This is a genomic window from Bacteroides sp. AF25-5LB (assembly GCF_003602965.1).
GTDB classification, from domain to species: domain Bacteria; phylum Bacteroidota; class Bacteroidia; order Bacteroidales; family Bacteroidaceae; genus Bacteroides; species Bacteroides uniformis.
Window position 1 is genome coordinate 115,344 of sequence record NZ_QTMC01000003.1, and the last position, 115,343, is coordinate 230,686.

76 protein-coding genes and 1 tRNA gene (2 of these 77 cut by a window edge) are annotated in these 115,343 nt (G+C 48.1%); 31 read left to right on the forward strand and 46 right to left on the reverse strand.

Translation table 11 applies throughout. The features are described 5' to 3' along the window. The 3 genes in view from DWY57_RS04670 to DWY57_RS04680 are tightly spaced (at most 42 nt apart) and all read left to right on the forward strand, a layout consistent with a single transcriptional unit that may run on beyond the window. On the forward strand, positions 1 to 205 hold the final stretch of the coding sequence (locus DWY57_RS04670; protein ID WP_117964716.1) for a tetratricopeptide repeat protein. The gene continues 1,646 nt to the left of window position 1, outside the view; only the last 205 of its 1,851 coding nucleotides appear in the window; its start codon lies beyond the left edge, outside the window; it ends in the stop codon at positions 203 to 205. Then, complete coding sequence (locus tag DWY57_RS04675) at positions 183 to 770, forward strand: DUF4292 domain-containing protein (RefSeq protein ID WP_117703846.1); 588 nt, start codon at positions 183 to 185, stop codon at positions 768 to 770. Before DWY57_RS04670 ends, DWY57_RS04675 begins: the two co-directional genes overlap by 23 nt. Before the next feature lie 42 nt (positions 771 to 812). Beyond that, a complete protein-coding gene (locus DWY57_RS04680; RefSeq protein ID WP_117964718.1) occupies positions 813 to 2,105 on the forward strand; it encodes a peptidoglycan DD-metalloendopeptidase family protein in 1,293 nt (430 codons plus the stop codon). Between the two features lie 7 nt (positions 2,106 to 2,112). Here the strand turns inward: DWY57_RS04680 and DWY57_RS04685 are convergent, their stop codons facing one another. After that, a complete protein-coding gene (locus tag DWY57_RS04685; RefSeq protein WP_119961401.1) occupies positions 2,113 to 3,183 on the reverse strand; it encodes a M20 family metallo-hydrolase in 1,071 nt (356 codons plus the stop codon). 142 nt (positions 3,184 to 3,325) lie between these two features. Between DWY57_RS04685 and DWY57_RS04690 the strand changes: the two genes are divergently transcribed. The 12 genes from DWY57_RS04690 to DWY57_RS04740 all read left to right on the forward strand — a co-directional run bounded on the left by DWY57_RS04690 (position 3,326) and on the right by DWY57_RS04740 (position 22,539). Beyond that, positions 3,326 to 5,131 (forward strand): AMP-dependent synthetase/ligase, encoded by a 1,806-nt coding sequence (locus DWY57_RS04690; protein WP_119961402.1) that lies wholly within the window; start codon positions 3,326 to 3,328, stop codon positions 5,129 to 5,131. Between the two features lie 719 nt (positions 5,132 to 5,850). Next, positions 5,851 to 8,925, forward strand: a complete 3,075-nt coding sequence (locus DWY57_RS04695; RefSeq protein WP_117703849.1) for a SusC/RagA family TonB-linked outer membrane protein — start codon at positions 5,851 to 5,853, stop codon at positions 8,923 to 8,925. Positions 8,926 to 8,939: 14 nt separating this feature from the next. Next, a complete protein-coding gene (locus DWY57_RS04700; RefSeq protein ID WP_016272451.1) occupies positions 8,940 to 10,541 on the forward strand; it encodes a SusD/RagB family nutrient-binding outer membrane lipoprotein in 1,602 nt (533 codons plus the stop codon). Between the two features lie 214 nt (positions 10,542 to 10,755). After that, complete coding sequence (locus DWY57_RS04705) at positions 10,756 to 13,206, forward strand: glycoside hydrolase family 9 protein (RefSeq protein WP_119961403.1); 2,451 nt, start codon at positions 10,756 to 10,758, stop codon at positions 13,204 to 13,206. A gap of 11 nt (positions 13,207 to 13,217) precedes the next feature. Beyond that, complete coding sequence (locus tag DWY57_RS04710; protein ID WP_117964726.1) at positions 13,218 to 14,444, forward strand: DUF5009 domain-containing protein; 1,227 nt, start codon at positions 13,218 to 13,220, stop codon at positions 14,442 to 14,444. A 5-nt stretch (positions 14,445 to 14,449) separates the two neighbouring features. Beyond that, the gene (locus DWY57_RS04715) at positions 14,450 to 15,853 is read left to right on the forward strand and encodes a family 10 glycosylhydrolase (protein ID WP_005830352.1); all 1,404 of its coding nucleotides are present in this window, start codon (positions 14,450 to 14,452) and stop codon (positions 15,851 to 15,853) included. Then, on the forward strand, positions 15,850 to 16,602 hold the full coding sequence (locus DWY57_RS04720; protein WP_119961404.1) for a carbohydrate-binding family 9-like protein: 753 nt from the start codon (positions 15,850 to 15,852) through the stop codon (positions 16,600 to 16,602). Before DWY57_RS04715 ends, DWY57_RS04720 begins: the two co-directional genes overlap by 4 nt. 114 nt (positions 16,603 to 16,716) lie before the next feature. After that, complete coding sequence (gene prfB / locus DWY57_RS04725) at positions 16,717 to 17,832, forward strand: peptide chain release factor 2 (RefSeq protein WP_005830350.1); 1,116 nt, start codon at positions 16,717 to 16,719, stop codon at positions 17,830 to 17,832. 80 nt (positions 17,833 to 17,912) lie between these two features. Further along, complete coding sequence (locus DWY57_RS21515) at positions 17,913 to 18,047, forward strand: hypothetical protein (RefSeq protein ID WP_005830349.1); 135 nt, start codon at positions 17,913 to 17,915, stop codon at positions 18,045 to 18,047. 19 nt (positions 18,048 to 18,066) lie between these two features. Continuing rightward, positions 18,067 to 18,534 carry a CYTH domain-containing protein gene (locus DWY57_RS04730; RefSeq protein ID WP_117964730.1) on the forward strand — a complete coding sequence of 156 codons (468 nt, stop codon included), beginning with the start codon at positions 18,067 to 18,069 and terminating at the stop codon, positions 18,532 to 18,534. A gap of 34 nt (positions 18,535 to 18,568) precedes the next feature. Beyond that, the gene (locus DWY57_RS04735) at positions 18,569 to 19,864 is read left to right on the forward strand and encodes a DUF4010 domain-containing protein (RefSeq protein WP_119961405.1); all 1,296 of its coding nucleotides are present in this window, start codon (positions 18,569 to 18,571) and stop codon (positions 19,862 to 19,864) included. Between the two features lie 146 nt (positions 19,865 to 20,010). Continuing rightward, a complete protein-coding gene (locus DWY57_RS04740) occupies positions 20,011 to 22,539 on the forward strand; it encodes a TonB-dependent receptor (protein WP_119961406.1) in 2,529 nt (842 codons plus the stop codon). 153 nt (positions 22,540 to 22,692) lie between these two features. On the opposite strand, the gene DWY57_RS04745 is transcribed toward DWY57_RS04740, so the two are convergent. From DWY57_RS04745 to DWY57_RS04820, 16 genes are all read right to left on the reverse strand, one after another. Further along, positions 22,693 to 24,057 carry a glucoamylase family protein gene (locus DWY57_RS04745; RefSeq protein WP_119961407.1) on the reverse strand — a complete coding sequence of 455 codons (1,365 nt, stop codon included), beginning with the start codon at positions 24,055 to 24,057 and terminating at the stop codon, positions 22,693 to 22,695. Positions 24,058 to 24,071: 14 nt separating this feature from the next. After that, positions 24,072 to 24,935: an endonuclease/exonuclease/phosphatase family protein gene (locus DWY57_RS04750; protein ID WP_119961408.1), complete on the reverse strand. Its 864-nt coding sequence runs from the start codon at positions 24,933 to 24,935 to the stop codon at positions 24,072 to 24,074. A 39-nt stretch (positions 24,936 to 24,974) separates the two neighbouring features. Next, complete coding sequence (bglX, locus tag DWY57_RS04755) at positions 24,975 to 27,311, reverse strand: beta-glucosidase BglX (protein ID WP_119961451.1); 2,337 nt, start codon at positions 27,309 to 27,311, stop codon at positions 24,975 to 24,977. Between the two features lie 315 nt (positions 27,312 to 27,626). Then, positions 27,627 to 29,147, reverse strand: coding sequence for a RagB/SusD family nutrient uptake outer membrane protein (locus DWY57_RS04760; protein ID WP_119961409.1), 1,521 nt, complete (start codon positions 29,145 to 29,147; stop codon positions 27,627 to 27,629). 80 nt (positions 29,148 to 29,227) lie between these two features. Next, a complete protein-coding gene (locus DWY57_RS04765; RefSeq protein WP_119961410.1) occupies positions 29,228 to 32,263 on the reverse strand; it encodes a TonB-dependent receptor in 3,036 nt (1,011 codons plus the stop codon). 137 nt (positions 32,264 to 32,400) lie between these two features. Next, entirely contained in the window at positions 32,401 to 34,692 is a 2,292-nt protein-coding gene (bglX, locus tag DWY57_RS04770) for a beta-glucosidase BglX (protein WP_117964742.1), read from the reverse strand. A 13-nt stretch (positions 34,693 to 34,705) separates the two neighbouring features. Then, the gene (locus tag DWY57_RS04775) at positions 34,706 to 36,109 is read right to left on the reverse strand and encodes a glucoamylase family protein (protein WP_165853589.1); all 1,404 of its coding nucleotides are present in this window, start codon (positions 36,107 to 36,109) and stop codon (positions 34,706 to 34,708) included. Between the two features lie 17 nt (positions 36,110 to 36,126). After that, positions 36,127 to 38,226, reverse strand: a complete 2,100-nt coding sequence (locus DWY57_RS04780; RefSeq protein ID WP_119961411.1) for a family 43 glycosylhydrolase — start codon at positions 38,224 to 38,226, stop codon at positions 36,127 to 36,129. 31 nt (positions 38,227 to 38,257) lie between these two features. Further along, positions 38,258 to 39,754 (reverse strand): RagB/SusD family nutrient uptake outer membrane protein, encoded by a 1,497-nt coding sequence (locus tag DWY57_RS04785; RefSeq protein ID WP_117600229.1) that lies wholly within the window; start codon positions 39,752 to 39,754, stop codon positions 38,258 to 38,260. A 29-nt stretch (positions 39,755 to 39,783) separates the two neighbouring features. After that, positions 39,784 to 42,801, reverse strand: coding sequence for a TonB-dependent receptor (locus DWY57_RS04790; protein ID WP_117600230.1), 3,018 nt, complete (start codon positions 42,799 to 42,801; stop codon positions 39,784 to 39,786). A gap of 177 nt (positions 42,802 to 42,978) precedes the next feature. Then, positions 42,979 to 45,843: a hypothetical protein gene (locus DWY57_RS04795; protein WP_119961412.1), complete on the reverse strand. Its 2,865-nt coding sequence runs from the start codon at positions 45,841 to 45,843 to the stop codon at positions 42,979 to 42,981. 167 nt (positions 45,844 to 46,010) lie between these two features. Continuing rightward, a tRNA-Leu gene (locus tag DWY57_RS04800) sits at positions 46,011 to 46,092 on the reverse strand. Between the two features lie 76 nt (positions 46,093 to 46,168). Beyond that, positions 46,169 to 47,185 (reverse strand): S41 family peptidase, encoded by a 1,017-nt coding sequence (locus tag DWY57_RS04805; RefSeq protein ID WP_117600232.1) that lies wholly within the window; start codon positions 47,183 to 47,185, stop codon positions 46,169 to 46,171. 44 nt (positions 47,186 to 47,229) lie between these two features. Further along, positions 47,230 to 48,084, reverse strand: coding sequence for a DUF3316 domain-containing protein (locus DWY57_RS04810; RefSeq protein WP_117600233.1), 855 nt, complete (start codon positions 48,082 to 48,084; stop codon positions 47,230 to 47,232). A 65-nt stretch (positions 48,085 to 48,149) separates the two neighbouring features. After that, positions 48,150 to 50,831, reverse strand: coding sequence for a DNA gyrase/topoisomerase IV subunit A (locus DWY57_RS04815; RefSeq protein WP_117600234.1), 2,682 nt, complete (start codon positions 50,829 to 50,831; stop codon positions 48,150 to 48,152). Between the two features lie 142 nt (positions 50,832 to 50,973). Continuing rightward, positions 50,974 to 52,074 carry a glycoside hydrolase family 43 protein gene (locus tag DWY57_RS04820; RefSeq protein ID WP_119961413.1) on the reverse strand — a complete coding sequence of 367 codons (1,101 nt, stop codon included), beginning with the start codon at positions 52,072 to 52,074 and terminating at the stop codon, positions 50,974 to 50,976. 138 nt (positions 52,075 to 52,212) lie between these two features. Here DWY57_RS04820 and DWY57_RS04825 point away from each other — a divergent pair, with 138 nt between their 5' ends. The 3 genes from DWY57_RS04825 to DWY57_RS04835 all read left to right on the forward strand — a co-directional run bounded on the left by DWY57_RS04825 (position 52,213) and on the right by DWY57_RS04835 (position 56,226). Beyond that, the gene (locus DWY57_RS04825; protein ID WP_117600236.1) at positions 52,213 to 53,739 is read left to right on the forward strand and encodes a hypothetical protein; all 1,527 of its coding nucleotides are present in this window, start codon (positions 52,213 to 52,215) and stop codon (positions 53,737 to 53,739) included. Between the two features lie 244 nt (positions 53,740 to 53,983). Next, on the forward strand, positions 53,984 to 55,525 hold the full coding sequence (locus tag DWY57_RS04830) for a glycine--tRNA ligase (protein ID WP_117600237.1): 1,542 nt from the start codon (positions 53,984 to 53,986) through the stop codon (positions 55,523 to 55,525). 68 nt (positions 55,526 to 55,593) lie between these two features. Beyond that, the gene (locus tag DWY57_RS04835; RefSeq protein ID WP_117600238.1) at positions 55,594 to 56,226 is read left to right on the forward strand and encodes an FKBP-type peptidyl-prolyl cis-trans isomerase; all 633 of its coding nucleotides are present in this window, start codon (positions 55,594 to 55,596) and stop codon (positions 56,224 to 56,226) included. A gap of 70 nt (positions 56,227 to 56,296) precedes the next feature. Here the strand turns inward: DWY57_RS04835 and DWY57_RS04840 are convergent, their stop codons facing one another. From DWY57_RS04840 to DWY57_RS04915, 15 genes are all read right to left on the reverse strand, one after another. Then, a complete protein-coding gene (locus DWY57_RS04840) occupies positions 56,297 to 58,153 on the reverse strand; it encodes a serine hydrolase (protein ID WP_119961414.1) in 1,857 nt (618 codons plus the stop codon). 95 nt (positions 58,154 to 58,248) lie between these two features. Then, the gene (gene murQ, locus DWY57_RS04845) at positions 58,249 to 59,085 is read right to left on the reverse strand and encodes an N-acetylmuramic acid 6-phosphate etherase (RefSeq protein ID WP_117600240.1); all 837 of its coding nucleotides are present in this window, start codon (positions 59,083 to 59,085) and stop codon (positions 58,249 to 58,251) included. Between the two features lie 46 nt (positions 59,086 to 59,131). Continuing rightward, positions 59,132 to 59,971 (reverse strand): BadF/BadG/BcrA/BcrD ATPase family protein, encoded by an 840-nt coding sequence (locus tag DWY57_RS04850; protein WP_117600241.1) that lies wholly within the window; start codon positions 59,969 to 59,971, stop codon positions 59,132 to 59,134. Positions 59,972 to 60,084: 113 nt separating this feature from the next. After that, positions 60,085 to 61,269 carry a heparan-alpha-glucosaminide N-acetyltransferase domain-containing protein gene (locus DWY57_RS04855; RefSeq protein ID WP_117600242.1) on the reverse strand — a complete coding sequence of 395 codons (1,185 nt, stop codon included), beginning with the start codon at positions 61,267 to 61,269 and terminating at the stop codon, positions 60,085 to 60,087. A gap of 29 nt (positions 61,270 to 61,298) precedes the next feature. Continuing rightward, positions 61,299 to 64,271, reverse strand: coding sequence for an FAD-binding and (Fe-S)-binding domain-containing protein (locus tag DWY57_RS04860; RefSeq protein WP_117600243.1), 2,973 nt, complete (start codon positions 64,269 to 64,271; stop codon positions 61,299 to 61,301). A gap of 109 nt (positions 64,272 to 64,380) precedes the next feature. Then, positions 64,381 to 65,622: a DUF1343 domain-containing protein gene (locus DWY57_RS04865; RefSeq protein WP_117600244.1), complete on the reverse strand. Its 1,242-nt coding sequence runs from the start codon at positions 65,620 to 65,622 to the stop codon at positions 64,381 to 64,383. 20 nt (positions 65,623 to 65,642) lie between these two features. Continuing rightward, positions 65,643 to 66,965, reverse strand: a complete 1,323-nt coding sequence (locus tag DWY57_RS04870) for an MFS transporter (protein ID WP_117965635.1) — start codon at positions 66,963 to 66,965, stop codon at positions 65,643 to 65,645. A 27-nt stretch (positions 66,966 to 66,992) separates the two neighbouring features. Next, on the reverse strand, positions 66,993 to 68,312 hold the full coding sequence (locus DWY57_RS04875; RefSeq protein ID WP_119961415.1) for a SpoIID/LytB domain-containing protein: 1,320 nt from the start codon (positions 68,310 to 68,312) through the stop codon (positions 66,993 to 66,995). 41 nt (positions 68,313 to 68,353) lie between these two features. Continuing rightward, entirely contained in the window at positions 68,354 to 69,286 is a 933-nt protein-coding gene (locus tag DWY57_RS04880; protein WP_117965664.1) for a DUF4922 domain-containing protein, read from the reverse strand. A gap of 36 nt (positions 69,287 to 69,322) precedes the next feature. After that, entirely contained in the window at positions 69,323 to 70,783 is a 1,461-nt protein-coding gene (locus tag DWY57_RS04885; RefSeq protein ID WP_118696326.1) for a glycosyltransferase family 2 protein, read from the reverse strand. A 24-nt stretch (positions 70,784 to 70,807) separates the two neighbouring features. Next, complete coding sequence (locus DWY57_RS04890; protein ID WP_118696325.1) at positions 70,808 to 72,667, reverse strand: PQQ-binding-like beta-propeller repeat protein; 1,860 nt, start codon at positions 72,665 to 72,667, stop codon at positions 70,808 to 70,810. Positions 72,668 to 72,686: 19 nt separating this feature from the next. Next, complete coding sequence (locus DWY57_RS04895) at positions 72,687 to 75,677, reverse strand: xanthan lyase (RefSeq protein WP_119961416.1); 2,991 nt, start codon at positions 75,675 to 75,677, stop codon at positions 72,687 to 72,689. A gap of 15 nt (positions 75,678 to 75,692) precedes the next feature. Then, positions 75,693 to 77,147 carry a sodium:solute symporter gene (locus DWY57_RS04900; protein WP_009037758.1) on the reverse strand — a complete coding sequence of 485 codons (1,455 nt, stop codon included), beginning with the start codon at positions 77,145 to 77,147 and terminating at the stop codon, positions 75,693 to 75,695. Between the two features lie 173 nt (positions 77,148 to 77,320). Beyond that, positions 77,321 to 78,487, reverse strand: coding sequence for a DUF1343 domain-containing protein (locus tag DWY57_RS04905; protein ID WP_034532683.1), 1,167 nt, complete (start codon positions 78,485 to 78,487; stop codon positions 77,321 to 77,323). Positions 78,488 to 78,716: 229 nt separating this feature from the next. After that, positions 78,717 to 80,810, reverse strand: coding sequence for a BT4734/BF3469 family protein (locus tag DWY57_RS04915; RefSeq protein ID WP_057097743.1), 2,094 nt, complete (start codon positions 80,808 to 80,810; stop codon positions 78,717 to 78,719). A 371-nt stretch (positions 80,811 to 81,181) separates the two neighbouring features. Between DWY57_RS04915 and DWY57_RS04920 the strand changes: the two genes are divergently transcribed. Beyond that, entirely contained in the window at positions 81,182 to 81,805 is a 624-nt protein-coding gene (locus DWY57_RS04920; protein WP_005824951.1) for an HU family DNA-binding protein, read from the forward strand. Positions 81,806 to 81,953: 148 nt separating this feature from the next. Here the strand turns inward: DWY57_RS04920 and DWY57_RS04925 are convergent, their stop codons facing one another. The 6 genes from DWY57_RS04925 to DWY57_RS04950 all read right to left on the reverse strand — a co-directional run bounded on the left by DWY57_RS04925 (position 81,954) and on the right by DWY57_RS04950 (position 90,755). Continuing rightward, entirely contained in the window at positions 81,954 to 82,262 is a 309-nt protein-coding gene (locus DWY57_RS04925; protein ID WP_005824948.1) for a nucleotidyltransferase domain-containing protein, read from the reverse strand. A gap of 3 nt (positions 82,263 to 82,265) precedes the next feature. Then, the gene (locus tag DWY57_RS04930; protein WP_005824947.1) at positions 82,266 to 82,538 is read right to left on the reverse strand and encodes an HI0074 family nucleotidyltransferase substrate-binding subunit; all 273 of its coding nucleotides are present in this window, start codon (positions 82,536 to 82,538) and stop codon (positions 82,266 to 82,268) included. Between the two features lie 90 nt (positions 82,539 to 82,628). Next, positions 82,629 to 84,182, reverse strand: coding sequence for a hypothetical protein (locus DWY57_RS04935; RefSeq protein WP_005824945.1), 1,554 nt, complete (start codon positions 84,180 to 84,182; stop codon positions 82,629 to 82,631). 208 nt (positions 84,183 to 84,390) lie between these two features. Beyond that, positions 84,391 to 86,076 (reverse strand): RagB/SusD family nutrient uptake outer membrane protein, encoded by a 1,686-nt coding sequence (locus tag DWY57_RS04940; protein WP_005824940.1) that lies wholly within the window; start codon positions 86,074 to 86,076, stop codon positions 84,391 to 84,393. A 22-nt stretch (positions 86,077 to 86,098) separates the two neighbouring features. Next, on the reverse strand, positions 86,099 to 89,494 hold the full coding sequence (locus DWY57_RS04945) for a TonB-dependent receptor (protein WP_016272490.1): 3,396 nt from the start codon (positions 89,492 to 89,494) through the stop codon (positions 86,099 to 86,101). Positions 89,495 to 89,906: 412 nt separating this feature from the next. Then, positions 89,907 to 90,755, reverse strand: a complete 849-nt coding sequence (locus tag DWY57_RS04950) for a hypothetical protein (RefSeq protein WP_005824933.1) — start codon at positions 90,753 to 90,755, stop codon at positions 89,907 to 89,909. A 403-nt stretch (positions 90,756 to 91,158) separates the two neighbouring features. On the opposite strand from DWY57_RS04950, the gene DWY57_RS04955 reads away from it, so the two are divergent. The 3 genes from DWY57_RS04955 to DWY57_RS04965 all read left to right on the forward strand — a co-directional run bounded on the left by DWY57_RS04955 (position 91,159) and on the right by DWY57_RS04965 (position 97,866). Then, positions 91,159 to 94,482, forward strand: coding sequence for a TonB-dependent receptor (locus tag DWY57_RS04955; RefSeq protein WP_119961417.1), 3,324 nt, complete (start codon positions 91,159 to 91,161; stop codon positions 94,480 to 94,482). Positions 94,483 to 94,489: 7 nt separating this feature from the next. After that, on the forward strand, positions 94,490 to 96,304 hold the full coding sequence (locus DWY57_RS04960) for a RagB/SusD family nutrient uptake outer membrane protein (protein ID WP_005824929.1): 1,815 nt from the start codon (positions 94,490 to 94,492) through the stop codon (positions 96,302 to 96,304). Positions 96,305 to 96,447: 143 nt separating this feature from the next. Then, a complete protein-coding gene (locus tag DWY57_RS04965) occupies positions 96,448 to 97,866 on the forward strand; it encodes a C10 family peptidase (RefSeq protein WP_005824927.1) in 1,419 nt (472 codons plus the stop codon). 200 nt (positions 97,867 to 98,066) lie between these two features. Here DWY57_RS04965 and DWY57_RS04970 read toward each other — a convergent pair whose 3' ends face one another. Next, positions 98,067 to 99,074 (reverse strand): aspartate-semialdehyde dehydrogenase, encoded by a 1,008-nt coding sequence (locus DWY57_RS04970; RefSeq protein ID WP_005824925.1) that lies wholly within the window; start codon positions 99,072 to 99,074, stop codon positions 98,067 to 98,069. A 154-nt stretch (positions 99,075 to 99,228) separates the two neighbouring features. On the opposite strand from DWY57_RS04970, the gene DWY57_RS04975 reads away from it, so the two are divergent. From DWY57_RS04975 to DWY57_RS04985, 3 genes are all read left to right on the forward strand, one after another. Then, the gene (locus tag DWY57_RS04975; protein ID WP_044468254.1) at positions 99,229 to 101,358 is read left to right on the forward strand and encodes a cation:proton antiporter; all 2,130 of its coding nucleotides are present in this window, start codon (positions 99,229 to 99,231) and stop codon (positions 101,356 to 101,358) included. A gap of 1 nt (position 101,359) precedes the next feature. After that, the gene (locus tag DWY57_RS04980; protein WP_117600250.1) at positions 101,360 to 102,070 is read left to right on the forward strand and encodes a tRNA threonylcarbamoyladenosine dehydratase; all 711 of its coding nucleotides are present in this window, start codon (positions 101,360 to 101,362) and stop codon (positions 102,068 to 102,070) included. A gap of 64 nt (positions 102,071 to 102,134) precedes the next feature. Continuing rightward, entirely contained in the window at positions 102,135 to 102,794 is a 660-nt protein-coding gene (locus tag DWY57_RS04985) for an ABC transporter ATP-binding protein (protein WP_117600251.1), read from the forward strand. Positions 102,795 to 102,856: 62 nt separating this feature from the next. Here DWY57_RS04985 and DWY57_RS04990 read toward each other — a convergent pair whose 3' ends face one another. Both DWY57_RS04990 and DWY57_RS04995 read right to left on the reverse strand, forming a co-directional pair. Then, complete coding sequence (locus DWY57_RS04990) at positions 102,857 to 103,807, reverse strand: helix-hairpin-helix domain-containing protein (protein ID WP_119961418.1); 951 nt, start codon at positions 103,805 to 103,807, stop codon at positions 102,857 to 102,859. Positions 103,808 to 103,813: 6 nt separating this feature from the next. After that, on the reverse strand, positions 103,814 to 105,181 hold the full coding sequence (locus DWY57_RS04995) for a sodium-dependent transporter (RefSeq protein ID WP_119961419.1): 1,368 nt from the start codon (positions 105,179 to 105,181) through the stop codon (positions 103,814 to 103,816). A 103-nt stretch (positions 105,182 to 105,284) separates the two neighbouring features. Here DWY57_RS04995 and DWY57_RS05000 point away from each other — a divergent pair, with 103 nt between their 5' ends. After that, positions 105,285 to 105,668 (forward strand): VanZ family protein, encoded by a 384-nt coding sequence (locus DWY57_RS05000; protein ID WP_005824913.1) that lies wholly within the window; start codon positions 105,285 to 105,287, stop codon positions 105,666 to 105,668. Between the two features lie 2 nt (positions 105,669 to 105,670). Here DWY57_RS05000 and murF read toward each other — a convergent pair whose 3' ends face one another. Beyond that, on the reverse strand, positions 105,671 to 106,969 hold the full coding sequence (gene murF, locus DWY57_RS05005) for a UDP-N-acetylmuramoyl-tripeptide--D-alanyl-D-alanine ligase (RefSeq protein WP_117600254.1): 1,299 nt from the start codon (positions 106,967 to 106,969) through the stop codon (positions 105,671 to 105,673). 184 nt (positions 106,970 to 107,153) lie between these two features. On the opposite strand from murF, the gene folP reads away from it, so the two are divergent. The 4 genes from folP to DWY57_RS05025 all read left to right on the forward strand — a co-directional run bounded on the left by folP (position 107,154) and on the right by DWY57_RS05025 (position 111,756). Next, on the forward strand, positions 107,154 to 108,005 hold the full coding sequence (gene folP, locus DWY57_RS05010) for a dihydropteroate synthase (RefSeq protein WP_117965599.1): 852 nt from the start codon (positions 107,154 to 107,156) through the stop codon (positions 108,003 to 108,005). 26 nt (positions 108,006 to 108,031) lie between these two features. Then, complete coding sequence (gene cdaA / locus DWY57_RS05015) at positions 108,032 to 108,796, forward strand: diadenylate cyclase CdaA (protein ID WP_005824908.1); 765 nt, start codon at positions 108,032 to 108,034, stop codon at positions 108,794 to 108,796. Between the two features lie 79 nt (positions 108,797 to 108,875). Continuing rightward, positions 108,876 to 110,414, forward strand: a complete 1,539-nt coding sequence (locus DWY57_RS05020; protein ID WP_117600256.1) for a TldD/PmbA family protein — start codon at positions 108,876 to 108,878, stop codon at positions 110,412 to 110,414. 22 nt (positions 110,415 to 110,436) lie between these two features. After that, on the forward strand, positions 110,437 to 111,756 hold the full coding sequence (locus tag DWY57_RS05025) for a TldD/PmbA family protein (RefSeq protein WP_117600257.1): 1,320 nt from the start codon (positions 110,437 to 110,439) through the stop codon (positions 111,754 to 111,756). Positions 111,757 to 111,758: 2 nt separating this feature from the next. On the opposite strand, the gene DWY57_RS05030 is transcribed toward DWY57_RS05025, so the two are convergent. From DWY57_RS05030 to DWY57_RS05045, 4 genes are read right to left on the reverse strand one after another with little or no spacing between them, the layout of a single operon-like run. Beyond that, positions 111,759 to 112,775, reverse strand: a complete 1,017-nt coding sequence (locus tag DWY57_RS05030; RefSeq protein WP_117600258.1) for a GNAT family N-acetyltransferase — start codon at positions 112,773 to 112,775, stop codon at positions 111,759 to 111,761. Positions 112,776 to 112,810: 35 nt separating this feature from the next. Next, entirely contained in the window at positions 112,811 to 113,725 is a 915-nt protein-coding gene (locus DWY57_RS05035) for a DUF2156 domain-containing protein (RefSeq protein WP_119961420.1), read from the reverse strand. Between the two features lie 52 nt (positions 113,726 to 113,777). Beyond that, positions 113,778 to 114,473, reverse strand: coding sequence for an LrgB family protein (locus DWY57_RS05040; RefSeq protein WP_005824898.1), 696 nt, complete (start codon positions 114,471 to 114,473; stop codon positions 113,778 to 113,780). Continuing rightward, positions 114,470 to 114,808: a CidA/LrgA family protein gene (locus DWY57_RS05045; protein WP_117600260.1), complete on the reverse strand. Its 339-nt coding sequence runs from the start codon at positions 114,806 to 114,808 to the stop codon at positions 114,470 to 114,472. The genes DWY57_RS05040 and DWY57_RS05045 overlap by 4 nt, the downstream gene beginning before the upstream one ends. Before the next feature lie 322 nt (positions 114,809 to 115,130). Between DWY57_RS05045 and pta the strand changes: the two genes are divergently transcribed. Continuing rightward, positions 115,131 to 115,343, forward strand: the start of a protein-coding gene (gene pta, locus DWY57_RS05055; protein WP_117600262.1) for a phosphate acetyltransferase. It continues 807 nt past the right edge of the window; the window shows 213 of its 1,020 coding nt (coding positions 1-213); it begins with the start codon at positions 115,131 to 115,133; its stop codon lies off the right edge, out of view.

Consider the following 115,343-nt stretch of genomic DNA (forward strand, 5'->3'; position numbering starts at 1 on the left):
CATAGATGAGGCGATAAAGAATGATAAAGATAGCAGTGACGTGGTCTTGGAACATTGCGGAGATATCTATTACATGACTGGCGATGCGGAAGGTGCCTTGAAATACTGGAAACAAGCCTGGGATAAGGGCAATCGCTCTGATACGTTGAAACAGAAAATACAAAAAAAGAAATATATATCAGATGAAACTAAACCTGCTGAATGATATGGCAAGGACGTGCCGCCTATTGTCCTTGCTGTTGTTGCTGGCTGTGGGGCTTGCCGGTTGCAAGACTTCGCGTCACTCAAGTTCTCTGTCCGGAGAATCTGCCTGCCTTTCCTCCAAAGTGCAGCTGACGGTACCCCATAAAGATGCCACCCTTACTGTGAACGGTACGATGAAGTTGAAGAAGGAAGAATGCATGCAGATTTCCTTTCTGATGCCGATACTTCGTACGGAGGTGGCACGTATGGAAGTCACCCCGGATGAGATTCTGTTGGTAGACCGTATGGGAAAACGTTATGTCCGTGCAACACGTAAGGAACTGAAGGATGTGCTGCCCAAGAAGGCGGATTTTGCCCATTTGGAGAAACTGCTTTATGCTGCTTCCAAACCCAATGGTAAGAAGGTGCTTACCGGCAAGGAACTCGGGATACCCTCTCTAGAAAAGGGAAAGATTGAACTTTCCAACTTCTCGGATAAGCCTTTTGTACTGGCCCCTACCCAGCTCTCACAGAAATATAAAGAGGTGGAGCTGGAGGAACTGCTGGAAATGCTGATGGACCTTTGATTAGTTGATAATTGATAGTTGTTGGATAATCCCTTATAACTTATGAAGCTTCTCCTTTTCTTCTTTCTCCTCCTTTTGCCGGTTTCTCCGCTCTTTGCCCAGTCCAACAAGCTGATTAAGGAACTGGAAAGCAAGCGTGGTGCCTTGCAGAAACAGATAGTAGAGTCGGAGACGCTGTTGATAACCACCAAGAAGGATGTGGGAAGCCAGTTGAAAGGTCTTGCTGCACTGACCGGACAGATAGAAGAACGCAGACGTTATATTCTGACTATCAATAATGATGTGGAATCCATAGAGCGCGAGTTGTCTTCATTGGGACGTCAGTTGACTCGCTTGCAACGTGACCTAAAGGACAAGAAGAAGAAATATGAATCGTCCGTCCAATATTTGTATAAGAACCGTTCCATTGAAGAGAAGCTGATGTTCATTTTCTCTGCCAAGAGCCTGGCACAGACCTATCGACGCATGCGTTATGTACGCGAATATGCCACTTATCAGCGCCTGCAAGGCGAGGAGGTGTTGAAAAAGCAGGAACAGCTGAACCGTAAGAAGGCTGAGCTTCAGCAAGTGAAGGCTGCCAAGGAAGGATTGCTGAAAGAACGTGAAGAGGAGAAAGTCAAGCTGGAAGCGCAGGAGAAGGAACAGAAGTTGTTGGTGGCCAATCTGAAAAAGAAACAGCGGGGATTGCAGAACGAACTGAATAAGAAACGCCGTGAAGCCAATCAGCTCAATGCACGCATTGACCGCCTGATAGCGGAAGAGATAGAGAAAGCGCGTAAACGTGCGGCAGAAGAAGCGCGCCGTGAGGCAGCCGCACGTAAAAAGGCTGGTGAGAAAACTGCGACTGCCTCTACGTCCGCAAAGCCAAAGGCACAGCCTTTGGATACTTACTCCATGAGTAAGGCAGACCGTGAATTATCCGGGAATTTTGCTAATAATCGCGGTAAGCTGCCGATGCCCATCACTGGAGCGTATATCATTACCAGCCATTACGGCCAGTATTCTGTAGAAGGTTTGCGCAATGTCAAGCTGGACAATAAAGGCATCGATATACAAGGGAAACCGGGTGCCCAAGCCCGCGCCATCTTCAATGGTAAAGTGGCGGCTGTCTTTAAACTGAACGGACTGTTCAATATCCTTGTCCGTCACGGGAATTATATATCCGTCTATTGCAACTTGTCATCGGCCTCGGTGAAGCAGGGCGATGATGTTACCACCAAACAGACCCTCGGACAAATCTTCTCGGATGGGGCCGACAATGGTCGTACGGTGCTACATTTCCAATTGAGGAAAGAGAAGGAAAAACTGAATCCGGAGCCGTGGCTGAACAGATAATGATAATTTAAATTTTCACTCCTTCCAGCAACTCCAAATACATTCCTATCGCCTCCTCTATCTCCTTGACAAAGATAAATTCATCGGCAGTGTGTGAACGGGCACTTTTCCCTGGTCCCATCTTTAGAGAAGGGAACGGCATCAGTGCCTGGTCGGACAAGGTCGGTGAGCCGAAAGGAGTACGTTTCATGGTAATAGCCTTTTGCACTACCGGATGCTCCGGAGCTACGTGTGAAGAGCTTAGCCGGAAGGAGCGGGCTTTGGCTTCACACATGATGTGTTTCTGTATTTCATCGAATAGCTCCTGATTGCTATAACACTCGTTGCTGCGAATGTCTACGACAAAAGTACAACGGTCGGGAATGACGTTATGCTGTGTACCGGCGTTTACCATGGTTACGCTCATTTTCACGGGACCCAACAGGGAAGATTCTTTTGGAAAACGGTAATCACGAAACCAGGCAATATCATCCAATACCTTATATATAGCATTATCTCCCTCGTTTCGGGCAGCATGTCCCGATTTTCCGGTAGCAGTTACGTCCAGCACCATCAATCCTTTTTCTGCAATGGCAGGTTGCATCTCTGTCGGCTCGCCTACAATGGCAAACTGTATGGGAGGGAGTTCCGGCAATACGCATTCTATTCCCCCCTTGCCTGATACTTCTTCCTCACACGAGGCAAGATATATCAGATTGTAGGCCTGAGTGGTGCGGCACAATGTCAGGAATACTTGCAGCAGGCTGACTACACTGGCTCCGGCATCGTTGCTGCCCAGCCCGTAGAGCTTTCCATTACTTTCCAGCGTTGGTTTGAAAGGATCTTTCCGCCACCCGTTGACGGGTTTTACGGTGTCGATATGGGAATTCAGCAGCAAGGTCGGTTTCTTTAGGTCGAACATCGGGCTGAGGCACCATACATTGTTGCCTTTACGTCCTGTTTCCATGCCTTGCATTTCGATATAGTTCTGCAGATAATCCGCCGCTTTCTCCTCGTCGCGGCTCAAGGAAGGAATGGCTATCAGTGATTTGAGCAATCCGATTGCTTCGGAAGTTAAAGTCGGTATATCGTAAATCATATTCGGTAAATAAATAATCCTGCTGCAAACTTACGAATAAAAAACGGAAAGGAGTACCCATATTGAATAATTACCCGCTAATATCGGATTAGTTTCAAATGAAACCACTACCTTTGTACCGTATTTACCAATATCAAAAGTTATGACTTATCATCATTTGTCTGTTCTGGTGCACCGCCAGGCAGAGAAGTATGGAGACAAAATAGCCCTGAAATACAGAGACTATGAAACTGCACAATGGATACCCATCTCTTGGAAAGAGTTCTCACAGACTGTACGCCGGACTGCCAATGCAATGGTGGCTTTGGGAATAGAGCCGCAAGAGAATATCGGTATCTTCTCGCAGAATAAACCCGAATGTCTCTTTACTGATTTCGGTGCATTCGCCAACCGGGCGGTGACTATACCTTTGTATGCTACCAGCTCACCGGCTCAGGCACAGTATATCATCAACGATGCACAGATACGTTATCTGTTTGTAGGCGAGCAGTTCCAGTACGATGCCGCTTTCAGTGTGTTCGGATTTTGCCAGTCTCTGCAGCAGCTCATCATCTTCGACCGTGCTGTGGTGAAAGATCCGCGCGACATGACTTCCATCTATTTTGATGAATTTATGGCAATGGATGAAGAGTTGCAGCACAATGCCATTGTAGAAGAACGTATAGCAGCTGCCTCAGATGATGACCTCGCCAATATCCTTTATACTTCCGGTACTACCGGTGAGCCGAAAGGTGTCATGCTCCATCATTTCAATTATAGAGAGGCTTTCCGCATTCATGATATCCGATTGCCTTTCATAACAGACCAGGATGTTTCCATGAACTTCCTTCCGCTGACCCATGTATTCGAAAAGGCATGGACCTACCTTTGTATACACCGGGGGGTGCAGGTCTGCATCAATCTCCGTCCACAAGATATACAGACTACTATTAAAGAGATACGTCCTACACTGATGTGCAGTGTACCCCGTTTTTGGGAGAAAGTCTATGCCGGTGTGCAGGAGAAGATTTCCCAGGAAACCGGTCTGCGTAAGGCGATGATGTTGGATGCCATCAAGGTGGGCAGGACGCATAACATTGATTATGTGCGTCAAGGAAAGACTCCTCCGATGATGCTTCATCTGAAATACAAGTTCTACGAAAAGACCATTTATGCTCTGCTGAAGAAGACGATAGGTATTGAGAACGGTAATTTCTTCCCTACGGCAGGTGCTGCTGTGCCCGATGAAATCTGCGAGTTTGTGCATTCTGTAGGTATAAACATGGTGGTGGGCTATGGTCTGACGGAATCTACGGCTACCGTTTCCTGCTTCCTCAACGAAGGCTATGAGATTGGTTCCGTAGGTACGGTGATGCCTGATGTGGAGGTGAAGATTGGCGAGAATAACGAGATACTTCTTCGTGGTAAGACTATCACTACCGGATACTACAAGAAACCGGAGGCAACGGCTGCTGCCATCGACCGTGACGGTTGGTTCCACACGGGTGATGCCGGTTATTTGAAGGATAGTCATCTGTATCTGACGGAGCGTATCAAAGACTTGTTCAAGACCTCTAACGGAAAATACATTTCGCCGCAGGCATTAGAAACGAAGCTGGCTATTGACCGTTACATTGACCAGATTGCTGTCATTGCCGATGAGCGTAAGTTTGTTTCCGCTTTGATAGTTCCCGTTTATGGCTTTGTGAAGGATTATGCCAAGGAGAAAGACATTGCATACGGCAATATGGATGAGTTACTGCAACATCCCAAGATACAGGCGTTGTTCCGTGCCCGTATCGATACCTTGCAGCAGCAATTTGCCCATTATGAGCAAGTGAAGCGTTTCACACTTCTGCCGGAACCATTCAGTATGGAGCGTGGGGAACTGACGAATACGCTGAAGCTGAAACGTTCTGTTGTGGCAAAGAACTACAAGGAGCTGATTGATAAGATGTACGAAGAATAAAACTTTGTTTTTTTGTTTATAACCGTCTGACCTGGGGTGAATCTTTTTCATTCCGGGCCGGACGGTCTGTTTTTTTATCTCCTTCTTCTGAACAGAAAGAAACTACCCCCTGCACTGCGAGAAACTAATCATCTGTATACTGCTGACTGGCAGTTTTTATGCTTCTTATTATTCTTACAACAGCTGTTGTAAGAAAAGAACACAGCTGTTATAAGAAAAGAATACAGCTGTTGTAAGAAACTAACATGACTGTGATAAGAATAATGAGATGCGAGAAAATAGTTAGTTTGTCGCAATGGAGAGGTTAATTTGCCGCGGTGCCGGGGGGGATTCTCTTGTAGATAATGAAAGCCTCACTCTTAGGCGAGGGAGAGAAGGGTGATGCCGTAATCTGCTTAAAACCATGCAATAAAGCACCGGTTCTGCCAGCAGCTTTTCTTCATTAACTTTTATTAGCAAATAAATCATCCTTTTCCGATAGGGTTGCGGTTGTGCCCCCGGTTTTATATACGAGAGCTTGAAAGAAATCTGCAGAATAAAGACATTTGGATAAGCTTAAATATTAACCGTAACATACTAATAGCCTATGAAGCATACAAAGAAGAAGAAATGAGAGGAACAGTCAATCAGACTGGCCGATCGGGATAACAGATTTCCGAGAATCTGTTTATTAACTTAACACATATTTAATCTAATATTTATTTTCCGAAAAACAGCTTATGAAAAAAAGACTTATGCTAACCTTGGTTTGCCTGATGGCGGCCATTAGCTGGGTAGCAGCCCAAAATTCCCCCATTACCGGTATCGTTATTTCAGCTGAAGACAATGAACCGATTATCGGAGCTTCCGTATTGGTAAAAGGAAGTACTACCGGAGCCGTAACAGATTTAGACGGCAAATTCACTATTACAGATGCACCCGCAGGTGCCACGACACTGCAAGTGTCTTTCGTAGGTATGATAACACAAGAAGTTCCCATCACTCCGGGAACGATAAGAGTCACATTAAAGAATGATGCCAAGCTGCTGGATGAAGTGGTGGTAACGGCATTGGGTATTGCAAAGAAAGAAAAATCACTGACTTACTCTACTCAAGTGGTGAACGGCGACGAATTGGTTCGTGCCAAGGACCCCAACATGATGAATGCGCTGGCCGGTAAGACGGCAGGTGTGCAAATCAACAAGAGTTCTTCCGGTCTGGGTGGTTCTTCCAAGGTCATCATCCGTGGTAACCGTTCTGTAAGCGGTAATAATCAGCCTCTTTACGTGATAGACGGGGTGCCGTTCGGTTCCTCCACTAACGAAAATACTTCAACTACCATTGGTGGTGATAATGACAGTGGTAACTACGACCGTGGCGACGGTATCTCCAATTTGAATCCCGATGATATTGAGAGTATGAATATCTTGAAAGGTCCTGCGGCAGCCGCTTTGTATGGTAGCTCGGCTGCCAACGGTGTGGTAATCATCAATACCAAAAGAGGTAAAGAAGGTCGTGCCAGCATTTCTTTCAATACCAATACCACTTTTGATATGGCTGCCTATGGTATTCCCGAATTCCAGAATCATTATACCGGCCAAACGACCAGCTGGGGCGGTAAGATAAACGGTAGTCCCGACTATACTGACGATTTCTTCAAGACGGGTGTTACCACTATTAACTCTCTTTCTTTAAGTATGGGTTCAAAGGCTATGCAGACTTATTTCTCCTATGCCAATACTTACGGCAAGGGTGTGGTAGAAGGCAACCGTTTGGTGAAACATAACTTTAATTTCCGCGAAACAGCAAATTTCTTCAATAATAAGTTGACGGTCGATGCCAACGTCAATGCCATGTATCAGAAAGGAAACAACCGTACCACTTCAGGAGGTTATTATATGAATCCTTTGGTCGGTTTGTACCACTTCCCGCGTGGTGGTGTAGAGGGTGGTAAAGATTTTAACTACTACAAGGATAACTATCAAGTGTTGAATACCGGACGTAATATTATGGATCAAAACTGGTATAAGACTTCCGGAACCGATATGGAGCAAAATCCTTATTGGCTTATCAACAAAGTGCCTAATGAAGATACGAGGTACCGTACTTTGATAAACCTGAGTGTGAAATACCAGATTAACGATTATTTCAGTATCCAGGCTCGTGGTAGCGCCGACTATATAGTGGATAAAGACAATACCCGTATGTATGCAGGTACCAGCCCTATCCTCTGCGGTATGAATGCTGCTGGAACCGGAACCAATGGCCGTTACAGCTATAATGAGCAAAGTGAACTTTCTACTTATGGAGATGTCCTCTTTACGTATCAACAACAGTTCGAGAATTTCAGCTTTAATGCATCAGTCGGTGGCAGTATCAATGATTATAATGGCAATGGAACCGGTTTCGATTCCTATCCGGGTACACTCTCCATTCCCAATGTATTTACGATGCAGAATGTGACTCTCAATGCAGGCTCTTTGAGTGATTGGAGAAAACATACACAAAGCCAGAGCGTGTTCTTTACCGGTCAGATTGGTTTAAAAGACCAGCTTTTCCTTGACGTGACGGCACGTAATGACTGGACTTCTACCTTGGCCTATACCAAGTATAAGAACAAGGGCTTTTTCTATCCGTCAGTAGGTCTTACCTGGTTGCTCAACGAAACTTTGAAGTTGCCTTCCTGGATTAGTCTTGGGAAAATCCGTGGTGCATGGTCACAAGTAGGTAACGGTTTGGATACCTATCTCTCCAATCCACTTAATACGATTACAAAGAACGGCAGTATCAGCTTTAATACAACTTCTCCTTTTGATGAGTTGAAACCTGAAAAGACGACTTCTCTGGAATTTGGAACCGAATGGCGCTTCTTTGACAGCCGCTTGGAGTTTGATTTTACTTACTACAAGACGAATACAAAGAACCAGCTCTTCACCTTGCCCGCTCCTTCCGGTTCAGAGTATAATACCTATTATGTAAATGCAGGTGACATTCAGAACAGTGGTATAGAAATTATGATGAACGCCACTCCGGTGATGACCAATAGTTTCCGTTGGAAAACCGGCGTTAACTTTGCCACCAACAAGAACGAAGCCAAAGCATTGGCCGGTGAAGCATTGGGATATTTCCAATTCAGTGGCGGTGAGAGTAATAATGTATGGAGCCGTCTGGAAGTAGGTGGTTCGTTCGGCGACTTCTACGGAACAACTTTTGAACGTGATGATAACGGTAAAATCAAGTTTGGCGATGACGGTCTGCCATTGGTGAACAAATCCGATCCTAAAAAGCTGGGTAACTCAAATCCTGATTTCAATTTAGGATGGAGCAATACGCTTACCTGGAAAGACTTCTCGTTGTATTTCCTTATTGACGGACGCTTTGGTGGTAAAGTGATGTCACTGACAGAAGCCGACCTTGACCAGCAAGGTGTGAGCAAGGCTACCGGTGATGCACGTGACCGTGGATATGTGATGCTCGAAGGGCATAAGATATCCGGAGAGCAGGCTATACAAGATTTTTATAATCTGGTGGGCGGACGTGCCGGTGTGACAGAGTACTATACTTACAGTGCCACTAATATTCGTTTGCGCGAACTTTCCATAGGATACAATCTGCCCCAGGCATGGCTGACTAAGATTGGTGTTATCAAGAGTGCACAAATTTCGCTGGTGGGCCGTAACTTGTTCTTCTTCAAGAACAATGCTCCTTATGATCCCGATGGTATGCTGTCTACCAGCAACCGTTTGCAGGGTGTCGATGTGTTTGGTATGCCTACCAACCGTTCGATAGGTTTCAACTTGAAGGTTAACTTTTAAATAGACTTATAATTATGAAGAATATATTGAAATATACGGCAACTGCGTTGCTGGCAGCTTCCATGTTTACCGCATGTACCGGTGCATTCGATGACTTGAATACCAACCCGAAAGGAGTAAGTGACGAAGAATTGAAGCAGGACAACAACTATATAGGCATGCATTTTATTCCGATGATGCAGTCCATCTATTATAATAATGGCGGTGGTACTAATCCGTGGGAATATCAGCTGATACAGAATCTGAATGCGGATATGTGGTCGGGCTATGTAAGTACGGCTACTGCCTTTGCAGGTAATGTAAATAACATTACTTATGCGATGAATGCCGGATGGAATGATAACTGCTGGGATTATGCTTATAATCATGTGATGTCCCAGAGTCTTAAAATTACGCGCAAATGTGAGAAAGACATGGAGACATATTCCCATTTCGCAGCCATCAATACCATTTGTCGTGTGATAGCCATGTCTCGTTTGGCCGATCAATACGGGTGTATTATCTATACTCATTATGGTGAATCGGCTACAGGTGGTACTTATGATTCCGGGCAGGATGTTTACAAGAAGTTCTTTGAAGAACTGAGGGAGGCTGCTGATGAACTGCGTGCAGTGAAGGACAAAGATGTGGCTTCGTTCGCTCCGTTTGACTATGCTTATGGGGGTGACCTCAATAAATGGGCCAAATTGTGTAATACTATCCGTTTGCGTCTGGCCATGCGTATCGTGAAATACGACGCTGCATGGGCAAAGAGCGAGGCTGAGGCTGCCATGAATGATAGTAATGGGCTGATTGAAACCAATGATGCGAATTTTGGTATTGCTGGAAACGGTTATGTGAACCCGCTTTACGGCCTGGCCTTCAGCTATGGCGACTGTGTGCTCAATGCCAATATTCCCTCTCTGCTGGGAGGGATGAATGATGCCCGTTTGGAAAAGTATGCCACAACAAATGCTGACGGTGATTTCTTCGGTATCCGTAATGGTGTGAAAGGTTTGGAAGAGGGCAAGAACTCGGATAATTACAAGGCGATTGTGAGCAAACCTAATCTGGTTGCAACGTCTCCGGCTATTTTGGCTACTGCCGGTGAAACGATTCTTCTGGAAGCTGAAGCTGCCCTGCGTGGTTGGAATGTGAATGGTAAAGGTACTGCTAAGGATTTGTACGAGAAGGGAGTGAAGGCTTCGTTTGAACAATGGGGAGCTGCTGTAGGCGATTATTTGAGTGGCACTACTACTGCTGCTGCTTATGTGGATCCTATTATTCCGGCAGCCAGTATCGAAGGTCAAAGCAAGGTGACCGCTCAATGGGATGAGTCTTTGAGCAACGAGGAGAAATTTGCCAAGATTGCTACACAGCGCTGGATTGCTGTCTATCCCGAAGGTATGAACGGTTGGGCCGAGTTGCGTCGTACCGGTTATCCTAAACTATTCCCAGTGATGGTAAATTACAGCCAGGGTGAAATTGATACTGACCTTGGACCACGTCGTTTGCCTTTCACCATTAATGAAAAGGACAATAATCCTACCGGTTATGCCAAAGCTGTCGAAATGCTTGGTGGTCCTGATAATGCGGCAACCCGTGTATTCTGGGATGTGAACAAATCGAATTTCTGATATCCTTACTGAGTAAAAGGTATGCCGGAGACAACTTCGGCATACCTCCTTAATCTCTTGAAAGGGAATCATTTTATTTTGATAGATTTCAAATATCTTCAGATAGAGTTTAAACCTCTGTCTGACTATTCTTGCTTAATATTGTAGCTTGATTTATGTTAGCTGAAAAGAACAAGTTTCGTGCGAAAAATTGAATTAAACTTATTTACTGTATATGAGGAATATCATTAAACCTCTCTGCTTGTTGACCGGTCTGCTTTGTACCCCGGTTGTTTGGCTTCATGCCCAAGTAGATGAAAAGTTGAAAGCCGACATCGTCAGTACGGGTTACGTGCACAGTCCGTTGCCGCTCGACGAGACAAAGGCTTTCGAGACATTCGGCTTGAAAAAGAAAGTGTTGGAAACTATGATGCTGTGTGATATGGAGGATTTCTCCAAATGGTCGCACAAGGGCATCGGTAAGATTGGTTTGACTGATGAACGGAGCAAGTCTGGCAAGCATAGCCTGCGTCTGGAAGCTCCTGCCCATCCGGAGAAGATTCTCGGCTGGGGGTTGGGACGTGGCACTTGCATGGCCTCTTATGATATAGGAGGTGTGAACTGGGAAGGTTACAACCGTCTGAAGTTCTATATCTATCCCACGTGCGAAGGGGCACGCAGCATTTACCTGAACCTCTATGTGGAAAATGACGGAGAAATAAAAGTACCCGACATTTACGGTCGGGAAGGATACCACGAAATCAACTTGAAAAACAACCAATGGAACGAATGTTTCGTCGAGATGTCCGGGCTGGCGCGCGACAAGGTGACCAAGATTTCATTTGCTATCGAAGTGTTCGGCAAGGAACGCACTATGGGAGATTCCCTCCGTTTCGATGTGGATGCCGTGGAATTGCAGAAAGTGGAGAATCCGGAAACCGTGAAAGGCTGGATGCCCGCACAAAACCGCATCATCTTCTCTACTACTGGTTATGGCATAGAGAGTCCCAAGAGCGCCATTGTCAATGTGGAAAAGCACGGCGGACAGTTCCAGTTGAAGGATGCCGCGACGCAGGCCATTGTCTATACCGGCCCCATCCGTAAGGAAAAGACCGGTCTGGGAGAGTTCGAGACGATAGACTTTTCCGACTTCAAGACGCAGGGACGTTACGTCATTCAGGTAGGGGATGTCACCACCTTGCCTTTCTATATCCATAAGGATGTGTGGGAGGATTCTGCCTGGCGGATGGTCAACTTCCTGTTTTGCGAACGTTGCGGTTATCCCGTTCCCGGAAAGCACGGGGCTTGTCATAATGACTTGCATGCCACTTACAACGGACATATTATTCCTATAAACGGAGGATGGCACGATGCTGCCGACATGTCCCAACAGACCTTACAGACGGGAGAAATAGCCTATTCCTTGCTCTTGATGGCCGAACGCGCCAAAGAAAAAGGCAATGTCGACTTGTACAACCGCCTGATGGAAGAGGCTTTGTGGGGAATGGACTATGTGATGAAGACCCGGCTGGGCGATGGTTACCGTGCACAGACGTGGGGTACCAATCTATGGACTGACGGTGAGGTAGGTACCGACGACGATGCCGGCCGCCGTGAACTGCTTGTCCATAACGGAGCTTTGGAAAACTTCCTGCTTGCAGGAATTGAAGCGTATGCCTCCATGATGGTTGAGAAGGATGAAGCCCTCAGGAGCAATCTGAAAAAGATTGCAAAGGAAGACTTCGGTTATGCCATGAAACGCTTTAATGAGTTGGGCTTTGCCGAACTGATAAAGAAGGGTGGGGGACATGCCGCCATGGCATCCGAAAGCCAGTATCACGCCAATATTTCATGGGCAGCCAGCATGCTCTACAAGCTGACCGGCGAACAGCAGTATGCCGATGAGGCCGTGAAGGCTATCCGCTACACCTTGCAGTGCCAGCGCACCGAACCGCTGAAAGACAAAGACAAGACCTGCGGCTTCTTCTACCGTGATTTGGCCAGGAAGTCCATTGTACACTATACCCACCAGTCCCGCGACTATGCCTATATGGAAGCCCTTGCCGCCCTTTGCGAGACACAGTCCGGTCATGCCGAGTATGAGCAGTGGATTCGTGCCATGAAACTCTATGGCGGTTATCTGAAGAATATCATGAAGTATGTATATCCTTATGGAATGGTGCCCAGTGGCATCTATCACAAAGATGAAGTGAAGGATTCCGCCAACTTCTACGCCGTTCAGGTAGGGATTCGCAGCGGTGCCGATAAGGATTTCGAGGAACAACTCGAAAACGGTATTCGTCTGGATAAAGAGCATTATTTGCGCATATTCCCCGTCTGGTTCTCGTTTAAGGGAAATATTGCCGTACATTTGTCTACCGGTAAAGCTGCCGCTATCTGTGCCAGGGTACTGAAGGACAAGGAACTGAAAGACATTGCCGAACAGCAGCTCTTCTGGGTTGTAGGCAGGAATCCTTTCGGACAGTCCATGATTTATGGGGAAGGCAGCAACTATCCGCAGCTCTACACGGCATTGCCCGGAGAAACGGTAGGAGAGATACCCGTAGGTATGCAGTCCTATTTCAATGAGGACACGCCCTATTGGCCACAGTTCAATACGGCTACTTATAAAGAGGTGTGGGGCTCTTCGGCAGCCAGATGGCTGATGTTGGTTTCTGAATTCTAAAGCAAGATGATATGAGTGACAAGACTGTTTATTCACGGCGCAACCTGGCCATCGACATGCTGAGGGCATTGACCATGTTCATCATGATTTTCGTCAATGACTTCTGGAAAGTGCATGACGTACCCCATTGGCTGGAACATGCCGTCTATGGTGAGGATTTTATGGGACTGGCGGATATTGTATTCCCCTGCTTTTTGTTTGCAGTGGGAATGTCCATACCTTACGCCATTGAGCGCAGATATGCCAAGGGCTTCTCGGCAGAGTCCACCTTGGGGCATATCCTTTCCCGCACCTTTGCCTTGCTGGTGATGGGTGCGTTTATAACGAACTCGGAGTTCCGGCTTTCACCGGAAGCTCCCTATCCGATAGGAGTATACTGGTTCCTGATGGCCATAGGCTTTATCGGTGTGTGGAACCAATATCCGAAACCGGCTTCCGGCACTCAGAAGAACCTTTTCCGTGCTTTTAAAATAATCGGAGTATTGGTTCTCCTTTACCTTGCCTTCACGTTCCGCAATCCGCAGGGAGGTGCATTCGGTGCCTATTGGGGAATATTGGGCTCCATCGGCTGGACCTATCTGGTATGTGCCGTAATCTATATCTTCAGCCGTGACCGGTTGCAGTATCTGCTGCCTGCCTGGGGTGCCTTTATCCTGATATGCCTGCTGGGTACGCCTTTGCGCGAGGGCTTTGGCGGTGAGGCTATCCTTGCCTTTCCCGAACGCAACTTCTATCAGGGCATGTTGTCCATTCTGCATATCGGCAACGGGGCTTTGCCCGCATTTACAATGGGAGGTGTCATCCTTTCCATTCTCAGCGCCCGCTATGCCGGCAAGGGTGACGGCTGGAAACTCTGCAATGGGCTGACGGTTGCCGTTCTGCTTCTGCTGGTCGGAATTGGGACACACCATTTCTGGATTGTGGCCAAGATGGGTGGCACTCCTCCCTGGGTGTTCTATGTGACTGCCATTTCCGTGGGGCTCTACACACTGCTCGGCTATCTGGTCAGCCATCAGGTCACAGGTTGGTTCAACCTGATACGCCCTGCCGGAACGGCTACGCTGACCACTTATCTGGTACCTTATGTCTTCTATGGCTTTGCTGATGTGACCGGTGTTGTCCTGCCGGACTGGTTCACACATGGATTCATGGGGCTGGTCAACTGCCTTTGTTTTGCCTTTGTGGTAATCGGCGTTACCTGGGTGATGGAAAAACTGCATGTTAAACTTAAAATTTAGATAGAATGAAAAAGAGCTTTTTACCTGCATTCTTGCTGCTGTTCCTTGCGCTGGGCATGTTCTCGTGCCAGCAGGGAGCTAAGGAAACAACCAAGGAATATCCCATGTTCTGGACGTGGCTGGACTATCGTCCCGGCATGAACTTCGACTCCATCTGCCAAGTGATGAACGACATCGGCATGGATGGAATTATGCTGAATGCGCCGACTCCCGACGATTACCGGGCTGCCATACCAGTTGCCCATAAACACGGAATCGAAGTGTATGCCTGGTTATGGACCATGAATCTGGAACACGACCGTGACAAGATATTGAAGGAGCATCCCGAATGGTTCAGCGTGAATCGTAACGGCAAGAGCCTGGCAGACACTACCGCCTATGTAGGCTATTACAAGTTTCTCTGCCCGGCATTGCCCGAAGTCCGCGAGTTCATCAAGGAAAAAATCAAGGCCTACTGTGAAGTGGAAGGCTTGAATGGCATTGCCATCGACTATCATCGTTTTGTGGATGTGGTGCTTCCCACCACCTTGTGGCCCCATTATGGCATTGTGCAGGACCGTGAATACGCTGCGTGGGATTACGGTTACCATCCGGAAATGCTCAGGTTGTTCAAGGAGCAGTACGGTTATGACCCCCGCGAGCAGGAAGACCCTTCCCTCGATGTGAAGTGGCGCCAGTTTCGTTGCGACCAGATAACCGAAGTGGCCAATATGATTGCCGAAGTGGTGCATTCCTACGGCAAGACAATGGCTGCCTCCCCGTTCCCCACCCCGAAGATGGCTTCACGCATGGTGCGTCAGGACTGGGGCAAATGGAATCTCGACATCGTGTTCCCGATGGTTTACCATACCTTCTATACGGGTGATGCCAGCTTCATTTCCGACTGTACGGTTGAGAATGTACGCGACAAGAACGATATGACTACACTGTACTGCGGCATGACCGCCACCGACGGCCCGATGATGTTCGAATGCATGGATGCCGCTCTCAACAACGGCGCCCAGGGAATTGCCGTATTTACCATTCATGGACTGCGTTCTCCGGAGGTGAAGAGGCAGTTCAAGGCTTATACGGACAGTGTCAGAGCCGTGCGTGCCGCCAATGGCGGGGTGATAAAGGCTACCCATCCCGAAGTGGCGGATCCCGACCCCTTCAAGCATGAAGGCATTATGAAGCTGATGCAGGAACGCATGCAGCAAATCATAGCCAAGGCTGCCGGCAAGGAAGAGCCGGCTCCGCTGGCATTGGGCGAGTACAAGGAGGTGGATTCCTATGACGCGACACGCTGCTACCAAGTGGTGGATGAGAATAGCAAGACTACTTTTGACGTGACATTCTATCTTTACGGCGACGTTGTTTCCGGTTGGGATGTAGCAGTAGCAGACAAGGCTTCTACTAATAAGAAATGAAAGGACGTTTTATGATAGTGAGAGATTACGGGAGCAAACTCCTTCTGCTCTTGGTGTTTTCAATGGTAGGCATGGTTTGTTGCAATGCCCAGAGTGGAAAGAGCTTGTGTGTAAAGAAAGTAATGTGTACGGCTTCACCGGAAGGTGAGGCTGTGCCGTCCTTGCTGGACGAGAACGGGATAGAGTTTCAGCCCCTTGATGTGGTCAACTGGAAAGATTATCCCTACAAGCCGGAAGTGAGTTTCCGCATAGCCCATACGGGGCGCGAAATCCTGCTCCACTACAAAGTGAAGGAAGCCAGTGTGCGTGCAGTGGCCTCCGGAGACAATGGCCGGGTATGGGAAGATGCTTGTGTGGAATTCTTCGTATCTCCCGAAGGTGACGACCGCTATTACAATTTCGAATGTAACTGCGCCGGCAGGCTGCTGATTCAGGGAGGTGCAGTCAATGAGCGCCGTCCTACGGTGAGTCAGGAAGTGCTGGGCATGGTGAAACGTTGGAGCTCGTTGGCCGGCGAACCTTTCGAGGAACGTTTGGGCGAGTGCAGCTGGGAACTGGCCATGGTTATTCCCGTTTCCGCTTTCTTCCAGCATTCCGTCGGTTCTCTGGACGGAAAAACAATGAAAGGGAATTTCTACAAGTGTGGTGACAAACTCCAGACTCCCCACTTCCTTTCTTGGAGTCCTATCGGGCTGGAACACCCCATGTTCCACTGTCCGGCCTTTTTCGGCACCTTGTTTTTTGAATAAATCTTTAGGGTGTTCTGGTGGAATCATTTGCCGTTAGCATTACTTATTGGATTGACAATTGCGGAATTATGTGTTTTTTTATACCTTTGCACTTCCTAAATTGTAAATGCATATATGATTACCGCAGAACAACTGAAAGATATCAAAGAACGTACCGAGGCGTTGAACCGCTATCTGGACATTGAAGGAAAGAAGATACAGGTGGAAGAAGAGCAGCTCCGCACCCAGGCTCCCGGTTTCTGGGATGACCAGAAGGCTGCCGAGGCTCAGATGAAGAAAGTGAAAGGCTTGCAGCAATGGATTTCTGGCTACAATGAGGTAAAGACCTTGACTGACGAGGTACAACTGGCTTTCGACTTTTACAAAGACGAACTGGTGACTGAAGAGGAAGTGGACGATGCCTATGCCAAGGCAATCACTGCTGTCGAGGCCCTCGAACTCAAGAATATGCTTCGCGAGGAAGCCGATCAGATGGACTGTGTGCTGAAAATTAACTCTGGTGCCGGTGGTACGGAGAGCCAGGACTGGGCAAGCATGCTGATGCGTATGTATCTGCGCTATGCCGAGACTCACGGCTATAAGGCCACCATCGCCAACCTGCAGGAAGGAGACGAGGCAGGTATCAAGACTTGTACCATCGAGATTTCCGGCGATTATGCCTACGGTTATCTGAAAGGTGAGAACGGTGTGCACCGCCTGGTGCGTGTTTCGCCCTACAATGCCCAGGGCAAGCGTATGACTTCTTTTGCATCCGTGTTTGTCACTCCCTTGGTAGATGATACCATCGAGGTGAACATCGAACCTGCCCGCATGTCATGGGATACCTTCCGAAGTGGTGGTGCCGGTGGACAGAACGTCAATAAGGTAGAGTCCGGTGTCCGTCTGCGCTATCAGTATAAGGACCCATATACGGGCGAAGAGGAAGAAATCCTGATTGAAAATACCGAGACACGAGACCAGCCCAAGAACCGCGAGAACGCTCTCCGCCTTCTTCGTTCCATGCTCTATGATAAGGAACTCCAGCACCGCATGGCCGAGCAGGCAAAGGTGGAAGCCGGTAAGAAGAAAATCGAATGGGGTAGCCAGATTCGTAGCTACGTCTTCGACGACCGCCGCGTGAAAGACCACCGTACCAATTTCCAGACCAGCGACGTGAACGGTGTGATGGACGGAAAGATAGACGGCTTCATCAAAGCTTACCTGATGGAGTTTGCAGGAAGTGGCGAATAAATTTTCTCCCTTTCATTTGCATTCTTCCCGAATTTCTTCTTACTTTGTTCATCGTTGAACTTTAAACTATAAAACACACCATGGGAAAAAGTAAAAAGAAAGCAATGCACAGCCAGAAGGAAGAGCAACAAGCCAAGAAAGTGATGATGACGATGGGAGTAATAGCCATTGTATTAGTCATCGCCATGTTTGTGGCTTACTCTTACTGGGGCTGATAAAATCACTGGAAACGATATGCCGCAGGAGATAGAACGGAAATTCCTCGTGACGGGAGAATACAAGCCACAAGCGTATGCACACAGCCGTATCGTACAAGGATACATCAGTAGTGCGCGTGGACGGACGGTACGGGTGCGCATCCGTGATGAGCGGGGATTTCTCACCATCAAGGGTGCATCCAATGAATCGGGAACCAGCCGCTACGAGTGGGAAAAGGAAATCCCACTGTGCGAAGCGCGGGAACTGCTGAAATTGTGCGAACCGGGTATCATCGACAAGACCCGTTACCTTGTGCGTAGCGGACAGCATACTTTTGAGGTGGACGAGTTCTATGGCGAGAACGAAGGGCTGACTGTGGCTGAGGTGGAACTCTCCTCGGAAGACGAGCCTTTCGTGAAACCTGCATTCATCGGACGGGAGGTGACGGGAGACATCCGCTACTATAACTCGCAGCTGATGAAACACCCTTTCACCACGTGGTAGCAAACCAATTGTATGCCGTACTTGTTTAATCGTCATGGAGAAACTTTACGACTACCTGCCAAGAGAACTGGTCACCTTCCTTTTGGTCACCGTATTCTCTTTACTCATCGGGCTTTCACAGCGTAAAATCAGCTTGAAGCGCGAAGGGGAGACTACGCTTTTCGGTACCGACCGCACCTTCACCTTTATAGGCATTCTGGGCTATCTGCTCTATATCCTCGACCCTACGGGCTATCGTCTGTTTATGGGAGGAGGAGCCATTCTGGGGCTATTGCTCGGACTGAACTATTATGTGAAGCAGTCACAGTACCATGTGTTCGGAGTAACCACCATCATTATTGCACTCATCACCTACTGCATTGCTCCCATTGTGGCCACGCAGCCGTCGTGGTTCTACGTCATGGTCATAGTGACCGTCCTGCTCTTCACCGAGTTGAAGCATACCTTCACGGAACTGGCCCAGCGCATGAAGAACGACGAGATGATTACGCTTGCCAAGTTCCTTGCCATCAGCGGCATTATCCTGCCGATGCTGCCCAATGAGAACCTTATTCCCGGCATCAACCTGACGCCATACAGCATTTGGCTGGCCACGGTGGTTGTATCGGGCATTTCCTACCTTTCTTATCTGTTGAAGCGCTACGTCTTCCATGAGTCGGGCATTCTGGTTTCGGGCATCGTGGGAGGCTTGTACAGCAGCACGGCTACCATTTCCGTACTGGCGCGAAAGAGCCGTAAGGCGTCTGCGCAGGATGCTCCCGAATATGTGGCGGCCATGTTGTTGGCGGTCAGCATGATGTTCCTCCGTTTCTTGATATTGATAGGTATTTTCAGCCGGGAGACGCTACTGGTCATTTATCCCTACTTGCTGATAATGTCGGTGGTGACGGCAGCCGTGGCATGGTATCTGCATTCCAAGCGGAAACGGGTGGACGACGGCATGCGTGACACGGAGGACGAGGACAGCAGTAACCCGTTGGAGTTCAAGGTAGCGCTGATTTTTGCCATGCTGTTTGTGGTGTTCACTATCTTGACCCACTATACGCTGGTGTATGCCGGTACGGGTGGACTGAACCTGCTCTCTTTCATTTCGGGGTTCAGTGATATTACTCCTTTCATTCTGAACCTGCTTCAAGGAACAGGCAGTGTGGCGGTGCTGGTGATTACGGCTTGCAGTATGCAGGCTATTGTCAGCAATATAGCGGTGAACATGTGCTATGCGTTATTTTTTGCCGGCAGGAAAAGCCCTTTGCGCCCGTGGATATTGGGGGGATTTGGTTGTGTTATTGCCATAAATATCTGTCTGTTACTTTTCTTCTATTTTCTCTAAATAGCTTTCTTTTTGCTTTTTTAACTCCGAAAGTCTCGTAAATGCATGAAAAGAGGCTATTTTTGTCGAATTCACTGTGACAAAACTCGAACGGGAAACGTCTAATACGAAGACAATAAAGAATAGTCACTAAAAATAAAAACGCAATGAGAATCAAATGGACTGTGCTGCTATGGATGCTGATGATTTCGGGCCTGGTTGCAGCGCAAAACACGGCAAACACTTCTTTTCAGGTTAAAGGAATTTTGCTAGACTCGCTCACCCAGGAGGGTGAACCTTATGCTACCATTAAAATCGTGAAGAAAGAGGCTCCTGCAAAAGCGCTGAAAATGCTGGTAACGGACATGAAAGGTCAGTTTCAGGAGAAAGTACCCGGCACGGGCAACTTCGTGATGACCATCACTTCCGTGGGACGTACTCCCATCGTGAAGGACTTTTCTGTGAAGGCAGGGGAAAAGCTGGTGGACTTCGGTACGCTGTATATCGTAGATGCCTCCAATGAGTTGGGACAAGTGGAGATTGTAGCTCAGAAGCCTCTGGTGAAGGCAGATATCGACAAGATAGAGTACAATGTGCAGGACGACCCTGACGCCCAGTCGAACTCTGTGCTGGAAATGCTTCGCAAGGTACCGTTGGTAACGGTGGATGGCGAGGACAATATTCAGGTGAACGGGAGCAGCAGCTTCAAGGTATACGTCAACGGAAAGCCCAACAACATGATGAGCAACAATCCGACGGAAGTGCTGAAGAGTATGCCTGCAAACAGTATCAAGCATATTGAAGTGATAACCAATCCCGGCCCCAAGTATGACGCCGAAGGTGTGGGAGGGATTTTGAACATCGTCACCGTGGGCAGCGGAGTCGAAGGCTATACGGCTACGTTCAGTGCCAACGTCAGCAATCGCGGTGCAGGCGGCGGGGCATTCGGTACCATCAAGAGCGGCAAGCTGACCGTCAGCGCCCGCTACAATTACAACTACAACGATCAGCCCCGCAACTATAACAGCGGTAGCCAGCATGTGACACCGGAAGCTGTTACGGAGAATTCTTCCAATCTGGACTATGACGGCAGCAACAAGGGACACGGTTCTTTCCAGTCGGGCAGCATGGAGGCCAGCTACGAAATAGATACATTACGCTTGGTTACCATGTCTTTCGGACTTTGGGGTGGTGGGAATAAGAGTAACGGCTCTACGGACTACATCGCCACTTTCCCGGAGAGCATGAACGCTGCTCCCATTTACAGTTATTCTGCCTTTAACCGCAGCAAGTCTTCCTGGTATTCTATCGACGGAGGTGTAGACTACCAGCGTCTGTTCAAGGTGAAGGACCGTATGCTGACGTTTTCTTACAAGATAAACACCCGTCCGCAAACATCGGATTCCTATACGGAATATGAAATAGACAATGGCTATAACCCCGATTGGGCAGACTATCTGAACCGCTTGAAGAACCTGCATAACGACGGTGAGCAGAATACCACGGAGCATACGTTCCAAGCCGACTATACCACGCCTATCGGTAAGCTGCATACACTGGAGGCAGGCGCCAAGTACATTCTGCGCAACAACTCTTCGGAAGACGACCGTTTTGATGCGGACGATACCGGAAAGTATGAATACAACAAAGACCAGAGCTCGCACTACAAGCATTTAAACGATATCATTGCCGCCTATCTGGGATATGGGCTGAAGGTGAAGAGACTTTCGGGCCGTTTGGGATTGCGCTACGAGCATACCATCCAAGACGTGAAGTATTTGGTGGGCCGGGGTGAGGATTTCACAAAGAACTTTGACGACGTAGTGCCTTCCGCTTCCATCGGCTACAAGCTGACGGATATGTCCAATCTGCGTTTGGGATACAACATGCGTATCTATCGTCCAGGAATCTGGTCTCTGAATCCTTATCTGAATGATACGGATCCCTCCTACATCAGCCAGGGTAATCCGGAACTGGACAGTGAGAAGAGCCATGCTTTCAACTTGAGTTACAGTAACTTCACACAGAAGTTCAACATCAATATCTCGGCCCGCTACTCGTTTACCAACAACAGTATTGAGAATGTGACAAGGCTCATGCCCGATACGGAGATTGAGGGATTGAAGAACCCCACGGGCAAGGATGTGCTTTATTCTACCTATGCCAACATCGGCAAGACCCGTTATGCCAGTGTGAACGGTTACGTCAACTGGAATGCCACTCCACGTACACGTATCTACATGAACATGAGCGGCAATTACTCTTATCTGGAGGGCAGTGAAGGCATGCGTAACGATGGCTGGAGCCTCTTTGCCTACGGCGGTGCACAGCAGACGCTGCCCCATGACTGGCGCATCAGTCTGAATGTCTTCGGACAGACGCCGTGGATTATGCTGCAAGGTAAGGGCAGCAGCTTCTTTGATTATGGCTTGAGCGTCAACAAGTCCTTCCTGGACAAGCGCCTCACCTTGTCTGCCTTTGCCAGCAACTTCTTCAAGAAGTATATGGACCAAAGCTCCACCACCGAAGGCAACGGTTTTATACGTGAAAGCAACTATAAGTACAGCCGCCAACGTTTCGGCATAAGCGTCAGCTACCGTATCGGTGAGCTGAAGGCAAGCGTGAAAAAGGCTGCGCGCACTATCAGCAATGATGATGTGAAGAGCGGTGGCAGCGGTTCCGGTGGTGGTGAATAAGTTGTAAATACATTGTCAGGCAAATGACTCGTAGGACACAACAGATGGACGGGATTTAGGGTGTTGAATTGCTAAAAATCCCCTTCTGAAACTTGTACCTCTCTATTCTTCAGAGAATACAAGTTTCAGAAGGGGATTTTTTATGATAGTAACTTACTTGCTGACTGTTGAGAGCCCCAACTTCTTCAGCCCTTTCTGCACATCCGGATGGCTCATGAAGAGCTTCCACAGCAGCCCTGACCGATAATTCTCAATCATGACGGCTATCGGGCCCTGGTCAATGGCGAGGTAGCGCTGCGGAAACCAGTTGTCCGTTTCGCTGAAAGCATCGTAGAAGCCATAGGGGCCGAAGACCTTATCTCCCATCTCGTAGAGGTGGCGCATCACTTGCAACGACTGTTCCGGGGTATAGACGATGGATGACAAGGCGGCAGTTGGAGAGATGACTCCCTGGTCGTCGCGTTCGTTGGGAGCGTGGGCGGCATATCCGTTGACGGAGTAGCTGGCTGTCAGTCCCCAGCAGTCGGGCCCGAAACCTTTGTAGTGCTTGGGGTTGCGGACACAGTAGGCACGGTTCACAAGCGTCAGGTTACGCATCTCGTCGAAGTAGTTGGCGCAGTATTCATCCTTCAGCCCGATGGGGTCGAGGCCGAGGAACGAGTATTGTGCCCAGAAGAGCGGTCCGGCTTCTGTGCCTTGATAGCGCAGATGCAACTCGATATTCTCCACTTTATGAGGGTCTACAATGGCCCCGTTCTGCGCCCAGCCCTCGTGATAGACTGCTGCAGGCACGCCGTGGGTAGGCGAGGCGGCGGCAAGGATATACATGATGAGGCATTCATTGTAACCGTGTACGGGAAAGTTCATTTCCCAACCGTATTCCGGACTCCAGTGCCAATAGAGCACGTTCTGGCCGTTTTGGCGGTAGAAGTTCCAGTCCACTTCGCGCCACAGCTTGTCGATGCGGGCGGCGAGGGCTTGCTCGGCGGGCGAACCGTCGATGTAGTACTGGTGGACGGAGAGCAGGGCCTGCATGATGAAGGCTGTTTCTACCAGGTCGCCGCCATTGTCTTTCTGCCCGAAAGGTTTCACTTTGCCCGTATCGCCATACCACCAGTGCGGGTAGGTACCGTGGAAACGGTCGGCGGTTTCGAGGAAGGAGACGATTTTCTCCATTCGTTCCAGCCCTTCCTGGCGGGTGACATAGCCGCGGTCTATACCGGCAAGTATAGCCATGATGCCGAAACCGCTTCCACCGGACGTGATTACGTTCTGGTCGTTCTCCGGATAGACACCGTCCATGTGGATGCGTTCGCGTGCCAGTCCGCTGTTGGGCTCGGCACCTTCCCAGAAGTAGTTGAAGGTGCGACGCTGCACGGTGTCCATCAGGGCATCGTCGCTCAGCCGGTCTTCTTTGGCGGCGGGGCTTTTGCATTGCGTGAAACCGAGCAACAGCAGGAACAATAATAAACTGTATTGTATTTTTATTGTACCAATGCTTACTTGTTTTTTTATCATTTACTTATCTATATTCATTGCACGGTCAATTCAACAAGTATAGGACAGTGGTCGGAAAGGTAGCTGTTCTCCGGTTTGTCTTGGATAACGCGGTAGCGGTCTATCTTTGCGCCTTTGGTCACGAAGACATAGTCCAGCAGTACGCGTTCCTTCACCGGCAGGCGGCCGAAGTCATGGAAAGACCAGGACGGACCGTAGGTGACGGCAGCTGTCTTTGCGGCATTTTCCATTCCTCCCTTTTCCAGCGTTTGCAGAGGTTCTTCACCGGGCGTACAGTTAAAGTCACCGGTGATGATGGCGGGCATGCCCGGTGCTATCTCCTTGATTTTGTCGAGAATGAGTTGCACGCCCTCTTTGCGGGCTGTCTTTCCGTCGTTGTCCAGATGGGTGTTGAAATATACAAACTTTTGTCCGTTGTTCTTTTCCTGCAGTATCGCCCAGGTGGTGACACGGTTGTAGGAAGCGTCCCAGCCCTTGATGCCGATAGTTTTGGGTTGCTCGCTGAGGGAGAAATTGCCGTATTCCGCCAGTGTAAACCGGTCGGTCCGGAAGAATATCGGGCAGTATTCGCCTGCTTCCTTGCCGTCGTCGCGCCCCACGCCGAGTGCTGTGTATTGCGGCAGCCCGCGTTTCAGGTCTTCCATTTGGTTGTGAAGCACTTCCTGCATGCCCAGCAAGTCGGGGCTGTAGTAGGCTATCATACGGCAGGCGTCACCCTTGCGGTAATTCCAGTTGTTTACACTGTCCGAAGGAATATCCAGGCGGACATTGAACGTCATCACTTCCAGCGGCTGTCCGTTCTGTGCGGAGGGCTGGCTCTTGCAGCTGCCAAGGAGCAGAATGCTGCAAAAACAAAGGAGTAAAGTAGTATATCTCATGTTTTCTTGTTTTTAGAGTGCAATATTAAATATTTTATTTTATTTCAGTGTCAGTCGGGCTGTCTTTTCTGCCTGGCTGCTGCCACCTATCATCACATCGAAATCTCCCGGCTCGGCCACGTGGTTGAGGTCGTAGTCGTAGAAGCGGAGCAGCTTAGGGGTAATCTTGAAGGATACGGTCTTGCTTTCGCCCGCTTTTAGGAACACCTTTTCAAAGCCTTTCAGCTCGCGTACGGGGCGGGTAATGCTGCCTACGAGGTCGCGGATATAGAGCTGCACGACTTCTGCGCCGTCACGCTTACCGGTATTGGTCACGGTGACTACGGCAGTGGTGGAGCCATTTTGTCCCATGACCGGGGTACTGAGGGCGATGTCGCTGTACTGGAAAGTGGTGTATGAGAGCCCGTAGCCGAAGGGATACAGCGGTTCATTGTCCACATCTAGATAGTTGCTGCGGAACTTCTCGAACCAATTGCCGGCAGCCAGCGGGCGACCGGTATTCTTGTGGTTGTAGAATAAAGGTATCTGCCCTACGTTCTTCGGGAAAGTCATGGTCAGCTTACCGCTTGGGTTCACGTCGCCGAACAGTACGTCGCCGATGGCGTATGCCGCTTCACTGCCACCGAACCATACGTTCAAGATAGCGGGCACATGTTCCTGCTCCCAGGTGAGCGTCAGCGGCCGGCCGGTGAAGAGGGTTAGTACAACGGGCTTTCCGGTCTTCAGCAAGGCCTCCAGCAGGGTGCGTTGCACGTCGGGGATGCCGAGGTCGGTACGGCTCGAGCTTTCACCGCTCATTTCGGAAGACTCGCCCAGGGCGGCTACAATCACGTCGGCACCGGAGGCCACCTTCAAAGCTTCGTCCAGCAGTTCCTTATCCGTACGGTTGTCCCGGCTCAGCGATCGGCCGAATAGGGTGGCGCGTTCCTCGTAGGCTACATCACCGATGAGGTTGCTGCCTTTGGCGTAGGTGATGTTCACCCGGCCGGCTGTCATCTCCTTCAGTCCTTCGTACAGAGAGGGATAGTCATCCAGGCGTGCGGCAACACTCCAGGTACCGGGCATGTTGCTGCGGGTATTGCCCAGAGGGCCGATGACGGCGACGGTGCCTTGCTTCTCTAAGGGAAGGACAGGACGAGAAGACTTCTTGCCTTGTCCCTCAAAAGGTTCGTTTTTCAGCAGCACAAAGCTTTCGGCGGCAATCCGGCGTGCGGCGTCGCGGTGCTCGCGCGTGAAGATGTCGCGTGCGGGACGGCTGAGGTCGCAGTATTTGTAAGGGTCATCAAACAGCCCTAACTTGTATTTCGCTTCAAGGATGCGGCGGCAGGCTGCATCCAGCGTCTTCATGGTTATTTTACCTTCGGTGAGCGACTTTTTCAACGTGCCCACGAAACCTTCGCTCACCATATCCATGTCCACACCGGCGTTGAGCGCACGGGCGGAAACGGTCTGCAGGTCACCGATGCCGTGCTCCACCATTTCGGAGATACCGGTAAAGTCGGTCACCACAAAACCGCTGAACCCCCATTGTTTGCGCAGCACGTCTGTCATCAGCCAGCGGTTGGCTGTGGCGGGCACACCGTCCACTTCGTTGAAAGAGGCCATTACACTGCCCACTCCGGCATGGACGGCTGCTTCATAGGGGTACATGTATTCGTTGAACATGCGGTTGCGGCTCATGTCTACGGTGTTGTAGTCGCGTCCGGCTTCTCCGGCACCGTACAGTGCGAAGTGCTTGACGCATGCCATGATTTCGTCGTTCCGTGTCAGTTGGTCGTTCAGGTCTTTTCCCTGATACCCCAACACCATGGCGCGGGCGATGGCGCCTCCGAGGAACGGGTCTTCGCCCGACCCTTCGGATACACGTCCCCAGCGCGGGTCACGGCTGATGTCCACCATCGGGCTGAAGGTCCATGAGATGCCGTCGGCACTGGCTTCGATGGCGGCGATGCGGGCAGACTGCCCGATGGCTGCCATGTCCCACGTGCAGGAGAGGCCGAGAGGGATGGGGAAGATGGTCTCATAGCCATGTATCACATCCATGCCGAACAGCAGGGGGATGCCCAGGCGGGAGTTCTCTACGGCCAGTTTCTGTACGTCGCGTATTTTGGCCACTCCTTTCAGATTGAAAAGCCCTCCCACGAGCCCCTGCTCAATCTTCTTGGCCACGTCGCTGCTCTTTGCCTGACCGGTGGTGATCTCTCCGGTCACGGGCAGGTTGAGCTGGCCGATTTTCTCTTCCACAGTCATCCGGCGCATCAGTGCGTCGATGAAGCGGTCCATGTCCTGCGGAGACTTCTGCGCCTGCACGGTGGCGGTGACGCCTATTAAAGCGGTCGCGAGCAGCAGACTTGTTCTCTTGAAAATTTTCTTCATATTCATATTGAATTAATTGTTTGTAAGTATGTTCCCTTCATTGTTTTTAGATTGCCGTCACTCTATTGCAGTAGCGCTATGACTTCTTTGCAACGGTGCTGCAATTTCTCTGCAGTGATACTGCAAACGGTTTGCAGCGCTACTGCAACTGCTTTGCAGCGACACTGCAACTGTTGTGCAGTGCTACTGCAACACCTTTGCAGTGCCACTGCAAAAAGTTTGCAGCTCTTTGCAGTAGCAATGCTTTGATTGCAAGTAAGTTATGAAACAGACCTTTTGCCATTGATTGGGTCGGCTGTTTCCTTTGGCCGGGTATCAATAGTCGGGGTTCTGCACCAGTACTCCGTTCGATTTGTCTATCTCTGTCTGGGGCAGAGGCAGCAGCGCATTCTTGTCCTGGTAATTCTTTCCGGCAGCTTGCAGCACTTCTTTGGCAATGCCCCAGCGCACGAGGTCGTAGAAGCGGTCGGGTTCCAGTGCCAGCTCTACGCGGCGTTCGTGGCGAATGGCGTCACGCAGCACAGACTGGCTGGCAGATTCTACCTTCGGAAGCACGTCTGCCAGTGTGCCGCGTGCGTGTGCCCGTACCTGTTCCAGATAACCGTTCGCCTCGCCTGTCAGCCCTTTCTCGTTGGCGGCTTCGGCAGCCATCAGCAGCACGTCCGGGTAGCGGATGAGGCGGATGTTTACCCAGAAACCCATGCGGGTGTACTTGCGGCGCAGTGTCGGGTCCGTGTAGGCCTTCTTGTTGAAGTAGGCACCCATGGCGGTGGATACGGGTGACTCGCCATAAGGCTGGTTGGTATTCTCCGGTGTGATGGGCTCGTCCGTGCTGCGGCGGAAGTAGAGCAATGTGGCGTTCCGGCGCGGGTCGCCCGGTTCAAAAGCTTCTCCCATCAGTTTGGTGGCCATGTGCCAGCCCCATCCCAGGTCCCACTCGCCGGCTCCGCGCACCCCTTGCACCTGGCAGAACTGGCTGCCGATGCTGGCGTCCTCTTTCATGGCATCGGTGGCTTCGCATTGCAGTTCGAAGATGCTCTCACCGCAATTCTCCCCTTCTACGGTGAAGACTTTGTCGACCGGTGTATTCAGGTTGTAGATGCCCGATTTTATCACTTCGGTGGAGGCTGTGTACATATTGTCCCAATCGTTTCGCATCATATAGGTGCGTGCGTGCAGGGAGCGTGCGGCGCCCCAGGTCAGCCGTCCCGTGTAGTCGCTGTCCCACCGCAGGGGCAGGCATTCTTCGGCTTCGGTCAGGTCTTTGTCAATCTGTTCGTATATCTTTTCCGCCGTGGTCTTGGGCACGTTGGCATCGGAGGCTTCCACTACCTTGATGGTGACCAGCGGCACTTCGCCAAAGGCGCGTACCAGGTTGAAGTAGCACCAGGCACGGAAGAAGAGCGCTTCGCCGCGGTTGCGGATGGCTTCGGTGTCGTCCTTGTGTCCGCTCTTCTCAATGTCGTCCAGGATTTCGTTGCACTGGTAGATGATTTTGTAGTTCTGTCCCCAATAGGCGCTGAGCGGCCCGTTGGAGGCAGTGTATTCGAAGTCGTCCCACATGGCGGCCTCGTTGCTGCCGTCGCCGGCGTCACTGCCTTTCTCGGAGTCTTCGCTGCGCACCATGTGCACCATAAAAGCTGGAATACCGGCAGTGATGTCGTACGAGCGCATCAGGTAGTAGACGTTGAATATCTTTCCGCCGACAAGGGCGTTGGGAGAGTCATCTTCCGTGAACTGCCCCAGCGGATCGCGGTCCAGGAAGTCGTTGCAGGATGTCAGTGAGAGGGCTGTTGCACCCACCAGCAATGTAAATATGTATTTTATCAGTTTCATAAATTTATATTTTTCATTCCCCGTTCCCTTTGAAGGAGTCGGGGGAGGTTTGAAGTTACTCTTTTTTAGGGGAGAGGCTTTTAGAACGTCAGATTAAATCCGAACGTATAAATCGCCGGCATCGGATAACTGCCGTCGTCCACCCCGAAGGCGATGGCGCTTCCGCCCAGTTCCGGGGTATATCCGGTGTTGTGCTTCCACGTCTTCAGGTTCTGTATGTTCACGTAGAGCTTCAGCGCCTGCATGCCTATCTTCGAAATCAGCGCCTTGTCGAAGTTGTATGCCAGCGACACGTTACGGATGCGGAAGAACGAGCCGTCCTCTATGTAATACTCGGAGTTCAGGTTGTTGATGGTATGCTTGGTGTTCAGAAGCGGCTGGGTGTTGCTGGTCCCTTCACCGTGCCAGCGGTCCATGCGTTGCTCCATAAAGTTGAACTGGCTCCAGTTGTAGTTGTCCCAGGTACGGTAAATCTGATTGCCGCCTTGTCCCATCATGTCTACTGCCAGCTCCCAGTTCTTGTAGCCCAGGCCGAGCGTGAAGCCGTAGGTGACATCGGGTGTAGGATTACCAATCATCGTACGGTCTGCCGTGGTGATTTCACCGTCACCGTTCACGTCGCGGAACTTCAGGTCGCCCGGGGTGACGGTTGCCAGCGTGTTCTTGGGAGAGTGCTCAATCTCCTCCTGGGTCTGGTAGACACCTTCCACCTTGTAGCCGTAGAAGTAGCCGATGGGGTATCCGGCCATTGTGTAGCTCTGCTGCTTGTCTCCGGCTATGATGGAATAGCCTTCCTGCACGAGGCTCAGTACCTTGTTCTTGATGGTGGCAAGGTTCATCCCCACGTTGTAGTTCCAGTCGCCTATCCGGTCGCGCCAGCTTAGGGCCAGCTCTACGCCCGAATTCTCGATGGAGCCGAGGTTTCCGATACCCGGTACGGTTCCGGAGATGCCCGGCACTTCGGCCAGCAGGTCTTTGGTTTTCTTCTTGTAGTACACGCCTTCAAAGTGCAGGCGGTTGCGGAGGAAGTTGGCTTCTGCACCGGCTTCCCAGGCTTCCACCTTCTCCCAGCGCAGTTTGGGGTTGGGCAGGTAGGCAAGCTGGTAGCCCGGATAGATGGCAGACGGGGTGCCGAACACGGCGGAGTAGGCATTCGTCAGCAACGGTTCGGCGGGATAGGCACGATCCAGGTTCTGGTTGCCCAGTGTGCCCCATGAACCTTTCAGTTTCAGCATGTCCAGCCAGGTGATGTCCTTCATCCATGCCTCCTCGCTCATCAGCCAGCCCAGGCCGACGGAGTAGAAGTTCTGCCATTGGTTGCCGGTGTAGGAAAAGGCGGAAGAGCCGTCCCGGCGGTAGGAGCCGTTGAACAGGTACTTGCCCTTGTAGTTGTAGAGGATACGTGCCAGTACGGACACGGTGGAACGTTCCCACTGCGTGCTGCCGTTGGTGGCGGTGGCTGCGTCGCCGATGCTGATGTACCATTTGTCGGGATTGTCCGGGATGACCAGACCTACTCCCTGGGTACGGGCGCCGTTCAGATTCTCGAGCTTGTTGTAGTAGGTGGTGAAACCGGCTGTGGCCGTCACGCTGTGGTCTCCCCAGGAGTTGGTGTAGGTCAGCAGATAGTCGCTCTGTACCTTCATTTCCGTCTCTTTGGCTTGGGACACTCCGGTCTTTCCGTTGCCCAGCGTGGCTATGTCTCCTTCGACGCTTGCGTCATATACCTGGATAACCGGGGTGTATGTCCGTGTGCTGTTCGAGGCATAGTCCAGGGAGAACATGGCCTTGAACTGGAAGTGTTTTAGGAAATCCCATTGGCCGTACACATTGCCCGAGCCACGGTAGTTCTCGGCTTTCGTGGTATTCGCCTTCAGGTCCACGTCCACCATCGGGTTGTTCATCTGTGCCTTCTGGAATCCGGGCAGTGAAGTGTAGAGGCCGTACTCGGAATTGAATACATGCGCCACCGGAGCTGCGCGCAGGGCCGTAGCCACACTCTTCGTGTCGGCGGGCAGCATGCGTGCCCCGTTGAATTGGAAACCTACCTTGAGGTTGTCCGTCACTTTATAGTCGTTGCTGATGTTCAGCGTGATTTTGCTGTACTTCTCGTGCTTGATGTTGCCTTGCTCGTAAGCATAGCCCGCACCGAGATAGAAGCTGTTCTTGTCCGAGGCACCCGTGATGCTGATGTTGTTGGTGGTGATGAACCCGGTCTGGAAGATTTCATCCTGCCAGTTGGTGTTTCCCGTCCAGTCCGAGAAGTTGTATTCCGGGTTGCCTTCATTCCTCAACTGTTCGTTGTACAGCAGTTTGAAGCCTTCGGCATCCGTCAGTGCAATTTTGTCGGTGACGGACTTGAAACCGAACGAGCCGTTGATATTGACGCGTGTCTGTCCCTCTTTCGCCTTCTTGGTGGTGATGATAATCACGCCGTTGGCACCGCGCACACCGAAGATGGCGAGCGACGACGGGTCTTTCAGTATCTCCATGGATTCGATGTCCTGCGGATTCAGGAAGTTGATGTTGTCGTTGAACAGTCCGTCCACCACATAGAGTGGCTTGTAGCCGTTGATGGAGTTTGTTCCGCGTACACGGATTTCCGGGTCGGAGCCTGCCTTGCCGGAGTTTATCACCTGCACGCCGGCAATCTTTCCTTGCAGTGCGGATACGGGGTTGACCACCGGCTTGTTGGCGATTTCGTCGCCTTTAATGTTGGTGATGGAGCCCGTAAGGTCTCGCTTCTTGGCGCTGCCATAACCGATGACCACGGTTTCGGCCAGCATCTGCGAGTCGTCTTTCATCTGGACGTTGATTACCGACTGGCTGCCTACCTTGACAGCTTGCTTCACCATGCCTACATAGGAAAAATCCAATGTGTTCTCCGGGGTGGCCTGGATGGAGTACCGGCCGTCTATGTCGGTAATCACGCCATTGGAGGTTCCCTGCACCAATACGGTGGCACCAATCAGTGGGTCACCCAGGGTATCGGTCACGGTGCCGGTTACTGTTTTCTCCTGCGCCGATGCGGCGACACTTGCCAGCAGGCACACCGTCAGAAATAGGTTTTTCAGTCTTCCGATTTTCTTCTTGGGAAGGTTTAGGTTCTTTTTCATTACATTGATTTTTTAGTGGATAAATCATTCAGTTTCTCCTCTGAACAATCAAAATGCAAAAAAGATTTGGTGACGGTGTTAAAAAAGGGCAGCCCGGTTTTCGCGGACTGCCCTCTTACCTAAAAGCAAAACTATACCTATTTCAACTCAAAACTCGTAGTCTTTACATCGCGGCTGTTGGGTCCAATCATTACGTGGAACTCGCCGGGTTCGTATACATACTGTATGTCGTAGTTGTAGAACTTCAGCAATTCGGGGGTAATGGTGAAGGTCACCTGCTTGCTTTCGCCTTTCTTCAGGTGGATGCGCTCGAAGCCTTTCAGCTCTTTCACGGGGCGGGTAATGCTGCCCACCAGGTCGCGGATATAGAGCTGTACGATTTCATCTGCATCGTAGTTGCCCGTATTGGTTACGGTTACGGAAGCGGTCAGCTTGCCGTCCGCATTCAGTTGCTTGGAGCTGAGCGTGATGTCACTGTATTGGAAGGTGGTGTAGCTCAAGCCATAGCCGAAGGGGTACAACGGGTCGTTACTCACATCCAGGTAGTTGCTGCGGAACTTCTCGAACCATTTGCCTTCTTTCAGAGGACGGCCGGTATTCTTGTGATTGTATGCCATAGGCAACTGTCCCACATTCTGTGGGAAAGTGGTGGTCAGCTTACCGCTGGGGCAAACGTCTCCGAACACTACGTCGGCAATGGCGTCGGCAGCTTCACTACCTCCGAACCATACATTCAGGATGGCGGGAACATTTTCATTCTCCCAAGTCAGCACTACGGGACGTCCAGAGAACAATACCAATACTACGGGCTTGCCCGTTTTCAGCAATGCTTCCAGCAGGTGGCGCTGTGCGTCCGGCATTTCCAGTTCGGAACGGCTGCTGCTCTCACCACTCATCTCGGAAGACTCGCCGAGGGCTGCTACGATGACATCGGCTTGTGCGGCTACTTTCAGGGCTTCGTCCAGCAGTTCTTGATCATTGCCACGGGGCAGTTCACGGCCGAACATCGTGGCGCGTGTCTGGTAGTCGGCATCGTACATCAGGTTGCTGCCTTGTGCATAGAGAATGTTGGCCTTGGAGCCGACAGAATTCTTGAAACCTTCCAGCAGGGTGCTGTATTTGTCTGCTGTGGCTGCCACACTCCAAGTGCCCGGCATGTTGGCACGGGTGTTGGCAAGTGGGCCAATCAAGGCGATGTTGCCTTTGCGTTGCAAGGGCAGTAGGTTGTCCTGGTTCTTCAGCAGCACGAATGTCTCTGTGGCAATCTGGCGGGCAATGGAGCGGTGCTCGGGAGTGAATACTTCTTTTTCGGCACGCTTCACGTCGCAGTATTTATACGGATTGGCAAACAGTCCCAGCTTGTATTTGGCTTCTAGGATGCGTCGGCAGGCTTTGTCAATGTCGGCCTCAGTCACTTTGCCTTCTTTCAGGGATTTCTCCAGTGTGCCGATAAATCCGTCGGCTACCATGTCCATGTCTGTTCCGGCGGTCAGGGCACGTGCGGATACTTCCTGCAGGTCGCCGATTCCGTGGTCTATCATTTCGGAGATGGCTGTATAGTCTGTCACCACGAAGCCGTCGAAGCCCCATTGGTTGCGCAGTACGTCGGTCAGCAGCCAGTGGTTGGCAGTGGCGGGTACTCCGTCAATTTCATTGAAGGAGGTCATGGCACTACCTACGCCAGCCTCTATGGCAGCCTTGTAGGGAGGGAAGTATTCGTTAAACATACGGTTGCGGCTCATATCCACCGTGTTGTAGTCGCGGCCGGCCTCTCCGGCACCATACAGTGCGAAGTGCTTTACGCAAGCCATTATCTCGTTGTTGGCACTCATATCCTTGCCCTGATAACCGCGAATCATGGCTTGTGCAATGGCTGAACCCAGGAAGGGGTCTTCACCGTTGCCTTCGGATACGCGTCCCCAACGGGCATCGCGGCAGATGTCTACCATCGGGCTGAATGTCCAGCAGATACCGTCCGCACTTGATTCGATGGCAGCTATACGGGCCGATTTCTCTATGGCTTCCATGTCCCAGCTACACGAGAGTGCCAGGGGAATGGGGAATACCGTTTCGTAACCGTGAATCACGTCCATACCGAACAGCAAGGGGATGCCCAGGCGGCTGTTCTCTACGGCCAGTTTCTGTACTTCGCGGATGTTTTTCACACCTTTCAGGTTGAACAGACCGCCGACTTCACCGTTGCGGATTTTACTGGCAACGTCGCTGCTCTTGGCTTGTCCGGTAACGATGTTTCCCGTCACCGGCAAATTGAGCTGACCGATTTTCTCGTGCAATGTCATTTTGCCCATCAACTCCGTAATGAACTTGTCCATGTCCTGCGGAGTGCCTTGGGATGTGCTTTCTTTGGGCGTTGCCGTCACGGTGAGGGCAGAGAAAGCCAAGGCTGCTAATAATGAGTATTTCTTCATGCTATATAGAAAATTATTTAGATGCGATTTGTTGGAAGCCTAGCTTCTGCAGACCTTCCTGGATTTCGGGACAGCTCATGAAGAGTTTCCACAACAATCCGGTGCGATAGTTCTCGATCATCGGGGCAATGGTGCACTGGTCGATGGCCAGATAGCGGGGCACTGTCCAGTTGCTTGCTTCGGAGAAGGCATCGTAGAAACCGTACTTGCCCCAAATCCAGTCTCCTTTGGAATAGAAATACTTCAGCGCACGCATGGATTCCTCCGGTGTATAGGGGAAGCTGGACAAGGCTGCCGTCGGTGTGATGACGCCATGATCATTGTCACCCGGGCAATGGGCTGCATAGCCTTGGGTAGAGTAGCTGGCTGTAAGTCCCCAGCAGTCCTTGCCGTAGCCTTTGAAGTTCTTCGGGTTCTCCACGCAGTAGCGGTAGTTGGAGAGGGCATGGTTGCGCACCACGTTCCAGTAGTTGGCATAGCGGTCACTGAGATTACGCGGGTCCAGACCGATGTACGAGTATTGTGCCCAGAATAAGGGGCCGCCCAGTTTCTCGGCTCCGTTGTGTTTCAATTCCAAAGGCAGGCCGTAGGGGGCAGAGTCGGACTTGATACCGCCGCCGCGTGCCCAACCGTTGTGGTAGGCCGAAGCTGGAACGGGATAAGTAGGGGAGGAGGCTGCGAGCACATACACAATCAATGCCTCGTTGTAGCCTTCCAGCGGAAAGTTCATTTCCCAATTGTATTCGGGAGACCAGTGCCAGTAGATGACATCCTTGCCATTCTGATACCAGCTGAACTCCATCTCTTTCCACAATTGGTCAATCTTTTTTGCCAGTTTCTTTTCCTGCTCGTTACCGTCGCGGAAGTATTGGCGCACGCAAAGCAAGCTTTGCATCAGGAAGCAGCTTTCCACCAGGTCGCCGCCATTGTCCTTTTGTCCGAAAGGCTTCACCTCTCCGGTCGGACCGTACAGCCAGTGGGGCCATACGCCGTGGAAGCGGTCGGCGCGTTTCAGATAATCGGCAATTTGGGTCAGGCGCTTCACGCCTTCGGCTCTGGGGATAAAGCCACGCTCTATACCTACCAGCAGACCGGCAACACCGAATCCGCTGCCACCGATGGTGACGACGCTCTGGTCTTTCTCGGGATATTCTCCGTCTAGGTGAATGCGTTCGGGTGCCAGTCCGGAAACCGGTTCCGCACCGTCCCACATGTAGTTCAAATGTACCTTTTGGATGTAATCCAGCATTTCGTCATCCGAAGCGAATGATTCGGGACGTACTTCCTCTATGTCGGGCTTTTCTTCTTTTCCGTTCTCTTTCCCGCTTTCCTTCAGGTCGGAAGAGCAGGACGCGCAGCTTGCCAGTGTGGAAATTAGGAACAAAGCCAGCACATGTATCATTATTGGTTTTTTCATATCTTTATTTTTTGTGTTTAATTTTTTGTCGTCTTGCACAATGGCGAGCGTCCGTTTTCGTTCAGCGCTTCGACAGTGAAGTAATAGTCCGTGTCTGCATCCAGTCCGCGGAAGTCATATTCCGTCTGTCCCAGTACCGTGATGGCATTGTACATCTTGCCTTCGGCAGTGCCGTAGTAGATGTTGTAGCCATAAGCGCTTGCTTCGGGTTGCCAGGAGATAAGGGCATTCCGGCGGTCTTTCTTGTCACGTTTCACGGTCAGTCCTTTTATGGTTTGTGGGACATCACCGTCACCGTTTCCGAAGACGCGGAAACCGGACAAGGCGACATTTCCCGTAGGCATGTGTACATTCTCGTATTTCAGATAACGGGCATGCAACGGCTCGTTGAGTTCGATGTAGTCATGCGGACAATCCTTGTCACTGTCACTCTTGTCTATGACTAATGTCCATTCTTTTCCATCCTCGGAAGCAAAAATACGGTATTGGTGATAGATATCCATGGCACGGTTGTATTGGACCGCTTTATGGTCGTAGAAGTTTAATTGCACGGCACGTATATTCTTTGTACTGCCCAGGTCTATCCTAGCCCATTCGCCGGGATTACCGGAGCGTGCTGCCCAGTAGGTACGCATACTTTCGTCTGTCAGGTTGGAAGCTACGTGGATGCTGTCTGTGGAAGAAACCTCTACTGGCTTGCCGTAGGACAAAAGCATCCATCCCGTAAAGCGGTCTTCCGGATTCTTTATGTCCATCGGTTCCGCCCAGTTGGGGTAGTCACCGAAGGCAGTGGATGAATACATGGTACCATCCTTGTCGAAAGCCACAGGATAAAGACCGATGCGGCGTTCGAACTTATATTTCAGGGAGAGCATGCAGGTGGCGACATGCCAGTAATTGCCTTTCACGTCGCGGAACGTGCCTCCGTGACCGGCACCTTGCACATATCCTCCCGGCTTGTAGCACATCGGGTTATGCTTTTGATAGACAAACGGGCCCAGTGGGGAATCCGAAACATATACGCCGTCGGCATATACCTTGAATTCCGTACCCGGAGCGCCATATTGGAAATAATATTTGCCATTGTGCTTAGTCATGTAAGCACCCTCTGTAAATGGACGAAGCGTGATTTCGTCGTCATTGTTCATGCCGAAGCGTTCCCAGCCGTGTTCTTCAGGACGGAGCATCATGACGTCGTGAATCTTACTGATGGGGTAGAAATCATTCCGGTCCAGTTCCACTGCCTTTAGCGGGTATTCATTGCTGGAGCCATAATACATATATAGTCTGCCGTCATCGTCCAGGAACATGCAGGGGTCCCATGTGGGAAGCACATTCTTTTCGATGGCACGTTTGAAACGTCCCGTTTTGGGGTGTGTGCTGTACCACACGGCTAGACCTTCGTAAGTGGAGCCGGTATAGAACAGTGTATCACCGCTTACATAGGCTGCCGGCGCGCACTGGTCGTCATCTGTAGGCTTGCGCTGGAAGCTGGCAGGAACGAAATCCCAATCCACCAGATTCTTGGAATAGTGAAAACCGCCCTGGTTGGTGGAGAACAGAAAGTATTCTCCCTTGTATTCTACCGCCATTGGATCGGCGGAGGAACGGAACGAACCATTGGGGCGCACATTGTTGTTGAAAGGCTCGAAATTGTAACTGATGTTCATCGGATTGCAGAAGGTTCGCGACAGAGGCGCATGCGGGTCATACCATCGGGTCGCTTGAGCCGGACGGCGGATTGTGGTAGCCTGGTGTACCTCATTTTCCATTATCACCTCAATATCGGTTTCATCCAGTGCCAGGATTCTGTTCACTATCTTTTTTCCGGGATAGTAGACATACAGATGTACGTCATTCTTCGCTCCTTTGATGGCAAAGCTGCCGTCGTGGGCAGTGGTATTGTGCATGGGACTTGCAAAGAACATGACTGTAGCACCTTCAAGCGGTTGTCGGTTACTGTCCAATACGTATCCTTTTACAATACGGTCTTGGGTCACAGTAATGTAGTAGTCGCTAACCTGCCCTTTCACAACTTTAATGGAATCATCCGTGGTTGCCTTTGCCGTCAGAGCGGCAAAGGCTATTCCACAGCTGATTAAGATTTTTCTTATCATGGTATGGATTTGGAATAAAGATTGCTTTGAATTAGTCAATCGGGTCGAGCTTCAGGTCGGGAAGATCATCAAGCTGATTGGATGGAAGAGGCCAGTACGTCTTGGCTTCAGTCCAACCTTTCGGTCCGAGTTCTGCAGCTGCCTTTCCGGTACGAACCAGGTCGACATAACGGTTGCACCATTCATTGCAAAGTTCCATACGGCGTTCATCCAATACGTCATCCAATGTGACACCGCTTTTGGTAGGCATTTCAGCGCGTGCACGAACCAGATTATAGCCGTTGTCACCGTCTTTTCCTTGGCGAATCTTGGCTTCGGAGTTCATCAGTAACACTTCTGCATAACGGAAGATGCGCACGTTGTTGTTGGCACCGTAGTCAGTACGCGGTAAGGTCATCTGATTGTAGGGAAGATACGCCTTTCCATTCCAGCAGTCAGTCATGGTGCCGGATGTTGCACCGACTGTCCAGCCTTCACGGGTTTTCTGTCCGGCTCTCAGGAAGGAGGTTTCGGCACGTACGGTTTCGCCGCGTGCATCGGCCCATGCCACGAACTCTGGTTCATAGCCGATGAAGTTCCATCCGCCTAAGCTCGGTTCGGCACTGTTGGGGCTTGTTATGGTAGTTCCTTGGAACGGGAACCAATTGTCAACGCCCAGATAGTCTCCTGAGCCGTTGCCATAGTCGGTCACTTGGCACTCGAATAAGGACTCGTCACACAACTTTCCTGGAATCTTGAACAGATTATAGAAGTCGGGATATAGAGAGAAGTTGCCGTTATTGATGATGTCGTCCGTCAAGGTTTCAACTTGTGCATAGTCTCCCTTCAAGAGGTAAATCTTGGCAGCCAGCATTTCGGCGGTAAAGGCTGTCACTGCGCCTTTATGCTCCATCTGGTTGGGACGCATACGGGGTAGTTTCTCCATTGCGTAATTCAAATCCTCCTCCAGCATATAGTCATATACTGAATTTACATTGGAACGACGGAAATCAGTCTGGTAGTTGTCTCTGTAGATTACAATAGGTCCGAAGTTGGTAACCAACTGATAGTAAGCCCATGCACGAATGGTGCGTACTTCTCCGCAATAGGTCTCATACGAAGTGTAGTCGTTGCTTCCGGGGGTTAGGTATTGGGCATAACCGTTAAGGGACTCCAGGGCTGAGTTGGCTGTACGGATAATTTCGTAGAAAGTGACCCAAACATTATTGAGCGCCCAGAAAGAGTTCGTATAATTGAAGTGGCGGCCGAAATCTACGGCTGCTCCCTGGTCATCTGTACGCCCTGACCATACGTCACCGTCACGAGTGAACATGATCAGTGCATTGGCCCAGTGCATGGCTGATGTGCGCACTTTGGAATACACGCCGACAACGGGTTGATACATGTTGCCCGTATTGGTGAAGTCCACGCTTTGTTCCGGTACCTTGTTTTCCGGATCGATGTTGATGAAATCGGAACAAGCAGTCGTACTACCCAGCAGCATCATTGCCGGGAGGATATATGCTAATGTTTTCTTTATGAATTTCATTGTTATATGTTTTTAGTGTTTTGGATAGTTTAGAAATCAATCTGCACTCCGAAAGTATAAGTCGAAGTCAAAGGGTATACTTCTGTATCCCAACCTTCGGCATCCGACAATTCAGGTGTGAAGCTGTTTGCCTTGAATGTTGTGAACGGACGGTCAGCTGTCAGAGAGAGGCGGATGCCCGGCATTACATAGCTGCCAACCTTAACATTCTTGAATGAGTAGCCCAACGTGATGTTTTGGATACGGAAGTAGTTGGAGCTTTCTACAAAATAAGAGGCATTGTTGCTGTCCGAGGTATTCCAAGTCTTGAGCAATGCTTTGGCAGACGGATGTTCATTGGTGGAACCCGGTCCGGTCCAGCGGTTTTCGTACTGGGCTTTGTCGAAGTTGTAGTCGGATTGTGCATAGCGCAAAGCACGTTTTCTGTTCCACAATTCTCCACCGGCTTGTCCGTAAGTAGTCAGGTTAAAGTCGAAATTCTTATAAGCGAATCCGAGGTTGAATCCGTAAGTGAAATCGGGGATATAAGAACCTAGTACCTGCTTGTCGCTTCCGTCGATGACGTGGTCTCCATTTACATCCTGGTATTTGAAATCACCTGGTTCGAGGCCATTGGCTACAGCAATCGGGTCGGCGGCACATTCTTCCGGAGTCTGGTAGATACCGATAACTTTGAAACCATAATAAGAGTTCATTTTCTCTCCTACCATGTTTACGGTCTTGCCACCCTTGATGATGGTCATGTTGTCTTTCAGGCTCTTTACCTCATTGTGCAGATAAGAGAGGTTGACGCCTACGTTGTAGGTGAAATCCTTACCGATTTTGTCGTTCCAGTTCAGTGAGAAGTCGATACCGCTATTCAGAATCTGTCCGTTGTTGCCTGCGAGGGTTTCATTTTGCATGGGTAGTTTCGGAGAGATAACCGCATTGTCAGTCAGACGGTAATACCAGTCGATGTCGGCACTCAAACGGCTGTTTAAGGTAGAGAAGTTGACACCTACGTTGGTTTCGTTTACGACTTCCCAACCCAGCCAGCTGAAGTTGGTGGAGTTGATGAAACCGTCAAGAGCAGTTCCCAATACGGCTTGTGTGTTCTGGATACTTGCGAAGCCTGCACTTGCGGCAATCTTGTCGTTACCCAGCTTACCCCAGCTTGCGCGGAGTTTCATGTAGTCGAATATATTTTGATTCTTCATGAACGGTTCTTGAGAGATGACCCATGCGGCACCGACAGAGGGGAAGTAACCCCATTTGTCGTTGTATTTGGAAGAGCCGTCGGCACGGAAAGTGAACATTAACATGTACTTGTCAGCGTAGTTATAGTTCAAACGTGTGAAGTAGGAGAGACCGCGGTATTTCCAGCCGTCATCTTTTACGGTAGCGCCTTCCTTGTTACCCAAGGAGATATATTTCCAGACATCCTCACCTTCGGGAACATTGGTAGCTGTACCTTCCAGTGACTTCATCTGTTCCTGACGCATGGATACACCCAGCATGCCGGTGAAGGAGTGCTGCCCCCACTTGTCGGTATAAGTGGCCACGTTGTCCCATACCCATTTGTTATAGTCGGTATTCTTTTTGGTCAGGCTGGTAGTGGCCTGTTGCTGGTGAGTGCCGATGTAATAGGTCGGTGTGAAGTCTGTACCACGGATAGCACGATAGTCGTAGCTGTAGCTCGTACGTACATTCAGCTTGTTGGGGAGGAGGTTGAGCTGTGCGTAGAAGTTGCTCAACACCTGATAGACATCATTACGGTTGTCGTAATAGTTGGCTGTGGCAACGGGGTTCTTGAAGTTGGAACCCAGACCCACCTGTTCGGGTGACGCATACTTGTCGGGGAAGATGGTGTCATCGCGGGTATTGTCGAACACGGGGATGATGGACGGAGTGTTGAATGCCTGTTGCCAAGCTGCATTCTTGGGCAGTTGCTGCTGTGAGCTGCTGAATACACCGTTGAATCCGAGCTTCAACCAGCTGCGTGCATCGAAATCCAATGCAGCGCGGAAGTTGAGACGGCGGTAGTAGTTGTCAACATCCATGATACCGTCTTGTGACAAGTAGCTCATACCGGCAGAATAAGTGGCCTTTTCCGTACCGCCGGATACATTGAGGCTGTGGTTGGTCATCATGGCTGTACGTAATAGCTCGTCATACCAATTGGTGTCTGCATTGAACTTCAGGGCATTGAGGTCACCTCCGAAGGTCTCGATAGACTTTTCGAAGATGTGCCCGTAAGAAGCAGCGTCCGCTTCCATCAACATGGTGGCATATTCGTGGGAGTTACACATTTCCAGCAGGTTGGTTGCTTTCTGGATACCTACGTAGCCATTGTAGGTTACTTTGGCATCCTGATTGCGTGCACCACGTTTGGTAGTAATGATTACAACGCCGTTGGCGGCACGAACACCGTAGATGGCTGATGCAGATGCATCTTTCAGAATGGTCATGTCCTGAATGTCAGAGTTGTTCAGGAAGTTGATGTCATCGTAGAACATTCCATCTACTACATAGAGAGGAGAGGTATCGCCAAAAGAACCCATACCGCGGATAGTAACTTTGGGGCCGTCGCCCGGTGTTCCCGAATTGATGATGTTAACGCCTGGTACCTTTCCCTGCAATGCTGCCATTGGAGAGGAGGTCGGAACATTAACTAATTCTTTTTCTTTAACGACATCAATCGGAGCTGTCAAGTCTTTCGCTTTGGCTGAACCGTAACCGATGACAACGACTTCATCCAGCAGTTGCGTATCTTCCCGCAGCCTTACATTGACAACGGATTGTCCCGCAGCACTTATTTCCTGCGGCAACATGCCTAGATAGTTAAACACAAGTGTTGCCTCTTCAGGGACACCGTTAAGTACATAGTTACCGTCGAGGTCGGTAGCTGCTCCAATAGTAGAGCCTTTTACTACAACCGTGGCTCCGATGATCGGTTCATTGTTCTGGTCAACAACAGTTCCTTTAACTGTCTTTGTTCCTTGTGCCAAAACTGTCAGTGGCAACGAGAACAAAATCATGAATAGAAGAAATAATGTTTGCCTTCTCATAACTAAATTTAAGAGTTAATAATTCTGCCGGCAAAGAAAGTAATAACGGCAAGTAAGGCAAAAAAAATCACTACCACGATAATACGCTTAGAGTAAAAAGGGGTACTGTTTTACTACGTTTTAGTGTAGCTTATTTCTAATAATCAGTTTATTATGATAGAATGGTTTGTAGCCGTATTATTTCAAGTCAATGAGAAAATCTACTAATCCTGTTCCGTCGGGGATATCCAGCTTCTTGCGCAGACGGTAGCGTGCTGCCTCCACTCCCCGGATGGTAAGGTTGGTCATTTGCGCAATGTCTTTCGTAGAAAGGTTTAGGCGCAGCAGTGCGCAAAAACGCAGATCGGTGGCGGTAAGGCTGGGATAACGTTCGCGCAGGTTGCGGAAGAATTTCTCATGAATTAGGTCGAAATTGTTCTGGAATACGTCCCAGAACTCTTGTGTCTCGATGTTTTCGTTGATGAGCTTCAGCAGAGATTCGAGGTTCTTGCGTCCATATTGCCCTTTTACCAGGAATTCTTGCACGGCAGCACGAAGTTTCTCCAAGACTTCGTTCTTGGCAAATACACCCAGCGCCATGCTGGCAAGGTCTTTACTCTTTGCTGACAGCTCGGCTTCCAGCAATTGTTGCTGCTGTAGAGTTATCAGATGTTCCTGCTCACGCATCTTGATGTTCTGCTGCATCTGCTCAGCTTCGTACTCTTTCCGTTTCTTTTCCATGGCACGGTTGGCGCGCCACTTGGAGAAGAAGTAGAGAAGTGCAATGAGAACTATAAGATAGAGTGCAAAAGCATAATAGGTGAGGTAGAAAGGACGGGCTATGGCGAAATGATATTCCACTTCACCGATTTTCTGTCCCAAATCATTATAGGCTTCTGCTTGGAATGTGTATTCTCCGTAATCCAGGCTACCGTAGCGGATTTCGGGCTCTTTTAGGTCTGATGTCAGAGCCATGCCTTGTCCTCCTTGCAGGACATAATGGAAATGTACGGACAATTTATTGTAATGCGGCAGGCTTACCGAGAACAGCAAATCCCGGTAATTGCTTTCCAGTTCGACATTTCCCTGCAGAGGCAGGCGTTTCTCCTTTTTATCTGAAGAAGAGCAAATGACAGAGCTCAGTGATAGGGCGGACTCCAACGTTGGACTGAGGCTGTCTGTGTTTTTGCTGTAACTGGCGATTCCGTTATTTAGATTAAAATAGACAACGTCATTGTCAACGAACACATTGTTGTAGTTCTCTATACATGGAGAATCAAACAGTTCGATGAGAATGCGTTGTTTCACGATGTACTCTCCTTCCGCGTACTCTACCAGTGCGTACTCATGTGAACCGGACAGCCAGAAGCGGTCGTTCGTGACGGATACCACAGAATGGGCATTCCTGATGTAAGGCAGAATGGTATTCAGCTTTTGGAAGGGGATAATCTGCCGGGTGATGTCGTCATAGGTATAGAAGCCATTGGGACTGGAAAAGACGATACGTCCCCGCATTTTCATTACTTGGATAGGGCCGATGATATATTCCGAGCCTAAATGGGAGATGTGCCGTACGCTTTTTACAGCCGACAAGTCATCGCTCAAGACTATTTTATAGACTCCCTGATACATGTGTGAAGCCCAGATGACACCGCTTTGGTCAACCTCCAAGTGCATGACCGGTGCAATGAAGCCGTCTACGACATGCGAAAAGGTCCATTGACCGTTCTTCTTTTTATAGATACGCAAATTGGCGTAGGATGATTCCAACAGTATCTCTTCGCCATAGAGGGTGCACTTAATCAGACACGTACTGCTGTTGGTATTGCTTATGACGGAAACGTTCCCTTTTTCGCCTATTAATAAGGTATGGGCATTGTTACCTGCAAAGAGTTGCCCGTCAATGTCCTTTACATACCAGTTCTGTCCTTCGCTATGGGGAAGCAAACGCATATTTCCGGTAATCTGGTGGTATTCGTACAAGCCCTGGTTGGTGGCCAGATAGAAACAGTCACCCCGGTGGGCTATGTCGTACACCATACCCAGCTTGGTTTCATGGTTGGCAGGGGTCAGTAGCATGACGGGGGAGTTGTGGTGGATGTATGCGATGCCGTCGTCCAATGCTGCCCATACGTTGTTGTCTTTGTCACAGAACAGTCCCAGGACTGTGTTGTTGTCCAAACGGTTATCCAGATTGAAGTGCCAGAGGCAATGTCCTTTGCGGTCGATGGCGTATATGCCGTTTAGGACTGTACCTATCATGAATATGGAGTCATTGGTCATGACGGCGCGGTTCACCCGCTGTTTCTTCAGCTCTGCATCAATGTCTGTTTTCCAGGGGGTGATGTCACCCGTGTAGCGGAACAGTCCGTTGTTCTCCGTGACCATCAGGAAGCTGTTGTTTCCGTCGGGCAGTAATGCCACTACATTGTCATCGTTCACTTTGCTGCGGGGAAAGAGGTGATGGAACTCCTTGCTGTCGAATTCATAGAAGCCTTCATCAATCATTTGTGTGTAGATATGTCCGTTTTGGTTGTAGAAGTAGAGCGGCTGTTGTTGTCTGTTGCGGAAAGCGCGTACCATTTTCCCGTCGTAGGAGAACCATGCGCTGAACGACTGGAAGTAGATGCGGCCGTCCAGCTCTACAATGTTCCATATCTCGTTGTTCTCCATGGGGAAATTCTTCAGGAATTTGCTCAAAGAATGGTACCGGAGAGTGCCTGCCTCCGAATACTTGAAATAGCCGAATTCCTCGAATGCCCCCACATAGATGCGATCTTCCTTGACGTATACTGAACGTACAATATGGTTTCCCGGTACTTTGTGTAGTGTCCAGCGATAACCGTCATATACCAGGAGTCCTTGGCTGTTGCCGAAAAACATTTCGCCGTTGCTACCTTGCGCACATGCCCAGTTCTGATAACCGGCTTCATAGTCTTTGGCAAGATAGTTGGTGACGGCGGGCATGAAGGAAGAAGCCCTGGCCTGGATGAAGAGAATAAACAATAAAAGGCACACTACCCAACGCTTGAAAAGCATCGGTCTTATCGTATTTTGTTTCATTTTTTAGGTTAATCGAAGTGTTTCTTGGAAGCAAAGATACAATAAGTATTCTAAATATTGTGTTTTGATGAGATAAAAAAGGTACTTGAAGCAGTTAGGGAGGATGCTTCTTAATGAATATCCTCCCCTCTTAGTTGTTTGTCTTTTGAAAATTATTATAGGGATTGTGCGGATGATAGGACTCGAACCTACACGCCTCACGGCACCAGATCCTAAGTCTGGCGCGGCTGCCAATTACGCCACATCCGCGGAATAATTCCAATTAGCGGTGGCAAAGATAGAAAGAATTTTCGTTTTGGCAAATTGTTTTTTAGATAAAGTCGTTTTAGGAAGTCACTTTCAGCATTTTTCTTGCTTCCTCAATGATGGTATCCAGGTCATTGTTCTCATCTTCTTTGCTCATATCCACCTTTTTGTCTGGGTCGATGCCGAACTCGATATGCTGTTTTTGGGCATCGAGGTGCGGGCTGGCAGAAAAGCGTACTCCCCATCCGTTGGGCAGTTCCGAAGAGAATGGCAGGCCCGACCCTCCGCCGGTTTTATCACCAACCAAGGTGACATTGGGAAAACAGCGCATGGAATTGACAAAATCATTGGTTGCACTATAGGAATGACGATTTGTCAGGACAATTACCTTTTTTTGCCAGCGGATACTGTTGGAAGGTTCTACATAAATGGGAGTCGGATCTGAAAAATCGCTATGGCCTTTGCCAGTTTTGTGCTGAATATATCCCGTCAGTACTTTTTTATTCGTGAAACGTTGTACCATTCGGGTGGCGTTTGTCAAGTTGCCGCCACCGTTGTTGCGCACGTCGATAATCAGGCCATTGCAAGCGGAAAGGTATAACAGAATCTCATCCAGGTTGCCGTTTCCGATGCCGCTGGAGAAATCACCGTAATAGATATATCCTATGTTGTCCTCCAAGATGGTATATTTGGCGCCTCCGGCAATGCGGTAGTCTCTTCCCAGGTACTTTTCAATGATACTTTCGTTGAAGTTACGGGGATAATCCAGATACCAGTCCCAGTAGCGTGCCATGTTGGAAGAAGAGTACAAGTTGACATGTCCGTCTTTCAACTCGGCAAGCATGTTACCTAATATTTCAAATAGACCGTCGTAGCTCATTCCCGGGGTGATGAGCGGTTGGTACTTGTCATGAATGGCATTCCAATCTATTTGCTTGTAGTCCAGGAAACAGTACTGTTCGTCTATTATTTTCCACAAGGCTTCGAAGTTGCCTTGTGGGGTATTGTTAACCTCTTCCTCACGAATACATCCGTTCAATAGGGGCAGTAACATGAGTAGGGCACTCCAAATTATTAAGATATATATTCTTTTCATGCACATTATCCTTATCGTCTTATCATTTATCACCTTGTCACTTTTTACTTTCTCTTGTTAGGAAACAGATAGAGTTCCTTTACGAACCCCACCATGAATACGTGCGAGTAAGTATGTGTCTTTATTTCGTTTACTTTGGACTGTTGTGCGTCCCATATGTAAGCAAAACGCATCCGGGCACGTCCCACCGGAAAGTCGGCGGTCAGCATTTGTCTCAGAGAGGGCTGGTTGTGCAGGGAGGTGAAGTTCACTACTCCGTCCCAATGTCCCAACGTAAATATCTCGTAGTAGGACTGTCCATAGTTGGGCATGAACATGATACCTGCCAAAGGAAGATTCACCTGATAGCGTAGTGTGATGGGACGGTTCTTGATGCGTAAGTTCCAAATAGCCATTCCCGATGCGGCAAGGTTGATATAGGCACGTGCTTGGGCGGGGTTGTTTCCGTTGCGCAGATTATAGACAAAGCCACCGTTGAAGTCGCCGACTCCTCCGGCAAGCAGTTTGAAATTGCCCGTGATTGGAAAATTATAATGCAGGCCGTAGTTCCAGTTGGCCAGTCCGGAGAATGTATTGTTATTGTCTACTTTATTGTGTGTGTATCCCAAGTCTGCCTGGAAGAAAGTTTGCAGAGATACGTTGCCGCCCATTAACCGTGTCATCCGCATGCTTTCGCGGGAGATACGGAAGTCGATTCCCTTGTACTCTTGAGGTGAAAGATAAGTGTCGAACACGTTGGTGAAGCCGATACCATACATGGTGGCACGAGTGATGATACGGTTGCGGTTGGTGGAGTCAGCCCGTAGCTCCCGGTCGATGCTGCATTGTGCTTCTTGTGCTTTCAGTCCGGCACTTCCCAAGAGCAGTCCGCATAGGATTATTATCTTGTATACGTACATATTAAATTCTCAATTACAAATTAGTAATCGTCAGCCAATTCCTAATCCTTCATTCTCATTCTTCATCAAAACAGCTTCATCTGTCCTGTCAGCTCGTCCAGTATGTCCCCTTCACTTTTACCGTGGTCGGGGTCCAGAATTTCCGGTTCTTCATCCGTTTCCTGCTCTTCGGTTTCCTGCGAGGGTTCCGGTTGACGGGTAGGCTCCAGTTCGTTGATGGTTTCTATAGTATAGGTGGTTAGGCGCTTACCTTTTGCTTTGAAGCCTTTCACGGCGATGAATTCGTCGGCTTCCACCACCATCGGCTCTCGGAAATTGTCGTGACCGCCAAACACCACTTCTAAACGTGGGTAGCACTCGTCTGTCAGCAGAATGAGGCTGCTGTTCTTGTTTTCTCCTAAATAGTTTTGCTTGCGGGCGGTTGCTTCGAAGCAGAAACGCTTGATGTAAGGATAGTTCTGCTGGTCGGCATCGTAGAGTACGGCGGTCCATACTTTGTTCGGATCGTATTTCTCCAATACGCGTATGCCGTCGTCATAGTGATTGTTCAGGTCGAAGTTGGTGGCATAGAACTCTCCGCTGTTCTGTACGACAAGGATGGTGTCTTCGCTCTGGAATTCTCCGAGATATTCTCCGCGACCGTCGTAGTTGAGGCGCAGCACGTCACGGTCGAACCAGACTTTCCGTCCGCCCAGGGTGGAGCCTCCGCGCTGTTTCAAGGCTATCTTGTGTACGGGGAGTTTCGTGAGTATATTTCCCATGGCCTGCCGTCCCTTGATATTGATATTGCTGAAATCCTCCTCGAAGATGATGCGGCGTACGCGGGGATTGGGTTTCAGGGTTACCTTGATGATTTCGGCTTCGCCGTTGGGGTTGGCAGTGAAGTAGGTGATACGGGAGTCGGGGGTGCCCTGCGTCACATCGTATTCGCGGTCACGCACCACGGAAGTGACGGCAAAACGCTTGATATAGCTTGTCCCCTCCTTACCGTCACGGTAGCAGACATTGTAGATGGTACGTTTGTCGTTCTTCTTGAAAATGTTGGCATAAAGTATATTCTTGCCTACGAACTTCTTGTCGGCCACTGGGGTAATGATATATTTTCCATCGCGGAAGAAGATAATCACGTCATCTATGGGCGAGCAGTTGCCTATGAATTCGTCTTTCTTCAATCCAGTTCCGATGAACCCCTCTTCGCGGTTGATGTACAGCTTTTCGTTGGCTTCGATGACTTTGGTTGCCTCGATGGTGTCGAAGTTACGCAGTTCCGTGTGGCGGGGGAAGCCTTTGCCGTACTTGTCTTTCAGCATACGGAACCAGTCGACGGTATATTCCACGATGTTTGCCAGATGGCGGTCTATCTCCTCTATGTCCTTCTTCATGCGTGCTATCAGTTCCTCTGCCTTGTCGGAGTTGAACTTGAGGATACGTGCCATCTTTATCTCCATCAGCCGGAGGATGTCTTCCTTGGTCACTTCGCGGATGAAAGTCGGGTAGTAGGGAGTCAGGCGCTCATCGATATGTTCGCAGGCGGCATCCATGTTTTTGGCTTGTTCAAACTCCTTATCCTTGTAAATACGTTCTTCAATGAATATCTTTTCGAGTGAAGCGAAATGCAGGCTTTCCAGTATCTCTCCCTTACGGATTTCCAGTTCCTGGCGTAGCAGTGCCAATGTGTTGTCGACTGATTTGCGCAATACATCACTCACGGTGAGGAAGTGGGGCTTTTGGTCGTCGATGACACAGCAGTTGGGAGAGATGCTCACTTCACAGTCGGTGAAGGCATAGAGGGCATCGATGGTCTTGTCGGATGATACACCCGGGGCTAGATGCACTAATATTTCCACACTGCCGGATGTCAGGTCCTCTACCTTACGTATCTTGATTTTTCCTTTTTCGCTGGCCTTTACGATGGAGTCGCATACACTGGCCACCGTTTTCCCGTAAGGAATTTCCTTAATGGCAAGTGTCTTGTTGTCTATCTTTTCTATTTTGGAGCGCACGCGTATCGCACCGCCACGTTCACCGTCGTTGTATTTGGATACATCGATACTGCCTCCCGTCTGGAAGTCGGGGTACAGCTTGAATTCTTCGTTGTGCAGATAGCTGATGGAAGCATCGCACAGCTCATTGAAGTTATGTGGTAATATTTTGGATGACAGGCCTACGGCAATACCTTCCACACCTTGTGCAAGCAGCAGTGGGAATTTTACCGGTAGTGTAACCGGTTCTTTGTTTCGCCCGTCATAAGAGAGTTTCCATTCGGTGGTCTTGGGGTTGAATACCACGTCCAGTGCGAACTTGGAGAGACGTGCTTCGATATAACGGGGGGCAGCGGCGCTGTCACCCGTCAGAATGTTACCCCAGTTTCCCTGGCAATCCACGAGCAAGTCCTTTTGTCCCAGTTGTACCAGAGCATCGCCGATAGAAGCATCACCGTGAGGATGGAACTGCATGGTGTGTCCCACGATGTTCGCCACCTTGTTGTAGCGTCCGTCTTCCATACGGCGCATGGAGTGCAGGATACGTCGCTGTACGGGCTTCAGGCCATCCATGATATGGGGTACGGCACGTTCCAATATAACATATGAGGCATAGTCCAAAAACCAGTTTTGGTACATGCCGCTCAATTGGTGTTTTATATTGGCATCCTTTGCGTCCGCAGGTTTGTAATCCGAGTGTTCTTCGCTCCCGGCCGGGAGTTCCTTGTCCAAATCATCTTTCGGTGCTTCAAAATCTTCGCTCATATTTGTTCGGGAATTGTCTATTCTATGATATTACTGATTTTTCAGTTGCAGGCAAAAATACTAATTTAATTCTATTATAGGAAACCGGTACGATAGTTTTTTAACTGTATGCCTCAACGCGCCGGTGTTTGCTTGGCTACATTCAATGCTCAATTTGCTGTGAGCCGGTATTCGGTCCGTGGACCACCAGTTTTCTATCCGGTTGGATTTCTGCCGGGTCAATGAATACCATTCGTTCATCACCAGTGGTTTCGGTGCGTCCATGATAAACGCAATAAAGTCGGTTGTGAATATCAATGAGCATACAATGCCCGGTTCCGGTCACGATGCCGCCTTGCTCTGTGTTCTTTTGTAGCACCGGATTGTTGGCAGCTTTTGTGAATGGTCCTAAGGGGGTCTGGGAGGTAGCATAACCCACCGCGTAATTTTTTCCTCCGAAAAAGTTTGCAGAGTACAGCATATAATAGAGATTTTTGTGTTTCACGATATACGAGCCTTCTGTCCAGCGTCTGTTGACTTCATGTGAAGTCACCGAGCGGTTCTCCCATTCCGCTTGAGGGTCGTCCATTGTCTGGGGCGGGCAAAGCAGTGCTACCGGTTCTCCGATGATACCGGAGAAATCTGGTTTCAGTTCCACGCCGTAAATCCAACTTTCCTCAATCTCGTCAAACCAGCCCTTTTCTTTAGCCCATGCTGAAACTTCGCTTTCAACGGCATGTTTGTAGCAGCAGCGGGAGTAGTAGAGGTAGGTCTTTCCGGTAGCATCGTCAAAGAGTATGTTTGCGTCGATGATAGGATAGCCGGGGTCGAATACCGGTTGGTTGAACAGGTCTTTGAAAGGGCCCGTAGGCTTATCGGCTACGGCTACACCGATACGGAAGTTCTCTTGCTCTTTAGTGGGATTTTCTTTCCAGTTGGCGCTGAACCATAGGTAGTATTTGCCGTTCCGTTCATACACTTCGGGTGCCCAGAAACAGTCGGTGGCCCATGAGTCGGAGGTGCCGCCTTGATAGATGGGACCCTCGTCTGTCCATGTCACCAGGTCATCGGAGGAGTATACTTTAAAACCGTTCGATACTCTGCCCGTTCCGTACATATAGTATTTGCCGTCGGAAGCTTTCAGCAGGAATGGGTCTCCGAAGGCCATGGGCAGGGGATTCTGATATGCTACTTTCTTGTTTCCGCATGATGTTGACAGTAAGGCCAGTAAAAACAGTGTCAATGTGAAAAAAATGTGTTTCATCTTGTTATAATTTTAATGGTGAAGTAATGAAAAGTGTTTGTATCCGCAAAGTAAACATAATATAGGGAAAGCAGCAAGGAAATTAGATAGAATGCAATCTTTTCATTATTTTTGTGCATCATTCCAAATAATTCTTTGATGGAACAGTCATTTTCGGATATATCGCTATACCACGAGTACCGGTCGGCGAGGGAGACAGAACATTTGGTGTCACAGAAAACCTGGGACGACCTCAATCTGGATGATTTTTTCGAATGGGCTGACCGTACTTCTTCTTGTGTGGGCCGACAGTACCTTTACGACGTGTTGCATTACAACCGTCTTTCGGAGATTTCGGAACAAGAGGAGGTGATTCGCAAGCTTTCTGCCGACAAGGAGTTGCGTGCAGGAATCCGGTCGGAGTTGCGGAAGCTGGATACGCCGGATGCTTATACCATTGCATCGTTGTTCTCCATTTCCCATCCCGTGTATTCCCGCCGCTTTTACCGTTTGCTGACTATCTTGCAATTCGTGCCTTTTGTTTTGTTGGGAATGGTTTACATTACGTCTTCGCTTTATGTTCTGGGGATTTTGTGCACATCGGTATTGGTGAACATGGTACTGCACTATCACAGCAAGGCTCGGATTCAGGGCTATTTCTTTTCCATTCCTCAGTTATGGCAGTTGCTCAGGCAAGCGGAGAAGTTGGCACAGATTCCGTTGTGTGCATCCGTGCATCGGGATATCCAAAAGACTTTGCAGGCATTGCATCCGTTGCGAAAGAAACTTTCCACTTTCCGTTTCAGTATCAGACTGGAGAGCGACATCGCCATTTTCGCTTATTTCTTCACCGAGATAGTGAATGTGTTTTTTCTGCGGGAAGTTATTCCGGTTTCCAAGGCTTTCTTTCTATTGCAGGGTAAACAGGAACAGATTGAAGAGGTTTTCCGCTATTTCGGACTGGTGGATGTGCTTTGCTCTGTTTCCGAGCTCCGGGATGGGCTGCCCTATTATGTTTTACCGGAAGCTTGCGGTGAGGGTGAAACATTTCATGCAGAGGGGCTTTATCATCCGCTTATAGAACGTTGTATCCCTAATGACATTACACTCTGTGGCAAATCTGTCCTTGTTACCGGTTCCAATATGTCCGGTAAGACAACTTTTATCCGTGCCATTGGACTTAACCTGTTTTCCGCACAAGTGCTCCATACTTGTTTTGCCCACAGTTTCCGTTTTCCTATGGATGCTGCATTATATTCTGCTATCCATCTGGAGGATAGTCTGATGGAAGGAAAAAGTTTCTTTCTGCAGGAGGTGCAAATTGTTCGAGAGATGCTGGAAGCCGGAAAGGAGTGTTGGCGGTTTTTCCTGCTGGACGAGTTGTTCAAGGGGACGAATACGGTGGAACGGATAGCTATAGCCAAAGCTGTGCTGTCTGCTTTGGCGCACAAGAACAGTATTGTGTTTGCTTCCACTCACGATGTCGAACTGGCTTCCTTACTTGAGGACGAATATGAATTGTTTCATTTTTGTGAGTGTGTTGCCGACAATACATTGTCTTTTGATTATAAGTTGAAGCCGGGACCGGTGACGGAACGTAATGCCATCCGGATTATCGAGATGTGCGGCTATCCGCAGGAAGTGGTCAGGGAAGCATATCGGCTGGTTGGAAAGGGTGAAATGTAATATTTAATGTCTTCTTGTAGGTGGAAGTAATGAGGGTAAGTATTTTGCTTGTATCTATTTTCAAGTGTAGAAACGCTCGTATCCTACCAATAGGGAATTGTAATTTTATGCTTCGGTGCGTCCGTTCAAAAGGTGGAATAAGATAAATTAATACCCTCTGTGTCCTACTTACGATATAAATCCCTATCTTTGTGGCGCTTTTTAGCTGAAAATAAGATTCAAATTAATTTAGATACAACAGAAAATGGCACAAGAAGACGTTTTTAAGAAACTCGTATCACACTGTAAGGAATATGGTTTTGTGTTCCCTTCCAGCGAGATTTATGATGGACTGGGAGCTGTGTATGACTATGGTCAGATGGGTGTGGAACTAAAAAATAACATCAAGCAATACTGGTGGCAGAGTATGGTACTGCTGCACGAAAATATTGTCGGTATCGACTCAGCAATCTTTATGCACCCCACCATCTGGAAAGCCAGCGGACACGTAGATGCTTTCAATGACCCTTTGATTGACAACCGCGATTCCAAGAAACGTTATCGTGCCGATGTGTTGATAGAGGACCAGCTTGCTAAGTACGATGACAAGATAAACAAAGAAGTGGCCAAAGCTGCCAAGCGTTTTGGTGAGGCTTTCGATGAGGCTCAGTTCCGCAGTACCAACGGGCGTGTGTTGGAACACCAGGCCAAGCGTGATGCCTTGCATGAACGCTTTTCCAAGGCTTTGAACGATAATAATCTGGACGAACTCCGTCAGATTATCCTTGACGAAGAAATCGTTTGCCCTATCAGTGGCACAAAGAACTGGACAGAGGTGCGTCAGTTCAATCTGATGTTCTCAACAGAAATGGGCTCTACCGCCGATGGTGCCATGAAGATATACCTTCGTCCGGAAACGGCACAAGGTATCTTCGTAAATTACCTGAATGTACAGAAAACCGGTCGCATGAAGATTCCTTTCGGTATCGCCCAGATTGGTAAGGCTTTCCGTAACGAAATCGTAGCCCGCCAGTTCATCTTCCGCATGCGCGAGTTCGAGCAGATGGAAATGCAGTTCTTCGTGAAGCCGGGTACGGAGCTTGACTGGTTCAAGACCTGGAAGGCTACTCGTCTGAAATGGCACAAGGCGCTGGGCTTTGGCGACGACCATTACCGTTTCCACGACCACGACAAACTGGCACACTACGCCAATGCTGCTACAGACATCGAGTTCCTGATGCCTTTCGGTTTTAAGGAAGTGGAAGGTATTCACAGCCGTACTAATTTTGACTTGTCCCAGCATGAGAAATTCTCCGGTAAGAACATCAAGTATTTCGACCCTGAAACCAACGAAAGCTATACTCCGTATGTCATCGAAACCTCGATAGGCGTAGACCGTATGTTCCTCAGCATCATGTCTGCTTCCTACTGTGAAGAGAAGCTGGAGAACGGTGAAACGCGCGTAGTATTGAAACTTCCCGCTGCTCTGGCTCCGGTGAAGCTGGCTGTGATGCCGTTGGTAAAGAAAGACGGACTGCCCGAAAAGGCACGCGAAATCATTGACAACTTGAAGTTCCACTTCCATTGCCAGTATGACGAGAAAGACTCCATCGGCAAGCGTTACCGCCGTCAGGATGCCATCGGTACTCCGTACTGTGTAACTGTGGACCACCAGACATTGGAGGACAATTGCGTGACCTTGCGTAACCGTGACACCATGAAGCAAGAACGTGTGGCTATCTCCGAACTGAACAATATCATTGCAGACCGTGTAAGCATTACATCACTGCTGAAAACGTTGCAATAAACCGGTTACGGAATAGACTGATGCGTGAACAAACTGAAATAGTAAATAGTAAAATAGTAAAATAGTAAATGAAAAAGTCCCTTTTGTTTTTGCCTTTCCTGCTGTTGCTGGTGGGTGCTTTTATTTCTTGTGAAGAAGTGGAGGAGGCTGGGAAGTATGATAACTGGAGAGAACGCAATGAGGCATTTGCTGACTCGATAAAAAGGCTGACTGGCGAGAACTATGTTGCCACAGCAGAGCAGGCTGATGCTATGGAACTCGGGAAACTGTATGCCATACAGACGACTGCCAGCACTACCGAAGGTGCCCAGTATGTATATTGCAAGAAGCTTGTGAAGAATGAAACAGGGGAACGTCCGTTATATATGGGATACCATTCTACTGTCAGTGCTTTTTATTACGGAACTTTAATTGTCGGTGATCAAATTGACGGAAATTTTGATGGGTATAGTGCTTTGGATACTAATATTCCATTGAATTCGTTGAAAGCACCGACAGCTTTTGATTCCCCAACCACTTTTGGTGTTGCAAATGTAATTCCCGGATGGACAGCAGCCTTGCAGTTAATGCGGGTAGGCGAGCGTTGGATGCTTTATATACCTTGGCAGAGCGCCTATGGATCCAGTGGTAATAGTGATGGAACAATCCCTGGATATACCGCATTGACGTTCGATTTGTTGCTGGAGCGCATCGTAGAATAACCGGTATAAATAATAAAAAAGTGGTGAAGATTTTTCTTCACCACTTTTTTATTATTTATAATAGAGGAGTCTATATTTTCTTCTTGATGGCCTTTACCCAAATCTTGTATCCATCCTCATTCAAATGCAACCCGTCGTTGGTTAGTTCGCTGCGCAGTACATTCGTTCCCTTCTCTGTAAACAAGGGGAAGAGGTTGATATAAGCGATGTTTTTTTCTTTGGCAAGTGCTTCCAAACGAAGGTTGACTTCGGGGATTATATCGGTTTTCCCAGTCAGGCTTTTGTACCGGCCGAAACTTTCATTGAAAGGAAGCAGGCTTTGCAAGTATAGTTTCGTATCGGGAGATTCTTTCTGAATACGTTCCACGGTTGTACGAATCATACTTACAATGCTGTCCGACGTCAAATTGTGGGAAATATCGTTGACTCCGATAAGTAGGAACAGCTTGGCGGGATGTCCGGGGAGTATCTGGTGCAGACGGTCGTAGATACCCATCACTTCGTCACCGATAATGCCACGGTTGCGTACGTTCTTCTTGCCGAGGCGTGCCGACCAGTCACCACCGCCTTCAGTCAGGCTGTTGCCAAGCATGACGATGTCTTTGCTTGTAATGGCAGGCTCATCCATAAACTGTAGGAAGCGTTTGTAGTAATGGTCTGTATAGATGTGCGGAACGGGACAGATGGAAGCGGCTACAGCGTTGGCAACCAATGAACGCAGACGAACCACGCTATGCCCGTCTTCCGGATGCACGGCATTGATAAGCAGTATGACAGAAGTGTCATTGTCTGGGTCAATAACGATGGAAGTACCCGTATATCCGGTATGGCTATAGGTGTTCGGGCCGAACAAGTCCCCGTTGTTAGAGGCGTATGCTGTAAAGCAGTCCCAGCCGAGAGTACGTCCCAGACTGGCTGTGGCGCGTGGCACGGTACGCATGTTTTTTACACCCAGCGGGCTCAGGATACGGCGGCCGTTCCATTCGCCTCCGTTCTGCAGGGCTGCGCAGAGCACGGCAATATCTTCGGCACAGGAGAATACTCCGGCGTTGCCGCTGATGCCTCCGTTCATGATACGGGCCAGCGGGTCGTGTACTTGTCCGCAGAGGACTTGCCCGTCAGGTTGTTTTTCGGTTGGCGCGATGGCATTGTGCCAGTTTCCTTCGGTGATACCTGCCCAGTTTGCATCTGTTGTATTTATCCATTTGCCATTCTTGTCACGTTGGCAGGGCAGATAGTCGGTATGCTCCATGCCGAGTACATCAAATATGTTTTCACGGGCAAAATCACGCAGACTTTGGCCGCTTATTGTCTCGATGATATGCTGCAGGGTGATGAAGTTGAGGCAACTGTATTGGAAATCTGTCTGTGGCTTGAAGTCACGTTTGCAAGTAGCGATGTATTCCATAAGACCATCCGGATTGGGGGAACCGTATTGCTTTTCAAGTTCGCCTACCGGTGCGTATGGGGGCAGTCCGGAAGTATGTGTCATCAGGTCGGCAATGCGGATTACCTTCTTCTCTTTGCCGTCTGCACTCTCCCAATTCTTAAAATTGGGTATGTAGAGGCTGACGGGGTCCAGCATGCGGAGCTTGCCGTGTTCTGCCAGTATCATTGTACATACGGCAGTCGACATGGATTTGCTGCATGATGCCATATCAAAGATGGTATTGGTAGTCATTGGCTCTACACTGGGGTAGATGCGCTTGTTACCATAGGCTTTCAAGTATGCCATTTTCCCATTGCGCACTACGGCAAGTACGGCGCCGGGAATATCCTTGTTGGCGATAGCCGTTTCAATCGCTTCATCGGCATACATCAGTTTGCGGGAGTCCATTCCCACCTGTTCAGGAGCTACACGCTGCAAAGGCTGCGCAGTGGCAACTTGCAGACAAAGAGAAAAAAGAAAAAAACAGATTGCTTTCATAATAAAAAGATTTGCCCCGCCCCCCCTATGAAAGGGGTTTTGACACATTCTTGAAAGGGGAAGGGGATAATTAATCGGGTTAATTGTTCTTGAAACTATTCTTCTTCCTCTTTAGTGGCACGAGGGGCTCTGTACGCATCCACTGCCTTCTTCACCGAGCCGTGCATCAACAGCAGTGCCTTGGCTTTGCCATAGTCCAGTCCGAGTTCCTCTACAATCATACGGGTACCACGGTCCACAAGCTTTTTGTTACTGAGCTGCATATTCACCATTTTGTTGCCTTTCACGCGTCCCAACTGTATCATGACGGAAGTAGTAATCATATTCAGTATCATTTTCTGTCCTGTTCCCGATTTCATGCGTGAGCTTCCCGTCACATATTCAGGCCCTACAATCATTTCGATGGCTACATCTGCCTCTGCTGCCATTGGAGAGTCCGGGTTGCTGGTGATACAGCCGGTCAGTATGCCGTGTTCGCGTGCCTCGTGCATGGCACCAATCACGTAGGGGGTGGTACCGGATGCAGCAATACCGATGACCGTATCCTTATCTGTAATATTGCGTTCCGTCAGTTCTTCCCAACCGCGGTGAATGTCATCTTCGGCATTCTCTACCGGATTTCTCAATGCAGTGTCACCACCGGCAATCAAGCCGATAACCAGCGTGGGGGGCATACCGAAAGTCGGTGGAATTTCCGAAGCGTCGAGTACGCCCAGACGTCCACTGGTACCCGCACCCATGTAGAAGATGCGTCCGCCTTGTTTCATGCGGGGCACAATCTGGGTTACCAACTTTTCTATTTGAGGGATTGCCCTCTGTACGGCAAGCGCCACTTTCTGGTCTTCGGTATTGATGTCTTCCAGAATTTCACGGACTGATTTCTTTTCCAAGTCATTGTAGAGCGATGGTTGCTCTGAGATTTTTACGAACATAAGGCTATTTACTATTTGACGATTTACTATTTACGATTTGTCACTTTCAGTTGTGATATTTGATGAGTCCTTCCATGGGGCTCTTGATGATTGCACCCAGTTGGATACCCATTTCTTTGGCAGCTTCTGCCAGAACTTCCTTGTAATAGAAGGCTACTGAACCGATGAAATGTACTTTTTGATGCTGATAGTCTTCATATTGCATGACGTTGCGTTTAAGGAATGCCTTAAAGCTGTTCAGTACCAGAGCGCGTACACAAGGTTCACCCAGATTCTGTGCAAGAAACGGTGACAAGCTTGCCAGGAAACGGTTGGGGAAAGGTTTACGGTAGACACGGTCGATGATATCAGCAGGTGTCAGGTCGAACTGTTTGAGGAATTTTTCTTTAAGTTCAGGTGTCATCTGATTTTTCAAGATATCGCCTACTAGTAGTTTGCCTAAGCAGGCTCCGCTGCCTTCGTCTCCCAAGATGAATCCGAGAGGAGATACATTGGTGACAATGCTTTTCCCGTCATAATAACATGAGTTGGAACCGGTTCCCATGATGCAGGCAATGCCTGAGTCATGTCCGCAGAGGCCACGTGCGGCAGCCAGCATATCGGTATTGACTTCCACTTCATTTTTCACATTGAGGTGTTTGGTAATGGCACGGTGCACCATACTTATCTTGTCGGGAAATCCGCATCCTGCACCATAAAAGTATACGGCATCTAGTTCACTTGTTTTCAGCTGAGGTAATAGAGCTGTTGCTATTTCATTACTGATTTCCTCTTCCGACTGAAAGAAAGGGTTTGTACCCTTCGTGAATATCTGTTGGATAAGTACTCCATTCTCTACAACACACCAATCGGTTTTTGTAGAGCCACTGTCTGCTATTAAAATCATATAAAATAGTTTTTAAGGATTAGGGATTAGGGATGATGGATTAAGGATTAGGGTATTGCATATAATAAAGGTGATATCATTAAACATTAATCCCTAATCCTTCATCTTTATTCTTATATCTTGATATATATTTTTCGTTTGTACAACTGGTAGCCGATACACCAGTTAATGGCGATAAACAGCAAGGCAAAGGCAAGGGAACCGGCGGTTTCACCGAAAACGGGCATGAGGACTATATTGTATAAGAATCCGTGTATACTGATGCTGCCGTCTCCCCACGGGAAGCTGATGCTACCGAAAAGTATGCTAAGTACGCCGCCCAATACATACATGAACAGCGGATTCACACCGAATGCCTCGAAAAACATGCTCCACTTCTTATAGCCTTTCACATCAATAATCCAGATAAGCAATGCCAGAAAACTGGATGCCAGTCCGCAAGTGACGAGTACGTAGGTAGGAGACCATATTTTCTTATTGATAGGACAACCGTAGTTTAGCAGGAAACCGGAGAAAGTAAGGATAACACCTACTAGAAACAGTGTGATAAGCTGCGAATTGAGAAATGAGGCACGGTTTTCTGACTTGTTGCCGTCCAGCATCAGCCGTCCTACACAGAATCCCAGCAACACGTGTGCAATGGCAGGGATAGTACTTAACAAACCTTCGGGATCTATGCCGTTATCCTTGTACATGTGTGCAGGGGTTAGGATAGCACGGTCTACCACGGAAAGAATGTTTGTTTCATTATAGGCAAAACCGTTACCACACATCAACAGTATGAAGTAACCTATCAATAGGCTGGCGATCAGATAAGGTATATGTTTATGCTTCATGGTTAGTGCAATGATGGAGGCTGCACCGTAGCAAAGGGCCAGCCGTTGCATGACACCCAGGATACGGATACGGTCGAATGTCCAGACGGAAGCCCATAGTTTCTCTCCGAAACTGAGGTCGTCCGGAGCGGAAGCCCAGTAATAACAGAAACGCGAGAACCAGCCGATGGCCATGCCTATGAGGAAAATGACGATGGTACGTTTCAGTATCTTCATGCCGGTGGTGTGGCTGAACTCGAAGTTGTATTTCTTCAGGGAAATGTACGTAGAAATTCCCATGATAAACATAAAGAAAGGAAAGACGAGGTCGGTGGGAGTCAGGCCGTTCCATTCTGCATGTCGCAAGGGGGCATAGATATGTCCCCACGAACCGGGGTTGTTTACCATAATCATACCTGCGATGGTGACACCACGAAGAATGTCGAGTGCAAGGATGCGTTTGCTTACTTTTGTACTGTTCATTGTAATATTTGTGTGTTAAGTTATCAATCCTAATTATCAGCCGCCTTTGTACATTCGTCTACCAGATAAGCGATGGATACGTAGGGGATACCTGAGTTTGTTGTCAATCCGATTTCACAAGTGCGGCTGTTGGAGTAGCCTATACTCACTCCGGATGCTTCTATTTGCGGTCGGAGTTTGCGTAGGGCGTACGAGTTCAGCTCAGGATAGGTGAATCCCCGGTCTCCGGCAAAACCGCAGCAACCTACTTCTTCCGGTACGATGACTTTACTGGAGCAGAGACGTGCAAGGGCTATAATGGTATCTGCCAGTCCCATTTTCCGCATGGAGCAGGTGATGTGGACTGCTACGGGGCGGTTGATGGGTGTGAAAATCAGCTTGTCACGTAAGAATGTATAGATGAATTCCGCAGGTTCATATAGTTTCATCTTCTTGATGCACTCGCGCATGCGGTGCAGACAAGGGCTTTGGTCACAGAGGACGGGGTATTTACCTTGTTCGCTGGCTTCCCAAAGTGCGGCCTCCAGTTCGGCTGTCTTGCGGTCGGCAATGTCCAGCATCCCTTTACTTTCCCAAATGGTGCCACAGCAAAGTTTGTCCATGTCTTTCGGGAAGATGATTTCGTAATCGGCTTTTTGTAACAAAGACACCATTTTGTTTACCAATGGCTGCTCTACGGGAGACTTCTTGGCCAGACCCATAGTCTGGTTGATGCAGCTGGGGAAATAAACTACGGCCTCTCTTTCCTTGCCCCCTTTTCCGTAGGGAGGGGGAGTAGTTACTTTTGCTTTATTATAAGGACGGAGGGGTTTTGGCATAGCCGGCGTCCATAGAGGTATGCCTAATGCATTGTGCAAGCCTTTGGTAATATTGCTCATCGCCTTTGTCCCTAATAGTGAATGTCCGAAGTTGGCTAAGGACAATACGGGACGCAGTGTACTCTTGACACCAGCGAAATGATTGGCGACAAAGTCTCCGGTTTTGTATCCCAGACTGCCTTTGGGCAATGCTTCCTGGCGGATTATATGGGTAAGGTCACCCGTATTGATACCCATCGGACACGACATGGAGCAGAGACCGTCTCCGGCACAAGTCTGGTTGCCGGGATAGCGGTATTGCTTTTCGAGCAGTGCAAGGCGTGTCGGGTCCTCACCACTTTGTTTCAACCGGGATATTTCGCGCTGCAACACGATGCGCTGGCGCGAGGAAAGGGTAAAGCCGCAGGAGAGACAGTTGACTTCGCAGAAACCGCACTCGATACACTTGTTTAATTGAGAATAGACAGTTGATAATTGAGAATGGGGTACAGCGTCATTGTCAATTGTTCCTTTTCCATTTTCCATTAATAAAGGCAGCGGCTTGAAGTTCTTGATATGGCATTGCGGGTCATCATTGAATATGACACCGGGGTTTAGCAATCCTTGTGGGTCAAACAGCTCTTTGACGGCTTTCATGGCTTTGTAGGCGTCATCTCCCCATTCATGGCGGACAAAGGGAGCCATATTCCGGCCCGTACCATGCTCGGCTTTCAGGGAACCGTCATATTTATCTACTACCAAGTTCTTGATGTCATTCATCAAATCTTCGTAACGTTTCACTTCTGCTTGGGTACTGAAGGATTGGTTGATGATGAAGTGGTAGTTGCCTTCGAGAGCATGGCCGTAGATGCAGGCGTCATTATATCCGTGGCGGGCTATGAGCTGTTGCAGTTCTGCCGTTGCCTCCGGAAGGTCTTCAATGTGGAAGGCGATGTCTTCGATGAGGCAAGTGGTTCCCGGCTGGCGGGTACCTCCTACAGAGGGGAAGATGCCGGAACGGATGGCCCAGAATTTGGAATATTCCTCCGGACGGTCAGTGAAGCGTACCGGAATATAAGTTGTGAAGGCTTGCAGGCATGTTTCGATGGTGGATATGTTTTGTCGGAGTTCTTCGGGGGTACGGGCTTTGGTTTCAGTTAGCACTGCGGTTAGCCCGGTTTCGTCGCCCGGCTCTACGTCGGGGAGGGTGGAGGAGGCAACTTCACCTTTGTATTTCAGGAATATGGGGTCGTTGACGGAAGAAAGGCTCTTGTAGTCCAGCATTTCAGCCCCTTTTACTGTCCATTCACCGGTTTTGCCGACCAGCTTCTTCATGGCTACCACAGCGCGGCTCGCTTCTTTTATGGTCTTGAAGTAGAGCATAGCACAGGCTTTGTAGGGATAGTCATATTCGGTCTTCATCGTCACTTCCGAAAGGAATGCCAATGTACCTTCGGAACCTACCATGAGGTGGGCGATGATTTCGAACGGGTCATCAAAACGGACAAAAGGCAGCAGATTGAGCCCAGTTACGTTTTTGATGGAATATTTGTAACGGATGCGTTCAGCCAATTTTTCGTTGGTACGTATTTCGTCACGCAGTGCGCAGATGCGGCGGATAAAGTTGCGGTGGGTCACTTCGAAGGAGGCGCGGCTGGCGGGATTTCCGGTATCCAGCAGGGTACCGTCCATTAGGACGATGCGAGCGGAAACAAGCACTTTGTCGCTGTTGGCATGCGTGCCGCAATTCATGCCGGAAGCATTGTTCATGACTATACCGCCCACCATGGCGCTTTTTACCGAGGCGGGATCCGGTGCAAACTTGCGGCCGTAGGGGGCCAGCAATTCGTTCACACGTTGTCCGATGATGCCCGGTTGGAGGGTTATCTGTTCATGGTCGGCAGATATGCTGTATTTTTCCCAATTCTTGCCGGCTACGATGAGGATGGAGTCACTAATGGCTTGTCCCGACAAACTGGTTCCTGCCGCTCGGAAGGTGACTGGTAACTCGTGGCGGCTAGCCAGTTTCAACAGTTGTGAAACTTCGTCCTCGTCTTTTGAACGGATTACAATCTGAGGAATTAGGCGGTAGAAACCGGCATCCGTACCCCAAGCCAGCCGGCGAAGTTCGTCGGTATAAATTCTTTCCTGCGGAATGATTTGGCTTGCTTCCTGCAGGAAAGCCATGTAACTGCGCTCTTTCATATCTGTTTTTTTACTATCGTATCATTTCTCTTCAAAGTAGGCTATAAACAGGGCTGATGGGGATACCCTCAGTATGATTGCTATCTTTCCTCTTTGTTCGTCTGTAAAACTATTTATATAAATAATACTTTTTCGACAACTTACGAAAGTCTTCGGCATCCTTATACCAGTAGTCGCGTATATCTTCCCAACGGTTCCGCTTCGAAAAGCGTTCGCGTATCTGCCGCGAACCACTTACCTTGTCGAACATCGAGAAACGTCCCTTGTCGGCATGGTCAAACACGGCACGGTCCGGATAGAGGGCGGCGACTTCCTGCATGACCAGGAATTGCAGGTCGCTCAACGGTGCTTTGCCGAAATCCATGATGTGCACTTGCACACCTTGCAGCAACTCGCCTTTGCCTACACTGTAGAACGGTTTCAGGTACATCGGTCTGAAGATAACCCCCGGTACGTTCAGACGGTTCAGGTTTCCGGCCAGCTTCTCTGCTTCCACCCACGGTGCGGCAAACATCTGGAACGGAATGGTATACCCCACACCAATGGACATATATCCCAGCTCTCCCAGGATTCCGCTGACGGGATAGAAGAATGCAGAATGTGGATGTGGAATGTGTGGAGAGGAAGGAACCCATTGCAGTCCGGTTTGGGTATAATCCATCTTGCGTTTCCAGCCTTTCATCTTCACTACGTGGAGATTGCATTGTTCCCCATCCTTCAACATCTTCTCGCCATTGAGCATCAGTGCCAGCTCACCGCAAGTGAGAGCGTAAAGGTACGGAATTTTAAACTGGCTTACAAAAGAAATGCAATCATCTTCAACTAAGTTACCCTCAATTTTCAATCCGCCTACAGGATTGGGCCGGTCCAGCACGATGAATTCCTTGCCGTTTTCGGCAGCGGCTTCCATAGCCAGTCCCATGGTGCTGATGTAGGTAAAGGAACGGCAACCGATGTCCTGGATGTCATATACCAATACATCTACGTCTTTCAGCATATCCGGTGTGGCCTTGCGAGTCTTTCCGTAAAGCGAATATACGGGCAGTCCGGTAGTCGCGTCTTTGATGTCCGTTACATGGTCGCCTGCGTGCACATCACCGCGTACGCCGTGTTCGGGGCCATAGAGTGCCACAAGATTTACGTTCGGGGCCTCGTGCAGTATGTCGATGGTAGACTTCATCCGGTTGTCCACTCCCGTCGGATTGGTAATCAACCCTACACGTTTACCTTCCAAGCATCGGAAATTCTGTTCTTTCAGTACTTCGATGCCGGTCTTTATTCTTATCTTCTGTGCCTGCATCGCACCTCCGCAGAGGAGGCAGAGCAAGGATATTATAATAATCTTTTTCATCGCTAATCATTAAACATTAATCACTTTTTCCCATATTCCGGGTCTATTCTTCTGTCTGCAAAAATGGTGACAACAACCGTGGCGAAACAGCATATCATCACCAACCAGAAGAAGTCGATATATCCGATAGCCTCCTGAATGTATCCCGCAAACATCCCTGGAATCATCATGCTCAGTGCCATGAATGCGGTACAGATGGCATAGTGGGAGGTCTTGAATTCGCCTTCGGAGAAGTACATCATGTAGAGCATGTAGGCCGTGAAACCAAAGCCGTAGCCAAATTGCTCGATGGCGATGGAGGTTGAGATGGCAAACAGATTGTCGGGCTGGGCAATGGCAAGATAGACAAACGTCAGGCATGGTAGAGTCATACATCCTGCCATCCACCAGATGGATTTTTTCAATCCGATGCGTGATGCGAATAATCCTCCCAGAATACCGCCCAGGGTGAGGAATATGACTCCGATGGTGCCGTATACGATACCTACTTCTGCAGTCGAGAGTTCCAGACCTCCCGATTCTTTGGAGGCCACCAGGAAGGGCATACACATTTTGATGAGGAATGCCTCAGGCAGGCGGTACAGCAACATGAACACGATGGCCAGCAATGCACCTGGTTTGGTGAAATAGGTGGCGAATGTTCGTCCGAATTCTCTGAATATGGCTCCTGCAGTGGCGGCATCGGCTGCCAGTGTAGACTTGTCCGAAGCGGGTTTGGGGACTGCAAAGAGGTGATAGAACGTCACCAGGCTGAACAGAACGGCTGTAACCAGCATCGTGATGGTCCATGACAGCGGAATGTTTTCGGTTCTCAGTTCGATGGCGCCGGCAATGGCTACGAGCACGCCTTGTCCGAAGATAGAGGCGAGCCGGTAAAACGTGCTTCGGATGCCAACGAAGGCTGCCTGGTCACTCTGTTTCAGTGCCAGCATGTAGAAGCCGTCGGCGGCAATGTCGTGTGTGGCAGAGGCAAAAGCCGTGATGATGAACAGCATCAGCGTGATGCTGAACATGCTGATGGGGGTTGTTCCGGCCGCCATAGTCGCCTCGTCCGGCCGTGGAATGGACAGCGTCAGCAGGATGAATGCCACAGACATCAGAATCTGCATGGAAAGGGTCCACCATCTTTTGGTCTTGATGATGTCGACAAACGGGCTCCAGAAGGGTTTGATAGTCCATGGCAGATAGAGCAGGCTTGTGAACAAGGCCATTTCTCCGTTCGGTACGCCCATTTTAGTAAACATCATCACGGAGATGTTGTTTACGATAAAATATGGAATGCCTTGTGCAAAGTACAAGGTGGGTACCCATGCCCATGGCGATATGTTTTTTGTATGGTTCATGATATTGATTTATTGTGTTCTATTCGATTATTCATACAGCTTGTCAATGCTGGCACCTATATAGTAGTGCAGCAGTATTGCATCATACTTATACCCTTGCTCGCCCATCACGGCTGCACCTATTTGGCAAAGTCCCACACCATGCCCCCAACCGGCACCGGTGAGGATGAAGCGTCCGGGAATGCCTTCGGCGGACAACTCCTCTTTGTCTACCACGAAGGCAGAGCTGTAGAGGTGTGAAGTGGAGAGCGTGCGGCGGATTTCCAGTTCCTTGCCGATGGTGAGTGTGCGTTTGGTTCCCACAATCTTCAGTTTCCAGAGGCGTCCGCTGGTTCCGCGGGCTATGGGGATAAGGTCGATGATTTGTCCGTAGTCAATGCCTGAACGTTTCAGAATGAGGGCTGAAAGCTCTTCCTGGGTATATTCCACTTTCCAGCGATAGAAGTCCGTAGTCTCCTGGTCATAGTTATTGAGTACCTGTGAGAGGATTTTCTTGTCGGTGGTGTTGCAGAATGCTTCGGGGGAGGTACGAATCCAGCGGTCCGCTTCGACTTCCTGCGTCAAATCGGGCAGTGTGGCGTGCGTTTTGCTGTCTCGTTGTTGGGCAAGATAGGGGTATTTGATGTCTTCCCAGCAGTATTGGAACTCCTCGAAAGCACCGCCGCAGCATTTGGAGAAACGGGCGTCGCAAATCTTACCATCAGATGTCAGTACCTGGCCGCGGGTAGCGGAGATGGCTTGTTTCACAATATCGGTAGAGGCACGTGTAATGCCCTGGTAGCGTTGACAATGGTCGTCGGCGCATACATCGAAACGTGTGTGGTCTTCTCGGTCGTACCAGCGAATCAGCTCTTCGTCGGTCTGCGTAAAGGCCGAGTAGTTAGCTTGGGCTTCGGTGATTTCCTTATTCTTTTGTATTTGTGCCAGTAGCCAGCTTCGGGAGATGACAGCGTGTGCCTTGAGCAGCTCCAGAGAAGCGGTGGCACTCATCTCGGAGGAGATGACGCTGGTCAGATAATCTTCTACATGGATGACGTTGATGCCGGTGAGCTTTCCATTCTCAACGATGATTTTGAGGGCACCCAGAAAACGCTGGTCTTCTTTGCGCTCCCAATGGAAATTGATGCCGATGGTAACGTCCAATAGTTCGAAGGCATCGGTCTGCTCGTGTTGCGGTTCGAACAGCAGTTCGTCATACTGGCGGCCATTCCAGAGAATCTTGCCTTCGTCGTAGGTCACTACCTGCTTGCCGCTGACTTCCGTTCCGTCTATGCGATACGGGTTCAGCAAAACGAATTCTATCTGCGGTTCAAACAGAATGCCTACTTGTACTTTGGGCTCTTTCATAATGGTATTTCTTTAAAATTAGAGTTTTAGGATTTCAGAAGTCATATTTTTTCCCTGATACGCTGCCGTACCTTGTGGAAGTCTGTGGCAGAGAGGCATACTTCACTTAATATCTGTGCCACATCTTCCGCAGTGATTTTTAGGAAATCCTTTTCTACGGGGGTGATAAAGACACCTCCCAAGTCAACGGACGCCGGACTGCTCAATAGGTTGGCTTCTCCCTCGGCGGTGTAGCAGGTGGGACGGTGCTTCTCGCGCGGGAAGACAAAGACCACCCAACGGTCGGCCTCGTATAGGACCAGTACGTTCATCATCGGTTCGTCTTCCTCGGGTTTCACGTCCAGAGAGCGGTAAATGATGTCGAACAAGTCTGCCGCGTCCTCTTTGGAGATGGATTCAATCACAAGTGTGGCACGGGGAGCGTCATTGAGATACCATAGCGTAGCCTTTCCATAATCGGCTATCTTTCCGGCAACTTGTCCGCGCCAGTCTTTTTCGATAGGCATGAATCCTTTGTTTCCTGCTTGGAAATGAGCATGGTCGGGGGCGGAGGCGCCACATCGGGGACCGTTGTAGAAAATGGTATATTCCGTCAGCGCCTCGGCCAGCTCCAGCACATCGGTGAAGCGGGAAGCGATGCGTTGGGGAGTATGCGCCAGTTCCGGTATCGTCAGGTGGCGAGGGAAAATGGGGAACGGATTCACCAGAATATGGTAGTGCCCGCCAAATGGGATACCTTTCTGTACCGGTGGCAGGTTTGCCGGGCACAGAAAGCATTTTCGTTCCTGAATGGACTTGGCATCCACCTTGGCACCGGAGGAAACGATGCGTGCCGGGTTGAACTGTACCTTATAGGGTATGCCGTTTACATTCAGCTCTTTCACCCGCACACCGGAGAGGGCAGCATAATTGTTGCGTGCCGTCTCCCAGGATGCCAGTTGTCCGGTTAGAAGATTGTGTATCGTTTGATTCATGAGCTTGTCTGTTATTTGATGATTTACGGTGTGCAATCACTTTTTCTTGTTCATTGCTATGCGTGCTTGGAGTTCCCAAGTACGGATACGATCTTTGTAGAGGTTGTGTCCGTTCATTTTTACAATATCCAGTGAGGCGTCGGAATTGTCGTCCCAACGGCGGCAGAGGTAGACCACGTCGTACACACGTCCTATCTGGTATTGACGGGAGAAGTTCAGTCCTAGTGCATAATCTTCGCCATAGCTGGTATTGGGTACTTTCACTTCGCGCAGCACCGGGGTATAGAAGGCGCGTGGGGCACCCAGGCCGTTGATGCGGAGGGCGTTGTTGCGTCCGTTTGCCGGAGTCCATTCCTTGTGGTCGATGATGCCCGGAGCAATCATGTTCATGTTGAAGTCCGTCATCATATAGGTGCCTACCACCATGGCGCAGTTCTGTTCGTAGAAGGCACGTACCATGATGGCGAGTGTGTTTTCGTCTTTGTATACGTCGTCGCTGTCCAGCTGCACGGCAAACTTGCCACACTTGGGGTGGTGTACACCTACATTCCAGCAACCGCCGATACCGAGGTCGTTGCGTTCGGGGACGATATGGATGAGGCGTTCGTCGTCCTTGAATTCGTCGATGGCTTCCGTTGTGCCGTCTGTGGAGTGGTTGTCGATGATGATAAGATTATATTTGAAGTCTGTCTTCTGCATCAGTACCGACTTGATGGCATCGCGGATGGTACGGATACGGTTGCGCACCGGAATGATGACCGAAGCTTCATACTCAAAGTTACCGGCAGAGAACTCAATCTTCTTGAACTCCGGTGCCAGATACCCCCCGATTTCTTTCAGATGTTCGGTACATGCCTGCTCCATCTCAATCTGGCGGTCACGGTTTTTGGGGTCTACATAGTCGAAAATCTTTTCGCCGCTCTTGCGGGTATCGTTTTCCACCTCGCTGTATAAGTATTCGTTGATATGTACCAAGTCTGAATGTTGGCTCAATTTCAAGCGCAGGTCGTAAAGTCCGGCGAAGTTGTAGTCAGACTTCATGTGTCCGGCGGCTTCCTTTAGTTTTTCGGTGTTGAAAAGGAGCAGGGAGCCAAAGTTGAAGTCATCCCTCAAGGAACCGAATTGGTAGTCGATTACCGGAGCGTTGCTCTGCTTGCCGTCTGCTATTTGGTAGTGGTCGGCATATACCATACCGGCGCTTGAATCTTCAAGGATGTGTATCATACGTTCCAGTGCAAACATACCCATTTCGAGCGTAGTCTCTTTGGTATAAAGCAATGTGTATTCTCCCTTGGCTGCATTAGCAATAGCTTTGAGAGTTGCACTGCTGTAGGGCATGTCAACAAACAATATTTCGCAGTCCGGGAGCGATTCCAGAGTGGCATCGGTCGTGATTAACCGGATTTCTTCTATAAGTCCTGTCGCCTGTAGGCTATTCACTGTTTTTTCTACTTGTTCTTTTCCTGCGTAGGGAAGAAAGCAACTGATTTTATTCATGATATATCTTTTAATTTTTAATTCTCAATTTTTAATTCTCAGAAGTCCCACTTCCCCGCTGGTTGCCGTGAATAGAACTTCGTGGCCGTTCAACGGAACTACGGTACTGATGAGTGAATTTCCTATTTTATGTTTCCACAGTACTTTGCCTGTTTTTCCTTCCAGTGCGAAGATAAGTCCTTCTTTGGTACTGCCAAACATTACCCCCTCTTTTTCCACTTGCATGGAGGGGGCATGCTCATAACCGAAACCTATATTGGTTGCCCACAACTCCCGCGGAGTATCTCCTTGAGCTGCATAGCAAACAATGCTGTCGTTCATCGTTTTGCTATAGATACGTTCACCGTCTTCGGAAAGTCCGATGGTCTCGCGCACCATGGACTGGAAGGTGCGCCACACGGTATTGCCCGTATGGATGTCTATAGCGGTCATGGCGCGTTGCGGGTCGGTAATGAATACTTTACCGTCGGCAGCTACCGGCCATACGGCGGCAGGAGAGAAGTGCATGCGGGTCAGTCCGCCCGTCCATTTCCACAACTCACGTCCGTCAGTCTTGTTCAGGGCATACAGTGTATTGTCCCATGCGCCGAAGATGACCTTGTCTTCCGTCACCAACGGCTTGGTTTCGATGTAGCCCTTCACGCCGGTGTAGGCCCAGATTACTTTTCCCGTATGGATGTCTATGGCGCGGAAAGTGGCATCACTGGCACCGATGTAGGCGGTACCGTCTGCGATGGTCACGGCTCCGAGTACCGGTTCGGCAGCTTTTACCGTCCAGAGCAGGCTGCCGTCTTTGGCGTTCAATCCGTAGATGTGGCGGTCAGCAGACCCGAATACAACGATACCTTCGCTTACGGCCGGAGTACCGACAATGCGCTTGCCGGATTCAAAGCTCCATAGCTTTTTGCCGTTTTTCAGGGTGTAGGCTGTCAGCCGTCCCATATCGTCTCCTACGAACACTTTATCTTTTTCTACGGCGGAAGAGCAGTAAATGCCTGCGCCCGTCTGCACCATCCATTGCTCCTTTACTTGCGGATATTCCTTGTTGACCGAGAAGTCGGGATATTTCTCTGCCTTTCCGTTGCGGTCGTAATACTGCTTAGTCAGCGAGAATGCTGTCCACTGCTTCTTGGGCTCGCCGATACGTTGCGTGTATACCCGGATGGAATCCCCGGTTACTTCATAGATGCCATAACCCTGTTTCCCTTCTTTGTCGCGCAGGTTGCTGCGCATCAGTACGCCCGGAATGCCGTCATAACGTAAATCCCGGTTGCTGTGGTAGTGTCCGCCGATAAACAAGCGCACGTTGTAGGGGCGGACGGCATCCGTCACCTCATACCAGTTGTCCACATCACCTTCCATTAGCGGATAGTGGGTGACAAGTATCACCGGTTTGTCTTTGCCGTTTTTCTCCATTTCTTCCGTCATCCAACGGATGTCTTGCGGCACTACATGCCCGTAGGCCATACGCATCAGCGGACCGGAGTTGAAGCCGAGGAAAAGGAATCCCTTATGCTCGAACTCGAAGAGTTCGCCGCCAAAGATTTCTCCGAAAGCGGTACAGCCGGAGTCGCTCCATTTCGTTTCATGGTTGCCTAGGACTACGTGGTAGGGGACCTTCAGCAAGTCAAGGCACGATTTCACTTTTTCCATGGTAGTACGGTCGCCTTCTTCGGTCAGGTCGCCCGTCACCAGGACAAAGTCGATACTGTCGGTGGCATTAATCTGTGCCACGGAACGCAGCAGGTCCTCTGTGGGATTCGGATTGTTCGGGGTCAGATGAATGTCTGTCAGTTGGGCAAAACGGAATGTCCCTTGCTGTGCCTGCATCCCCAGGGGGAGCAGGCAAGCCATCAGGACGATTATTAACAGTCTTCTGTTCATAGATGATGATTGGTTGATATTATTTGTTGTCGTTGAAGAATGTCAGCACAGCATTCATGAGTGCCTCTCTTTCAGAATCAGTACGTATGGATTCAAAAGGGAATCCCAATACAAAAGTCTTGTAGTCGCCCTGGTAGGCCACACCGGCACTCAGGTTGTTTTCAGAATACCGCATCACGGTGTGTGCATCTTTGGTTGCCGGTTCAATGGCGTCCGGTGATTCCACCACATACGAATCGGCATTCAGCTCATTGTGATAGGTATAGTTTCCTGAAAGGGCGGGGAACGGAGAAGCTACGCTTTTCACCTTACCCATTGTAGCCGCTTGTCCCACACGCCACTTATATTTCAGTACTTCCATCGCAAATTTCTTGTCGGCTTCGTCGGCGGTTGCAAGGCGGTTGTCCCATAAATCCGTTCCTACAAAAGCGCCCGAAACAAAGATATTTCCACCTTGCTTACAATAAGCCGCAATAGCCTCCTGCATCGGTTTGCTGAAAGTCTTGAACTCCAACGGTTTTACGCCTCCCCGTCCCATCTTGGTCTGGCATTGCTTCCCAAGTATCAAGTCCACATACCTATACTCCCTCATATCCACCGGAATATTCTTCTCTCCCTTTCCTACGGGGGAGAGACTTTCATTACTAACCGATACAAACGAATATCCCGCTTTCAGGATAGCGGCACCATGTATGGCAGGATAATCGAACGTATTTCCTGCGATGACTTGGGTCTCGTAATTTCCATAACTGTCGCCGAAACCGGAGGCGTCGTCGTCCATCCAGGGAATGGAACGGCGGTATTCCTTCATCTTGCCAATGTAGCTGATGTCATGGATATAGGGGACCCCGTGGTCCTGCTCATCCAGAAATCCGGCAAGGAGGGTGTCGGCGGGGGCGGGGGCCGTAAAGTCGGCAGGGGCACTGATGCGGTCGAATCCGTTTATCACCAATACGGTACCTTTGGAATTGAACGCCCGTCCGGCGGAAAGAATTTCGGAAGGGAAACTCTCGCCGCCCTTGTTGACAGCGGTAACCTTGTAGCTGCATACCATGCCGGCGGGGAGCGTGGTTCGGTAACTGTTGCCGTCCACCAATACTCCGTTGTCGAAATCCCCGTCGCCGATACGGGTATAAACAATGTATTTCTCTGCTACGGCAGTTGGTTCCAACGCATCCGCTACGGGTTGCCAGGTCAGTTCCACTTCGTTCTCGCTGGTCATGCGCAAGGTCATGTGGTCTACCGGTAACGGTTGCACTACATAATCCATGTTGTATTGTGAGCAGAGGAACTGAAGCATACCTTTGTAGATGGCGCGGCTTACGGTGAAATGGAAACGCGGGTCCAGTCCGTAGCGCATGTCTGCAAAGTTTTGATGGGAAAGTAGTTCGAGTAGCATGGTAGGTACGCGGGGTACACGGGCCTCATAGTAGGATTGGTTCCATTTGCCCCGGCGTGTCCATTGGGGTTCGTAGAGGGTACGCACGTCACGCACGATGTTGGACTGAATCAAGTCTGTCAGGTCGTGGCTCAAGTAGCGGGATGCTCCGTTGGCGAATTTCTCATTGTAGGCGTTGGTATAGTAGATGCCGAGTGTCCCGATGATGGAATCGTTCAGTGTAGTTCCTGCATCGGAGTGGAAGGCAAAGGCCATGTTGACAGGGATGTTCAGCCCTTTTTCCGTCGGGTTCACGGCAGAGCCTCCGGAAAGGTAGTTCACCCAGATACCACGGCATTTATAGTCGTCGGTATAGTCATTCTTGCCGTTGCTTTCTGAATATACGCTGTCCGGTATGCCTGCCCATTGCAGCCAGTAGCGGGCGGCTTCGCAGAAACGGGGATAACCGCTGACTTCTCCCCGGGCTATGTTCCCCATGCCGCCGCCTATCTTCACGGCGTCGGCAGTGATGATTCTTCCTACTTTGGAGGAAAGGTTGCTCAGAACGACTTTGCATTCATTGTTCCGGCCGGCATTGAAGCCGAAGGTGCCGAGGTAAATCCAGGTGCCGCCTCCCATTTGCTGGTTTACCTTGAACTGCGTGGTGCCGCCTTTGTGATAGACGGTGTAAAGGGCATCGTCCGCGCTGTTTGGCAAGGTTTGGTAAGAGACGTATACGGCGTATTGTCCGGTCGAAGGGATTTCGGGAATCCATTCGGCGGTGCTTGCGTTTCCTTTCTTGATGGTTTCTATGGCGCGGTAGGTGCCTTCCTTGAAAGGATTCTCAAAGTCTATGTATTGGGGGCGCAGGTGGGCGAAGCCTTGTCCTTCTCCCTGACTCCAGAGCTTGTCACCGGAATTTTCTGTATAGACGGAACGGCCGGTCAGGCAACCGTCATTGTCTACGATGACTTCTGCCGTCTGGCAATCGCGTTCGCGGGGAAGCAGCACATTGGCACCGGCATTTTCCAGCATCGGCACGAGGAAAGGCAATACGTAGCTTTGGGTGTAGAGGTCTTCCACGGTCTGGAAGATACGTGCACGCTGCCATTCCCAACGGTCGAGTTTCGGCTCGTAGTACCAGCCGTGGCTTTGCCATAGGGCGATGTGCCGGTTCTGCAAGCCGTTGGTAGGGGTGTAGGGGGCGGAAATGTCGGTAACTAAAGGCTTGGAAGCGACGGGATTGAATGTCTTCGTCTTTTTGTCTTTTTTACTACGCAGGACTTGGGGAACCAGTTCTTCGATGCTGCGCTTGTTGGTACGGATTTGCAGCTTGTATTTGGTAAACTCCGCCGGTAGCAGGGCACTTACGCCCTGGTATATTTCGGCTACATTGTCCTCGCGGAAAGGAATATAGGCACAGTTCATGTTGGCAAACAGTTGCAGCGTATTTCCTTCCACGGCCACTGAGTCGATGCTGATACGTCCTACGGAAACTTCTTTCCGTGCGGTGGTATCCAGGAATTTCCCGATTTCCTGGCGGACATCCGTCGGAAGTTCTTGCGCACCTCCCCATTGGGGGAAGAGGGAGGCGGCAAGCAAACTTAGTAAAAACTGACGTCTTACGTTCATAGATGATGTATTAAGTTAATTGTTCTTTTTATCTTTCTTAATCAATAGACAGAGACCGATGAAAGTGAACAGTGCATTGAAAATCAGCAACTCGTAGCTGAATTGATAACCTCCGAACCAGGCTTCGGAATTTTTCTGCAGAATGAAGCAGAGAACCGGGGAGGCGATGGCAACCAGCGGGATGTACTTGTCACGCACTTGTTGTTTCATGAAGATGCCGAAAGCAAACAGACCCAAGATAGGACCGTAGGTATAGCTTGCCAGGATATATACAGCATCGATGACACTGGTGTTGTTCAGAAGATTGAATACGAAAATGGTGATTCCCATAACAACCGCCATGCCGATGTGCACTTTCTTGCGCATCTTCACAACCGTCTCTTCCGACTTGCCTTTCGTTCCCAGAATGTCTACGGTGAAGGAAGTGGTCAGCGCGGTGAGTGCCGAGCCTGCGGCTGAATAGGCAGAAGAAATCAGGCCGATGATGAACAGTATGCCCACAATGGCAGGGAAATAGTTGCCGGTGGCAATCAGCGGGAACAGTTCGTCACTCTTCTCCACCGCAATCTGCTGGTTGGCGGCAAAGATGTAGAGCAGCACGCCCAGCATCAGGAAAAGCAGGATGACGAAGAACTGCGAAATGACACTGGTAATCATGTTCTTCTGTGAGTCCTTGAAGTTCTTGCAGCTCAGGTTGCGCTGCATCATGTCTTGATCCAGCCCGGTCATGGCAATCATGGTGAAGGCACCGGCGAGGAACTGCTTGAAGAAGTACTGCTTGCTGTTCACATCGTCGAAGAAGAAGATGCGGGACATGTCACTGTCGGCAATGGTGCTTACCATACCGGTAAATGACAGATTGAGGTCGGAAGCGATATACCAGATGCAGAGTACGACCGACACCACCAAGCAGAATGTCTTCAGAGAGTCTGTCCAGATAAGAGACTTTACGCCACCCTGGAAAGTGTACAACCAGACCAGTGCCACCGTGATGGCCACGTTCAGCAGGAAAGGCAGTCCGAAAGGTTCGAATACCAGCAGTTGCAGCGTCAGGCATACGAGGAACAGACGGACAGCGGCACCGAGCATTTTGGAGATGAAGAAGAACCAGGCACCCGTGCGGTAGGAAGACATGCCGAAACGGTTCTCCAGATATTCGTAGATGGATACCAGGTTCATTTTGTAGAATAGCGGTACCAGCAGATAGGCTATGATGAGCTGTCCGGCAATGAAGCCCAACACCATTTGCAGATAGCCGAAGCTGCTGGCGGCAACCATGCCGGGTACAGATACATAGGTCACACCTGAAATGGCGGAACCGACCATGGCGAACGCCACGACATACCAGGATGACTTGCGGTTACCTACAAAGAAGCCGGCGTTGTCTGCCTTCCTTCCTGCAATATAGGATACCGTGAACAGTATCGCGAAGTAGGCGGCTATGGTGATGATTACGGATAGTGGAGTCATGAGGTTATTTACGATTTTATGATTTACGATTTTATGATTTACGATTTACGATTGAAATTACTTCTTTTGATGATATGTACGACTTTGATTATCCTATGTACGCTCTGACGTTCTCTTCCAATTCACGTTCATTTTTTTATCGTAAATCGTAAATCGTCAAATCGTACATCCCTTTATTCTTCGTAGAGCAGGTAGGGCTTGCGCTGTACCTTGAATTTCTCTACGTCGTCTTTCCATCTTGCCTTGATTTCTTCGGCGCTCTTCCCTTCCTTTATCATTTTGCGCACGTAGTCGGTGCCTATCAACAGTTCGAAGAAGGAACGGAAGAAGTGGTCGTCCATGTTCAGATTCCGGTAAGCGTCTATCACGTAACTCAAGTCAATACCGCGTTTCCAGATTTCCTCGTCGCTCATGTTGCTCAGGTTCACGCCGTGGCAAAGCTTGCCCAGCTGGGGCGGATTCTTGGCTCCGGGAACACTGCGCGGGGTGAAGCTGTAGCTGTAGCCCGTCATGTTGGGATGCCCGTAGACCTGGAAGGGGAGGTCGGTTCCTCTTCCCAGACTGACCGGAGTGGCCTCGAAATAGCAGGTCGAGGGGTACAGATAGATGGACTTCATGTTCGGCAGATTGGGGGACGGGGGAATCGGCAGCTTGTATAGGGTCTGGTGCGTATAGTTCTTGCAGGGAATGACGGTCAGGTCGCAAGTGCGTGACGCCGGCAACCAGCGTTCGCCGTTTACCATCAGGCCCAGTTCGCCCAGCGTCATGCCGTGCACCACGGGAATCGGCAGCCAACCTACACCGGATTTATATTTCATGTCCAGTATCGGGCCGTCCACGTAGTGTCCGTTCGGATTGGGGCGGTCCAGTATCAGCACCTTGCGGTTGTATTCTGCACAAGCGTCCATCAGCCGGCACATAGAGGCATAATAAGTATAGAATCTTAGGCCTACATCCTGGATGTCTACCACAAGGATATCAAACTTGCGCATGGATGCTTCGCTTGGTTTTCCGGATTTCCCGTCGTACAGCGAGAGGATAGGTACTCCGGTCTTCTTGTCTACCGAGCTGGACACGTGTTCGCCTGCGTCGGCATCTCCTCTGAAACCGTGTTCAGGGGAGAAAATGGCTACTACATTGAACTTGTTTTCCAGCAGAATGTCCAGCAGATGCTTGTCTCCTATCATTCCTGTATGATTGGAGAATATGGCAATTCGTTTATCTTTTAGGATTGGAAAATACTCGGAAGTCTGTTCATCACCTAAAATAACTCGTTCTTCTTGTGCCCGGCACAGTAAAGAACTACATAGCACAAAGGCTAAAAGCAGCAGTTTCTTCATAATAGTATTATTAAGGAGGACGTTGTTTGCAACAAAGATACGTTTTATTTTAATATCAAAAACACTTATTTGGGTATTTTTAGTATTATCAATCATAATTTGCAAATAGTCAACTGTTCACCTTATTAATAATGGTTGAACTGCATCAACTGCGTACGGAAATACTTTTTATAAAAAGAGTGAGGGCCAAGTTTGCCCTCACTTTGGTACAATCGGTGGGAGTGCCGGTTCATTCTTCTATTCTTACCAGATGATAAAGTGTTCCCCGGTTCGATTTCTTGTTGAGGATGTCCAGCTTGCGGAGCGTGCGCCCGAAAGCTGCTATCCGGTTGATGGCCAACTTATCCCTCGTTTTCTGTTGCAGGTCGTTGAAAATCTGCATGGCTGTGAGCCATTCGCCTTCTTCGCTCTCCTCCGCGCCACGGAAATGGCAAAGGAAAAGTTCTTCCAATGGGTCTACCCGCTCGAATTCCCGGTTGTACTCCTTTACGATTGCTTCGTCAGTGTCGTCCAGCCAGTAGCGTTCACCCTTCATGATGTCGTGCATGGCTTGGGCATAGAGCTGGTGATAATTGATAGTGACGTTTGTCTGGATAGGACCGGTCACTTCGATGCAGATGAAACGGCGACTTCCCGACGGGTCGGTCAGCAGGTCTTTCAGATTGCTGGTCCCGATGAAGGAGGCATAGCGGCGCATTTCCTGAATAGTGCTACCGTAGGGCTTTCGCAGGTTGGCAACCGGTTTTTGCAGGAGGTGCTTCAAGAAGCCTTGCTGATTGGCGTTTATCTGGTCGAATTCGTCGATGTTAATCAGAAAAAAGCGGCCAAGGCTGCGCTCCGCTTCCTGCTTGCTCTTGAAGTCGATACTGTCGGTGTAGCCGAAACGCAGCTCCGGTGGCAATAGGATACGGCAGAAAGTACTTTTGCGGTAACCTTGCGAACCTACGAGCAGGGGCGAGGTATTGTTGCCGTGCTGTTTGTCGATTCCCCGCCAATGTGCCACCATGCCAAGAAACCACCGGTAGAACAGTTCCCTCCAGTGGGGATTGTGGCAGGGCACGAGGTCGGCCAATGCGCGGATGCGGTCTTTGCCGTCCCAGCGTCCGGTGTTATAGAGATATTCTTCGATGGGGTTGTATAGCGGCACGTAGTCCGAAGACAGGAAGCGGGTGATGTCGCGGTCCCACACACGTACTCCCTCTTTCAGTGCCTTCATGGCGATGCTGCTGCGTACGCGCTGGTCGGCAGGTTGGAAGTAGAAGTGGATGGAGTCGCGCTGCCGGTATTCCAAGTCGCCAAGCACGGTGTTGTAGCGGAATTCGTAGCGGCGTTTCATGAACTCCTCCAGCCGGAAAGCAGTTTCCTGGTCTTTGTTCAGGCTGCTGCGGGTGCCGAAGCCTTTCAATTCCCCGTAAAGGTTATGCAGCGTCAGGCGTACAAGGGGTTCGTCTGCCTCCCGGTAGTAGTGCATCAGTGTCTGGCGCACCGCTTCTTCTTCAGGAATGCCGGCTTTGAAGCAATGTTCGGCAAGGCGGGACAGCAGCGGGCGCAGGTCGTCGCCCCGTCGCCAGTTGTCCAAATCGCGGAAGGCGCGGTCGAGGGCGGCCTCGAAGAGCAGGTTGCATGTGTCCGCCACTTCGTAGCCGGGAGTCATTCTCAGCAACGGATTGCTTTCCTGCTGTTTCCGTTGGCGGTAGTTGTCTTCCGAGGGCAGGGCGCAGGGCTGTTCCAGGCAGAAGGCCACGGCGGTGGGGCTATAATAGGGCTGTTCGTCCACGGTCATCCGGCAGCTTTGTAGGAGTGAAGGAGCCTGGAGGGTGATGGGGAAAGGGAGAAGGGGTTGGTAGCACTTCACTGCCAGGCGGTAGGCGTGGGCGTGGAATAAGGCGATATCGTCTTCATTCTTTGGAAGCCCTCCGTCGGGCAGGGTGAAGCGTACCCATATTTTGGCGCTTCGTCCGCTGGAGCCACAGAAGGCGGCAAAGGTTTGCGGCAGCAGGGCGGCTTGTTGTTTCACCAGTTCGGCTTCGGCCACCCCGGCCAGATTGTTTACTTCCAGTAGTACCAGCCCGTTGTAGGTCTTTATCCGGTGTTCTCCTGCTTTGGTGCGGGTCATTTCTACGGCGGGATAGAGACGCGGCAGTCTGTCGATATGCTCATATCGGGCGTTGGTCCCTTTCAAATGCGGGATGATGCTACGCAGCTCCGTAATGTATCCGGTCTTGTTCTCTGTTTTCAGCTTTTCCATCAACATGTCCGTTTCTTGTGTGCTGACGGCCTCTTTTCCGCTTTCGCGTTCCTCTCTGATCAGTGTGATTTTCATTCTTTATCGTGTATGTAATATTCTTGTAAAGATACGCCGGGAAAGGGGGGGATACAAGCTTTTCAAGGATTATTTTCCGATTGGCTTCTTTTTTGGGGTGGAATGTCTATATGTTTCTTTTATAAAAGGTGTTTGTTTCTTTGCTTATCCCCATAGTTTTGTCTATTTTTACACCAGAGTTTATGAACAGTCCACTAAAGTGGTCTTTCTTGTTCATATTAGTGAACGGAGCAGCTCACTACAGTGAACGGTTCTGCTCACGGGCTGGGCTGTGATATAACCTTTGTACTTCAACAGACTGCGTACGTACTTCGCACGTGTTCCGTGCAGTGCTTTATCGTATAATGTAACCCTTTAACGCAGTTTGAACTATGGCTATTTTGTTTGATTGGTACGAGAATCCGGACTCGTACGACAAATCTCCGGAAGATAAAATCCTTCATCCCCGTCTCCGCCTAAATGGGAGCAGGTCTACCGATGAATTGCGGCGGGACATCCAGGCACGTTGCTCATTGACAGAAACCGATGTGACGGCTGTGCTTGATGCTGTGTCGCACGTCATGGGCAGGGAACTTGCCGAAGGAAGGCAGGTGCATCTCGACGGCATCGGCTACTTTCGCGTGTCGCTCACCACGATCGAACCGGTAGTGGCTGCTACCAAGCGTAAGTTGACGAAGGTGAAGATGGCGGGTGTGAAATTTCGTGCCGACCAGAAACTGAAAAATGAAATTGGTACCATCAAGGCAAAGGCTTTGAAGGCAAACGAGCATTCGGCTAAACTGACGGATAAAGAGATAGACCGTCGGCTGACCAACTATTTCGCCACTCGCCCTTTTATGACACGGAATGACTTTCAAAGCGTTTGCGGCATGATGCGTACTACTGCCATGCGGCATATCCGTCGGCTGCGCACCGAAGGAAAGTTGAAGAATGAGGGAACAATGCTGCAACCGATTTATGTACCCGTTTCAGGATATTACGGTAAGAATGAGTGACTTATAACTTTGAACGAAGAAATCTTGTGGTGAGGGCAAATTTTGCCCTCACTTTTTAAATTTGCTCTCACCCACCTCTTGAATGCCGATGAATAGGGCGATGCGTGCGAAAGGTGAGGGTGGTGAGGGTGGATGTGTGAAATTTAGTTTAGTTTGATGGGCGGCTGAATATGGGTATTCCCATACGGTGTATATGTTCCAAAAGGTCGGCATTCTTTAATTTGCCATAGATGGAAAGGTCTACGCTGTAAGGCAAAAGCAGGTCATCTATTTCATCGGAAAGGCTACTTAAAGTATTATACGTAAGTCTGTCTCCCATCAGCGTGATGTCTATGTCGGAAAAAGGCTTGAAATTTCCTTTGGCTCGTGAGCCGTACAAAACAGCCTGCTCTATTTCTTCATGTTTCCGGAAGAGATTGCATAGCTTTTCCAGTTCATTGTCGGTCAATCCGTACATAGCTCAATCGAATAAGGATGGTGTATTCAAGGATTGCATTTTCTCTTCAGAGACTACATCGTTGTCATGATTGTGCGATGTCAGATTTCGGGCTTCTATAGTCTCCGTCCATTGCTTGTCATCAATCAATCCCATTTCAAGGGCTTTGCGTATGGCATCACGGGAGCTGCGGATGTCGGTATACCCCTGATATTCTGCATAGTCCTTCATCACTTTCCAGGCCAGTTCGTGGGTATATTCAAAACGCTGTATCCATCGTATGTCTTGCTGTACCATGATAGCTGTCTGTTTTTAAGTAAGCAAATATAAGCTTCTTTTGTGTAACGAGCAAATGGATGGGGGCTTTTTCGTGAAAGCTGTCTGGGGCTATTTTGGAGAAAGGCTGTTTTTAGGTGTGGAATAAGTTCCTGAATTTGTTGAGCCGATGTCGAAATAGTTATATATGTATGTTCTGGTTCCACATGCATTTATGAAATCAACCGTTACGCAAACTCGTTCAATTTCATGACTGTTCCGACTGCTGAAAGTAGTGAAATAATATCCTTGCATGTCTACCTCCCAATCGCAGTCAACACTCCAATGAAAATCATGCGCACCTTCAGGAATAGGATTCAATCCGCATTCACCTCCGCTTTGTGACAGATAGCCATATATAATGTCATGGTCATTTTCTTGTATTCCTGATACATTGAAAGTAATTGGTTTGGAAAACTGAACAGTGTATTCCTTTGTGTGTACTATTGCGGTTAAGGTCGTATAAATGGAACTGCCTCCGGGTGTCCCTAAATTATTCAGGGTGATAGCAGGTGATGCCTGATTTAATTGCGAATATAAATCGTTGCCAACAATCCAATCCACTGTTGCTTTTGTGGGAAAATTCTTGATACTGAATGTCCCGTTGTCACAGATTACGTCAGGGCCAATCAGTTGCATTGATGTCTTAGATACACTCAAAGGTAGCTCATTGGTAAAATTATCGGTTTGATTTTTATATTTGTAGCTCACTTTGACACTTGCGTTACCGGGTTGTGTCGGTACGATTGTTACCGTAGAGCTGTTCTGACCACTTACTATCTTAATATTCTTCCCGGTCCAATAAAATGTATGTGCCTTGCTGTCATTGATGGAATATATGTATTCTTTATATTGTTCAATATTTCTGTAGCCATCTATTTGAGGACCCATATTGGGAAAACTGATATTGCTTTTCCGAGCCATGAAATACTCTTTTGCTCCGATAGAATTTATGTAGAAATCATGGACTTCTACTCCGACATCGCTGTTCTTGAAGGCTTGCTTTGATTTCAAATTTATTTGGAATCTACTTTGTGTGACAGATGCACTTTGAGAGACTTCAGCGAATAGATTTTTATCGTAAGTCCACTTTATGCCCGTATCTTTGTTTATGGAATAATTGCACCAAAGTGTTATCGTATCTCCCAATTCAAATGTTGAAGGGGCATTGATTGGCATAGGTTTCATTTTGACATTGATGTTTCTTAGATCTGCGGTAAGTTCGATTGTACTTTTTTCAGGACGTACCATCAGGGTAGAATTACTACCTGCTTTAGTCCATAATACATTTATTGGAAAATGGTTTTTTCCTGCTGGAATTTGGGTTACCCATGTACTCTCGAATCGTTCTTGGTAGTTTGTTTTGAATCGTGCTTCTCCACCGACTGCTGAAATTCTTATACCTACAGATTGTTTTTGTATAGGAATACTTAAATCATAAGTGTAGTAACCATCACTAACATAGGGGTTCATTTCGCCCGTAATAGTACCGCTTATGTAGGAAGCACGTGTTGTGACATCAGAATAGAAATCCTTATCTTGTAACTCGTCTGTTTGTTCTTCTTTGTTGCAACTACTATTGATGAAGCAGATTAGTAGTACGAAAAATATGTTCTTCTTTTTCATGATATGTTTCTTGTTAGTATGTTATGAACGAAGGGAAAGTATATGATATTGATTTATGGTTCCTTTTAGAAGGTGCTATTCGTGTTTCTATACACCTTTTAAAGGGAATAACAAAAGCGTCCATACATTTGTATTTAGATACATGGAATGTATGAACGCTTTAATTAAATCCAAACGAGGTACAGCGCGATATGCTGTTTTTAGTTGATTACCAACCCGGATTCTGCTTCATGTTTTTATTCAGGGTCAACTGTGTAGTTGGAATCGGGTAGAAATAATGTTTGGCTTCATAAGTACGGATTTGTGCATCGGAGGCATCTATATATCCGTTCTTGGTCGCTTCTTCACAGTCAGGCACATTGCTTACGTTGGCGCCCAACATGGTGTTCGGGTACTTGGTTGAATCCAATTTGTCGAGCTGGTGCCAACGGATTAAATCCCAATATCGGTACCAGTTATCCATAATCAGTTCGCAACGGCGACAGCGGCGTATCTCCCAAATCAGATTGCTTACTCCCATATTATTGGCAGGATCGGCATCTGGAGTAGTTGTCATAGCCGGCAGGCCGGCACGAGCCTGAAGCTTGTTTATGGAGTTGTTGAGATCGTCTTGTGTGAGAGAACCCATTTCGGCTTTGGCTTCTGCAAAGTTCAGATAAATAACTGAAATCCAATAGAGCGGGCAGTCGGTGTATTGGTAGCCGATGTTGTTTCGGTCGCTAACACTCAATTCTTCGGGGTTATCATACTTGGCGATGCCATAACCGGTCGATGTGGTGAAGGCTGCTACACCGGCACGGCTGTAGGCGTGGCCTCTGAAAGAAAGTACCGGGTCAAGAATTTCGGACAGGCGCTTGTCGCGTACGGCCAAAACCTCTCTTATAGAGTAATTTTTGTCTGCATCCAATACGGCTGCATCGTCCTTGTTTTTCGAGGTTGTTGCCAACGGTTTTCCATCAAGGAAAAGGAAACTGTCGAATGCGTCCTTTGAAATGCCGTGCGTACCACTTGTATTGATTGTGTAGTCAATGGTGGAGTGCCTTAACGAACTTTGTGCATAAGGCTTGTAGAAAATCATTTCCGGATTGCTTGCCAGGCTGACAGAATTATAGTTGGCTTTGTAACTGTTACTTAGAGAGTAGTTTTTGGCCATAAGATATTCGCAGGCTGATACACATTCTTGCAAGTATTTGTTGGCGCGGCTCTCATCAGCGGCTTTGCCATTCTCTGCTTGAGTGCGATATTTGCAGTATGTACCTTCATATAAGGTGATGTCTGCTTTCATGGCATATGCCATGTCGGTGCTGAAACGTTGCCGATTGCTGTTTGCGGTAATGTGTTCGCACGCATAATTGATGTCTGCCAGCACATGGTCCATCACTTCATCCCGGTCGGTGCGTGGTCCGTAGAGGGCTTCGTTGTCGGCTGGGTCGATAACTTTGTCTATCCATTGAACATCGCCGTACATACGGACCAACTGATAGTATTCCCACGCACGGTTCATGCGTGCAAGACCTTCATAGTGGGCCTTTGTTGCTTCATCAAGAGAGGAAGACTGTACACCGGCAATGATATAGTTGGCGCGTCGGATTTCTGTGAAAGGGGCTGACCAGTTTGTGGAAGATGCGACCACGTTAGTGTAAGTCCAGTTATGGCTTTCTGCATCTACCTGGTCATCGCTTATTGTTTTGAAGTAGAACCATCCTCCACTGGCTCCGTTGCCAAAGCCGGTAAAGTTGTTATAAAAAGTATTGCACTGATTATCCAAATTATCGGTGTTGCTCCAGTATGCCGGAGTATTCGTGAAGGTATCCAAGGGGGATTTGTCCAGCAAATCGTTGCAACCGGTTAACATCGCCAGCGCTGTGACCCCATATATAAATAATTTCTTCATTGTTCTTAAGTTTTTGAGGTTGTTATAATGTTACCTGGACTCCAAATGAGAATGTGCGTGTAATAGGAGCTATACGTCCCCATCCACCAGCTGTAAGTCCATTGCCTGTACTGATTTCGGGGTCGACTGGAAGGTCATTCCCTTTGTGGAGCAGAAAGAGGTTGCTGCCACTGAAGTAGATACGTGCTTTCTCAATGTAGGCTTTGCGTGTCCACTCTTTCGGAAGGGTATATCCCACAGTTACGTTCTTCAGACGAAGATAGGACATGTCTGTCAAATAGCGGGATTGGGGATAGTAGTTGTTGCAGCCGTTAGCTATACCGGATACGGTACCTCCACTATTATTTGTACCACGATAAAGACGTGGATAACGGTTGCCTTGATTTACCTCATAACCGGTAATGGCGGTATAGTCTGAATTCCAAAGCACTTTGTTATAGCTTGTTTGGTGGGAATAGATGGCTACGTCGGCATGTACCATGGCGGGAAGGTTTAGGGAAGAAGTCGTCCAGTCCTCACGTTTGCCTACACCTTGGAAGTAGAGGTCAAGGTCGATACCTTTCCACGCTCCGCCTAAATGGAAGCTGTATTCGTAGCGTGGCATAGAGTTTCCGATGACTTTCAAATCGCCGTGGTCGTCTGCTGTGCCTTTTCCACCGTCAATCTTGCCATTGCCGTCTAAATCCTTGAACTTGACGTCTCCCGGGCCGTAATGGAAATTACCGGATTCCAGTCCTGCCTGGCTTGCAATGCCGTTTGCATAATTCCATGAGCCGTCTGCATTTTGGCTGGTGAAGTCTTTTTCCTCGAAGTAACGGTCGGTTTCAAAACCGAAAATGTCACCGTAGGTTTTACCGGTGTAATAGGTGCTGAGCAGTTTGGAATCATTGTCCCACTTTGTTACTTTAGTCTTGGAGTCACCGATGTTGAAGTTGGCATATACGTCGAAGTCGCCGAAGGTATGGCGCCAGTTCAAGTTCAACTCCCATCCACGTGTACGTAAGGTACCGGCATTTTCATAAGGAGCAGAAGCACCCAGAGTGTTCGGCAATACTTGTGCCGGTGCCAGCATGTCACGATTCTCACGTTGGAACCAGTCGAAACCTATAGTCAGTTCGTCATTCAAGAGACCCAGGTCAAGACCTATATTGAGGGTGCGGATACGCTCCCAGGTCAAAGTACTTGATACCAAATCCGGCATGTTATACATGGTCAGGAGATTAGCGTTGGCATTATTGTTTTCAATCCAATAGATATAGCCGGTACTTTTATTGTTCAACCGTTGGCTTATTAATTGTTCGAACATGTAGTCGCCCACAGCCTCGTTGCCGATTTCGCCAAAAGAAGCACGCAACTTACCATTGCTGACAATATGTTTCAGTGGGGCGAAGTAGGCTTCTTCGGAGAAGCGGTAGCCGATGGATGCAGAAGGGAAGAAGGCCCACTGGTCGGTATGGGGGAAACGGGAAGAACCGTCGTAACGTCCGTTCAGTTCCAATAAATAAATGCCTTTGTAGTCATAATTGATACGGCCGAAATAACCGGCAGAAGCGCGGGATGTATGATTCCAACTCAAATCTTGTCCATCCTTGCCAGCCATATTCAGTTCGGGGTATCCCTCTTGATCGTACATCACATTGCGGGTACCATACAGATATTTGTATTCCTCTTCTTCTGCGTTGACACCTGCCATTACATTCAGGTTGTGTTTTTTGGCAAATGTTTTGGTATAGTTTACGTATGCGTTGGCCGTCCATGTGTTCTGTTTGGAAAAGTCTCTCCAGATGCCGCTATTGCCTTTAGTGACGATGTAAGAGGGTACCGGTTTCCCGCTCCAATTGATGCCGTAAACGGAGTTGTCCTGCGAACCGCTGTTCATATTCTGAATGGCATATGTAAAGTCTGCATTAAGGGTCAGTCCTTTAACGATTTCAGCTTTCAAGAAGGTGTTCATACGGGTCAGGTCTGTTGTCACTTCACGATCGGCAGCTTGCTTCTGCATGGCCATGACGCGTGTGTCATAGCCGTCGATTGTGCCCGAAGGAATGAAATAAGAACCCCAACGCCACAAATATTGGTAGGTGTTGGCCCATGTGTCCGGGCGTTTATAGTTCTTACGACTATAGTTGATGCGTGCACCCACCTGTAGCCAGTCGTAAACATTAGTGGTGACATTGACTGAGGCATTGTACTTTTTTAGTTCGTCCGGGTGAATCTTCATCTGTCCTTGCTTTTCGTTGTAGCCGAAAGATAGGTAGTAATTGGTCTTACCAGATGTTCCTTGTATAGAAACATTGTGGCTCATGGAAGGAGCAGCTTTGTTGAAGTAGATGTCCTGTACATCCCAGTCAGCATAATAAAAAGGAGTGCCGTCCAATACGATATAGTCACCCACGTTACTATCGCTTTGGTAGAGGTTCATAGGACGGTAGCCGGTCTTGCCGCCGTTCTGTTGCTGCCACTTTTCGGCGTAAGGTAACAATTTGTCGAAATACATACCGAACAATTCAGGCATACCGGCACCACCGTTCATACTGGCTTCGATACCCATCTTTAATTGTGTGGGTACATCGGGATAGTCCGGCAGGTAAGTAGCTTGATCCCATGCAAAATTGTTGCTGTAATTGATGGTAACCTTTTCGCTAGGCTTTGCGCTCTTGGTATTGATTAGAATCACACCGAAAGCGGCGCGCGTTCCATAAATGGAGGAAGCGGAAGCGTCCTTCAGTACGGAAATATTTTCGATGTCTTGCGTATCGAGGAAAGAAATGTCATCCATCGGAACGCCGTCCACTACAATGAGTGGATTGCTGACTTCTCCATTACTCAATGTCCCCAAACCACGTATACGCATGGAGGCTGTCTCGTCGATGGCACCACTTGTGGTGAGAATGCTTAGTCCCGGAACAGCCCCTTGCAATGCTTTGGCTACATCTTGTTGTGGACGACCTGCCATTGTCTTGTTTAAGTCCACTGTAGAAACTGCTCCTGTCAAGTTAGCCTTCTTTTGTACACCGTAGCCTACTACTACTACTTCATCCAGCATCTCGGTATCTTCTTTCAGAGTTATTCTCATCGTTTTGGCTGCCTTCACTTCTTGTGTCTGATAGCCCACAAATGATATTTTTAGTGTTGCTCCCGGTGTTATGGTCAATGTAAACTTACCGTCTAAGTCGGTAATTCCGCCGTTGGTAGTCCCTTTTTCTACTACGCTGGCACCGATAATCGGTTCGCCGGCTGCATCGACAACTAAACCGCTGATAGTGATAGCTTGTAATTGTTCTGTTACGCCAAGCGAATTATCAGGATTGGCTTGTGCAGCCATCACGTTGCCGCTGCTTAATAACAGTGAGCTGATTGCCACTGCTGTGAGGAGTTTGCTATGTGTTAGTCCTCGTTTTTTGTGATCTTCATTCATAAATGATTGATGATTTGTTGTTAATTAAATACTTCTTAAATTTAGGGTAAGGGTAATAAGGACCGAATAGTGAGACTATTCAACTTGCAGGATTGTTTCTTTTTCCATAGGCATTTTCTCTTTTTAAAGGTTTATAACTTTATATTATCTCTTGTTTTTCTATTTGTTTGCCAAGTCCAGACGGAACTTAGTTATATATTATACAAGGTTAAAATCTTGTTAATTACTTAACTCTATTGGTTGTTTTAAGAGATAAAAAACTCGTTATTAACAAAGGTGAGAAATGATTCATTCATTTCGTCCTAACAAAGATACATTATTATTTAATATCAAGAACATTCCTTTGCATTTATTTAACTTTATATTTATACATTTGCAAAAAGGAGGTTATACACCTTATTATATAAAGAATTTAAGGTTCTTCTATATTTAAAGAATGGAATTCAATCAGGCCATTCATTGGTGTTTCTTCAATGATTTCCAGTTCGATGCCAAATTCACGGGCAACTTCCCGCAAAATGGTCGCGTAGCTGTAAGCCAATGAACCCACAAAACGAATAGGATAATTTTTGTAGTCATATTGGCAGACATTACGAGTAAAGAAATTTCTCAGATTACCGGTAATCAGCTCAAATACATAGTCATCATTGGTATAATCAGCCAAAAAATAAGATATAGTAGACAAAAAGCGATTGGGGAACGGGCGGTTATACACAGATTCCATAACCTCATTCGGACTTATACGGAACTTCTCAAAGAAATCCGCCGTTACATCTTTAGGAGCCAAACCTTTCAGTACATCAGACAAGAACATTTTGCCCAATACAGCACCACTACCCTCATCCCCCAGGATGTAACCTCCTGCCCGGACATTCTTTACAACGATTTTCCCATCATAAAAACATGAGTTTGAGCCGGTTCCCAAAATACAAGCAATGCCGGCCTCGCATTTGAACAAGCCACGTGCAGCTGCCAGCAAATCACTCTCTACCTGAATTGGAGTTTTGAATTGTGCTACCAATGAAGCTCCCAATACATTTTTCTTTTCATAAGAAGTACATCCGGCACCATAATAATAGACTTGTTCCAATTTCCTTTTGAAAAAATGCTCGGGTAATCCTAACCGCACACTTCGGCTAATCTCTCTTCTCGTTTGAAAGAAAGGATTTAAGCCCTCTGTGAAGGCTCGCTGTATCAGACGATTATCTTCAACCAGCGCCCATTCTGTTCTCGTAGAACCACTTTCTGCAATTAGTTTCATAGGTAGTTAGTTTTAGAATTGAATACAAATATATAGCTTTTTTTAATCTTTCCAAGGCTATTTCAAGAAAAAATCATTTTACTGGCCATACATCTCCCTTTTGCTCATATCCTCAATCATCCAACAAAGTATTCCCACTTTTCCAACGCAACCGCGTTTTAGTCAAAACAAGACGATAACAGACTAATAATAAGATACTATCTGACTGAATTCCAAGTTCCGTCTGGACTTGGTAAATAAATAGAAAAAAGAGAGATAATATAAAAATGTGAACCTTTAAATAAAGAAAACGCCTATGAGAAATTAAAGAAGCCTTCGGAAATAGTCTGACTAATCCGAACTATATGATTCCCTTACCCTAATTTTGAAAAACTGGTTTAATTAACAAAATCATCAATCACTTATGAATGAAGATCGCAAAAAACGAGGACTTGCCAATGGTAAGTTCTTTACGGCGGTGGCAATCTGTGCTCTGTTTTTAGGCAGTGGCAACGTGATGGCTGCCCAAACAGCATCCAACGACTCACAAGGAGTACAAGAACAGATGCAATCTATCTCTGTAACTGTCACAGTTGTAGATACAAAAGGTGAACCTATTATTGGTGCCAATGTCATTGAGAAAGGTACGACCAATGGTGGCATTACGGATTTGGATGGAGTTTCCAAATTAAATGTAAAGCCCGGTGCTATTCTGCAAGTATCATTTGTGGGATATACTACTCAAGAAGTTAAGGCAACTTCGGTAATGAAGGTTGTTTTGAAAGATGATACGGAATTGTTGGATGAAGTTGTCGTAGTAGGTTATGGTGCACAGAAAAAGGTGAACCTGACCGGTGCGGTGGCTAATGTAGATGTCCAAGAGGCGATTGCAAGCCGTCCGGTAACAGATATTGCAAAAGCTTTGCAAGGTATAACTCCTGGTTTGAGTATCACGACTAATGTAGGAGGTATTGGCGTTGATTCTAATATCAAGTTGCGTGGTGCTACTGGTTCTTTGAGTGCTACGGAAGGGACAAGTCCACTGATTTTGGTGGATAATGTGGAAGTTCCCAGTTTAAGTTTGGTGAATCCGGACGATATTGCCAGCATCTCTGTCTTGAAAGATGCTGCATCTGCTTCTATTTATGGTACACGTGCTGCCTGGGGGGTAGTCTTGATTACGACAAAGACTGGTAAAAAAAATGATAAACCGCGTGTTACCTACTCTAATAACTTCTCTTGGAGTACTCCGACTGTGATGCCACAAGTCGCTAAAACCTATGAGGGAGCACAAGCTATGTTACTGGCTGCCAATAGAAGCGGCGCTTCTACTGTAAGTTCGATAGGATATAATGTCGATGAAATTGCAGTTCAGAAGATGAAGGAATGGTACAACACTTATGGTGGAATGTCACAATCGGAATTAGGCGAAATGCAATTAGGTAGAGATTTTGAAGAACGTGGTGGCAAGTATTATTTTTATCGTCAGTTTGATCCGTTAGATATGTTTATGAAAGATTGGACTCCCCAACAGAAGCATAATCTTTCTGTCAGCGGCGGTAGTGATAAGACAACCTATAATATTAGTTTAGGCTATTTGAATCAACAAGGTATTTTAAAGGTTAATACAGATGAGTATGACCGTTATAATTTCAATGCCAATGTCAATACACAGATTCGTGACTGGTGGTCTGTGAGAGCAAATGTTATGTTCTCTCGTTCCACAAAATCAGAACCATATCAATACACAAGTGGTTATACAGACGTTTGGTACTATTTGTTGCGTTGGCCTTCTTTCTATCCTTATGCTGATTACCAGGGGATTCCTTTCCGTTCAGCTATGACTGAGATAGCACAGGCTAATCGTGAAAGTTTAACTAATAACTTTACTCGTGTTAATTTAGGAACTACTATTAATCCGATTAAGGATTTGGCCATTAATTTTGACTACACTTTCGCTCTACTTAATGATTATCAGAAGCGTAACGGTGGTGAAGTTGGTGGTTGGGATATGTTCAACAGTAGTAATCCTTTGACTTATAATTCAAGTTTTTATGGTGCTACCCATAATCGTGTAGTTGAACGTAGTCGATATACAATGTCCAATACTTTCAAAGCTTATGCCACTTATGAAAAATCTTTTGTACAAAAGCACAACTTGAAAGTGATGGTCGGTATGGATGCTGAAACCCGTGAAAAACTGGGTCATAGTTCAGACCGACGGACATTAGTGAACTTTGATAAACCGGAAATTAATCTGGCCATTGGTGATCAGTATGTAGATGGTACTACCTATCATAATGATTTTGCGGCAGCCGGTTTCTTCGGACGTATTAACTACGATTATATGGGTAAATATCTTCTTGAGGTGAATGCACGCTATGATGGTTCTTCTAAATTTCCCTCGGGAGATCAATGGGCTCTGTTTCCTTCTGTTTCTGCTGGATGGCGTTTAAGTGAAGAAACTTTTATGAAATGGACAAAACCAGTTCTTTCTGATTTTAAAGTACGCGGTTCTTGGGGTACAATTGGTAATCAGGATGTAGCTGCCAACTCTTTCCTTTCTGTAATGTCTGTAAATAAGTCCTCGGGCTGGGTGATTGATGGTAAGCAAGTACCTTATATTGGTATTCCTTCCGTTGTTTCTCCGTCATTGACTTGGGAACGTGTTACTACTATTGATCTGGGTTTTGATGCCCGTTTTTTCAATAATGAACTTGGTGTCAGTTTTGACTGGTATCAGCGTACTACTTCTGATATGCATTCACCAGGTGAAACATTGCCTTCTACTTTCGGAAGCACAACAATGCCTAAGGTTAATTCCGGGGAATTACAAGGACGCGGCTTTGAGTTGTCAATAGATTATAATAAAAGATTTGCTTGTGGGCTTGGTTTAACAGCACGTGCAACTTTATCTAAGATTCGCGAAAAGATTACGAAGTATAACAACCCGAATAAGAATATTTATGGTAACTACGAAGGCAAGATTATAGGTGAAATCTGGGGATATGAGACAGATCGTCTGTTCCAATATGAAGACTGCTATCAAGATGCAGATGGAAAATGGTTTATTGATACCAATAAAGTACCTTCGCAGGCATTGTATGAAACCGGTGCATTCAAATATGGTCCGGGTGATGTAAAATATAAAGATTTGGACGGTAATGGTGAGATTACTTATGGTGAACAGACTTTGGAGGATCATGGTGACTTGAAACGCATTGGTAATACTTTACCAAACTTTGAATACGGTTTCTCTGTAGCATTGACATATAAGGATTTTGACTTCAGCACATTCTTCCAAGGTATTGGCTCAAGAGATGTATGGGCTGTTGGGCAAACTGGTATTCCGGGATTTATGCCAGGCGAAGGGTGGTTAGAGCATCAGATGGATTATTGGACTCCTGAAAATACAGATGCATTCTATCCTACACCGACTTCTCACTCTTGGATAAACAACGGACAGAATTTCCTGCGTCAAACTCGTTATTTGCAGAACATGTCATATTTGCGTTGTAAGAATATTACATTAGGTTATACTGTTCCGGAAAAATGGATGAAAGTAATAACTTTTACAAGTGGTCGTATTTATGTTAGTGCGGAAAACTTGTTCGAGTTTGATCACACTAATATTCCGGTTGACCCTGAAACGACAGAGAAAGCTGCTGCTTCTAACGGTGAGTACAAATTTGGTAAGAGTTATCCGTTTATGAGATCTATTTCATTTGGTGTTCAACTTACATTCTAATAAAATTATGAAAACAAAAATATTTGCAGTTTTAGCATTGGCTGCTGGTCTCTCTTCCTGCTCGGACTTTCTGGATCGTCCGCCTATGGATCAGATAGAGAATAGTGCAGATTTCTATAATAGTGAGAATAATATTCGCTCTACGATATATGGATGGTATGATATTTATTTTACCGGTTATCAAAGCGGTTGGGTGAAATCGGATTTTTTCGACGGAACTAATGTTGCTAATTGGGTAGATGATTTGGCGCAGAAAGAAGCGACTTTCTTTACAAATACAGCCCCTGCAACTAGTGCCGACTGGTCTTTTGCAAACGTTCGCCGTATTAACCTTGTGTGTGACGGACTTGTAAATTCCACCTTGCCTGAGAGCGTTAAGAACCATTGGATAGGCGTAGCACGCTTCTTCCGTGGTATGGAATATGCTCGTTTGGTAAGGATGTTTGGTGATGTTCCATATTATGACCATGTTGTAGATAATACGGATGAAAAAGCTCTTTATAAAGGGAGAGATTCCAGAGATTTTGTAATGGATAAAGTGTTGGAAGACTTGGAATTTGCTGCAGACAATGTAAAAGAGGCTGATGGAACAGATGGGCTTTGTGTAAATCGGCATGTGGTGAATGCTTTTGAGTCTCGTATTATGTTATTTGAGGGAACCTGGCAGAAGTATCGTGAGGGAAATACAGAATTGGCAAAGAAGTATTTAGAGGCTGCAAAGACTGCCGCGAATAGAGTAATGTCTGCGCAAAAATATAAAATTTCTAGTGATTACAAAGCATTGACTATTTCACTGGACTTGGCTGGTAATCCTGAAATGATATTATATCGTTCTTATGTGGAAGGTATTCTTACTCATGCTGAAATGTCATGGCAATCAGAACAAACATTGGGCAATGGACCTTCTAAGGATTTGGTTGATAGCTATTTGACAACTAATGGGTTGCCTATTCATCAAGACGGAAATACAGTATTTAAAGGTGATAAGGTTTTCAAGGATGAAATGACTGACCGCGACCCACGTTTGGCAGCCAATATTGATCTTGAAGGTGTACGTTTAAATGGTATTGCAGGTGCGGTATATGGTATTGGAGGTTATTTTGGTACTCGTTTTGTTAACGAAGATTTATTCAATACTGCTGCAGGACAGAGTAATACTAATACAACCGACGCACCTATTATGAAACTGAATGAGGTGCTATTGAATTATTTGGAGGCTGCTGCTGAATTAAATGATATGGGAGCTTATACCTTGTCACAAAAAGATTTGGATATTACAATTAATGAAATTCGTAAGAGGGCTTCTGTAAACATGCCTGCTGTTACATTAAGTGGTAAGAACTTTAGTGTGAATGGGGTGATTATCAATGACCCAGATCGTGATTTAGGAAACTCCGAAGTGGTTGGTGACTATGAAGTTTCGCCTATCCTTTGGGAAGTACGTCGTGAAAGACGCATCGAATTGGTGTATGAAGGCATTCGCTTCGATGATATTCGCCGTTGGGGAAAATTGCATTATGCGGATATGAAGATTAACAAAAAGTTAAACTTGGGGGCATGGTTGGATAAGGAAGCTTATTTGAAAGAATATAACCAAGCTAACGGAACGTCATATACCATTGATGATTTGAAAGACATTCTTTTGGATCGTGAAGGTAATTCAGGTTATATCAAACCTATCCAGGTTTCTTCATTATTGCGTACTTATGGAGAAAAAGATTATCTTTATCCTATCCCGACAGGACAGATATCCTTGTATAACAGTAAGAGTGAACAACTGGGAGATTCTTCTATTAAGTTAGAGCAGAACCCAGGCTGGTAATAAGATGCATCACAATGGGAGCTGATTAATTGCTACCCATTGTGATGCATGTTTATTTAGTTGAATCTATAATGGCGGTATACTTGCCTTAATATTTGAAAGATTACAAATAGTTGAGTTGTTATAAACTTAAATTAATATTTATGAGAACATTAACGAAGCTTTTGTGGATTTTATTGCTAGGAGTTGTTTTTTCTTGTCAGGACAATGTGATTGACGCAATTGATGCGACGATAGATGAAAAAAACTTTGATACGAAAATGTATGAGACTTCTGTATCTGTGGAAGATGCAAGAAATGTTGCTGAACTTTTTACTGTAAAGGATGCTCCTCGGACTCGCGTTAGTAAATCTGTCAAGGAAATAATTACTATTGAGGGAGAAGTTAATAAGCCAAGTATGTATATTATCAATTATGATAATGAACAAGGCTTTTTACTTGTTAGTGCTACCAAAAACTTCCAACCTATATTGGCTTATGCTGAGAGAGGTAGTTTTAATGCTAATAATAGAATGCCGGATGGACTTTCTGATTGGCTGGGAGATATGAAGAATGTTATTGAGGAACGAGATAAAATGCCGATTGATAGTACTTTTCAATATAGAGCAATGTGGGAAGAATATATACCTGCTATGAAAGATAAGGTATATACGCGTTCTAATATAGCTGAGTTTGAAAATTACATAGCAGATTGTTGCCGTGAATGGAAAAAGGAAGGCTATGGATATATTCCGTTTGCTGGTGCTAGGGATTATTTGCCGGAAAGTATATACGAGCAATTTCGTGCTGTTGCGGAAGGAATGACTTATATTGAATATGATTATAATCAACATGCTTACTTGCGCTGGAAACAAAAAGGTTATGAAGAAAAAATGGGAAATATATTATCAACAACTTGGACACAAGAATCTGGTTTTAATGTTGCATTACCTCAAATAAGTGGTCAATATCCACCTGCTGGTTGTGCAACAATAGCAATGGCTCAAGTAATGAAATATAATGAGTATCCAACTTTTTTTAATTGGAATTCAATGCCAAATAGTTATGCCTCTTCTGTCACTGCTGCATTTATCAGAGATGTTGCAGATGCAATTAACGCAGATTATGCATTAGATGGGACTAGTGCGTCATTATCGGATGTGCGAAATGCATTAGTGTCCAAATATGGCTATTCGACGACAGCTCAAGTTGTAAATCATTCGGCAGCAAGAACTATCGGCAACTTGAGAAAAAAGCAGCCGGTAATTATGCAAGGCTTTACAGATGATGGTAAGGTGGGGCATGCGTGGGTTGCATGTGGATATCATGACATTGATCATTATACAGAATATGAACTATTAACAATGCCAGAGGAGTTCCATCCTGGAGGGACATTCGTTTTTCTTATTTCAGATTCTTATACAACTGATTTTGATATCCGTACTTATTTTTATATGAACTGGGGATGGGGAGGTAGTTATAATGGAATGTATCTTGATACTAATTTGTATTTGGAACGTTCTGATGGTAGCTTCTCTTGGAATCGTAATCGTAAAGATATAGTTGATATTGTTCCTAAGTGAGGTGTTATTGTCTTTTTGATTTTGTCATGAAATATATGAATAACAAATAGTATTTTGACTTAAAATGTTTTTTTTGAATTACTTATAGCAAAATTTGTTCATATGAATTAGCGAACTTACCCTTATAAAAGGTGATAAAAATGCAAGTTCTAAAAAGGGTGAGAGACTGACTTCAAAATGAAGTCAGTCTCTCACCCTTTTTAGAATGCTTTTTCCTTAATCAGGTATTCTGCAATCTGCACCGCATTCAGTGCAGCGCCTTTCTTAATCTGGTCGCCCACAATCCAGAACGTCAATCCGTTTTCGTTGCTGAGGTCCTTGCGGATACGGCCTACGTAAACCGGGTCTTTGCCGGCGAGGAACAACGGCATGGGGTATTCCTTTTCTGCCGGATTGTCCATCAGAACCAAGCCTTCGCCGTTGGCAAATGCTTCGCGGGCTTCTTCTATGGAGACGGGGCGCTCGGTCTCTACCCAGATACTTTCGGAGTGGGAGCGGAGAGCGGGAACACGTACGCAAGTAGCACTGACCTTTACGTCAGAGTGCATAATCTTACGGGTCTCGTTGAACATCTTCATCTCCTCTTTGGTATAGCCGTTTTCGGTGAATACGTCGATTTGCGGAATGAGGTTGAATGCCAGCTGGTAAGCGAATTTTTCAACGGTTACGGGTTCGCCTGCCAATACCTGGCGGTACTGCTCGTATAACTCATCCATGGCAGCGGCGCCGGCACCACTGGCAGCCTGATAGGTAGAAACGTGTACGGTCTTTATATGGGAAAGCTGTTCGATGGCTTTCAGTGCCACTACCATTTGGATAGTAGTACAGTTGGGGTTGGCGATGATACCGAGAGGACGTTCTTTGGCGTCGGCGGCATTCACTTCGGGCACTACCAAAGGTACATTGTCGTCCATACGAAAAGCGCTGGAATTGTCAATCATCACTGCTCCGTACTTGGTAATGGTTTCGGCAAATTCTTTGGAGGTGCCTGCGCCTGCGGAAGTGAAAGCGATATCAACCCCTTTAAAGTCATCATTGTGTTGCAAGAGTTTCACCTCGATCTGTTTACCGCGGAAGGTATATTTGGTTCCGGCACTGCGTTTAGAACCGAACAATACTAACTCGTCCAACGGGAAATTTCTTTCATCGAGCACTCGCAGGAACTCTTGTCCCACGGCTCCGCTTGCTCCAACAATAGCTACTTTCATTTTTCTTTTGTTTTAAATTAAGTTTATAAAAAAGTGAAATACTATCTCTAAAAAGATAGAATTGGTCGCAAATTTATAACAAAATGCTGTATAACACCGCATAAAGTGAAAAGTTTTTCGTTATTTTGCATTCAAAACCTAAAACTTATAGCCTATGGATTGGTTTGACTTCAGCTTGAAACTTCCCATCACCGACCCTACATGGATATTCCTCCTTGTACTCCTCATTATATTGTTTGCTCCTATATTGTTGAATAAGCTTCGTATTCCGCACATTATCGGAATGATACTGGCGGGGCTTGTCATTGGGGAGCATGGTTTCAATATTTTGGTGCGTGACAGCAGTTTTGAGCTTTTCGGCAAAGTAGGCTTGTATTACATCATGTTCCTTGCCGGTCTGGAAATGAATATGGGAGACTTCAAACAGAACCGGGGCAAAGCGCTTGTTCTGGGGCTCTTGGCTTTTATTGTGCCCATAGGCATAGGCTTGGTAACGAATATAGCTTTGTTGAAGTACGGGGTGCTGACCTCTGTCCTACTGGCAAGTATGTATGCGTCACATACGCTGGTGGCCTATCCCATCGTGATTCGTTACGGTGTGTCGCGGCATCGCAGTGTGAGTATTGCAGTGGGGGGGACGGCGGTTACGGATACACTCACTTTGCTGGTTCTGGCCGTTGTGGGTGGTATGTTCAAGGGGGAGTCGGACGGCTTCTTTTGGGTATGGCTTGTCATAAAGGTTATCTTCCTGGGTATTTTGATTGTATATCTGTTTCCACGCATAGGTCGTTGGTTCTTCCGGAGGTACGATGACAACGTGATGCAGTTCATATTCGTGCTTGCCATGGTTTTCCTCGGAGCCGGATTGATGGAGTTTGTGGGGATGGAAGGTATCCTGGGTGCTTTCCTTGCAGGTTTGGTTTTGAACCGGCTGATTCCGCATGTCTCTCCGCTGATGAACCATCTGGAGTTTGTGGGCAACGCCTTGTTTATTCCCTATTTCCTGATAGGTGTGGGTATGCTGATTGATGTGCATGTGATTTTCGGTCATGGCGATGCCCTGAAAGTAGCGGCTGTAATGATTGTGGTGGCATTGGCAGGTAAATGGATTGCCTGCTGGCTGACGCAGAAAATATATAAGATGGGAGGGATTGAACGGGAGCTGATGTACGGATTGAGCAATGCACAAGCAGCGGCAACGCTGGCGGCTGTGTTGGTGGGGTACAACATCATTCTGCCCAATGGGGAACGCTTGCTGAACGATGATGTTTTGAATGGTACCGTCCTGCTGATTCTTGTAACTTGCATTGTGAGCTCGTTCATTACGGAGCGTGCCGCACGGAAGATTGCCATGGAGGAGGCGCATCTGGAAGAAAACCGCTCCGTGGAAGCGGAGAAGATATTGATTCCGATAGCCAACCCCGATACGATTGAAGACTTGATAAATCTTTCTTTGGTGATACGCGACCCGAAGCAACGGGATAATCTGTTGGCACTGAATGTCATCAACGACGATAGCAGTTCTGAAAGTGCCGAATTGCGTGGGAAACGCTATCTAGAAAAGGCTGCCATGATAACGGCCTCGGCAGATGTGCCGTTGAGGCAAATCACGCGTTACGACTTGAATATCGCTTCGGGCATTATCCATACAGCAAAAGAATATGCGGTAACGGATGTCATTATAGGTCTGCACCGTAAAGTCAATATTGTGGATTCATTCTTCGGTATGCTGACGGAGAATCTGCTGAAGGGCTTGCATCGCGAGGTGATGGTTTCCAAGTTCCTGATGCCCATTAACACAATTAGGCGGGTGATTGTGGCGGTACCTCCGAAAGCCGAGTATGAGGCGGGATTCCTGAAGTGGGTGGAACATTTCTGCCGGTTGGGGAGTACTTTGGGCTGTCGGGTGCATTTTTATGCCAATGAAGAGACTACCGCCCATCTTCAAGGGCTGGTGAAAGCCAAATATGGACAGACATTGACAGACTTTTCCCGCCTGGACGATTGGGGGGATTTACTGATATTGACCGGACAAGTGAACTTTGACCATCTGTTAGTGATTATCAGCGCTCGTCGGGGCTCCATCTCCTATGACAGCTCCTTCGAGAAGTTGCCGGCACAAATCAGTAAATATTTTGCAAACAATAGTCTGATTGTGTTGTATCCAGACCAACTGGGTGAACCGCAGGATGCGGTATCCTTCTCAAATCCGCGTGGCAACAATGAGTCGCAGCATTACGAGAAGGTAGGCAAATGGTTCTATAAGTGGTTTAAGAAAAGCTAAAATGGAAGATTGGAAACAGCGAACACAACTCCTGCTGGGAGATGAAAAGATGGAACGGCTATGCAAGGCGCATGTACTTGTCGTAGGACTGGGTGGTGTAGGTGCTTATGCGGCCGAGATGCTATGCCGTGCCGGAGTGGGGCGGATGACGATTGTCGATGCCGATACCGTGCAGCCAACGAACATAAACCGTCAGTTGCCGGCTCTGCATTCTACCCTGGGGCAGAAGAAGGCGGAGATATTGGCATCACGTTTTAGGGACATTAATCCGGCTCTGGAATTGAGAGTGTTGCCCGTATTCCTGAAAGATGAGAACATACCGGAACTGCTGGATGCTGCGGCTTATGACTTTGTGGTGGATGCCATTGATACGCTTGCTCCAAAATGTCACTTGATAGTGGAAACCATGAGGCGGCATATCAAGATTGTGTCCAGCATGGGGGCGGGAGCAAAGAGTGACATTTCGCAAGTGCGCTTTGCCGATATATGGGATACCTATCATTGTGGATTGAGCAAGGCTGTGCGTAAGCGTCTGCAAAAAATGGGCATAAAGCGGAAACTTCCAGTTGTTTTCAGCACTGAACAGGCTGACCCGAATGCCGTTTTGCTGACGGACGACGAGATGAACAAGAAGTCCACCTGTGGAACAGTGAGCTACATGCCTGCAGTTTTTGGCTGCTATTTGGCCGAATATGTAATTAAAAGACTATAGTAATAGCACTTGAAAGAAAACTATCAAATAGTAAATAGTAAATTGTCAAATTGTAAATAGCCTAGTGATCCATTTAGAGAATATAACCAAGAGTTTCGGTAACCTGCAAGTGTTACGGGGTATTGACCTGGAGATAGAGAAAGGGGAGATTGTCAGCATTGTAGGCCCTAGTGGAGCGGGTAAAACTACCTTGCTGCAAATCATGGGTACGTTGGACATGCCGGATGACGGTTCGGTGGTTATTGACGGTACACAAGTCAACCGTATGAGGGAGAGGGAACTTTCCGCATTCCGCAACCGGCATATCGGCTTTGTGTTCCAGTTCCACCAACTTCTGCCGGAGTTTACGGCTTTGGAGAATGTAATGATACCGGCCTTTATTGCCGGAAAAGGACAGCAGGAAGCCAAGGAAGCAGCTACGGAAATTCTTGAATTCATGAGGCTTGCCGAACGTGCCTCCCACAAACCGAATGAGTTGTCGGGAGGTGAGAAGCAGCGTGTGGCGGTGGCCCGTGCTCTCATTAATCATCCGGCAGTGGTGCTGGCAGATGAACCTTCCGGCAGTTTGGATACCCATAATAAGGAAGAACTGCACCAGCTCTTTTTTGATTTACGTAACCGTTTCGGACAAACGTTTGTTATCGTAACCCATGATGAAGGACTGGCGCAGCTCACCGACCGGACGATACATCTGATAGACGGGGAAATCAATAAAATGGTCTGAGCCTGTCAGTGCGGTTTTTCCAAGTTCGATATGGTGGTTTGCCTCGTTGAGAGAGTGGCATGTTATTCAAAGCAGATGTAGTGGCTGATTCTCTCTAAGTCGGTATCGGAGAATTCCTCGTAAAGTGCAAAAGGTTTCAGGCTATGAAGGTCGCCTTTCTTCTTTCGGTATTCTACAAAGGCCTTTGCCTGGTAGAAGTTGATGTAAGGATGGTTGCGCAGCCTCTCTATGCTACTATGGTTCAGGTTGATGAGGCGGATGGCTCGGGTGTCGATGGAAAACCAAGACTGCAATTGGCTGGTGTCCAAATGGATTTCTTGTAGTTGCGTGATGTCGTAGAACCCTCCCAAGCGTTGCCGGTAACCGATGATTAGACGGGCAATGCCGCTACCGATGCCTGGTATTTTCTTCAGCTCTGTGGTGTCGGTGCGGTTTAGGTCGACAAGGATTCCAGCCGGATATTTTTCCGGTGCAATTCGGGAAGTAGCAGCGCTATTATTACTCGAAGGAGAGTTGTACAACTGGACGGTTCTTGTCTCTGTGTCTTCCGGAGTGATGTGGATATAGGGCAGGAGTGTCTGATATTGTTTTTCTGTCATTCCATATATTTTCCGGAAATTTTCTGCCTTATGGAACTTCCCTCCTTTACTACGGTAGCGGAGTATGTTCCGCGCCATCCATCCGGGCAGTCCCAGTCGGCAAAAAGTAACGGCGTCGGCAGTATTGGGATTGAAACGGACCAGGGAGACGGTTGTCGGTTGTTTTGGAGAGGAAGAATTAAGTCTGTTGTCCCATTTTTGTTCCTTTTCTTGTATGGATGCGATGAACGATTCGTATTCTGCCATGGCAGTGGCCTGCCGCCGGATTGCTTCATCGGAGAGAGGGCGGTGTTCTCTTTGGTATATATAAATATACCCGGAGAGAAAGACGAGAATGATGCCGGTAATCAAAACCAGTATTCCGCGCCTTTCTCCCTGGGAGAAATAAAGGAATTCTTTGAAGGGGTTCTGCATGATGGCCTATTTCAGAAAACCCAGTTCATTGATAAAAATCAGTGCAATTCCTATAGGAGCAATGTATTTCAGGATGAATATCAATAGCTTGTAGACGGATACTTTCAGAGTGCCGTTGTTGCTGACTTCTTCCCATACGATTTTCTTGTCCAGATACCAGCCTATGAAGATGGAAATGAACAAACCGCCTAACGGTAACATTAGCTTGGCCGTTACAAAATCGAACAAATCGAATAGGTTTAACCCGAATACGGTATAGCTCTTGCCGATACCGAGAGACAGTGAGCAGAATACTCCTAAGAAAATACAACCTGTTGTCACATATCTGGCTGCTTTGCTGCGTGAGAACTTGAACTCTTCATGCAGATAGGCGGTTACCACTTCGTGCAGGGAAATGGTGGAAGTAAGTGCTGCCAATGCCAGTAGGATATAGAACATCAGAGACAGCAGTATCGCCAGCCAGGGAATATTGCCGAACGCTTGCTGAAAGACATTCGGTAGGGTGATGAATAGCAGGCTGGGACCCGCATCCGGTTTGATACCCACAGAGAAGGCGGCAGGGAAAATGATGAATCCTGCCAAAATAGCTACCATAGTGTCGATGGCGGCCACGTTGAGTGCCGTTTTGGGCAGGTTCGTATCATTGCGGAAATAGGAGGCATATGTACAGAGACATCCCATCCCCAAGCTCAAGGAGAAGAATGCCTGGCCCATAGCTCCAAGGAACACATTGCCGTCCACTTTGCTGAAGTCCGGTTTCAGCAGGAATTCAATACCTGCTCCTGCTCCGGGCAGAGATATAGAGCAGATGGCAAGGATTATCAATAGGACAAACAGCATCGGCATCATGATTTTGGCTGATTTTTCAATACCTTTTTCCACTCCTTTGACAATAATGAGATGGGTGGCCAGCAGGAACAGCACCAGCCAGATGACCGGACGCCAGGGGTTGCTGACAAAGCTGTTGAAGGATGCGATGAAATCGGCTGCCGATTTCCCGGCAAAACTATTTGTGGCTGCTTCCCCGATAAACTCAAGTGTCCATCCTGCCACAACGGAGTAATATCCCAGAATAAGGAATCCTGCCAGTACGCCCATACGTCCTACCCAGCGCCAATGCGTGCCGGGTGCTAATTTTTGATAAGCCCTTGCCGTATTGGCACGCGAGCGCCTGCCGATGAGGAATTCTGCAATCATGATGGGGATGCCGAGAATGAGCACGCAAACCAGGTATACAAGGATAAATGCTGCACCTCCGTGATTCCCGGTCTCAAACGGGAAACGCCAGATGTTACCTAAACCGACTGCGGAGCCTGCCGAGGCAAGTATGACACCTAATTTGCTTCCGAAGTTGGCTCTGTCACTTTTTGTCATAAAACGTAGATTTTTCTTTCAATTCGTTATTAATACCACCTAAAACATGCAAATATAGAAAATGTTCTGTACTTTTGCGCACAGTTCGTTGATTATTTGGTATATGCTATATTATATTAAGAAATATCCGGTGTCGCTTTTTATTATTCTGACGGTGATTTATCTTTCATTCTTTAAACCGCCTTCTACAGAAATAAGCAAGATTCCCAATATAGACAAGGTGGTGCATATCTGTATGTATTTCGGCATGTCGGGAATGCTGTGGCTGGAGTTTCTTCGCGCTCACCGGAGAGACAACGCCCCTTTATGGCATGCATGGGCAGGGGCGTTTGTCTGTCCCGTTTTGTTCAGCGGAATGGTGGAGTTGCTGCAAGAATACTGCACGACATACCGCGGCGGAGACTGGCTGGATTTTGCGGCCAATACCACGGGAGCGGTGCTTGCATCAATGGTCGGCTATTTCATTTTAAGGCCAAGGATGAAATAGGATTATAAGTATTCAACTACGGAACTTAGCTTGATGCCGTTCGACCCTTTTATCAGAATTGTTTTCCCACAAGGTTTCTCTCTTTGCAGCTCTGCGATGAGTGCGGTTACATCGGGATAACTCTGATAAGAGTGGCGTGTGGCGGCAAACAATTTCCCAACAAGAGCTACGTCCTTGAATCCGCATTCTTCCAGATAGTCTGCAATCTTCTGGTGCTCGTCGGCACTGTCTTTACCCAATTCCCGCATATCTCCCAATATCAGCATTTTGTTTTTGGCCTGCATGTTCCGGAAGTTACTGATGGAAGCCATCATGCTTGTGGGATTGGCATTATAGGCATCGATAATCAGTGTGTTGTCCGCTGTTTTTTTCAGTTGTGAACGGTTGTTTTGTGGGGTATATCCGGCCAGTGCTTTATCTATTTGCTCCGGTTCCACACCAAAAAAATGTCCGATGGTGACAGCTGCCAGAGCATTGGGGAAGTTATATTCACCGATAAGTTGGGTTTGTACTTCGTGATATTTGCTTTCGTTTCCCGTTTTCCACTCGAAGGTGAGGTAAGGAGAATTGCCGGTGACGTGTCCGTTGATGTACAGCTCGTCCTCGCTGCCGTAGGCAATCTGGTGGAGTCCGTAGGCTATCTTTTTCAAGTAGGGGTTGTCGTTATGGATGAAGATGGTAGCTTCTTTCCGCGTCCGCAGATAGTCGTACATCTCTCCTTTGGTCTTGATGACTCCTTCAAAAGAGCCGAATCCCTCCAGATGGGCTTTTCCTACGTTGGTAATGATTCCGTAGTCAGGTTCGGCTATCTCTACCAGCTCCTTGATGTCTCCCGGGTGGCTGGCGCCCATTTCCACTACGGCAAGTTCGTGTTCAGGGCGCAGGCGGAGTAAGGTGAGAGGAACACCGATGTGATTGTTCAAATTTCCCAAGGTATAGAGCACGTTGTGAGTTTGCGAAAGTACGGTGGACATCAGTTCCTTGGTAGTGGTCTTTCCGTTTGTACCCGTAATGCCGATGATGGGTGTACGCATCTGCCGACGGTGGTAATTGGCAAGTTGTTGCAAGGTTTTCAAGCTGTTTTCCACCACGATGTATCGTGTATCGCCTGCGGGGGCATAGGCTTCTTCATCTACTATGGCATAAGCACTTCCGCTTTCCAGCGCCCGGGCGGCAAAGGCATTTCCGTTGAACGACTCGCCTTTCAGTGCAATGAATAAAGAACCTTGGGGGCAGTTACGGCTGTCAGTAGTGACACTGGTACATGTTAGGAATATCTGATGTATAGCTGTTATATTCATGACTTTATAATTAAATCAATCTGTGTGAATCTGTGTAATCTGTGGTAAACCATCGTGCAAAGATATAGTTTTAATCCTCTCCCTTCCCGGGTACAAGCAAAAAACTTATCAGTTTTATGAGTTTATGTATTTTGAAACCACTTTTTTGTTTACATTTGCAGGTACTATATAGAACAGACTGCCTATGGAAATTACAACTGCCCGATATATAAATGTCAACGGTTCGCTGCTTGACCTTTCTCAACCCCGTGTCATGGGCATACTGAACGTTACTCCAGATTCCTTTTATGCCGGTAGCCGTACACAGACAGAGGCGGAAATAGTACGCCGGGTGAAACAGATAGTTTCGGAGGGAGCGGCCATTATTGATATAGGCGCTTACTCTTCCCGTCCCAATGCCGACAATGTCTCTGCCCGGGAGGAGATGGAACGGCTGCGTATGGGGCTGAAAATACTTTTTGAGATACAGCCGGATGCTGTGGTGTCGGTAGACACTTTCAGGGCGGATGTGGCAAGAATGTGTGTGGAGGAGTATGGGGTTGCCATCATCAACGATATTGCGGCCGGTGAGATGGATGCGGATATGTTCCATACCGTTGCGGCGTTGAATGTGCCTTATATTATGATGCACATGCAAGGCACTCCGCAAAGTATGCAGCAGCATCCTCATTACGACAATCTTCTGGAAGAGGTTCTCTTGTATTTTGCACGCAAGGTGCAGCAATTGCGTGACTTAGGTGTGAAAGACATCATTCTGGACCCCGGTTTCGGCTTTGGAAAGACAATAGAGCATAATTATGAATTGCTGTCCCATCTGGAAGATTTCCGTATTTTTGAGTTGCCTTTATTGGTAGGTGTTTCACGTAAATCGATGATATACCGCTTGTTGGACATTACTCCTCAGGAGGCGCTGAATGGTACTACGGTGCTCGATACCATCTGTCTGCTGAAAGGTGCTGACATTCTCCGCGTACACGACGTGAAAGAAGCCGTGGAAACCGTACGGATTGTGCAAGCTATGCGAAATAATTCCTAGTCCCTAACCCCTAATCATTCGATATCGTGTTTTTTGAATTTGGAATAAAAGATTTTATAGATATTCTGTTAGTGGCTTTTTTGCTGTACTATACGTATAAGCTGATGAAAGCCTCCGGTTCTATAAATGTGTTTACGGGTATCCTGGTGTTTATCTTGATATGGCTGGTGGTATCGCAGGTGCTGGAGATGAAATTGCTCGGTTCTATCTTCGACAAGCTGGTCAGTGTAGGCGTGCTGGCGCTTATCATTTTGTTTCAGGACGAGATACGGCGCTTCTTGCTGACACTCGGCTCGCATCAGCATGCCAGTGCGCTGGTGCGCTTCTTCACCGGTAACAAGAAAGAGAAGCTGGAACATGACGACATCATGCCGGTGGTAATGGCATGTATCAGTATGGGGAAGCAGAAGGTTGGTGCCCTGATTGTCATTGAACATAATCTGCCTTTGGATGATGTGGTGCGTACGGGAGAGATTATCAATGCCGATATAAACCAGCGTCTGATTGAGAATATTTTCTTTAAGAACAGTCCGTTGCACGATGGAGCGATGGTTATCAGTAAGAAACGTATCAAAGCGGCGGGATGTATCCTGCCTGTTTCCCATAATCTGGACATTCCTAAGGAACTGGGGCTGAGGCATCGTGCTGCCATGGGGATTTCCCAGGTGTCTGATGCGCATGCCATCATTGTATCGGAGGAGACCGGAGGCATTTCAGTGGCTTACAAAGGACAATTCTATCTGCGTCTGAATGCAGAGGAATTGGAAAGTTTGTTAACAAAGGAAAGCTGAGGTGTGACAAAATCTCCTATTTTTACGTCATATAACTATGATATAAAAAACAATATCTTATAACTAATAACTGAAAAGGATGGATAGACGAAATTTCTTGCGGACGGGAAGTCTGGCGATGTTAGGTTCGCTGGCAGTACCCTCGTTGGCTATGCCTGCGTCAGTACGCGGAGCTTTAGGAGGAGCAGATAATCAGTCTGCCGTAGCTTCGGCAATGGTTCACTTCGGTGTGACGGAGGCTGACTTGAAGAAAGTGATGGCTGCCGCTCTGGAAAAAGGCGGCGATTATGCTGACCTTTATTTTGAACACACATTCAACAACAGTGTGGTTCTGATGGACGGCAAAGTAAACAACTGTGGAGCTAACATTGACTTCGGTATGGGCGTACGCGTATTGGCAGGCGACCAGACGGGTTATGCTTATGTGGAAGGGGTAACTATGGAAGAAATGCTGCGTGCTGCACGTACTGCTGCCCGTATCGCCTCTTCGGGCAAGGCCGGAAAATCTGTAGGACTGACGGAAAAGACAATTGCCAAAAGCCGCTATGCCGTCACTGAACCTTGGGAGGACGTGAGTGTCAAGGCAAAAATACCTTATTTAGAAAAGCTGAACGAAAAGATTTTCTCTTTGGACAATCGTGTACGTAAGGTGCAGGCTTCTCTTTCTGACAGTACATCGCACGTGCTGTTCTGTAATTCCGAGGGCGTGAGCTACTACGACTACCGTCCGATGGTTTCTTTTATGGCAGTCTGCATCATGGAAGAGAATGGAAAGATGGAGAACGGTTATGCCGGTCGTTCTTACCGCAAGGGTTTTGAATTCATGACGGATGACATCGTGGATATTATTGCACGTGAGGCGGTGGATAAGACTGCTATCTTGTTCAAGGCTGTGAAACCCAAAGGTGGCGAAATGCCCGTCGTGATGGGGGCTGGCGGTTCGGGTATCTTGTTGCACGAAGCCATAGGACATGCTTTTGAGGCTGACTTCAACCGTAAACGTACTTCCATTTTCTGCGACCTTTTGGGAAAGAAGGTGTGCGATGAGCATATCAACGTGGTGGATGACGGTACCATCGCCTTCAATCGTGGAGCCGTGAATTTCGACGATGAGGGTGTGGAAGGTCAGAAAACCTATATCGTGAAGGAAGGTATCCTGACCAGTTATCTGCACGACCGCATCAGTGCCAAGCATTATGGGGTGGATCCTACTGGAAACGGACGTCGCGATACTTTCCGTAATACTCCTATCCCCCGTATGCGTGCCACTTATATGGAAGCCGGCAATATGAAGGAAGCGGACATTATCTCCACCGTGAAGAAAGGTATCTATTGTGACCAGTTTACCAATGGCCAGGTGCAAATCGGTGCCGGAGACTTTACCTTCTTTGTGAAGTCGGGTTACTTGATTGAGGATGGCAAGCTGACGCAGCCCGTCAAGGATATAAATATCATCGGTAATGGTCCGAAAGCATTGGCTGACATCACGATGGTGGCAAATAACGATAAGATTGACAACGGTACTTGGACTTGTGGTAAAGACGGTCAGTCTTGTCCCGTTACCTGCGGTATGCCATCGGCACTAGTCAGCAAGCTGACTGTAGGAGGAGAAAGTTAATTATCAACTATCAATTAAAGACATGATTACAGACGACAATAAGAAATTGGCACAATGGGCAATGGAATATGCCTTGAAGAACGGTTGCCAGGCAGCCAAACTGGTGCTATATACAAATTCTAATTCTTCTTTTGAACTGCGTGACGGCAAAATGGACCGTTTGCAGCAGTCTACGGAGAATGGTTTGGGATTGAATCTTTATGTGGACGGACGTTTCGGCTCTTTTTCCACCAATCGGCTGGATAAGAAAGAATTGGAAACTCTTATCACGAATGGTATAGAGTCTACCCGCTATCTGGCGGTGGATGAGTCGCGTATGCTGGCCGACCCTGCACGCTACTATAAAGGAGGCAAGCCTGACTTGCAGCTTTTTGATAAGAAACTCTATGAAGTCAACCCGGATGATAAAGTGGCGATTGCCCGTGCTGCTGCAGAGGAGGTATTGGGCAAGGATGAGCGTATCATTTCGGTTGATTCTTCTTATAGTGATGGTGAGGGTTCTTCCTATCGTTTGATAAGCAACGGATTTGAAGGCGAGTCGAAGAGTACCTGGTTCTCTGTCTCAGCCAGTGTATCCATTAAGGGAGAAGGTGAAGCGCGTCCTCAGGATTACTGGTACGACTCGGCTCTGTTCTATGATAAATTGACGAAGACGGGAATCGGTGCCAAGGCATTGGAACGCGTATTGCGCAAGCTGGGACAGAAGAAAGCAAAGTCGGGTAAATATACAATGGTGGTTGACCCTATGAATGTGGGAAATCTGCTCAGCCCGATGCTAAGTGCATTGTATGGCAGTGCTCTGCAACAAAAGAATTCCTTCTTGATGGACAAGCTGGATGCGAAGGTGGCTTCGGACCTCTTCACGTTGCGTGACGAGCCGCATGTCATCGGTGCAAACGGTTCGCGCTACTTCGATAATGAGGGTGTGGCTACTGAACCCCGCACTGTCTTTGATAAGGGTGTGCTGAAAACTTATTTCATCGATACCTACAATGGTAAGAAGATGAATATGGCTCCTACTATCAGTACGCCTTCACGCCTGATTCTGGCACCGGGTGATAAAGACCTGAACGGGTTGGTGGCAGATGTTAAACAAGGCATTTTGGTTACGGGCTTCAATGGCGGTAACAGCAATAGCAGTACCGGTGACTTCTCTTATGGTATAGAGGGGTTTCTTATTGAAGACGGTAAGCTGACACAGCCTGTCAACGAAATGAATGTGACGGGTAACATGGTTGCTTTGTGGAATTCCTTGGTTGCTGTGGGCAATGACCCTCAACCAAACCGCTCATGGCAGATTCCTTCGTTGGTATTTGAGGGAGTCGACTTCAGCGGATTGTAATGCTAGTTCAACATCAAGCTCATATATGGGCTTGATGTTGCAAATATTTTTTCGGTGAGTTCACCGATTGTAAGTGCCAAGTGGCTGCCTGGCAGACGCTTGGCACTATTCATACATTTACCATTGTTGAGGTAGTAGTAACCGTTATTGGCACTGACTTGCTCATCAGTAAGATGAATGCTGAGTTCCAGTTCCGGATGGACCGTAGCATAGAGTTGCAGCATGGTTTTGGCATTGATGATGCGTGCCATGCCCAAAAGTTGGCTTTCACCGGTAGCGGGAAGAGTGAGAACCCGGATGGACGGGAGATTCAGGCTTTGGCAGATATGTTGAAGCAGTAAAGTTTTTGTTGCGGGAGTATCCGACACGATTTCTCCAATGCGCCAGTTGGCTTTCCCTATCGGATAGGTAATGGCCAAAGCCGTGATTTCCTCCCCATTGCTCAATGTGCAAACGAAGCCCTGTCCCAGTTGTAAATCGGCAATGATAACCTGGAAATCCTCTTCCGTATGCTGGATGCAGCAAGGGCGCTCCCGCAATTTCCGGTCGAGATATTCATATCTTTTTTCAGTATATTCGGCAGACATTTCCAAAGTAAGGCCCGTATCGGCTGTCGGTGTACCGGAAGCGATAAAGGTCTCTTCGGCATAGCGGAATACGGGGGCATAACCGCTACGGCCATAGTAGTCGAACAGCCACGGTTCTGCCGGTATTAGGGTGGATAAGGCGACATTATTGTGTAGCATCCGTGCAAAGGCTTGTGATAACAGCTCGTGCATTACGCCCTGGTTACGGTAATCAGGGTGTGTGCAGGCGCCGGATATATAGGCTGTATGAATATCTTCTCCTTCGAACGTCATAGGATAAGGCAACATTTGTAGGGAGGCAATCACTTCTTCGCCGCTTTGGATGGCAATATTGATATCATTGTTGTAGCGGAGCCGAAAATATAATTCAGTAAATTCCTCACTATCATTGAAACAGAGCTTCCATAGCTTCTTTACCTTTTCCCGCATCATCAATCCCTTATTCTTTTAATCCTTAATCCTTACTCTCACCACTTAATCGCTTCCACCGGCTCGTCTTTCAGACATGCCACGTATTTTTCCAGAATAATGGCAGGCTGGTACGAAAGTTTGGCCTTGCGCAATCCTTCAATACCCAAATCCTCTTCACGGTTGAGGTAGACATATTGTTCGGGGATGTGGTTGGCAAATTCATAGTTAATCATTGCGTATGCTCCGTCTATGCTGGTATCGGCCTTTTCCACATGTACCCCGAAGGTATCTTGGTTGATGGGCATTCCGAAAGTGAAGGCGGCAATTTTGCCGTCTACATGCAGGATGCCTCCGGTCAGTCCCAGTTCTTCAAAATTGTGGAGGGCGTAGACCAGTGCGCGACGTTCGTTGCCCGTTCCTTCATGCTGGTCGCAGTTGTTGGCCTTACACCATTCAGCTTCCAGGTCCAGACATTCCTGGATGCGGTCGGGAGTGATGGGAGTATATTCGTAATTATAGGTGCGTTTAAATTTGTTGACATGATTCCGTTTGGACTGGAATTTCTTTCCGGCAAGCGTAGCGAGCTCTGTACGCAGATAGAGGTAATCGGCATAATCCCGGTCTGCTGTGAACTGGAATTTTCCGGGCATGAAGGCTTCCAGTTCCGAGCACATGCCCGAACATATTCCCAGCAGGCAGAAAGGTTCTCCTTCCCGGTGTGCGTCTTCGACCAGTGCGTCCAGTACTTTTGTCAAATCTCCGTTGCCTATCGGCATCATGTACACCAGTTCGTCGCTTGCCCAGAATTTCAATAGGAGGAAGCCGTCCATGATGGCAAACTTTGTATTGTATAGAAAACGCCAGCTGCATAGGTTGGAGAAAGAGAGGTCGCAATTCCGTCGCGGACTGTTCTGTGTATAGGAGGTAATCAGTTTTTTGTCTTGTAATTCGATATCTTTAAATGAAATCATACGTTGTTTTTAGTTGGTTATGATTATAGATAACAAAAATAAGAAGATTTTGTTAGAGTAGCCCTAATAATCGCAGGATAGTTGGGGTCAGCAATGCTGTGAAGATACCGTTCAGGGTCAGGCCGAGGCTGGCGAATGCGCCGTATTTGCGGCTGATGTCCATGGCAGTGGAAGTTCCTACCGCGTGGGCGGCGGCTCCCAAGGAAAGGCCTTGTGCCATAGGACTGCCGATGTGGGTCAGTTTCATGGTCTTGAAGCCCAGTATTCCTCCCAGTAAGCCTACGCAGACCACTACGGCGGCGGTAAGTGAGGGAATGCCGCCCAGCGACTTGGTTACTTCCATGGCTATCGGCGTAGTGACCGACTTGGGTGCCAGGGAGTAGATTATCTCGTCGGAAGCCCCCATCAATTTAGCTATCAGCACGACAGAGATAACTCCCACAATGCAGCCGGCAAGTTGTGACAGCATGATGGGGAGCAGTTGTTTCTTAATCGTTTCCAATTGGAGGTATAGGGGGACGCCCAGAGCTACAACAGCGGGCTTTAGCCAGAATTCTATCAGATGTCCTCCTTCATTGTAGGTCTCATAACTGATATGTGTCATCTTCAGGAAGACAATGAGGATGGCGATTGTCAGCAGGATGGGGTTCAGCAACATGATGCCGGTCTTTTTCTGCAGGAGTTTGGCTAGAAAGAAAATCCCGAAGGTGACAGCCAATAGGAAAAATTCGTTTTCTAAAAAGTTCATTTGATTTTACGTGTTAGTTGGTGAACCCATCCGGTGACTACAATCACCAGCAGGGTGCTGATTATGGAAGCGGTTACTATCGGCCAGAACTCGGAGGCGATGACATCGAAGTAAAGCATGAGGGCTACACCGGGCGGTACAAAGAAAAAGCCCAGGTTGGCAACCAGGAAGTCGGACATACCCTGCACCCAGTGCAGTTTAATCCAACCCAATTTCAAGAATAGGGTGAGCAGCAACATACCGATGATGCTGGAAGGCAACTTGATACCTGTAAGGAAAACAATCAGTTCACCCAAAGCTAAGCATCCGAAAAGGATGGCGCATTGACGAATCATACTATTATAATACCTATTGTTATATGTTGAAAACGCTGCAAAGGTAGGTATTCTATGTATTGCTTGTTATCGTTATAACCTGATTTTTTTCATGTCGTTTGCAGAGTCGGGTAGGTTATTCCTGCCGGACGGGTAATTGTTTGTTGCAGAGGGGTACGTGCGCGTACACACGAATGCGGGGAACAGCTAATGTTAAATAATATAATAATTATGGACTGAACAGTAAAAAGACCGACATTTGCAATGTAGATATTGCAAAATTGTGTACTTTTGCGGCGTGAATAACACATACTGCCGATTCTTAATAGACAATTAAAATATCATGCAAAGATTAATTAATGAAATTGTTGAGCGCGCCAAAGCAAACCGCCAACGAATTGTTCTTCCCGAGGGTACGGAAGAACGTACATTGAAAGCTGCCAATCAGATATTGACTGATGGGGTGGCCGACTTGATTATCCTTGGAAAACCTGCTGAGATAGAGGCTTGTGCCAAAGAGTGGGGATTGGGGAACATCAATAAGGCTACCATTATC

Bases quoted from the DNA above. Each gene is read 5' to 3' on its own strand.
- DWY57_RS04675 (WP_117703846.1), top strand. From the start codon at position 183: ATGAAACTAAACCTGCTGAATGATATGGCAAGGACGTGCCGCCTATTG.
- DWY57_RS04680 (WP_117964718.1), top strand. From the start codon at position 813: ATGAAGCTTCTCCTTTTCTTCTTTCTCCTCCTTTTGCCGGTTTCTCCG.
- DWY57_RS04685 (WP_119961401.1), bottom strand. From the start codon at position 3,183: ATGATTTACGATATACCGACTTTAACTTCCGAAGCAATCGGATTGCTC.
- DWY57_RS04690 (WP_119961402.1), top strand. From the start codon at position 3,326: ATGACTTATCATCATTTGTCTGTTCTGGTGCACCGCCAGGCAGAGAAG.
- DWY57_RS04695 (WP_117703849.1), top strand. From the start codon at position 5,851: ATGAAAAAAAGACTTATGCTAACCTTGGTTTGCCTGATGGCGGCCATT.
- DWY57_RS04700 (WP_016272451.1), top strand. From the start codon at position 8,940: ATGAAGAATATATTGAAATATACGGCAACTGCGTTGCTGGCAGCTTCC.
- DWY57_RS04705 (WP_119961403.1), top strand. From the start codon at position 10,756: ATGAGGAATATCATTAAACCTCTCTGCTTGTTGACCGGTCTGCTTTGT.
- DWY57_RS04710 (WP_117964726.1), top strand. From the start codon at position 13,218: ATGAGTGACAAGACTGTTTATTCACGGCGCAACCTGGCCATCGACATG.
- DWY57_RS04715 (WP_005830352.1), top strand. From the start codon at position 14,450: ATGAAAAAGAGCTTTTTACCTGCATTCTTGCTGCTGTTCCTTGCGCTG.
- DWY57_RS04720 (WP_119961404.1), top strand. From the start codon at position 15,850: ATGAAAGGACGTTTTATGATAGTGAGAGATTACGGGAGCAAACTCCTT.
- prfB (WP_005830350.1), top strand. From the start codon at position 16,717: ATGATTACCGCAGAACAACTGAAAGATATCAAAGAACGTACCGAGGCG.
- DWY57_RS21515 (WP_005830349.1), top strand. From the start codon at position 17,913: ATGGGAAAAAGTAAAAAGAAAGCAATGCACAGCCAGAAGGAAGAGCAA.
- DWY57_RS04730 (WP_117964730.1), top strand. From the start codon at position 18,067: ATGCCGCAGGAGATAGAACGGAAATTCCTCGTGACGGGAGAATACAAG.
- DWY57_RS04735 (WP_119961405.1), top strand. From the start codon at position 18,569: ATGGAGAAACTTTACGACTACCTGCCAAGAGAACTGGTCACCTTCCTT.
- DWY57_RS04740 (WP_119961406.1), top strand. From the start codon at position 20,011: ATGAGAATCAAATGGACTGTGCTGCTATGGATGCTGATGATTTCGGGC.
- DWY57_RS04745 (WP_119961407.1), bottom strand. From the start codon at position 24,057: ATGATAAAAAAACAAGTAAGCATTGGTACAATAAAAATACAATACAGT.
- DWY57_RS04750 (WP_119961408.1), bottom strand. From the start codon at position 24,935: ATGAGATATACTACTTTACTCCTTTGTTTTTGCAGCATTCTGCTCCTT.
- bglX (WP_119961451.1), bottom strand. From the start codon at position 27,311: ATGAAGAAAATTTTCAAGAGAACAAGTCTGCTGCTCGCGACCGCTTTA.
- DWY57_RS04760 (WP_119961409.1), bottom strand. From the start codon at position 29,147: ATGAAACTGATAAAATACATATTTACATTGCTGGTGGGTGCAACAGCC.
- DWY57_RS04765 (WP_119961410.1), bottom strand. From the start codon at position 32,263: ATGAAAAAGAACCTAAACCTTCCCAAGAAGAAAATCGGAAGACTGAAA.
- bglX (WP_117964742.1), bottom strand. From the start codon at position 34,692: ATGAAGAAATACTCATTATTAGCAGCCTTGGCTTTCTCTGCCCTCACC.
- DWY57_RS04775 (WP_165853589.1), bottom strand. From the start codon at position 36,109: ATGAAAAAACCAATAATGATACATGTGCTGGCTTTGTTCCTAATTTCC.
- DWY57_RS04780 (WP_119961411.1), bottom strand. From the start codon at position 38,226: ATGATAAGAAAAATCTTAATCAGCTGTGGAATAGCCTTTGCCGCTCTG.
- DWY57_RS04785 (WP_117600229.1), bottom strand. From the start codon at position 39,754: ATGAAATTCATAAAGAAAACATTAGCATATATCCTCCCGGCAATGATG.
- DWY57_RS04790 (WP_117600230.1), bottom strand. From the start codon at position 42,801: ATGAGAAGGCAAACATTATTTCTTCTATTCATGATTTTGTTCTCGTTG.
- DWY57_RS04795 (WP_119961412.1), bottom strand. From the start codon at position 45,843: ATGAAACAAAATACGATAAGACCGATGCTTTTCAAGCGTTGGGTAGTG.
- DWY57_RS04805 (WP_117600232.1), bottom strand. From the start codon at position 47,185: ATGAAAAGAATATATATCTTAATAATTTGGAGTGCCCTACTCATGTTA.
- DWY57_RS04810 (WP_117600233.1), bottom strand. From the start codon at position 48,084: ATGTACGTATACAAGATAATAATCCTATGCGGACTGCTCTTGGGAAGT.
- DWY57_RS04815 (WP_117600234.1), bottom strand. From the start codon at position 50,831: ATGAGCGAAGATTTTGAAGCACCGAAAGATGATTTGGACAAGGAACTC.
- DWY57_RS04820 (WP_119961413.1), bottom strand. From the start codon at position 52,074: ATGAAACACATTTTTTTCACATTGACACTGTTTTTACTGGCCTTACTG.
- DWY57_RS04825 (WP_117600236.1), top strand. From the start codon at position 52,213: ATGGAACAGTCATTTTCGGATATATCGCTATACCACGAGTACCGGTCG.
- DWY57_RS04830 (WP_117600237.1), top strand. From the start codon at position 53,984: ATGGCACAAGAAGACGTTTTTAAGAAACTCGTATCACACTGTAAGGAA.
- DWY57_RS04835 (WP_117600238.1), top strand. From the start codon at position 55,594: ATGAAAAAGTCCCTTTTGTTTTTGCCTTTCCTGCTGTTGCTGGTGGGT.
- DWY57_RS04840 (WP_119961414.1), bottom strand. From the start codon at position 58,153: ATGAAAGCAATCTGTTTTTTTCTTTTTTCTCTTTGTCTGCAAGTTGCC.
- murQ (WP_117600240.1), bottom strand. From the start codon at position 59,085: ATGTTCGTAAAAATCTCAGAGCAACCATCGCTCTACAATGACTTGGAA.
- DWY57_RS04850 (WP_117600241.1), bottom strand. From the start codon at position 59,971: ATGATTTTAATAGCAGACAGTGGCTCTACAAAAACCGATTGGTGTGTT.
- DWY57_RS04855 (WP_117600242.1), bottom strand. From the start codon at position 61,269: ATGAACAGTACAAAAGTAAGCAAACGCATCCTTGCACTCGACATTCTT.
- DWY57_RS04860 (WP_117600243.1), bottom strand. From the start codon at position 64,271: ATGAAAGAGCGCAGTTACATGGCTTTCCTGCAGGAAGCAAGCCAAATC.
- DWY57_RS04865 (WP_117600244.1), bottom strand. From the start codon at position 65,622: ATGAAAAAGATTATTATAATATCCTTGCTCTGCCTCCTCTGCGGAGGT.
- DWY57_RS04870 (WP_117965635.1), bottom strand. From the start codon at position 66,965: ATGAACCATACAAAAAACATATCGCCATGGGCATGGGTACCCACCTTG.
- DWY57_RS04875 (WP_119961415.1), bottom strand. From the start codon at position 68,312: ATGAAAGAGCCCAAAGTACAAGTAGGCATTCTGTTTGAACCGCAGATA.
- DWY57_RS04880 (WP_117965664.1), bottom strand. From the start codon at position 69,286: ATGAATCAAACGATACACAATCTTCTAACCGGACAACTGGCATCCTGG.
- DWY57_RS04885 (WP_118696326.1), bottom strand. From the start codon at position 70,783: ATGAATAAAATCAGTTGCTTTCTTCCCTACGCAGGAAAAGAACAAGTA.
- DWY57_RS04890 (WP_118696325.1), bottom strand. From the start codon at position 72,667: ATGAACAGAAGACTGTTAATAATCGTCCTGATGGCTTGCCTGCTCCCC.
- DWY57_RS04895 (WP_119961416.1), bottom strand. From the start codon at position 75,677: ATGAACGTAAGACGTCAGTTTTTACTAAGTTTGCTTGCCGCCTCCCTC.
- DWY57_RS04900 (WP_009037758.1), bottom strand. From the start codon at position 77,147: ATGACTCCACTATCCGTAATCATCACCATAGCCGCCTACTTCGCGATA.
- DWY57_RS04905 (WP_034532683.1), bottom strand. From the start codon at position 78,487: ATGAAGAAACTGCTGCTTTTAGCCTTTGTGCTATGTAGTTCTTTACTG.
- DWY57_RS04915 (WP_057097743.1), bottom strand. From the start codon at position 80,810: ATGAAAATCACACTGATCAGAGAGGAACGCGAAAGCGGAAAAGAGGCC.
- DWY57_RS04920 (WP_005824951.1), top strand. From the start codon at position 81,182: ATGGCTATTTTGTTTGATTGGTACGAGAATCCGGACTCGTACGACAAA.
- DWY57_RS04925 (WP_005824948.1), bottom strand. From the start codon at position 82,262: ATGTACGGATTGACCGACAATGAACTGGAAAAGCTATGCAATCTCTTC.
- DWY57_RS04930 (WP_005824947.1), bottom strand. From the start codon at position 82,538: ATGGTACAGCAAGACATACGATGGATACAGCGTTTTGAATATACCCAC.
- DWY57_RS04935 (WP_005824945.1), bottom strand. From the start codon at position 84,182: ATGAAAAAGAAGAACATATTTTTCGTACTACTAATCTGCTTCATCAAT.
- DWY57_RS04940 (WP_005824940.1), bottom strand. From the start codon at position 86,076: ATGAAGAAATTATTTATATATGGGGTCACAGCGCTGGCGATGTTAACC.
- DWY57_RS04945 (WP_016272490.1), bottom strand. From the start codon at position 89,494: ATGAATGAAGATCACAAAAAACGAGGACTAACACATAGCAAACTCCTC.
- DWY57_RS04950 (WP_005824933.1), bottom strand. From the start codon at position 90,755: ATGAAACTAATTGCAGAAAGTGGTTCTACGAGAACAGAATGGGCGCTG.
- DWY57_RS04955 (WP_119961417.1), top strand. From the start codon at position 91,159: ATGAATGAAGATCGCAAAAAACGAGGACTTGCCAATGGTAAGTTCTTT.
- DWY57_RS04960 (WP_005824929.1), top strand. From the start codon at position 94,490: ATGAAAACAAAAATATTTGCAGTTTTAGCATTGGCTGCTGGTCTCTCT.
- DWY57_RS04965 (WP_005824927.1), top strand. From the start codon at position 96,448: ATGAGAACATTAACGAAGCTTTTGTGGATTTTATTGCTAGGAGTTGTT.
- DWY57_RS04970 (WP_005824925.1), bottom strand. From the start codon at position 99,074: ATGAAAGTAGCTATTGTTGGAGCAAGCGGAGCCGTGGGACAAGAGTTC.
- DWY57_RS04975 (WP_044468254.1), top strand. From the start codon at position 99,229: ATGGATTGGTTTGACTTCAGCTTGAAACTTCCCATCACCGACCCTACA.
- DWY57_RS04980 (WP_117600250.1), top strand. From the start codon at position 101,360: ATGGAAGATTGGAAACAGCGAACACAACTCCTGCTGGGAGATGAAAAG.
- DWY57_RS04990 (WP_119961418.1), bottom strand. From the start codon at position 103,807: ATGCAGAACCCCTTCAAAGAATTCCTTTATTTCTCCCAGGGAGAAAGG.
- DWY57_RS04995 (WP_119961419.1), bottom strand. From the start codon at position 105,181: ATGACAAAAAGTGACAGAGCCAACTTCGGAAGCAAATTAGGTGTCATA.
- DWY57_RS05000 (WP_005824913.1), top strand. From the start codon at position 105,285: ATGCTATATTATATTAAGAAATATCCGGTGTCGCTTTTTATTATTCTG.
- murF (WP_117600254.1), bottom strand. From the start codon at position 106,969: ATGAATATAACAGCTATACATCAGATATTCCTAACATGTACCAGTGTC.
- folP (WP_117965599.1), top strand. From the start codon at position 107,154: ATGGAAATTACAACTGCCCGATATATAAATGTCAACGGTTCGCTGCTT.
- DWY57_RS05020 (WP_117600256.1), top strand. From the start codon at position 108,876: ATGGATAGACGAAATTTCTTGCGGACGGGAAGTCTGGCGATGTTAGGT.
- DWY57_RS05025 (WP_117600257.1), top strand. From the start codon at position 110,437: ATGATTACAGACGACAATAAGAAATTGGCACAATGGGCAATGGAATAT.
- DWY57_RS05030 (WP_117600258.1), bottom strand. From the start codon at position 112,775: ATGATGCGGGAAAAGGTAAAGAAGCTATGGAAGCTCTGTTTCAATGAT.
- DWY57_RS05035 (WP_119961420.1), bottom strand. From the start codon at position 113,725: ATGATTTCATTTAAAGATATCGAATTACAAGACAAAAAACTGATTACC.
- DWY57_RS05040 (WP_005824898.1), bottom strand. From the start codon at position 114,473: ATGAACTTTTTAGAAAACGAATTTTTCCTATTGGCTGTCACCTTCGGG.
- DWY57_RS05045 (WP_117600260.1), bottom strand. From the start codon at position 114,808: ATGATTCGTCAATGCGCCATCCTTTTCGGATGCTTAGCTTTGGGTGAA.